The following is a 115343-nucleotide window of genomic DNA, read 5'->3' on the forward strand; positions in this document are numbered from 1 at the left end:
AGCCGACGACACCGAAAAGCCTTAAGAACAGGCAGTAAGCCACGATTCCTGTCATGATCACGGCCAGCAGCAGGACGGCCTGCACGAGGTCGTGCGCGCCTGAGGCGAGGGCAGGCAGCGCGCGCGTCGCAAGCCACAGCAGCGCGCCCATGCCGAGCGCCGCCAGGGCGATGCGCGGCAGACGGCGGCGGGCGTCGGCATCGATCGAAAAGCCAAATGTCTCGGCGCCGCGACGGATCAGGCGGAATGCCATGCTCCACGCGCCGAGCGCAATCGCGGCCGCAATACCATCAGCGCCGTACCAATGGCCCAGCAGGTACGCGAGCGCGATCGAAAGCACCACGCCAAGCAGCGCGGCGATCAGCGGCGTCATCGTATCCTCGCGCGCGAAGAAGGCCGGCGACAGCGCCTTCACCAGCACATGGGCGGGCAGCGCCAGCGTCAACCACATCAGCGCGCGGGCGGTGGCCTTCGTGTCATCGGCGGTGAAGGCGCCGCGTTCGAACAAGAGCCGCACGATCGGTTCGCTCAGCACGATCAGGCCGAGCGTGGCCGGCAGCGCCAGCCCAACCGCGAGTTCGAGGCCGCGCGATTCCGCATGCGCCACGGCTGTGCGACCATCGCCGCGCACCGCGCGCGTCAGTTCCGGGATCAGCACCGTGCCCATGGCGACGCCGACAATGCCGAGCGGCAGCTCGACCAGACGGTTGGCGAAATAGAGCCACGATACCGCCGAGGGCGATGACGAGGCGATGATAGCGCCGGCCACCATGAGCAATTGCGGCGCGCTCGACGCCATCATGCCGGGGGCGGCCTTGGCCAGGAAGCCACGGATTTCGGTGTCGAAGGAAATCCGCAGGGGCGCTGCGATGTTCTCGCCACGGCGCAGCACCAGCACCGATAATTGCAACAGGCCGGCGATGCCGACGGTCGCGGCCACGATCTGCGCCGCCTGCACCGCATCCGGCCGCGCGACCAGCAGCACCGCCATCACTGCGATCAGCGCGATGTTGAACAACAGTGGCGAGAACGCCGTCAGTGCAAACCGTCCCTGCGCATTCAACAGCGCCATCATCACGGTCACCGGGCCGGCGAAGGCGAGGTAGGGCAGCATCAGGCGTGCGTTGTCGACAGCAAGCTGCAGCGTATCGCGCCCCGCAAATCCCGGCGCCAGCGCCGCGATCACCAGCGGCATGACCAGCGCGAGCAGTGCGGTGGCGATAATCAGAGCTGCCGTGACCGTTCCAAGCACGCGCCCCGCAAACGCTGCGGCTGCGGCCGCGCCGTCGGTTTCGCGCACCCGCAGCCAGGCCGGCACCAGCGCCGCGTTCAGCCCGCCCTCGGTGAGCAGCCGCCTGATCACATTGACCAGTTGAAACGCCGCCAGGAACGCATCCGCGACCGCGCCTGCGCCGAGCAGTGCCGCGAGCGTGGAATCACGCACGAATCCGAGCAGCCGCGAGGCCAGCGTTCCCGAGGATACCGTGAGAAAGGAGCGGATCATGGCGCTTCTATAGCAGCCGCTTCCCTTGCTGGCGCTACGCTGATCTGGTAGGCCGCAGCCTTTCGCGCAACGCCGTAAACAGGACGGGATCGATGGCTGACGCAAAATACGACGTTCTCGGGATCGGCAATGCGATTTTCGACGTGCTGGTGCAGACCGACGAGGGATTTCTCGCTCGCCACGGCATGACCAAGGGCGGCATGGCGCTGATCGACGAGGCCCGCGCCGCCGCCGTCTACAGGGATATGGGCCCGGCGACCGAAATGAGCGGCGGCTCCGGCGCCAACACCATCGTCGGCGTCGCCGGCTTCGGCGCCCGCGCGGCCTTCATCGGCAAGGTCAAGAACGACCAGATCGGCGGCCTCTACACCCACGACATCCGCGCCGCCGGCGTCGCGTACGAGACCAAGGCGGCCGATGCCGGCCCCGCCACCGGCTGTTCCTACATCCTGGTGACGCCTGACGGCGAGCGCACCATGAACACCTATCTCGGCGCGGCGCAGGACCTCAAGCCCGCTGATATCGACGAAGCCCAGATCGCGGCGTCACGCATCGTCTATCTCGAAGGCTATCTCTGGGATCCCCAGAGCGCCAAGGAAGCCTTCGTGAAAGCGGCAACCATCGCGCACGGTGCGGGCCGCCAGGTAGCGCTGACGCTGTCGGATTCCTTCTGCGTCGATCGCTACCGCGACGAGTTTCTCGACCTGATGCGCAAGGGCACGGTCGATCTCGTGTTCGCCAACGAGGCCGAATTGCACTCGCTGTACCAGACCTCGGATTTCGACACCGCATTGAAGCAGCTCCGCGCCGATACGAAACTCGGCGTCGTCACCCGCAGCGAAAAGGGCTGCGTGGTCGCTGCAAAGGACGGCGTCGTCGCGGTGCCGGCGCACCCCATCGAGAAGCTGGTCGATACCACAGGCGCCGGTGATCTCTTCGCCGCCGGTTTCCTGTTCGGCCTCGTGCGCGATGCGGGTTACGAAAACGCCGGCCGTCTCGGCGCGCTCGCCGCCGCCGAAGTGATCCAGCACATCGGCGCGCGGCCGCAGGTGTCGCTGAAGGAGCTGGCGCAGCAGAAGGGGCTGCCGGTTTAGGACGAAGGTTTCTCGTCATGGCCGGGCTTTTCTCGGCCATCCACGCCTTCATTGCGGATAGCCAGTCAAGACGTGGACGCCCGGAACATCTAGCGCGAAGACGCGCTTCGGGCTTTTGCCCGGGCATGACGGCGAATAGATTCGCAAGTCTGCACCTCACGCCGTCTTCGCCGCCTTCAACCCCAGCTTCGCTTCCACCGCTTCCCGCATCAGAAACTTCTGGATCTTGCCCGTCACCGTCATCGGGAATTCGTCGACGAATTCGACATAGCGCGGGATCTTGTTGTGGGCGATCTGGCCTTGGCAGAAGGCGCGCACGTCCTCGGCGGTGAGCGTTTCGCCGGGGCGAGTGCGGATCCAGGCGCAGAGCTCTTCGCCGTAGCGATCATCCGCCACGCCAAAAATCTGCACGTCCTGGATCTTGGAGTGGCGATAGAGAAATTCCTCGATCTCACGTGGATAAAGGTTCTCGCCGCCGCGGATCACCATGTCCTTGATGCGACCGACGATGTTGCAATAGCCCTCCGCGTCGATGATCGCGATATCGCCGGTATGCATCCAGCCATTGGCGTCAAGCACGTCGGCGGTCTTTTCGGCCTCGTCCCAATAGCCCAGCATGACGCTATAGCCGCGGGTGCAGAGCTCGCCGCGTTCGCCGCGCGGTACCACGCGCCCTTCGAGATCGACGACCTTGACCTCGACATGCGGATGGATGCGGCCGACGGTGGAGACGCGCCGCTCCAGCGGATCGTCGGTCGAGCTCTGGAAACTGACCGGCGACGTCTCGGTCATGCCATAGGCGATGGTCACCTCGCCCATGTTCATCTCGTTGTTGACGCGCTTCATCACCTCGATCGGGCAGGGCGCGCCGGCCATGATGCCGGTGCGCAGCGACTTCAAATTGAAGCGCGAGAATTCGGGATGATCGAGTTCGGCGATGAACATGGTCGGCACGCCGTAGAGCGCGGTGCATTTTTCCTGTTCGATCGTCTGCAGCGTCGCCAGTGGGTCAAAACCCTCGCCGGGGTAGACCATGGTCGCGCCAAGCGTGACGGAAGCAAGATTGCCCATCACCATGCCAAAACAGTGATAGAGCGGCACCGGAATGCAGATGCGGTCCTTTTCCGTCAGCCGCATCGCGCGGCCAACGAAATAGCCGTTGTTGAGGATGTTGTGATGGGTCAGCGTCACGCCCTTGGGCGATCCGGTGGTGCCGCTGGTGAACTGGATGTTGACGGCGTCATCGAACTGCAGCGTCCGCGAAAGCTCGGCAAGTTGCTCGCGGTGCCGCGCGCCGCCCTTCTTGCTCACGCCCTCGAACGCGATGGTGCCCGGGGATTTCGGCCCGCCGATCTGGATCACGGCGCGCAGTTGCGGCAGCCGCTGCGCCTGCAATTCGCCCGGCCGCGATGCCGCAAGCTCGGGCAGCAACGTGTTCAGCATCTCCATGTAATTGGAGGTCTTGAACGCGGTGGCGGTAACGATCGCCGCGCAGCCCACTTTGGCCAGCGCGAATTCAAGTTCGCTCAGACGGTAGGCGGGATTGATGGTGACGAGAATCAGTCCTGCCTTGGCGGCGGCGAATTGCGTCAGCGTCCATTCCGGCCGGTTCAGCGACCACACCCCGATCCGCGCGCCGCGTTCGAGGCCGAGCGCGAGAAAACCCGCCGCCAGCGCCTCGACGTGACCGGCAAATTCCTTCCATGTCCAGCGCACGCCATGGCTTGGCGAAACCAGCGCCTCGCGATCGGCCCAGCGCTGAGCGGCCTGATCGAGGCAGCGGCCGATGGTGTCGCCGAGTAGCGGCGCGTTGGCGGTGCCGCAGACGTAGGAGTCGGTGGTGTGGGTCAATGTGAGGTCTCCGAGTATGAGGTCTGCAAGTATGAGTTTGCGAATAATGAGAGAAGGAGTTCATCGCGATTCATGCTGCGCCCTCTCCCCCCTTGCGGGGGAGAGTTGGAGAGAGGGGTAGGCCACAAACGCCGTCGCCCGTGGCTTACCCCTCTCCCTGACCCTCCCCCGCAAGGGGGGAGGGAACGGAGAGAGTGTGCCGCGCCGCACGAAGAGGCGCGGCAATCACGACGTCTCCTTGCAATCACGCCGCCCGCTGCCCGCTGCCGGCATCGAGGTCGGCATAAACCCCGCGTTCGAAGCCCGCAAGAGCCTCGAGCGCCGTGGCGTCGGCGAACGGCAACAACTGCATCAGGATCACGCCGGCGACGTTGCGCGCGGGGTCGATCCAGAAATAGCTGTTGGCAAGGCCCGCCCAGGCGAGGCTGCCGGCGCTGCGGCCTTCCGGCGTCTTGGCGGTATTGATGAGGAAGCTAAGTCCCCACTTCTTCACGATATCAGGATAGAGATCGACATCGTTGGTGTACATCGGCAGAACCGTCGTCAACTTGCCGATGGTGAGATCGCCAATGTGGTTCTGGCTCATCAGCGCGACGGTCTCGGGCTTGAGCAACTGGTTGCCGTTACCGCGGCCCTTGTTGAGGATCATCTGGGTGAACTTGATGTAGTCGGCCGCCGTGCTGTAGAGGCCGCCACCGCCCATGTGGAATTCCGGCTCCTGCTCGATCTCGAACGGGATCGGCGCCAGCGATCCATCGTCGCCGCGCGCATGCATGCCGACCAGGCGCTTGCGCATGGAATCGGTGATCTTGAAGGCGGTGTCGTTCATGCCGAGCGGTGTGAAAATGTTATCGCGCAGATAGGCGTCGAGCCGTTTGCCGCTCACGGCTTCCACCGCCTTGCCGACGAAGTCGATGTTGGTGCCGTATTCCCAGCGCGTGCCGGGTTCGGCTATGAGCGGGGTCTTCAGCGCGGCGTTCTGGCAAGTGGTGATCGGCGGAACAGCCGCCTTCTCCAGATACGCCGCCATGTCGCCGTTCCAGAAGCCGTAGGCAAGGCCCGCGGTGTGGGTCATGAGCTGGCGCAGCGTGATCGGAATCTTCGCCGGGCGCAGCTTTGGCTCGCCCTTCGCGTCAAAACCTTCCAGCACTTGCGGGTTGGCGAGATCGGGCAAAATCTTGCCGATCGGCTCGTCCAACGAGAGCTTGCCTTGTTCGACCAGCTGCATGCCGGCGGCGCACGTGATCGCCTTGGTCATGGAGGCGATCCAGAACACGCTGTCCGCGGTCATGTCCTCGTTCTTGCCGAGGTCGCGCTTGCCGAACGCGCCCTGGTAGATCACGTCGCTTCCGGTAGCGGCCATCGCGACCACGCCGGGAATTTCCTTTGCCTCGCACTTCTGACGCAGAACCTGATCGATCGCGGCTTTGCTTTGCATTGGTCACCTCCCGAATGTTTTTTTGAAGTGGAACGATCTTCCTCCCGGCTGCTTGATCCCGCAAGCGGGAGCGGACGCTCGCAGGCGATGTCGCGGTCTCGTGATGGGCGATGGAAGCTAAAGTACGTTTGGGCAGGTCTCGCGGGCCATCCGGCACAAAACTGCAACACCCCGCCGCATTCTGCGGTGGGAGATGGGCAATGGCGGTGACCGGATTCACCATCCACGATATCGTGATTTCGCCACGATTCCCGCCGCCGATTTTTTGCAGTAAAGCGTTCAAATTCCAGCACAAACGTTGCGCGTTGGCTGGACCAAATTAACCAAAATTGTCTCATTTCTGCCTGTCGCAAAGGTGCGCAATGATTTCGACTTGGAGTGAATGGAAGCGGTATCCCCGTCCCGGACGGGGCGAGAACATCGAGGCGCCGATTACCCCCGGGCTTTATGAAGTCCGCTATGCCGCCACCGGCGCACTGCACTCGTTCGAGGCGGTCGACAACGTCGCCCAGGCGCTGGCGCAACTTGCGGTCGGCGCCAAATCCTGGTTCGGCCGCCGCGACACCGCCAAGCTGCCCGACCTCGAATACCGGACCTGCGCGACCTCCTCGAAAGCCGACGCGAAAGCGGCAGCGCAACGCATGATCGGCCGCCGCGAGACGTATATGAGCGGCGCGGCCTGAGTTGATGTCGTCATTCCGGGTTCGCATCGCGCCCCGGAACGACGAACCAATCGGTCTCAAAATAGCTTGAAGCAGATCTGCATCTGCGGCCGGTGCACCGCCGCCGATATCGGCCTATACTCGGATCAATCCTGCAAGAAAATCCGAGGAGTACGCCATGAATCCACCCGTTGCCGCACGCGCTTCAGCTTCCGCCCCCTCGCTGCATGACCGCCTGAAAGATCCCTCGCTGCTGCGCGACCGCTGTTACATCGACGGCGTCTGGGTCGGCACGCCGTCACGCCCCGTCACCAATCCCGTTAATGGCGTCGAACTGGCAAAGGTACCCGCCTTCAGCACGGCGGAAGCCACGCAAGCCGTCGAAGCCGCCGAGCGCGCGTTCCCGGCCTGGGCCAAGCACACGGCAAAACAGCGTTCCAACATCCTGCGAAAATGGTTCGAGCTGATCGCGGCGAACCGCGAGGATCTCGCGCTGATCCTCACCTCCGAGCAGGGCAAGCCGCTCGCGGAAGCGCTCGGCGAGGTCGATATCGGCGGCGCCTATGTCGAATTCTTTGCCGAGGAAGCGCGCCGCGTCTATGGCGAAACCATTCCGACGCAGCGGCCGGACGCACGCCTGCTTGCGATCAAGCAGCCGATCGGCGTCTGCGGCGCGATCACGCCGTGGAATTTCCCGTGTTCGATGATCACGCGAAAAGTGTCGCCGGCATTGGCTGCCGGTTGCACCGTCGTGCTCAAGCCGGCCAATGAAACGCCGCTGACTGCGCTGGCGCTGGTTGCGCTCGCCGAGAAGGCCGGCGTGCCCAAGGGTGTGTTCAACATCCTCACCGGCAATTCGTCCGCGATCGGCAAGGTGTTGTGCGAGCATCCCGCGGTGCGCTTCGTCGGCTTCACCGGCTCGACCGAAGTCGGGAAGATCCTCTATCAGCAGGCTTCAGTGGGCGTGAAGAAGCTCGGCCTCGAGCTCGGCGGCAACGCGCCATTCGTGGTGTTCGACGATGCCGATATCGACGCCGCGGTCGAGGGTGCCATTGTCTCGAAATACCGCAACATGGGCCAGACCTGCGTCTGCGCCAACCGCATCTATGCCCAGGACAAGATCTACGACCAATTCGTCGAGAAACTGTCGAAGAAGGTCGCGGCGATGAAGATCGGCGACGGCACGGAGCAGGGCGTGGTGCAGGGGCCGCTGATCAACATGGAAGCGGTCGACAAGGTCGAGAAGCACATTGCCGACGCCGTCAAGGGTGGTGCGAAAATCGTCACGGGCGGCAAGCGCCATGCGCTCGGCGGCAGCTTCTTCGAGCCGACGGTGCTTTCGAATGTGAAGCCGGACGCGCTGGTGGCGCATGAGGAAACCTTCGGCCCGCTGGCGCCCGTGTTCCGCTTCAAGGACGAGGCCGACGTCATCGCGATGTGCAACAACTCGCCGTTCGGGCTGGCGTCGTATTTCTATTCCCGCGATCTCGGAAGAGTCTGGCGTGTCGCGGAAGCGCTGGAGTCGGGCATGGTCGGCGTCAACACCGGGCTGATCACCACCGAAGTCGCGCCCTTCGGCGGCGTGAAGGAAAGTGGCCTCGGCCGCGAAGGCTCGCATCACGGCATGGAAGAATATGTCGAGATCAAATACGTGATGATGGCCGGGGTGTAGCATCCATCCATTGTCGTCCCTGCTTTCGCAGGGACGACAGCTCATCTCAATCGCTGGCATCGCTCGCGAACGCGCCATGTCGCCCCACGCCGGAGGCGAACCGCGTCGCACCCGACAGCGTTTCGCCCGAGGCGATCACTTTCAGCCCGCCGCGCATTTCGTTGGCGATGGCGTCTTCCTCCGCAAGGTCCCATTGCTGCAGCGCCGACAGGCGGTCGGCGCGCAGGCAGGTCTGCGGGAAGCGCGCGATCTCTCGTGCCAGCGTGATCGCGTGCGCGACGGCCTCACCCCTGCCGACGACGCGATTGGCCAGGCCCATCCGCAGCGCCTCCTGCGCGCTGACCGGGCGGCCGGTGAGAATGAGGTCGATCGCCTGCGAATGGCCGATCAGCCGCGGCAGGCGGACAGTGCCGAGATCGATCAGCGGCACGCCGAAGCGGCGGCAGAATATGCCGAAGGTGGCGTCTTCGGCGACCACGCGCATGTCGGCCCATAGTGCGAGCTCCATGCCGCCGGCGACCGCAAAACCTTCGACCGCGGCGATCACCGGTTTCGACAGCCGCAGCCGGCTCGGCCCCATCGGCGCGACCGAGTCGTGGCCGCCGAGTTCGCGTTTCTTGTTCGGATCGCCCGCCGCCACCGCCTTGAGGTCGGCGCCCGCACAGAAATAGCCGCCGGTGCCGGTGAACACGGCGACCGACGCCGCCTCATCGGCATCGAAGGCAAGGAACGCCTCGTAAAGTTTCCGCGCGGTTGCGCCGTCGACGGCGTTGCGGCAATGCGGGCGGTTGATGGAAACGATGGTGACGGGGCCATCGCGTTCGACGAGCACGGAATCGGCTTCGGTCATCTTTGGCGTCCTCCATTTTTGTTCTGACCGGCAGCCTAGCGTCACACGCTAGTCGATGCCATCGCGAACAAAGGCGACGCGGATGGTGGGATCTCCGATCGCCTCGTGGGCATCCTCGAAGCGGACCTTTCGCGTGATGACGTGCTCGGGGTGGAAATGGCCGGCTTCGACATGGGCGAGGCAGCCGGGCATCTCGGCCCGCACATTCACACGCCCGATCCGCAGGGTAATGCCGACACCGTACATGTGCCGCAGTGGCACCGACGTCGTCTCCTTGAAGTCGCCGTACATGCGCTGGCAGATGCCGTTGGGCTCGGCCGAGCGAAACGCCAGTAAAATGCTGGCGTCGGTTGCCGCCGCATCGACCACGATCGGGAACAGGCCGACCGGCTCCATCGCAAGTCCCTTCGGCGCTTCATGCACATCGGCGCCCAGCGATTTCGCTTTCGCAAGCCGCCTGGCATCGTCATCGACATAGACCACACGGGCCGCGCCGCGGCTCAGCGCCGCCTGGATCGCGAACATGCCGATCGACTGGCCGGCCCCGCCGATCACCAGCACCTCCGCGCCCGGCCAGTGCCGCAGCCAGTAGGCGACCGCGCTGAACGCATCCGTCGCGCCATCGGCAAGGGCTGCGGTTTGCGACAATGCGTGCCCCGCGGGCTGCCGCACCAGCATGTGGTCGGCGAACGGCACCCGGATGAGATCCGACAGCGAGCCGCCATACTCGACGCCGCATACCGGCTTGAGGCCATATGACGAGCGGAAGGGGACGGACGTGCAGGCGTTGGTGTGTCCGCGCAGGCAACGCGCGCACTCGCCGCAGCTGATCTGGAACGGCACGATGACGAGATCGCCGGGCGCGAAATTCTTCACGGCACTCCCGACGTCGGTGACGCGGCCGGCGGTCTCATGGCCCAGCGCGAACGGGCCAGGCAGGCCGGATTTGCCGCAGACGATGGTGAGGTCGAGATCGCAGCGTGTCACCGCCAGGGGCTGCACCAGCGCGTCGCGGTCATCCTGCAACATCGGAGCCGGCACGTCCCACCACTCGATGGTATTGCCGCCGACATAGGTGAGTTGGCGCATCCTGCTTTTCTCCGTTTGACCGGAGACTGCAGAAGCCCGCGTGCGCGGACAAAAGGTTTGTCCTCATCCGGGGTGAATCGGGTTCACCACTCTTGCAACCAATCCGCCGGACGGCGTGCTGATTTGCCTTCAGCGCAAGCACAATCTCGCGGCGAGAGCTGCGCTCACATTTAGTTGTCGTCCCCCGCGAATGCGGGGGATCCAGTATTCCAGAGACGCGAGTGATTGAACCGATAGGCTGCGGCGTACTGGATCCCCGCCTACGCGGGGATGACGTTCGAGGCTTACGTCGCTATCTCTGCGTCATTGCCTGCGACAAACGCGAAGCGCTTGTGCAAGGGAGCGAAGCGACGAAGCAATCCATGTTTCCGGTATGCCGCGAGATGGATTGCTTCGCTGCGCTCGCAATGACGTAGCTAGATCGCGAGCTCGTCCCCCGTCACCCGGCGATACGCTTCGAGGTAGCGCTTGCTGGTCGCGTCCACCACGCTGTCGGGCAGCGGCGGGGGCGGGGCGTCGCCGTTCCAGCGGCCGGCACGGCGCTCGGCGTCGAGGTAGTCGCGCAGCGGCTGCTTGTCGAAGGAGGGCTGCGGCCGGCCGGGCTTGTAGACGTCGGCAGCCCAGAACCGTGACGAGTCCGGCGTCATCACCTCGTCGATCAGGATGATGCGGCCATCGGCCGCGCGGCCGAATTCGAACTTGGTATCGGCGATAATGATGCCCCGGTGACGGGCGATCCGCTCGCCGAAATTATAGACCGTGCGCGCCATGCTCTCGAGTTTTTCGGCGACATCATTGCCCAGAATCTCGCGCACCCGCGCCACCGTGATGTTCTCGTCATGGCCAGTCTCGGCCTTGGTCGCCGGGCTGAAGATCGGCGCGCCCAGCTTCTCGCTCTCGACCAGGCCGGGTTCGAGCTGTTCGCCGGCAAGCGTGCCGGACGCCGCATATTCCTTCCAGGCCGAGCCCGAGATATAGCCGCGGATCACGCATTCGACCGGAAACACGGTGGTGCGCTGGCACAGCATCGCACGCCCGAGGATGTCGGCGCGGTGGTCCTTCAGCGCAGGCACCTTGCGGATGATCTCATCGGCGTCGGCGCTGATCATGTGATGCGGCACCACGCCTTCGAGCTGGCGGAACCACCATGCGCTGATCTGCGTCAGCACCGCGCCCTTCGTCGGAATGGTTTCCGCCATTACCACGTCGAACGCGCTGATGCGGTCGGTAGTGAGCAGCAGCACGCAGTCGCTGCCGACGGCATAGATATCGCGCACCTTGCCGCTGCCGATCCGGGGCAGGGGCAAATCGCTGGCGAGCATCGCGTTCATCAGGTCAGGCTTTCGAACAGGCACGCGCGCCAGGGTGCGCGTGCGGAAACAGGTAGGCGGAGCAATAGCTCACTCCGGCAGCGGAATGAACTCATGTTCTTGCGGAACGGCGGCAAACCGGCCGGTTTTCCAGTCCTGTTTGGCCTGCTCGATCCGCTCCTTGCTGGAGGAGACGAAATTCCACCAGATATGCCGCGGGCCTTCCAGCGCGTCGCCGCCCAGAAACATCATCCGCGTCGGCCGCACGGCCTTCACGGTGATGCGGTCGCCGGGCCGGAAGATCAGCAGCCGCGGGCCCTCGTAGCGCTCGTTCGCGATCTCGACCTCGCCGTCGACGAGATAGATCGCGCGCTCCTCATGGTCAGGGTCGAGCGGCACGCTGGTTCCGGCCTGCGCCGTCACCTCGGTATAGAACCATGGCGATACCATGCTCACAGGCGATTTCACGCCGAAGCCGCTTCCTGCGATGATGCGCGCGGTGAATCCGTTCTCTTTCACGGTCGGCAGCGCTTCCGCCGCATAGTGCTGGAAGGACGGCGCGATTTCCTCCGATCCGGCCGGCAGGGCGATCCAGCTCTGCAGGCCCAGCATCTTCTGGCCGTCGCGGCGCTGCACGTCGGGCGTGCGCTCGGAATGCGCGATTCCGCGCCCCGCCGTCATCAGGTTCATCGCGCCGGGCTGGATCTCCTGGATATTGCCCTCGCTGTCGCGATGCATGATCGAGCCGTCGAACAGGTAGGTAACGGTAGCAAGCCCGATATGCGGATGCGGCCGGACGTCCATGCCCTTGCCGGCCATGAACTGCACCGGGCCGAAATGATCGAAGAAGATGAAAGGTCCGACCATCTGCCGCTTGCCATGCGGCAGCGCGCGCCGCACCGCAAATCCATCGCCGAGATCGCGGGTGCGCGGCACGATGATGAGGTCGAGGGCGTCGCAGGTCCTGGGATCGCCGAGCACGGGATCGTTGGAGGGTTGCCAGCTCATGTGGGGGCTCCTTGACGTTTTGTGCGATTATAGCAGCAATTGCGGGGCCGACCACGGGTGATGGCCTTTCCGCGTCTTTGCGAGCGAAGCAATCCATACCTCAACACGGGGAGAGATGGATTGCTTCGTCGCTTGCGCTCCTCGCAATGACGGCGGTAGGCAAAGATGCAGACAAAATTACGGAAGGAAACCGAATGATCCCTCCGCTCAAGCCCGGCGCGAAACTCCTGAAAGTCGATGGCCCCGTCATCGAGACCGCGCGCCTGATCCTGCGGCCGTGGCGCAGCGACGACATTGCCGCAAATACGGCGATGCTGTCCGATCCCGATACCGCGCGCTACATCACGCCCGACGGCAAGGCGATCACCACCGAGATCGGCGGATGGCGCAACGCCGCCGTGATATCGGGGCATTGGGCGCTGCATGGCTTCGGCATGTTCGCCGTCGAGGAGAAGTCGAACCGCCACTATATCGGCCGTGTCGGGCCGTGGTGCCCGCCGGGCTGGCCGGGGTTTGAGGTCGGCTGGGGCATCGACCGGGAATACCGCGGCAAGGGTTACGCGGTAGAGGCGGCGCGGGCGTCTATCGACTGGGTGTTTTCGACCTTCGAGATCGACGAAATCATCCATTGTATCGAATCCTCCAACGCGCCATCGCAAGCCGTCGCGCGGCGGCTGGGAGCGAGGCGGGATGGTGAAGTTGATCTATCCGGCAAGATCAATGAGCGCTGGGCGACGTCGCGGAGTAGCTGGAAGGGTTGACCGGCACAAATTGAACCACGGAACGATTCTCACTAGATTGACAGCGCGGAAACGACCTGCGCGAACGGACCGTCCGAATGCTGCTTTCCACCATCGACATCGCCTTGCGCGGCGCCACCGTGGCGCTGCTGCTGGTGCTGGCGGTGTCGCTGTTTCGCGGTTTTGGAACGGTGCTGGCCGGGCGGCTGGCGGCGGCCTTTGCACTGGGATCGGCGGCGCATGCCGTGACCTCGTCGATCGGCGTGACGTCGCCGGTGTCGCCGGCGCATGCGCTTGTGATCGCACTCTCGACCGGCAATGTCGTGGTTTTCTGGCTATTCGCCCGCGCCCTGTTTGACGACGGGTTCAGGCTGCGCTGGTGGCATGGCCTGATCTGGATCGCGGTTGTTGTCCTAAGCTTGACGAATTGCCTGTTCATCGCGCCGGCCGCGATGATGGGGACCAAGGGAACCACCTTCGCGGGCGAAGAGGTGATGGCCCTCATCTCCGCGATGCGGATCTTGTTCGTGGCGATCAATTTGCTTGTGCTCGGCTTCATTGCCCTGGCTGTTGCTCAAACCATCGCGTCATGGTCATCGGACCTTGTCGAGGGCCGCCGCCGCGTCCGCGTTTTCATCGTCAGCGCCGCAGCGCTCTATGGTGGGCTCAATGCGGTGCTGCAGATATCGCTGTCCGGTAGCGGCGGCGCCGAACTCGCCAACACGCTGAATTCGGCGATGCTGGCCGCCGTCGTCGCGGCGATATCGATTGCCATGATGCGGGTCGATGGCGCTGATTTGTTTCCGGCTGCGCCCGAGATTCAGAGCAGTGGTAGCGAAGCGGCCGTGGTCGAATCCAGCGCCGATCAAAAGCTGGTCGATGCGCTGATGCGGCTGATGGCCGACGAGCGCATCTATCGCCACGACAACGTCACCATCGGCACGCTGGCGACCAAACTCGGCATTCCCGAATACCGGCTGCGGCGGCTGATCAACCAGCGGCTCGGCTACCGCAATTTCAATGTATTCCTTAACGAGCACCGGATCGCCGAGGCCAAGGCGGCGCTCGCCGATCCGAGCCAGGCCGAAGTCCCCGTGATTACCATTGCGATGGACGCCGGCTTCCAGTCGCTTGGGCCCTTCAACCGCGCCTTCAAGGCGATTACCGGCGTTACGCCGACTGAATATCGCCGGCTCAAGGCGAACGCAGTCTAAGCTTCATCGTACTGTAATTTCTATCGAATTTCGGAATCGGCGAGCCGCATTGAGCTTTCGGCCAGCGCGAATTCCAAATTCGGCGAGCGGCCAGTGACAGCCTCGCCATCATCCCCGGCACGCGCTGATGCGTCATGCCGGAGGCCCTCGTGACCAGACGAAATCTCATTCTCATCCTCGCTGCCTCAACCGCGCTGAGCGCGCTCGCGCTCTCGGCCGCCCGCGCCCGCGACGTCCCAAAAGTCGCGACCGGCTTCGTCGCCAACGTGCTCTGCACTGAGACCTTCGTCTCCGGCCTCGACCCTGCGCGCGTGTTCACTGAGACGACCTCGGCCATGCCCGGCGCCAGCCTGATCGCCTGGGCGCTCGACTATCGCGTCGACCGCGCGCGCAAGGATGTCACGGTCACGCTGTTCGGCCTGGGCCGGAGCCACGCGGTCTACCGCGGCGAAGGCGTCGGCTGCTATCTCGATCACGGTGGAGCGGTGGCCGATATTGCATTGCCGCCGGCGGAAGCCAGGCCGGCGCTGCTGCCCGAGATCGCAGGCCGCGCCGTTGTCGCGCCGCAGACGTCGCAACTCGCTGCGGCGCTCGATCGCGCCTTCGCCGAGCCTGATCGCTCGACGCCGCGCAACGCCCGAGCAATCGTGGTCCTGAAGGACGGGCGCGTTATTGCCGAGCGCTACGCCGACGGCATCGGCATCGATACGCCGCTGCTCGGATTCTCCGCCACCAAATCGGTCATCTCGGCATTGGCCGGTATCCTCGTGCGCAAGCGTGCGCTGAAACTGCACGAGCGCGTGCCGATTGCAGCGTGGCAAAAGCCTGACGATCCAAGGCGCGCCATCACGCTCGATCATCTGCTGCGCCATACCGCGGGGCTCAAGCTCGGCAGTTCGCTGCAGGCATCGCTGGCGTCGGCACTCGAGCCGGTCAACCGCATGAAATTCATGGAACCCGACATGGCCGCCTATGCCGCGAGCATGCCGCTGGAGTCAGCGCCGGGTGCGGCGTGGAACTACCACGATGGCAACACGGTCATCCTCGCGCATCTGATCCGCCAGGCTACCGGTGGCAGTGCGGCGAGCATGATGAGCTTCGCGCGGCAGGAATTGTTCGAGCCACTCGGCATGCGCAACGTAACCCTCGAATTCGACGCCTCCGGCAATGCGGAAGGATCGAGCCAGTTGCTGGCGAGCGCACGCGACTGGGCGCGTTTCGGCCAGCTTTATCTCAATGACGGCATGGCCGGGGGAAAACGCATTCTCCCCGAAGGCTGGGTAAAGTATTCGGCGACGCCGACGCCGAACGCCTGGGTCGGCCAGGGTGCGGGATTCTGGACCAATCTCGGCGACAGCTTTGGCGCGACCTACCGCACCGAGCGCGGCTGGCCGCGCGATGCGTTCTTCGCCAAGGGCACGATCGGGCAATACGTGATCATCGCGCCGTCGGAACGGCTGGTGATCGTCCGGCTCGGCCGTTCACCGAACTGGCCGCCGGAGGCCGATGGCGTGTTTCAGCTGGTGGCCGATGTGATCGCTGCGACGAACATCCACGCCAAACTTGCTGGAGGCAATTGAGCGCGTTTCGTCGCGACGTCACGACCTGTCGCGGTTCGACCGCGACAGGATCTCGCGGAGCGCCGCGACATTTGGCGAATCTGCGCCCTTGCGCCAGATCAGCACGATCTTGGAGCGGTTCTCGCCCGGGGGCAGGCGGTGGACAGCCAGCCGCTTGCTCTCCGGAAATGTCGTCAGCACGCTCCGCGGCAACAGCGCGATGCCCATGCCGGCAACGACACAGCCGAGCATGGCGTGATAGGAGCTGAGCTCGATTGTGCGCTCAGGCATTTCGCCGTGCTTGGCGTACCACTTTTCCAGCCGCGCGCGGTGCGGGCAACCATGTTCGAAGGCGATGATGGTCTTTGGAAACTTGCCCTTCTTTCCAACCGGTGGATGCCCTGCCGCCGACACGATCACCGGCTCTTCTTCGAAGGCAAACATTTTCTCGAACGGTGCATCGGCAATCGGCTCGGCCACCAGCGCTGCGTCGAGTTCGCCTGCCAGGATAGCGGTGGCAAGTACGCCCGGATTGCCGGTCCGCAACTCCAGCGTCACCTCGGGGTGCAGCCGGCTGTACTCATTGATCGTTCTCGGCAGGCGGACGGCCGCCGTGCTCTCCATGGCACCGATGCGAAACAGGCCGCGCGGCCGGGGATCCCGGATCGAGGCGCGTGCCTCGTCGGCAAGCGAAAGCAGGCGGTCGGCATAGCCGAGCAGTAGCTGGCCTGCGGGTGCGAGGTGAAGCCGTTTGCCCTCGCGCAGAAACAGCGGGACGTCAAGGTCCTCTTCCAGTTGCCGAATGCGCGTGGTGACGTTGGATTGCACGCGATTCAGTTTCTCCGCCGCGCGGGTGACGCCTCCCTCGCGCACGACAGCGGTGAATATGCGGAGGTCGGAAAGGTCCATCTGTATCACTCCCGGGATCATCCCGAATTGAGATAAAGAAAATCATTATTATTCATTTTATGTGATGAAATGGAAGCCGTAAACCTTTCCTATGGCAGGCCGTATGCCGGTCTGCCGGATGGAGGAGTTCGCCATGCCTTACGTCATCAGGCCTTCCGACTGGAAAGTGCTTACGCCTTCGCAAAAGGGTTCGCTGACGCATCAACTGGTCCGCCGCGCGCATGCGGCGCGGGCGCGAGCGATCGGCCATATGCTGCTGGGTTGGGCGCGCTATCTCAGCTTGCGGCGGCAACGCCACCAACTTATCGAACTCGCAGCAATGGACGACATGGCATTGCGAGACGTCGGCATCAACCGCTCCGAGATCGGCGCGGCGCTACGGTCGGGAACCAGCTTGGGCCGCACTAACCGCTGAGAAATTTCACGCATCGCAGGGAGCGTATGATGCCTAAAGCCTACTGGATTGTCCGCGTTTCGGTGCGCGATGCGCAGCGCTATCCCGACTATCTTGCCGCCGCGCGGCCGGCCTTCGAGAAATTTGGCGCCAATTTCATCGTGCGGGGCGGCGCGTACGAGGTCATGGAAGGTGAGGCACGCGACCGCAATGTCGTGGTCGAGTTTGCCGATCGCGCGACCGCAAGAGCCTGCTATGAGAGCCCCGAATACAGTGCGGCAAAGACCATCCGGCAGAAATATGCCGTTGCCGACTTCATCATCATTGAGGGCGCGGCGTGAGCTTACTGCCGGCCCAACTGCGTCGCCTTCTCGACGCGGTCAAACCGCTCCAGTGACAGAATCGCGTCGGCGAGCTGATCGGCGCGGCCGTTCAGCACCGGGCGGGCGAGCGTCAGGAATTTCTGCTGCATCGCCTGTGCGTCCGGGAACGTATCCGGCTCGCCGGAGGGATCGGCATAGAGCCGCTCATGCACGCCGTCGTCGGTGGTGATCGAGACGCGCGCGCCGAACGGATGAGTACGGCCGATCTCGAGGCGATCATCCTGCACCACGTCGAACTTGTCTGCGAGCGCATTCACCCCAGTATCGCCGAGCCGCCCGTAATCGTCCCAGCCGAAGCTGCCCTGGTCGAGCGCGAGCGCGCCGGTAAAGAACATCGAGAACTGCCCGCCGACGATCGAGGTCGGATGCCGCTTGGTGGCGGCGTCGCCGGTCAGCGTGATGCCGTTGCGATGCAGGCCGATCTCGACGCGCTTGATCTGGTCCGGCGTTAGATTGTGTTCCCGGCGCATCGCGATCAGCGCATCGAGCGCCGCATGGGTATAGCGGCAGCTCGGATACGGCTTCACGCCGATCTTCAACGTCTCATAGGTCTTGCCGAGGCCAGCGGTGGCCTTGTCCGGATGGGCATCGTCGCTGTAGCCGACGAGGAGGCCATGCTTGCCCTCGACTGATTCCGTCGAGCCGATAAAATTGTTGCGCGCGAGCGTGGCGGCGATCACGCCGTTCATCGCCGACGCGCCGACCTGATAGCGTTTGTTCCAGGCGCCGTTGACGAGGAATTGCAGCGAGCCCGCGGCCTGGCTGCCGGAAACGCCAAAGGCCGAAATGATCTGGTCCTTCGAAAGGCCGAACAGTTTTCCGGCGGCGGCCGCCGCGCCATAGGTTCCCGCCGTCGCGGTCGGATGGAAGCCGCGCGCATAATGCGAGGTGGGATCGAGCGCGTTGCCGAGGCGGCAGCACACTTCATAGCCGGCTACGATCGCGGTCAGCACGTCGCGTCCGGATGCCCCGACCATTTCGCCGACCGCAAACGCCGCCGGCACCACGGGCGCGCTCGGATGCAGCGAAGAGTCCGCATGCGTGTCGTCGAAATCGAGCGAATGGCCCAGCGCGCCGTTGAGCAGCGCCGCAACCGCCGGCGTCCAGGTTTTGCTGTCGCCGAACACGGTGGCTTCGCCCTTGCCGTCCAGCGCTAGCGCTTCCAGCATCCTCAAGAGCGAAGGAGTGGATTCCGCGTCACGCCGCGCCCGGATCGTGCTGCCGAGGAAGTCGAGCGTCAGCACCTTGGCGCGTTCCAGCACCTGCGGCGGGATATCTTCGAATTTGAGGCCGGCGACATAGGCTGCGAGCGTTGCGGTTTCGTGGGCCATCGTGTTTCCTCGTATTTGCCGGGCAGGGTAGGCGGGCCGACTTGACCTTTCAAGCCGCCTCCCTGTCGCGGGCATCAGCTATGCCTGAAGTCGTCTAGCACAGGCGTGGCGGGTAGATTCCGGGATGCAGCGCATGATGGCCTTCGCAAAACGCATGCTTGTCGCGATCGGAGCGCGGAAGACGCAACTGTCGCTGGCGGTCAGGCTCGCGGTTGCCGCGGTTGCGGCCTATGCGATCGCCAGGGCGTTGCACCTGATGCTGCCGCTATGGGCGGTGCTGACTTCGCTGATCGTCACCCAGATGAGCGTCGGCCGATCGCTGAAGGCAACGCGCGATTACATGCTCGGTACGATCGGCGGCGCGGCGTATGGCGGTGCCATTGCAATTCTGATCCCGCATTCCGGCGAGGGCGGATTGCTGGCGCTATTGGTGCTCACGGTCGCGCCGATGGCGTTCATCGGGGCCATCAATCCCAGCCTGAGCGCCGCGACGGTGACCGCCGTGATTGTGTTGCTGGTGCCGGCGATGAACCACGCCAATCCGCTGGATTCCACCATCGACCGGCTGTTCGAGGTCGCCGTCGGCGCGCTCACCGGGCTCGTGGTCTCATTCCTGGTGCTGCCGTCGCGAGCGATCAGCCAGATCCGTATCAATGCGGCGCAGCTTTTGGAACTGCTGGCTGCCGCATTCGCCGAACTGCTCGCGGGGCTGACACGCGGGCTCGATAACGACGCCCTGCACCGCATCCAGGACGGCATCGGCACCGCGATGGCCAGCCTCCATGCGATCGGACTGGAAGCCGAGCGCGAGCGCGGGGCGCATCTGTCGTCGGGACCGGACACCGGCCCCTTGCTGCGCACCATCCAGCGCCTGCGCCATGATGTCGTGATGATCGGCCGTGCCAGCGTGGTGCCGCTGCCGGCCAACGTGCAGGCAAGGCTGGCGCGACCGCTATCCGATGTCAGCAAGGCGATCGTCGACTATATGCGCGCCGCGGCTGCGTCCCTGCGGAGCGGCAGTGGTGCGGTGGACATCCAGCCCGTCGATGCGGCGCTGCAGGTCTATGCCGCCGAAGTCGCCGCCGTGCGAAGCGACGGCCTGACCCGCGGCGTGCCGGTCGACGTGGCGGAACGATTCTTCGCGCTGGGATTTTCGCTCGAGCAGATGCGGCAGAATCTCAACGACCTTGATCGCTGTCATGCCGAATGGTGCGAGACGATGTCCGGTGCAAAGGTCTAGTCGAGATAGATGCCGAGGAAGCCGAGGATCGCTGTATCGCGCCGCTCGATACCTGAGGTAAGCGCCTTCATGGCGATATCGAAGCTCGGTGTGGCCTGTTCCAGCTCCCACGGGCCGTCGTGGTCCCAATGGAAGCACCAGCCGTAGCGATCGCCCTGGCCCAGATTGATCACCACGCAGCGGCTCTGGTGCGCGGGCTCGGCCACCGGTACGAGGTCGCGCGCGGCGACGCCGTACTCCTCACGGAAATAGGCGTCGACCTTGTCCGGATCCTCCTCCGTCAACGAAATGAAGTTGAACACATTGTTGCGCTGGGTCGCGAGCTCCGACGGCCGGTAGAAGCACAATTCGCCGGAATGCTCCGGCAACCGGACCCATAATTCGCTCTCGCCGTAGGTCGCAAGGAATTGGCGGTAGTCCTGCGGCAACTTCGCGCCAAGCTCCGCTTCGGTACGGCCCAAATCATCCTCGCTGGCGGGCTTTTTCGCGCTCCAGCGCCAGCCCTTGTCGGATTTCGGCATGTTCCTGCGCCGCGCGGCATAGTCGGCATAGGCCGGCAGCGCGACGATCTCTTCGTAGCCGCCAAAGCGGGAGGCTTTATAGGCCGCGTCGAAGGCTTCCTCCTGCCGGTCCGGGAAATGATCGCGCAGGATCGTCGCGCGCTGCACGCCGCGGTCATGACTGGGCGCAACCTTGTACGCCTCCTCGACCACCTGCAACGCGCTTTGCGGATTGTCCGCGCGCAAATGCGCCCAGCTCAGCACCTCCAGCGTGCGGGCCTCCAGCTCGCTCTCTGCGATCGACCAGGCGTAGTGCGGCATCTTGGCGGCGCGGCGGGCCGCAATCGTGTCGCGCCCCTGTTCGGCAAGGCGAATCGTTCGGACGTTGTCTTCATCGGCGACATAGCTGTGATGTGCGGCGAGCCAGAGATAGAGCGGCTCGCGTTCGGCGGGCGTACCACGCAGTGCTGCGAGCTGGCGGGCCTGTTCCTCCAGCGGCGCGCTCAGCGAGGCCAGCATCAATTCGTCGAGGTCCTTCTGCCAGTCGGGCTTCGGCTGCGGGTTCGGCAGCAGGTTGCGCAGCGTATATCTGGTATGAGCCGTCTCCACGTAACCGGCAGCGGTGAGCTCGGCGGCGTGACGATGCAGTGCGTAAACGGCGATGACGATGTCCGAAAATTCCTCGTACAGGAAATTGTCGCGCTGCTGTTCGCGGCCCTCGTCCATGTAGATGCCGATCACGGTGTGATCGCCGCCGGGAATCAGAAGAAGTTCACGGTCATCGTCGCCGGGCGGACGATGAAAGAATTTTGCGAGATACATGGGGTCTCCGAACGAGGCGGGAGCCTGCGCGCGCCCGCGGGCGCGATTCAGGCCGTGGCAAGTTTCAGTCGCCGGGCCGGAGATTTCGGTTCATGCGCTATCGGCGCTTCAGAGGTCTAGTCAATGTAGATGCCAAGAAAGCCGAGGATCGTTGTATCGCGCCGCTCGATACCTGAGGTAAGCGTCTTTATGGCGGTATCGAAGTTCGGTGTGGCGTGGTCCAGCTCCCATGAACCGTCATGATCCCAGTGGAAGCACCAGCCGAAGCGCTCGCCCTTTCCGAGATGGATTGCCACGCAGCGGCTATACTGGACGGGCTCGGCAACAGGAACGAGATCGCGCACCGAGATGCCGTATTCGTTGCGGAAATAGGCTGCAACCGTTTCCGGATCTTTTTCGATGCGTGTGATGTATCTGAACAAATTGTCGCGGTGCTCGATCAGCTTGGACGGTGCAAGGAAGCGGAGTTCATTGGAATGCTCCGGCATCCTCACCTGCAAGTCGCAGGCGCCGAACTTGCCGAGGAATTTGCGGTAATCGGCGGGAAGTTCCGCCCCGAGCGCGGATTCAGCGTCGACCAGCTCGGCCGCTGTCGCGGGCTTCTTGGTGCCCCAGCGCCAGCCCTTTCCGGATTTCGATTTACGTTTGCGCCGCGCCAGATATTCGGCATAGGCCGGCCGCCTGGTGACGTCCTCATAGCCGCCGAACTCGGCGTATTTGAAAGCGTCGTCGAACGCTTCCTCCTGACGTTCCGGGAAGTGATCGCAGATGATGGTGGCGCGCTGGGCGCCCCGGTCCTGGCTGGGCGCGATCTCCCCGGCCTGCTCGATCGCGGCCAGCGCCTGGGCCGGGTCGCCGGCTTGAAGATGCGCCACACTCAGCACCTCAAAAATCCTGGCTTCGAGGTCGTGCTCGTCGATCGACCAGGCATAATGCGGCGCCTTGTCGGCCCGGCGCGAGGCGAGCGTGTCGCGGGCCCGTTCGGCCAGCCGGAGGGTCGTTGTGCTATCTTCGTCGGCGGCGTAAGCGCGATGTGCCGCGAGCCAGAGATAGAGTGGCTCGTGCGCCGCCGGGGTACTTTCGAGCGCGGTAAGGCGCTTGTGCTGCTCCTTGAGCGGCGCGCCCAGCGCCGCGATCATCAGATCGTCGAGCCCCTTCTGCCATTCGGGCTTGGGCTGCGGATCGGGCAGCAGGCTACGTAACGTATCATTCGTGTGCGTGGTTTCGACATAGCCGGCCGCGACGAGTTCGGCGATGTGCCGGCGATAGGCGGTAGCCGCCGCTTTCATGCTGGAAAATTGCTCGTAGAGGAAATCGTCGCGTTCGATCTGCCGTCGCTCGTCCACGTATTTGCCCCTAATCACCGGATCGCCGCCCGGCATCAAAAGCAGTTGACGGTCATCGTCGCCGGGCGAGCGGTGAAAGAACTTGGCAAGATACATGGAGGTCTCCGAGGGCAGCAGGAGCCGTCGCGCGCCCGCGGGCGCGGTTCAGGCCGCAAGCTTCAGTCGGCGGCCCGGCGATTTCGGTTCATGCACTATCGGCGCTTCAGGCCCTTGCTTTCCATGCGCCAGATCAGGAGGTCGATGCGGTCCTGGCCGAAGAACGGCTCGTTCTCGAACACGAAGGTCGGCACGCCCCAGTGGCCCGATGCGGCATGGGCCTGCTCGTTGCCGGCGATGATCTGTTCGTAACGGTCGGGATCGGCTGCGATCGCCGCATCCATCGCGGCGAGATCGAAGCCGGCTTCGGCCGCAGCCTTGGCCAGATGATCGCCCTCGTTCCAGCCGGCGACACTGCCGTCCCACAGCACCCGGCTAATCGCGCGCGTGAACGGTAGCGAGCGGCCCTCGGCTTGCGCGGCAGCCCCGAGCCGGGTCAGGCGATGGATGTAGGGCTGGTGCTCGGCGACATCGAGCGTCGTCATGTCCTGCACGATCGGGTCCGGCCGCGGAAAGCGGAACGGGATGTTCTCGCGCTGGGCGACGCGGCTGCTGTCGAGCACCACGTAACGCGCAAACTGCGGATTGGCGCGCTTGAAGAAGCCGGGTATCCGCACCGCGATCGGATAGACCGGGCGGAGGTTGACCGTCACGTCGTAGTCGCCGGTCATCTGTGTGGTTTTTGGCAGCGCGAGATAGCTGTAGGGACTACGAAAGGAAAAGAAGAGGTCGACTGACAATGTCATTTGAATGTACCGCGGCCAGGATGAATTACCCGAGCAAATCACGGTCCCCGCGGCGCGTCTATCGGATCGGGAAGGGATATGCCGGCCTCTAGGCCACAACCTGCCGCAGCAGGGCGGGCACGATCAGCCGGTGAAACGGCATGATGATCGCGAGATAAGTCCGGCCGAGCCAGTTGTGCGTCTTGACCAGCGTCGTGGCGGTGACCTGCCTCGCGCCGCCGGGCGCCGTCACATCCACCACGACGCGGAAGTCGAGATGGCGATCGTTGAAGCCGGCAATCAGACGGTCGGGCGTTTCGCTCACGACCGGAAAGATCCCGATCATGTCCCGCGGCGCGTTTGGAGTGGCGCCCGATGTTTTCAGCCCCAGCGGCGCCACCAGGAAATTGCGCAGTGCCAGCAGCGTCTCGGCCCATCGCGGCTGTCGCGCCATCATCCGTTCGGCCGCGCGGCGGGCATCGAGATTGCGATCGTCGACTTCGATGCAAAAAGCGTCGGCGAATTGTGCGCCGGCCAGCAGCGCATCGGCATCGACGGCAGGGGTGACTTCGCGGACGGTCATGGTGACGACAGTTTGCTCGCCAGTAGCCGGAATCGCAAGACCAGCAGAGTGGCGAAGACGAAGGTACCGATCGACAATCCGACCCAGACGCCGCTGGCGCCAAGCGATGTCCAGAAGGCGAGTGCGCAGGCAGAAGTAAAGCCGATCAGCCAGTAGCTGAAGATGGCGAACAGGAGTGGCAGGCGCGTGTCATTCATTCCGCGCAGCGCTCCGGCGGCGATGGTCTGGATACCGTCAGCGACAAAGAAGGTGGAGCCGATCAATAGCAGGGTTGCCGTCAGCGTCGCGGTGGCGTCGACGGCTTCGCCGAGGAATAGCGCGGCAATCTGAAACCGTCCAAGGATCACGGCGAGGGTCATCGTCGCCATGAACGCAGCGCCGAGAAGTATCGCCACATAACCGGCGCGCCTGACTGCGTCGCTGTCGCGGCGCCCGACCGCATGGCCGACCCGAACGGTTGCTGCCATGCTGATTCCGAACGGCACCATGAAAAGGATGGCTGCGATCTGCAGTGCAATCTGGTGCGCGGCGAGTGCTGTGGTGCTGATCAGACCCATCAGCAGGCCGGCAGCGCCGAACAGCCCATATTCCAGCAGAAACGCCATCGAGATCGGCGCGCCGACGATCGCGAGCTTCGCCATCAATGGCCAGTCGATACGCCAGATGTTGCCGAGCACGTGATACTTCCGGAACGGCCGGCGTAGCGCGGTGAACCACAGCCCGGCTAGAAACGTGCCGAGATTGACCATGCTGGTCGCTAGCCCCGCGCCGAACAGGCCGAGTTCGGGCAGGCCCCATTTCCCATAGAGCAGCAGATAGACCAGCAACGCATTCGCCGGAATCGCGGCCAGCGTGATCCAGAGCACCGGCTCGGGCCGGTTCACCGCGCTCATGAAGCCGCGGATCGCGATAAACCACAGCGCCGGCAGGATACCCCAGGCAAGGCCGAACAGGTATTGCTGCGCGAGCTTGGCTGCCGTCGGCGCCTGACCGAGCACGATCAGGATTGCCTCGCCGCGGAATGGCAGTGCCATCAGTGGCAGCGCGATCAGTAGAGCTGCCCACAAGCCGACGCGCAGCGCACGCCGCACCATGCGCGGATCGCGAGCGCCAAAGGCCTGTGCCGCCAATGGCGCTACGGCCGATACCAGGCCCATGCCGAAAGTGAAGGTGACGAAGAACACCGTATGGGCGAGGGCTGCCGCAGCCACGGTTTCGCTGCCGAGACGGCCGATGAACGCCAGATCGGTCGTCATCATCGCAATCTGCCCGAGCTGCGTCAGCGCGAGCGGCACCGCGAGCTTCAGTGTCTCGGCGAGTTCAATCGCGAGATGGCGGCCGGGCACGGCCGCAGCGGCAGGCGGCGCAACAGAGGCGCGTTCGATTTTGTCGAGCGAGGTCATTGCAACAGATTAGTACCGGCGAAGGTCGAAAAGGTGGCGCCGGCGGCCGCGACCTAATGGCCGTCGCGTGCCGGCACCCGGGTGATTCTCGCGCCCAGCGCGTTGAGCCGTTCCTCGATGCGCTCGTAGCCGCGCTCGATCTGGTCGGCGTTGTTGATGGTCGAAGTGCCTTCGGCGGCGACGGCCGCGAGCAGCATGGCCATGCCGGCGCGGATGTCGGGCGATGTCATCAGCGCGCCGCGCAGCCGGCTTGGGCCGGCGACGATGGCGCGATGCGGATCGCAAAGTACGATACGGGCGCCCATCGAGATCAGCTTGTCGACGAAGAACATCCGCGACTCGAACATCTTCTCGAACATCAGGATCACGCCGTCGCATTGCGTTGCGGTCACGATCGCGATCGACATCAGGTCGGCCGGGAAGGCCGGCCATGGCTGGTCCTCCAGCTTCGGCACATGCCCGCCGAAATCGTCGTGGATCTTCATCGTCTGTCCGGAGGGCACGACGAGGTCGTCGCCCTCGACGCCGCATACGATGCCGAGCCGCTCAAAGCCCATGCGGATCGAACGCAGATGCTCGACGCCGGCCTTGGCAATGCGCAGTGGCGAGCGCGTCACCGCGGCAAGCCCGATCAGCGAGCCGACCTCGATATGGTCGGGCTGGATCGAATAGCTGGCGCCGCCGAGCGTCGCCGGACCATGCACGATGATGGTGTTGGTGCCGATGCCCTCGATCCTGGCGCCGAGCGCGACCAGGAAATGCGCGAGGTCCTGCACATGCGGCTCGGAGGCCGCGTTGCGCAGGTACGTCGTGCCGTGAGCAGCGACCGCCGCAACCAGCGCGTTCTCTGTCGCGGTGACGCTGGGCTCATCGAGGAAGACGTCGGCGCCCTTCAGCCGGCTGGCGCGGAACTCCAGCCGGTGCGTCGCGGTGACGGTCGCGCCCAACTGCTCGAAGGCAAGGAAATGCGTGTCGAGACGGCGGCGGCCGATGACGTCGCCACCGGGCGGCGGCAGCGCCACCTCGCCGCAGCGCGCCAGTAGCGGGCCGGCCAGCAGGATCGAGGCACGGATCCGCGCGCACAGCTCGGGATCGAGATCGGCGGCGCGAACCTCCTTGGCATGGATCGCCAGCGTATTGCGCGCCTTCCATTCCGCGGATGCGCCGACCGAGCGGATCAGTTCGACCAGCGTTTCGGTGTCGCGGATGCGCGGCACGTTATCCAGCGTCACCGGATGCTCGGTGAGCAGGGCGGCGGCGATGATCGGCAGCGCCGAGTTCTTGTTGCCGGACGGCTCGATCGTGCCCGAAAGCCGATGGCCGCCTTCAACGATGTACTGGATGGGCGGCACCGGCGCGGTCCCCGACATGATTTCCAGGCTCCATTACGTAAAATTCTGCAGCAAAATCAACGGCTGATGCAGGCGCTATAGCAGATAACACCTACATAAGTAACGCGTTGATTGACTCTGCGGGGGTGTTCCAACGAAGAACCCTGACTTACCAGAATTCGCCCACGCACGCAGCGTTGTCGCAGGCGAATGCCGACCGCGATCCGCATCCTCTCGCGACCGCCGTCAAGCCGCTGGACGCCCAAAAGGTAGGTAGTCCCGGCCGAGTTGCTTGTGGAGTTGCAGCCAGATCGGAAGCTGTCGCGCCATCCGTCGATTGCCTTCGATCGACAGCGCTGTTCCCGCGACGTCATGCCAATGCACATGCCCGAGATAAAGCCGGACAAGGATGGCGACATCGCTGCGAACGGTCAGATCGACGGCATATCCCGGATCCTTGAAGCAGATGTCCGCGCCTGTCCGTTCGAGAACCAGCCAAATGACGCGCAAGGCCGTTCGGCTTCTGGGAACGCCGGAGAATTCGAAGCGGATCACCACGCGACGCGCCGGCAACGCGCGGATGTCCACGCGCTTGCGCATCCGCCACATGAGCAAGCCGGGATTCAGATCGTCAGCGGTGAGGCGATCGCGGGCGTGTGTCAAACCCCAGCGCGAGAGGTCGCGCAACACATCGTGAAATGCTTCGCCTGACGGCGTCAGCCAGTATTCAGAACCCGAGCCGTCAGGCTGAATTCTTGTGATGATTCCGGCTTGCTCCAAATGCCGCAGGCGCTCGGCCAGAAGCGTCCGCGACATCAGCGGCACCCCGCGATGGATGTCATTGAAGCTGTGCGCGCCCAACATCAGTTCGCGCAGCACGAGCGGCGTCCAACGTGTGGCAAAAATTTCGGACGCCTTTGCTATCGGACAGAACTCGCCGTAGCCGCTTTTCATGGGAAGGATTCAAACACGTTCGGGTAGCCCGAACCAGTCCAGATTTTGGACTTGTTGCCATCAGGCGTTCGGCAAACGATGCTGTCCTTTCTCGCTCGAAACATGCCACAGAGCGGTTACTTGTGGAGAGAGCCATGGGCCGGCGCAGCGATGCAGGCCTTTCGCGCCGGGACGCCTTGGCCGCGATCGGCGGTGCGGCAATTGCCGCGGTCGCAGCCTCAGGCGGTTCGGATGCGCAGTCGCAGGAGGGTCGCAAGATGATCTATGTCCTGATCCATCCAGCCTGGTTCGGCGGCTGGTGCTGGAAAAAGCTGACGCCGCTGCTGCGTGCGCAAGGGCACGAGGTGTTCACGCCGACGCTCACCGGGCTTGGCGAGCGCGCGCACCTGGCGAGGCCGGAAGTCGGGCTTGAGGTACATGTCCGCGACATCGCCAATGTCATCGAATACGAGGACCTGCGCAACGTCATCCTCGTCGGCAACAGTTCGGGCGGCATGGTGATGACAGGCGTTGCCGATCACATGCCGGAACGGATCGCGCACCTGGTCTTTCTCGATGCCTTCGTGCCCTCAGACGGCCAGAGCATGCTGGACGTGATCGCGCCTGATCGCCGACCGGCTCTGGAAGCACTGGTGCAGAAAGAGGGCGGCGGCTGGCTACTGCCGCGTTTCGCGCCGCCGCCATGGAAGCAGCTTGTCACCGAGACGTGGCGAGTGACCGAAGATGTGGATCTGGATTGGATACTGCCCAGGCTTCGCCCGACGCCGTTCGGCCACTTCAAGGAGCCGGTGAAGCGCAGAAATCCTGCTGCCGAAAAATTGCCTCGCACCTATATCCGAACCCAGTGGCCGCATCCGGGCCTCGATCGCTACGCGCGGGCCGCGAGCGAGACAGCGGGATGGCAATCGCGCCGCATCGCGAGCTCGCACCTGCCGTATATTACGCATCCAAATGAGCTGGCGAGCCTGCTGCTGGAAGTGGCGGGCTAAGCGGGACAGGCGCCCGCTGCCTCACACGTCGACATTGGCGCTGAGCGAATTGTCCTGGATGAATTCGCGGCGCGGCTCGACCACGTCACCCATCAGCTTGGTGAAGATGTCGTCGGCCTCGTCGACCTCCTTGACCTTCACCTGCAGCAGTGAGCGCTCGTTGGTGTCGAGCGTGGTTTCCCAGAGCTGGTCGGGGTTCATCTCGCCGAGGCCTTTGTAACGCTGCAGCGCCACGCCCTTGCGGCCGGCGTCGGTCACCGCCTCGAACAGGCTGACCGGCCCGTGAATCGCAGTCTCGGAATCCTTGCGGCGCAGCACGCCGGGCTTTGGATAGGCCTCCTGCAGCTTCGCAGCGTAGTCGTCGAGCTTGCGCGCGTCCGCAGAGCCGAGCAGGGCGTCGTCGATGATGGCGACGTCCTTGACGCCGCGGATGGTGCGCTCGAACGAGAAGCCTTCGCCCTCGGTGAAGCGGCCGACCCAGCCGCGCTCGACCTCGTCGGCCAGCGCATCGAGCCGCTTGGCGATGTAGTCGGCGGCGGCGTTGGCGGTGGCGGTGTCGGCGGTGATCCTCGGGTTGAGTACGCCCGCGATCGCGGCCTGCTCGACCACCTTGCGGTTATAGCGGCTGTGCAGGTTGTTCAGGATGCTGCGGATGACGCGCGCGTCCTCCACCAGCGACAGCAGGTCGCGGCCGCCGCGCTCCGATCCTGTCGCCGGCCTGAAGACGCAGTCGTCGAGACCGGTTCCGATCAAATAATCTTCCAGCGCGCGCTCGTCCTTCAGGTACTGCTCGGACTTGCCGCGCGTCACCTTGTAGAGCGGCGGCTGCGCGATATAGAGGTGGCCACGGTCGATCAATTCGCGCATCTGCCGGTAGAAGAAGGTCAAGAGCAGCGTGCGGATATGGGCGCCGTCGACGTCGGCGTCCGTCATCACGATGATCTTGTGGTAGCGCAGCTTGTCGGCCGAGAAATCGTCGCTGATGCCGGTGCCGAGCGCGGTGATCAGCGTGCCGATCTGCTCTGACGACAGCATCTTGTCGGTGCGGACGCGCTCGACATTGAGGATCTTGCCGCGCAGCGGCAGCACCGCCTGGAATTCGCGGTTGCGGCCCTGCTTGGCGCTGCCGCCGGCCGAGTCACCCTCGACGATGAACAGTTCCGACTTGGCCGGATCCTTCTCCTGACAGTCGGCGAGCTTGCCGGGCAGCGAGGAAACGCTGAGCGGGCTCTTGCGGGTCAGTTCGCGCGCCTTGCGGGCGGCTTCGCGCGCGGCGGCGGCCTGGATCACCTTGCCGACGATGACTTTCGCTTCGGTCGGATGCTCCTCGAACCACGCGGCCAGCGCCTCGTTGAGGACGTTTTCGACCACCGGGCGCACTTCCGAGGACACCAGCTTGTCCTTGGTCTGCGACGAAAACTTCGGGTCCGGCACCTTCACCGACAGCACGGCGGTGAGGCCTTCGCGGCAATCGTCGCCGGTGAGCGCGATCTTCTCCTTCTTCGCGTTGGCCTCGGCATAGCCGTTGACCTGGCGCGTCAGCGCGCCGCGGAAACCGGCGAGATGGGTGCCGCCGTCGCGCTGCGGGATGTTGTTGGTGAAGCACAGCACGTTCTCGTGGTAGCTGTCGTTCCACCACAGCGCCGCCTCGACGCCGATGCCATTGGCTTCCGACCGCACCATGATCGGGATCGGCACGATCGCCTTCTTGTTGCGGTCGAGGTATTTGACGAACTCCTCGACGCCGCCGGCATATTGCATCTCCTCGCGCTTCTCGACCGCGTGACGCATGTCGGAGAGGATGATGCGAACGCCGGAATTGAGGAAGGCGAGTTCGCGCAGCCTGTGTTCCAGGGTCGCGAAATCATACTCGATGTTCTTGAACGTCTCGGTCGAGGCGAGGAAGGTCACTTCGGTGCCGCGCTTGCCCTGCGCTTCGCCAACTACCTTCAGCGGCGCCACCGAGTCGCCATGGGCGAACTCGACGAAGTGTTCCTTGTCGTCGCGCCAGACCCTGAGCTTCAGCGAACTCGACAGCGCGTTGACGACGGAGACGCCGACGCCGTGCAGGCCGCCGGAAACCTTGTAGGAGTTCTGGTCGAACTTACCGCCGGCATGGAGCTGGGTCATGATGACCTCGGCGGCGGAGATGCCTTCACCCTTGTGGATGTCGACGGGGATGCCGCGGCCGTCGTCGCGCACGGTAACGGAATTGTCCGCGTTGAGAACGACGTCGACGCGCGTGGCGTGGCCCGCAAGCGCCTCGTCGATGGCGTTGTCGACGACCTCGTAGACCATGTGGTGCAGGCCGGAACCGTCATCGGTGTCGCCGATATACATGCCCGGCCGCTTGCGCACGGCATCGAGGCCCTTCAACACCCGGATCGATTCCGCGCCGTACTCGACCGGAATTGGATGCTCAGTGTCGGCAGGGGTCTGCCGGGCAGGTTCTGTCATGTGAAGCCTTCGAGGGTGTCCCGAATCAGCTGCGCAATATGAGGCGCTGATTGCTCTATTTGTGCCATGAAAGAGGCATTGCGCCTAGCGCAATCTCTCTATCTACAAGTCTTTGAATAAATGGTGGTTTTTTACCCTTTTTCAAGGTCTTCAAGGGCCGATTCTGAGGGGCTCGAAAAGCGCGATTCGAAGGCCGATTTCGCGCCCTCGATCGTCTGTTTTTTGCGGGCCGTCGCGGGGAAAAATGGTAGTCCGTCGCGGACCTGCTAGAGAGGACGGCACGACCGCTTGTGGACGTCGTCCGCCGTTGGTCGCGATCTCGGGTTCGTCTGCATTGTCCTCGCCCTCGCCAAAATATCGGCCGGATGTCGATGGCCTCCGGGCCATCGCGGTGATGCTGGTCCTGAATTTCCACGCGTTCCCGGATGCTGCGCCGGGTGGCTTCGTCGGCGTGGACGTGTTCTTCGTGATCTCGGGCTTTCTGATCACGGGCATCGTCGCGCGCGAGCTGGAACTCGGCCGCTTCAGCCTGATCGAGTTCTACAATCGTCGGGTCCGGCGGATTTTCCCGGCGCTGATCGTGGTGCTCTGCGCGACATTGGTGCTGGGCTGGCTCTGGATGTTGCCGCAAGACCTGGCGCAACTCGGCAGCGACACGTTCGCCAGCGCGGCGTTTTTGGCCAATATCGCGCTGTTGCTGCAGTCCGGCTATTTCGACGTCGAATCCGCCAAAAAGCCGCTGCTGCATCTGTGGTCGCTCGGCATCGAGGAACAGTTTTATCTGTTCTGGCCGCTGCTGCTGATACTCGCTTTCCGGCTGCGAAAGAGCATTCTTGCGGTGATCGCGCTGTTCGGCATCGCGTCTTTCGCGCTCAACGTGGTGCTGATCGGTTCGAATCCGGTCGCGGTCTTCTATCTGCCGTTTACCCGGGTCTTCGAATTGCTCGCAGGCGCTGCGCTGGCTTGCGGCTGGAACAAGGTCGGCCACAGTGTCAAAGCGAGCGATTGGCGCGCCTGGATCGGTGTGGCGCTGATCGCGGCGAGCGTCGTCATGCTCGACAGCCACCGCGCCTTTCCGGGCTGGTGGGCGGTGCTGCCGGTCGCCGGCAGCGCGCTGCTTTTGTCTGCGCCGGCTGCGTGGGTGAACCGCGCCGTGCTGGCAAGCCGGCCTTTGGTGTGGATCGGGCTGATCAGCTACCCGCTCTATCTCTGGCACTGGCCGCTATTGGTATTCGCCGGCATGGTCAAATTCGCGCCGCTGACGCTGCCGGAACGCGAATTGATATTGCTCGCGAGCATGGTGCTGGCCTGGGTGACGTACCGGCTTGTCGAAACGCCGATCCGTTTCGGTACCCCGAGCCGGCGCAAGATGTTCGGCCTCGGGGCCGGCATCGCCATGATCGCGGCCGCGGGCTTTGCCGTCGTCTGGGGGCGCGGCTTCGACGATCGGCTGCCGCCTGAAATCCGCGCCATGGCTAATGTGACGACGGAGAGTTTCAAGTGGCGGTTCCACGAATGCCTGCTCGATCTCAGCCGCGAAACGACGTTTGCCGATAGCTGCGTCGAGCGCGATCGCCGTCCGCTGGTTCTGACGTGGGGCGATTCGACCGCCGGCGCTCTGCTGCCCGGCCTGCGCAAGGCGCAGGAGGCGCGAAACTTCGGCATTGCGCAGCTTACCTCCAGTTCCTGCATTCCGGCGCTGAACGCCGACATCCCGGGCAACCCCAATTGCCGCGCGATGAACGACAAGGTGTTTTCGCTCGTGCGTCAGATCGATCCCGACATCGTATTGCTGCACGGGACCTGGGAAAAGCATCTCGACAATGTCGCTGAGACGGTCGTCGCGCTGAAGAAGGAGACGAATGCCCGCGTTGTCGTTCTCGGGGGCGTGCCGGCGTGGAAGCGCGGACTTCCGTCCGAGGTGCTCAGATATTTCATGCTCCATCGCGCACTGATTCCGGAGCGTTCGCCCAGCGCATCGCCGCCCACCGCTTACGATGCCGTCATGCGCGCCAGGCTCGGGCCGCTCGGCGCGGAATTCATCTCGGCGTCGGACATCCTCTGCAACGCTGAAGGGTGCCTGACACGCATTGGCGATGCGGCGGGAGACCTCACCGCGAGCGATCAGGTGCACCTGACCGAAAAGGCGTCGGTGTTTCTGATCGAATCGATCATCGATCGTTTGCTCGGTGGCGAGGCGTCTGCAGGCAAGGGACGTTAGCGAGCTTCTAGCCGCGGCGGCTCACCTGGCCGGATTCCACGTCGAAAATCTCGCCGGTCGCGCCGACATCGACGAAGGCCGCGGGATCGGCGCCGGTCATCCAGACCTGCGCGCCGAGCTTTGCGAGCTCATCGAACAGCGCCTTGCGCCTGTTGGGATCGAGATGGGCGACGACTTCGTCGAGCAGTAACAATGGCACGATGCCGGTCATCTCGGCGACGAGCGTGGCGTGGGCCAGCACCAGTCCGATCAAGAGCGCCTTCTGCTCGCCGGTGGAGGCGTCGCGCGCCGGCATGTTTTTCGGCGCATAAACCACCTGCAGGTCGGTAAGATGGGGGCCGTCCAGCGTGCGGCCGGCCGCGGCGTCGCGGGCGCGGCTGGCGCGCAGGATCTCGCGGTAGCGATCCTCCACTGATGTCGCTGACTCGTTGACCAGCGCGTTTTCCATCCAGCCGTCGAGCATGATCTGCGCCGACGGGAAGGCGGATGCCGCGCCACGTTCGCGCAGCATCGCCGCGAGCCGCGTCACGGTCTGGCCGCGGGTAGCCGCGACCGCGACCGCAAGCTCGGCGGTCTCGCGCTCGATCGCGTCGCACCAATGGTCGTCATAGTTGCGCACTTCGAGCAGGCGGTTGCGCGAACGCAGCGAGCGCTCCAGTGCCGAGACGCGGCTGGAATGCTCGCTGTCGATCGCCAGCACCAGGCGGTCGAAGAAGCGCCGCCGTTCGGAAGCAGCACCCAGAAACAGCCCGTCCATCGCCGGCGTCAGCCATACCATGCGCAAGTGATCGCCGAACGCGGTCGCCGAACTTACGGGCTCACGGTCGATCCGGCAGCGCCGGCTGGTGGAGGCGGCCTCCGCCGCCGGCGCATCGATGCCGGTGCCGAGCGTGGCAAGTCCGAGCGCGCCCTCGACCTCGGCGGAGACCGCCCAGGAGCCGTTGCCCTGATTGTCGGCGACATCCTCCAGCGTCGCCCGCCGCAGGCCGCGTCCGGGCGAGAGAAACGAGATTGCCTCCAGGCAATTGGTCTTGCCGGCGCCGTTCGGCCCGACCAGCACCACGACATCCCCGCGCGTCTGCACGCTTCCCGCGCGATAGTTGCGGAAGTGCGTCAGTGACAGGCGGTTGATGCGAGAGGGGGTCATGATCAGTCAGCGTCAGCCTTTCTTCCCCTCTCCCCTTGTGGGAGAGGGTGGCGCCTCACGAAGTGAGGCGACGGGTGAGGGGTTCTTACCGCTCGGCGAGCTTTACGAAAATGTCCTCCAGCACGGCCGAGCGTTCTTGCAGCACATCGTTGTTCCAGTAGCGGGCAATTCGAAATCCTTCGGCGATCAACACCGCTTCCCTCGCTTCATCGGGTGTCGATGATGCGTGCTGACTTCCATCGATCTCAATGATCAGCCGCTTCTCGAAACAGACAAAATCGAGAATGAAGTTTTGGAACGGAACTTGTCGTCGAAATTTGAAACGCGCGAGGCGCCGGTCGCGAAGCAGCCGCCACATCGCCAGCTCCGCATCGGTGGGCTCGTGACGCATCTTCCTGGCGAAGCCGCGGATGCGCTTGGCGACTGGCCGATGGTTGGGTGTCTGCGGCGCGAACCCCTCACCCGTCGCCGAACTTCGTTCGGCGCCACCCTCTCCCACAAGNAGGGCCTGAGTGTGGGTCGCTTGAAGTGCTCACACCCGCATCGGCATCAGCACATACAGCGCGCCCTTGTTGTCCTTGTCCTGCACCAGCGTCGGCGAGCCGGGATCGGCCAGGCGCAGCACGGCGACTTCGCCTTCGATCTGGGCGGCGATGTCGAGCAGATAGCGCGAGTTGAAGCCGATATCGAGCGCGTCGGAGGCGTATTCGACTTCCAGTTCTTCAGTGGCGCTGCCGGAATCCGGGTTGGTCACGGATAGCACCAGCTTGCCGGCGGACAGCGCCAGCTTCACCGCGCGGCCGCGCTCGCTGGAAATGGTCGAGACGCGGTCGACCGCGGCCTCGAAATCCTTCTTGTCGACGATCAGTTCCTTGTCGTTGTTCTGCGGAATGACGCGGCCGTAATCCGGGAAGGTTCCATCGATCAGCTTCGAGGTCAGCACGACATTGCCGAGCGTGAAGCGGATCTTGCCTTGCGACAGCTCGATTTTGATTTCGGCTTCATTGTCCTCGATCAGCCGCTGCACCTCGCCCACCGTCTTGCGCGGCACGATCACGCCGGGCATGCCGGTGGCGCCGGAGGGCAGCGCCAGATCGATCTGTGCCAGTCGATGCCCGTCGGTCGCCACCCCGCGGAGCGTCGCGGCCTTGGCGCTTCCCGCGGTGTGCAGATAGATGCCGTTGAGGTAATAGCGGGTCTCTTCGGTCGAGATCGCAAACTGCGTGCGGTCGATCAGCCGCTTGACGTCGGAAGCCGCAAGCGAGAACGAATGCGTCATGTCGCCGGCGGCAAGATCCGGAAAGTCGCTTTCGGGCAGCGTCTGCAGCGTGAAGCGCGAACGGCCGGCACGAATGGCCATCACCGAGCGGTCGCCGTCGGCTTCCAGCACGATCTGCGAGCCGTCGGGCAGTTTGCGGACGATGTCGTAGAACATATGGGCCGGCACAGTGGTGGAGCCGCCGGTCGCGGTCTCCGCCGCCAGCGTCTCGGTCACCTCGAGGTCGAGGTCGGTCGCCTTCAGCGACAGCCTGGCGTTTTCGGCGCGGACCAGCACGTTGCCGAGGATCGGGATGGTATTTCGGCGCTCAACCACGCGATGGACGTGACCCAGCGATTTCAGCAGTTGCGCGCGTTCGACGGTGACCTTCATTGCTATACCCGCCAGAGATGGAAAAGCCGGGCGGCCCGTCAAGGCAGCGCCGCGGCATTGGAAACCCGAAAAGCCGGATCAGATCGGATTTGATCAAACCCCCGGGGGGACCGCAAGGTGGCGCGGATGGGCCGCCGGTGCAAGGGAGACAGGGCCGCGTTCCCCACTTTTGCCGCAGAAAATGGCAGCAGAAAAAAATTCTCCCGCCCACCCAAATCGGGTTTTACCCGAGTTGGGCATCCTAATTATCGAAGTCGGATAAATCCACTTCGATTGAAATCAGGGGCGGGAGAGGCTGGGGAGGAGCCAAGTCCCAAAGGAACGGATCCCAAGGAGGTCCTGTTCCTAGCTAGCCGCTATTCCTGCAATTGCCGCTTCAGCGACTCGACCTCTTCGGACAGCGCCGTATCCCGGGCCACCAGTGCTTCGATCTTGCGCACGGCGTGCAGCACGGTGGTGTGGTCGCGTCCGCCGAACCGGCGGCCGATCTCCGGCAACGAGCGCAGCGTCAGCGTCTTCGCCAGATACATCGCGACCTGACGCGGGCGGACGACGTTCGCGGTCCGGCGGGACGACAGCAGGTCCGAACGGCTGACGTTGTACTGCCGCGCGACCACCCGCTGGATGTCCTCGATCTTGATCCGCTTCGGTTCCTGCGGACGGATCAGGTCGCGCACCTCGCGCTCGGCCATTTCCAGCGTCACCGGCTGGTTGTTGAGCTTGGAGTGGGCGAGCAGACGGTTGATGGCGCCTTCGAGGTCGCGGCCATTATGGGTGATGGTGCGCGCCAGATAATCCAGCACCGTTTCCGGCACATCGAAGCTCGCGTGATGCGCGCGGGCCGCTGCCACGCGCGACTTGAGGATTCCGAGCCGCAGCTCTTCGCCGAGCGAACCCATTTCCACGACGAGCCCGCCGGCCAGTCGCGAGCGCACGCGGTCGTCGAGGCTTTCCAGATCGGACGGCGGACGGTCGGCGGCGATCACCACCTGGCGGCCGGCATCGATCAGCGCATTCAGCGTGTGGCAAAACTCGGCCTGGGTCGACTTGCCCTGCAGGAACTGCAGGTCGTCGATCACGAGCACGTCGATGCCGCGCAGCGCTTCCTTGAAGGCCAGCGCCGTCTGCGTCTTCAGCGCGGCGACGAAGCCGTACATGAACTTCTCGGCGGTGAGATAGAGCACCTTGCGCTCGCTGCCCGAATTGCCGGCCCACGTCACCGCCTGCAACAGATGGGTTTTGCCGAGGCCGACGCCGGCGTGAATGTAGAGCGGGTTGAACATCACGGGATCGCCGCGGCGTCCTTCGGCGACCTGACGCGCGGCGGCATGCGCCAGCGTGTTGGAACGGCCGATCACAAAACTTGCAAAGGTCAGGCGCGGGTCGAGCGGTGAGCCGCCGAGCGCATCATGGCTGGCGGATACCGGCGCCGTCGCGGTCGCGCGCAATTCAGGCGCGAGCCGGCCATTGGCCTGCTCGGCGCGGCGTTGATCGGCCGGCGCGGTTGCTTCCTTGGCGGGCGCGGCAGATCGCATCGCCGTGCGCACGGTGAGGTCGATCCGGTGCACTTCCGGCATCTCGGCCTGCCAGCAGGTCAGGACACGATCGGCATAATGCGCCTGGATCCAGCTCTTGAGGAACCGGGTCGGCACCGACAGACGCACGGCTTCGTCCTGCACGCCTTCCAGATCCATGCGCGCAAACCAGCTCGTATAGACGTCTTCGCCCACACTCGTCCGCAACCGCCCCTTCACGCGCGACCAGCGATCCTGTTCCATATTTGTCATTGCCTGAGAACTTTTCTGAATGAGTAATAGTATTTTGCGAAATCGTCTGGCGGCTGCCCTGCAGGTTTCCTGCCAGACGTGACCTCGACATGGCGCTTCAATCACCTTTCAGACATAGATCGGGCGTGCAGCGGAATCGCTGTTTGCTCAGATCAAAGGCTGGAAGGAGTGAAAGGCTGCCGCGAGGTCAGCGCGTACTCGACGGTCTACCCGGAGCTCGCGTAGGGCGGCAAAATACGTTGTTCTGGGATTCTGAAGCGTTCAGGGTTTCTGAAGCTGTCTCGATGGAAATGAGTGTGTCGAATGTCGCGTTGATTCCGTAAAGCATAGTNACCTCCCCCTCTCGCCGCGAGAACGCGCGGCGAGCAATCAGATCACCAGTGTNTTTCAAAGCCAGTCTGCCGCTACCGAACATCCGCTTGTTCGTTGCTGCGCCGCCGCGTACCTCAGTCTGTCGTCTTCAACACGTTCACAAGCTTCGCGTTCCCCATCGCTGCATCGTCGGTAAGCATCTCATTCCCCTTGTCCGGAGCGCGCTTGCAACGTGAGCGCCACGCCGGGAAATTTAGACACAGAACAACCGTTCTCATATTGCTATGAGTTACCAACTCAGCTTCGCTTGGAAAGCGTCGCTAACGCGCACACCGCCGCCGATTTGCACGTCCGCTCTTGGGTCTCATACCGCGCTGGTCAGGAGAGCCTTGAACGTCGCGAACGAGTTACAAATACACCAAGCGCGATTTCTGACAATCCGTGATTCGTCGCTGTTGCCGGACTCATTCGCGGTGTTGCAACGCTGCAATTGCGAAACTCCACACCAAGTTTTTGAATCAGCGCAGAGAATCCGGCGGCGCGAACGCGCGTGACAGTTTTCGCTGCACTCGCAAAATTTTTTAAGAAACCGTTACAATCGTGGTTACCGCGACCGTTTTTCAAAACGCTTGTCCTCGCTATGTGGATAAGTGATTAGCGAGACGAAGTTTTTCGGAATTGCTTTTGAAGGGTAACCCTTCGCGGTGGAAGAAGCCGGCGTCGGATTTGGTGGTCGTTGTGATCGCGCCTTTCGCAACTGCGCACGACAACGCCGCTGCAATAAGTTGCACCTCGTAAAATTACGGGTGCGAGAAATGTGACACGTAAGCCGGTGTCCAGCAACGAGACAATTCGAATTGTCACGGTCGGTCCCGCGCGTGTCTTTCAGTGTGTGCCCGAAAGTCAACAGAATGCACGCGCGCGGCGAACTCGATTTTGCGTTCGTGCGCACCACCAAAAAAAGAAAAGCCCGGCGAAGCCGGGCTTTGACGAATATCGATTTCTGTCAGCTCACTTCGCGAGCTTGGCGATCGCGTGAGTCAGACGCGACACCTTCCGGCTCGCATTGTTCTTGTGAATGATGTTGCGCTGCGCCGCCTGCATCAGTTCCGGTTCCGCGCGCTTCATTGCTTCCAGGGCTGCATTGCGATCGCCGCTCTTGATCGCTTCCTCGACGGTGCGGACCGCGCCACGCATCTGGGTGCGGCGGGACTTGTTGACGATGGTGCGGCGGGCAATCTTGCGGGTCGCCTTCTTGGCGGAAGTGGTATTGGCCATGTTCTCAACTATCCTTCGGCTGTCATCGCTCGGGTGGTCGGCCCTTGAGCGCGCCGGCCGTTCAAATTGCGTGGACGCTGGTTGTGTTTCCAGGGTGTTCTGACGTAGCCGTTCTTGAGGATGCCATGGACGGAAGCCAAAATGCTTCCGAAGGCGGCGCTGCTCAAAGAACAGCGGCGGCGGGATTGCGCCCGCCGCCATTGGGGGTCTTATAGAGGGCGCATTCTGCACCGTCAACGCTTTCCGCCCTCTTTGGGGGACCGGAAAAGGGGGCGTAAAGGGCGCCTAAGGTGCTGATGAGGTTGAATTTCCGGGGTACCCCCGGTATTGGCTGACGGCCTTTTTGGGGCAACAGATATAAGGTGACGCATGATCCGCGGTTTTTTCCGGCTTATTGGCCTCCTGCTCCTGGCCGGCGGATTCATCTTCATGGTCTATGACGGCGCCCGTTTCGTCGCCGACCAGACCCTGCGGTTCACCCGATTTGGCCAGTTCTGGAACGACGTCCATCAGTCCAGCCAGCTCGCGTTCCGGACCTGGCTGGAGGGCATCTCGCCCTGGCTCTGGAACAGCGTCGTCAAGGTCCTGCTGGATCAGCCGGTGTTCGCCGTCCTGGGCGTGGTCGGCGTTCTACTCATGATCCTGTTCCGGCCCCGCAAGCCGTTGATCGGCTATTCGCGGGACTGACCGGACCACGGCTCCTGCCCAGCCGCGTAACAGGGCTGCGGCTTCAGGCGTAAAGACATATATAGAAGTCCAACCGGCCGACGCGCATCGTCGCGTCCGCCGATGTCCCGCCTGGAGGTATTCCATGTTGTTCATGCGCAAGACCACCGCGCTGCCGAGCGCAGCCGAAGCGCTGCCGGGCCGTGCCGCTCCGATACCGACCGCGACAACGCACTTCGTCAACGGCCGCAAGCTGCAGCCGCCCTATCCCGCGGGCCTCGAGCAGGCCGTGTTTGGCCTCGGCTGTTTCTGGGGCGCGGAGCGCAAGTTCTGGGAACTCGGTGACGGCATCCATGCCACCGCTGTCGGCTATGCCGGCGGGCATACGCCCAATCCGACCTATGAAGAGGTTTGCTCGGGCCGCACCGGACATACCGAAGTGGTGCTGGTCGTGTTCGATCCGAAGAAGCTCTCCTACGAGCAGCTCCTGAAGACGTTCTGGGAAAATCACAACCCGACGCAGGGCATGCGTCAGGGCAATGATGTCGGCACCCAGTATCGTTCGGCGATCTACACGTTCGGCGATGCGCAGCGCCAGGCCGCCGATGCGTCGAAGGCGATGTATCAAAAGGCACTGGCCGCCAAGGGACTCGGCGCCATCACCACCGAGATCGCGCCGTCGGGCGAGTTCTATTTCGCCGAGGACTATCATCAGCAATATCTCGCCAAGAACCCGGCGGGCTATTGCGGACTGGGCGGCACCGGCGTGTCGTGCCCGATCGGCGTCGGCGCGATCGCCTGATCGGTTGCTTTTCTCTCCCCGCAAGCGCGGGGAGAGTGAGGCTCATTGATTCCACCTCCGATCGCAAAAAACCCTTTATTAACCATACCCGGTGCAAGACTAGAGCTGTCTCGCTTTGAGGGATGGCTCCGGTGCGGGTTGTACGCGCGTTTCGAATACCGATCACTGCGATCATCACGGCGCTCGCGCTGTCGGGCTGCATGCACACGTCCGGCCCGGTCGCTGTCGCGCCGCAAGGCGATCTCGATTCCGTGGCTTACGGTTCGCCTGGCGGCCCGCCGCCGCAGGCGGCCGTGGCAGATTCCGGCAGCGGCGGCGGTGCCGTCGCCGCGCTTCGCACCGCCTTCGCCTCCGCGCCAGGTGCGGCGCCGCCGGCCGTCGTGATGGCCGCGCCTGTCGCCTATGCCGAACCCGCTCCGGCGCAACACGATGCGGCCTACCATCTCGACGCCGGCGACAAGCTGCGCGTCGTTGTCTACGGTCAGGAAGGTCTCACCAACACCTATGCCGTCAGCGCTGGCGGCTCGATCACGATGCCGCTGATCGGTTCGGTGCCGGCGCGCGGCCGTACCACGGCGGGGCTGGCAGCGGGGGTCGCCNGCCGGCTTCATCAGGGAACCGTCTGTCGCCGTCGAGATCGAGGCCTATCGTCCCTTCTTCATTCTCGGCGAGGTCGCAGCACCCGGCCAATATCCGTACGTCCCCAACATGACGGTCGAGAGCGCGGTGGCGATCGCCGGCGGTTTCTCGCCGCGGGCCCGCCGCGACAGCGTCACGGTCACGCACACCGATGCGTCCGGTACGTCGCGCTTCGTTGTTCCGCCCGGCAGCCCGATCAGCCCAGGCGATACCGTGCTCGTCAGCGAACGCTGGTTCTAGCGCGCACAGCCGTCGCATCGTTTTTTGCTGCGGCTGTATTCCTGAGCGTGTGTGTCAGGCAAATGCCTCGCATTTGACCAGGAAAATTCATCATTCGTTTCGTGCCGGCGTGGACGCTGCGTTCCGCATCACGTTGCAGTCTCAATCTGAACGGAATGGTCCAACTTGCGGTGGCAGACGTGCGGCTCCGCACGTGCCCGGAAGTTCTGCGGTAGTGTCTCGCCGGGTTCGGATGCGGTGAATTGGCGCTATGCGCTGAATGCGCTCGAAACCATGTTCCATCTTGCGCTGCAGCGATGTAGAAACTCGTCGTTCAATCGAGGCGCGCCGGTTTGTCGGTCGAGTGCCTGCAATCCGGAGTATGACCATGAACTATCACTTGCCGGTCAGCGTGGTGCGCGCGGCGACTGCGGCAGTATTGCTTGCTTCCATCGCCGTGACGGCCTTGTGCGCCTCTTCGCACCAGGCTGCGGCGGCGGATGCTTATCCGAGCCGGCGCATCACCTTCGTCGTGCCGTATCCCGCGGGCGGCGCGACCGACGTCTTGGCTCGCCTGCTTGCCAATAAATTGCAGGAGGCGTGGAAGCAGACCGTCGTCGTCGAGAACAAGTCCGGCGGCGGCGGCGTGGTCGGCAATGATTACGTCGCCAAGGCGCAGCCCGACGGCTACACCGTGCTGGTCGGCATTACGCAGATCATTCAGGCGCCGAGCCTCATGGGGAAGCTGCCCTATGATGTGTTCAAGGATCTCGCGCCGGTCACGCAGGCCGGGCTATCGACCATCGTTCTGGTGGTTCCGGAGCAGCAGCCGATCAAGTCCGTCAAGGAGCTGGTCGATTATGCCAAGGCTAATCCCGGAAAGCCTTACGGCACCTTCGGCAACGCCACGACATCGCATCTCTATGGCGAACTCCTCAAGAAGGTCGCCGATATCGACATGACCCACGTGCCCTATCGCGGCTCGGCTCCTCTCACGAACGACCTGCTCGCCAACACGGTTACCTCGGCGTTCCAGGACCTGACCACGGCGAGCGCGCAAATCAAGGCGGGCAAGCTCAGGGCGCTGGCGGTCGGCGGCGAGAACCGCAGGAAGGCGTTGCCCGACGTGCCGACGATGGGCGAACTCGGTTACCCCGGTTTTGAAATCGAAGGCTGGCTCGGCGTGTTCGTGCCCGCCGCAACGCCCAAGGAGATCGTGAAGAAGCTTTCGGACGAACTTGCCCGCATCATCGCCTCGCCCGAGGGCGTCGCCGGGCTCGAGACGCTCAGCCTCGTGCCGGTCGGTGGATCGGCGGAAACGTTCGAGAAGGTCCTGCGTCGCGACTACGAGAAATGGGCCGATGTCGTGAAGGCAACCGGCGTCAAGGGCGAGTGAGGCGTTAGTTGCAGTTCGTCATGCCGGGATGGTCCGAAGGACCAGACCCGGAATCTCAAGATTCTCTGGTGCGCAATTGCGCACCAGAGTTCGATGCTGGCGCATCGCCCCGGAAGGACGGCGGAGAGTAGCCCTACTTCTTCAGATGCTTCGCGAAAAACGCCAAGCTCCGCGGCCAGGCGATATCGGCGCTGGCCTTGTCGAAGCTCGCCCGTTCGTCGCAGTGAAAGCCGTGCTGCGCGCCGGGATAGATATGGACTTCGACCTCCGGTCGCTTGGCCTTGATGGTCTCGACATCCGTCAGCGGAATGCCGGCATCCTTTTCGCCGAAATGTAGCTGCGTCGGTACGTTAGGCTTGTCGTCAGCAAAGCGGACGACAGCGCCACCGTAATAGCCGACCGCGGCCGACAGGCCAGACAGCTTGGTCGCCGCCGCATAGGCGATGCTACCGCCGAGGCAGAAGCCGATGATGCCGATCGGTCCGACATCCTTCACCGCATCGATCGCGGACTGGGTGTCGCGCAGCATGGCGGCCCAGTCGGGATTGGCGATGAATTTTCGCGCGGTCGCGATCTCGTCCGGCGAATAGCCGCACTGGAAGTTCGGCTGGGTGCGATCGAAGATCGACGGTGCAATCGCGACATAGCCTTCAGCCGCCAGCCGGTCGCAGACCGTGCGGATGTGGTGATTGACGCCAAAGATCTCCTGGATCACGACGATGGCCGCTTTCGGCGCGCCGGCGGGATCGGCGCGATAGCCGCCCAGTTTGAAACCGTCCGAAGCCGTCAGTTTGATATCCTGTCCCACGGGTCATCCCTTCTTGTTTGGGTTGTTTGAGTGTCACGAAGTCGGTTGCGAGGATCCGTTCGAGAAGCGGCTACTGCCACATCCAGTTGTGACCCCAGTCGCCTTTCCAGCCGGCCAGCCGTCCCTTGCGGAATTGCAGGAAGAGCCGGTCCTTCTTGTAGAACAACCCACTGCCGCCGATGTTGCGGAAGGCGAGGAAGATTTCATGGCCCGGACGTCCCCGGACATAATTGAGCCGGACGCCGAGCGCGCGCGCCGCTTCCTCCGCGTCCATGCCGAATGCCAGCGGAATGTTGTTCGACAGCGTTTCGGTGAAGGGCGGCGGGCAGGGGCCGCCGAACGGCGGCAAGTGCTGCGCGGCAGCTTGCGAAAAGCTGCCTGCGATCAGCGCGAGGGCGAGAGCGACTGTCTTCATGAGATGGCTTTCTGTCCTGCCTTGACATCGAGGCTGTCGAGGAACGGCAGCACGGCATCGATGAAGGCCTGCGGCTGGTCGATATTGACGGCGTGGCCGGCAGCCGGGATCACCACCTTCTGCGCGCCGGGAATCTTGGCTGCCATGTAGTCGGAGGCGGCGAGGAACGGCGTGTCGTCGGCGCCGACCATTATCAGCGACGGCACCTTGATATCGGGCAGGGACTCGATCACGCGAGCATCGCGCTGAGTCAGCATGCCGCGCGCGGCGCGCGCCAGCCCGGACGCATCGCGATGGGTGACGCTGGAGCGTTCGCGGCTGGCCGATTTCAGGACCGCCAGTCCCTCGCGCTCGAAGCGATCGCCGGTGTCATGCGCGCGCTTGTTCCAGACCTCGCGGGCATCGTCCTTCTTGAAGCCGGGGCCGGTATCGATGATCAGAAGTGCGCGGACGCGATCCGGATGGGTGCGATAGAACGCCAGCGACATGTAGCCGCCCAGCGATAACCCGCCGACGATCGCCGTGTCGGCGCCGACGGCATCGAGCAGCGCCGCCATGTCGGCGACCGTCAGCGCTTCGCTATAGGCCGCGGTATCCTCGGGGTAACCGGACTGGCCGTGGCCGCGCATGTCCCACAACACGAGCTTGTGATGCTTCGACAAGGCTTCGATCTGGCCCTGCCACATCCCGCTGGTCGAGGAATAGCCGTGAGTCAGCAACAGCGGTGGGCCGGAGCCGTGAACCTCGTAATAGATCCTCACTCCGTCGCGATCGATTGTCGGCATTGTTGATTTCCCAAAGCAAATCCTGCGCAATTTTCGGCCCGGGCCGTCATCGCCTGCCGCATCCTAGCGCGATCTATTCGCGAATAGGAAATGCGGAAACGGAAGATGCGCCTGTCGCCGCGCGCGTGATTGACAAGCCCATGACAAAGCCTTCCCGCAGCGCACAAGCGGCATCCTCCAGCGCTCATTCCTTTCGAACGACTCCAAATGGCGCTGCCTCCGGGAAAGTTCGACCGGCGCCGGCGGTGACGGTGGTGGCTCCCGCGCTCGGCAACGCCATCTTCAATGCCTGCGGCGCGCGCATCTGCTCGCTGTGCTGAAGCGTTGAAGGCGAGCATAAAGGCGTAACATCGGAAAAGTATCGAACGGGACGATCCGCCGGGTGCCATGCTCCCGGCGGATTTGTGTTGGCACGGGTCGCAAGGTTCCCGCGAAGTGTCTCTGAATCATGCGCTTTTCCCGGAATGCCCGTGATGGGTGCTGCGCATGGCGAAAGGAATCGTTCAAATTTTAGCGTTTGCGGTAGTCCTCTTTCACGATGCCTCTTAAGCCCCGGAGAACTCCTTGTCCGCTAGCCTCGGTTGCACGTCATCACCGCTAGGGGTCCGGGGTTTTAATGACAACCGCCACCAACAAGACTTCGACCAAGCGCCGGCTGCTGCTGGCGTCGGATCGGAGCGATCAAAGCAGCGAACTCGCCAGCATTCTGCGATCGGTCGGCCAGGTCGACACCATCGCGACATCAGATATTCCCGACGCGCCGGAGCGTGATCTGGCGGGAATCGTGGTCGACATCAATCTGCGTTCGGCCGAGAGCGTGCAACTGGTACGCAACAAGCTGCGCGCCGAGGCCTATCGCGAGATGCCGCGGCTGTTCGTGCTGGCGGATGCGCTTCACCACGGATCGATGCAGGCGTGGGCGCTCGGCGCCACCGACACGATCGCGCGTCCGTTCGATGCGCAAGGCATCCTGCAGCGCATCCGCGCCGCGTTTCCCGACAGCGACGGATTCGACGAGACCGATCGCGGCAAGGCGCTGAACAGGGGCGTCGAGGCCGCGCATGCCGTGATGGTCAAGATCTTCGAGAAGCTGCCCGCCGGCGTTCCCCTGAAATTCACTGACATCGTCGAGGCCGAGAACAAGATCCTCAAGGCGATCAAGCATTCGTCCTTGCGTGAATGGCTGACCACGGTCGGCTGCCATCACGCCGGCAGCTACCGCCATTGCCTGTTCGTCACCGGCTTTGCGGTCGCCTATGCGCAGCATCTCGGCATGCGCGAGGACGACCAGCGCCGTCTTGCCCGCGCTGCGCTGCTGCACGACGTCGGCAAGGCCTTCATCCCGGTGGCGATCCTGGACAAGCCGGGCCCGCTGACGCTGGAAGAGATGGAAGAGATGCGCCAGCATCCGCGCCGCGGCTACGAGGCACTGTTCGCGCAAGGCGGCTTCCCGCCGGAGATGCTCGATGTGGTGCTGCATCACCACGAATTCCTCGACGGCACCGGCTATCCCAACGGTCTCAGCGGCAAGCAGATCAGCGACATCGTGCGGCTGACCACGATCGTGGACATCTACGCCGCGCTGGTCGAGAAGCGCGCCTACCGTCTGCAGTTCACCCACGCCCGGGCGTTCGGCATGATGGAAGAAATGGGCGACAAGCTCGACCAGCATCTGCTGCACGCCTTCCGCCCGGTGGCGTTCGGGTATTATTGATCGTCTGACTCTCGGCCGTCATTGCGAGGAGCGAAGCGACGAAGCAATCCATCCATCCGTTATGCNGCGATGGATTGCTTCGCTCCGCTCGCAATGACGGGGGAGAGGCCAGCCGCTCAACGCAAGCTTCAGGCCATGTTACCGCCTAGTTGTCGTTGATCATCGGCGACCATTCGCCGGTGAAGCATGATGGCGGGGCGCCCCATGGACACGACAGCGACCTCTAGCGGAAATCTCGACGTTCCCGCCGATATCGCGGCAACCCTGGTCGATCCGACCGCCTATGCCGACCATCGCATCCATGACAGCTATCGCTGGCTGCGCGCCAACAACCCGCTCGGCATCGCGCGGCCGGAAGGATTCGATCCGTTCTGGGTGGTGACGAAGCATGCGCATATCCAGGCCATCAGCCGCCAGAACGAGCTGTTCCACAATGCCGACCGTCCGACCACGCTGACGAACCGGGCGGTCGAGGAGCGCGTTCGCAAGATCACCGGCGGGCCCAATCTGGTGCGCTCGCTGGTGCAGATGGATGCGCCCGATCATCCGAAATACCGCGCGTTGACGCAGGGCTGGTTCATGCCCGCCAATCTCGGCAAGTTCGAAGGCCGCGTGCGCGAGATCGCGCGGGCCACCGTGCAGCGCATGCTCGACAAGGGTGGTGCCTGCGATTTCGTCGAAGATGTGGCCCTCGGCTATCCCCTGCACGTGATCATGGAAATTCTCGGCGTTCCCGAAAAGGACGAGCCGCGCATGCTCAAGCTGACGCAGGAGCTGTTCGGCCCGCAAGACCCCGATACGGCGCGAATCAGGGAAAAGCTGACGGCTGAGCAGTTCTCCGGGATGATGCAGGCAGTGGTGGCCGATTTCGGCGCCTACTTCCGCGCCATCACTGAGGACCGGCGGCGCAATCCGCGCGAGGATCTCGCCACCGTCATTGCGAACGCCAGGATCGGCGGCGACTACATGCCGGACCATGACGCCACCAGCTATTACATGATTGTCGCGACCGCCGGCCACGACACCACGTCATCCTCGACCGCCGGTGCGATCTGGGCGCTGGCGGAGGATCCTGCGCAATTCGAACAGGTGAAGGCCAATCCCGAATTGATTCCGGGGCTCGTCGACGAGGCGATCCGCTGGATGACGCCGGTGAAGCATTTCATGCGCTCGGCCACCGCGGACACCGAGCTCGGCGGACGCAAAATTGCAAAAGGCGATTGGCTGATGCTGTGCTACGCGTCCGGCAACCGTGACGAGGACGTGTTCGAGGAGCCGTATCAATTCCGCTGCGACCGCAAGCCGAACCGCCACGTCGCGTTCGGCTATGGCGCGCATCTCTGCCTCGGGCAGTATTTGGCGAAGCTGGAAATGCGAATTCTGTTCGAGGAGCTGCTGCCGCGGCTGAAATCGATCGCGCTCGATGGCGAGGTCAAGATGACGCAGGCGTATTTCGTCAATGGCCCGAAGAAGCTGCCGATCCTGTTCGAGGTGAATTGAAGAGATCAAGTAGGGTGGGCAAAGGCGCGCTTGCGCCAAGCCCACCCTTCTTGCGCCGGTGTCGATGAACGTGGGCCCGCCTTCGGCTTTGCCCACCCTGCGCACTAGCGTCCTTCCGCAAACGGTGGTGCCGCATACACCACCTTGCCGCCGACCATCGTCAGCACCGACCTGATCTTGCCAATATCGTTGACCGGGGCGGTCATGTAATCCGCCGACAGCACCGCGAGGTCGGCGAATTTGCCTGGCTCAAGCGTGCCGCGCTTGTCGTCGTCGTTCGCCATGAAGGCCGAATTGCGGGTGTACATTTCGAGTGCCTGGCGGCGGCTCGGGGCTTCTTCATCGCCTCGGGTCTTGGTGCCGCCGATGGTGGTGCCGTCGAGATACCATTGCAGCGACACGAAGGGATTGTAAGACGACACCCGGTGCGCGTCGGTGCCGGCGCCGACCACGAGTCCGAGCTTCATCGCGGTTGCGATCCTCGGCATCATCCTGGCCTGTTCGGCACCAACCTCCTTCTGCAGCCGCTCGCCACCGAAATAGAGCCCGTCCTGCACGCCCCAGATCAGCCCCAGCGACTTCATCCGTTTCAGACTGTCTTCCGAGGCGTTGTAGAGATGCAGCACGGCCCAGCGCAGATCGCGCACCGGATAGTCCTTGTCGATGCCCTCGATCACGTCGAGCAGGTCGTGGACGGTACGGTCCGGATTCCAGTGCAATTGAATCGTGTAACCATTCGATGCCGCCCAGCGCAGAAATTCCGCGAGCTTTGCCTTGCCGTCTGGCGTGATGTCGCCGTCGGTCCAGTCCGCCCAAATGATGATTTCGCCGGGGCCGTTGAAGTGCAGCATGGAATCGCCGAACCCCGGCGGCAGCAATTGTGTCAGGTTCTGCACATCGGCGAGCTCGCCGCCCGGCTTCGGGGAGCAGAGGTGATAGGCGACGCGTACGGTGAGCTGCTTGTCGCGCCACAGCTTGAACACGGCCTGATAGCTCGCGGGATACATGCTGACCCCGCCACCGTCGACAATGCCGGTTATGCCGAGGGTGTTCATCTCGCGGAAGAATTTCTTGGAGCCGTCGACCTGCTGCTCCATGGTCGGCTTTGGCAGCTTGTCGAAGATCCTGCCGAGCGCATTGCCGCCGGCTTCGATGATGCCGGTCGGCTTGTTGTCGCCGTCGCGCGCGAGCTTGCCGCCAGGCGTGACGTCATTGTCGTCGCGGATGTTCAGCGCCTCCATCGCCTTCGGCGACAGCAGCAGCCAGTCGTAGAGATGCTGGATGTAGACCGGATTGTCGGGAGCAATGGCGGCGACCTCGCTCGGCGTCGGCCGGCGCTTCTCGGCAAACTGCGCTTCGGTCCAGCCGCCCGCGACGACGATCCAGGAACCGGGACTCTGCGCCGTTGCCGCCGCGCGGATTTTCTCCAACGCATCTTTCAAGGTCGGTACGCCGATCCAGTTCACCTCGGTGCCGAACGTCAATGCCGCGCGGATGCCGTGGATGTGGCCGTCGGTCAGTCCGGGGATCACGGTGCGGCCGCCGAGATCGACCAGCCTTGCCTTGTCGCCGGCAAGCTTCTTCATCGCAGCCGATGTGCCGGTGGCAAGTATCTTGCCGTCCCCAATCGCGAGCGCTTCCTGCTGCGAAAAGTCCTTATCAACAGTCAGGATCTTGCCGTTGAACAGGATGGTATCGGCGGTCTGCGCCGACGCGACGGTCGCGAACGATGCAGCAATGATAGTTGCCGCGAGATAGCGAGCAAATTTAGCGGACCCTGATCCTAGCCACAGCATCATGCACTCTCCCCTGTACTTTTGATATTGTTCTTGGACCGCTGCCACGTCATTGCGACCAGCGAAGCGACGAAGCAATCCATGCTTCCGAGTGCGCGGAACGATGGATTGCCTCGCTTCGCTCGCAATGACGGGGCAAGGCTATTCCAGCATCTTCCGCAACTCCGCTTTCGCCACCTTCTCCAGCGTCGAGCGTGGCATGTCGTCGACGAAGTGAATCTCGCGCGGGACCTTGAAGTCGGCGAGGCCATTTCTGCACGCGGCCATCACCGTGTCATGCAGGTCGGCCGGCGCGCCCGCAACGCCGGCCTGCGGGATGATGAACACGACCGGCACCTCGTCCAGCATCGGGTGCTTCTTCGCCACTACAGCGGCCTCGCGCACGCCGGGCACGACAGCGATAACCTGCTCGATCTCGGAGGATGCGACATTCTCGCCGCCGACCTTAAGCATGTCCTTGGTGCGGTCGCCGAACTTGATGAACCCGTTCTCCAGCAGCGTGACGCGGTCGCCGGTGATGAAATAGCCATGCTCGTCAAAGCTTTCCCGCGTGGCCTTTTCGTTGTGCAGGTACTCGGCAAACAGCGACAGGCCGGGGATGCCCTTGATCAGGAGGTTGCCGGTGTCGCCGACTTCCGTCGGCGTTCCGTCGTCCTCGACGATGCGGATCCGATACTCGGGCGCGGCGCGGCCGATCGACATCGGTGTGTTGGGCTGGTCGACCTCGCCGACGATGCCGTGGGTGATGGTTTCCGTCATGCCCCACCAGCCGATCGTCTTGACGCCGAAGGCGGCGAACGGCGGCGGCTCCGATACCGCGGTGCCCCAGAGACGGAACTTGTGGTTCTTCGGAATCTCGTGCTCCAGCAGCGCCTTCATGCAGAACGGGATGGTCGAGGTCCAGGTGCAGTTGTGCTCCAGCGCCACGCTCCAGAACCGGCTGGCGGAAAAGCGCGGCTGGATCACGCAGGAGGCGCCAACCCACAGCGTTGCCAGCATCGAATAGGCCAGCGCGTTGGTGTGGAATAGCGGCAGATAGGTCTGGTGCACGTCGCCGGCATGCAGGTCCTCATGCGCGGCATTGATCTTGGCGCCCCACAGCGCGTTGGCGTGCGTCCACAGTACCGCCTTCGGCCGTGACGTGGTGCCGGAGGTATATTGGACGCTGCATGGCGCGAACGGATCGGTGGCGCGGCGCGGCCGGTCGGCGCTGTCGGCGAACAGGGATTCGAAACTGTCACCACGCGGCGCGCCTTGCGCAGGCTTAGCTCCGGCGTCATGCGAGATCACGGCGATCCAGCGCAGGCCGCGGCAATTGGCCGAGATCAGCTCGGCATAAGCGGGTTGGGTGATGGCGGCGACCGCGCCGCAATGGCCGGCGAAATACTCCATCTCCGCTGCCGCCGAGCGGGTGTTGGTGGTGACGGCAATCGCGCCGAGTTCGACGCAGGCAAACCAGGCCAGCATGGCCTCGATGCAATTGTCGAGATGGATCAGCACATATTCGCCGGGCTTCACGCCACGTTTGACGAGGCCCGCGGCAAGCGCGCCGACGCGCTCGTGGAATTCGCCGTAGGACCATTTCCGGGCCGGACCCTCGAACGGCGCCCAGATCAGGAAGGGATGGTTACGGCGGCTTTCGGCGCGCATCCGCAACAGCCAGGGAATGTCCAGCCCTGCGAATGGTCCGATAATGCCCGGCGCTGGCTGTGAAGCTGGCATGATCCCTCCCGTGCGGCCTTGCGGCAGCTCTTGATTTTGCTTGGAAGTAGTTCTGCCATCGGACGGCGCGATGGGCAAATCGGGAGTTTGCTCTCGGTCATGCCCGGGCATAGCCGTCTGAAGGACGACGTCGCTTGCGCTCGCCTATGCCCGGGCATCCACGTCTTTGCTGTTCGAGGCCAGCGAGGCGATTGACGCACGATTGCAGCAGCTGCCGTCTTTGCCAAATTCGGTCAGGCCCCTGGTTCATATCAGGGGTGACAGACGGTTGGTTCTCACGGTCAATGCAAACTATTGTTGTGAGAGTCGCAAAGCGTTCGTTAGTGCGGAAAGCGCAGCTGGCTGATGCTGACGACTGGGGTAGTACATAAAGAAGCCGGGAATGGGTGGTGTCCAGTCCTCCAGCACTCGAATAAGCCGGCGCTTCGCGAGATGCTCTGCGACCTGTTCTTCAAAGGCCAGGCCTAGGCCGGCTCCAGCGAGGGCCGCCTGAATGACCAGGTTGGTATCATCGATTATCAGTGGGCCATTTACGCCGATCGTGACGGCCCTTCGTCCCTGCTCGAACTCCCACCGATACGGGCCACCTGGAAGCCGCAAGCCTATGCATCGATGATCATTGAGATCCTTGGGCTTCCGCGGCATTTTTCGTGATGCAAAATAGCCAGGTGAGCCAACTACCGCCAAACGTAGTTCCGGCGTGACTCGCACCGCGATCATGTCCTTTTGAATGTACTCGCCGAGTTGAATACCGGCATCGAACTCGCCGGCAACAAGATCTACCGGACCAGTGACAGTAACAACATCAAGAACGATATCGGGGTACGCCTCGGCGAACGCCGTGAGTTTCGGCAATAGTACCATCACCGCGGCCGACCGGGACATTACAATTCGAAGACGCCCGGCAGGTCGATGCCGAACGCTTCGGGCTTTGTTGATAGCGCGCGTAATCTGCTCTAGCGCCGGGGACAACTCTTTCAAAAGCTCTGCGCCCGCAGCGGTCGGCGCGACACTCTTGGTGGTTCGAGCAAGAAGCCGCAGTTCGAGCCGTTTCTCGAGTCCGCGGATCGTGTGGCTCAGGGCAGACTGAGACACGCCAATCTTCGCTGCAGCCCGCGTAAAGCTTCGTTCAGTAGCGACGATTGCAAACGCAGCGAGTTCATTCAGTTCGTTTCTCATGGTTTATGAATATTGCTCATAACTCCATGTCATGCAACGCGTCTAGTTTCATAAGCGACTTTGTCCTAGCTTTGGCCAACGAGACCAAACGATCAGCCATGCGCAGTCTCCTGCCGGTCCCGAATAACAACTTTATGGATAGCAAGCTTATGGATACCGATGCTCGTGCCCTGCGCTCTCTAGCTCAGACATACCTCGACAGCGCCTATGAAATGGATGCGGACAAATTTGCATCCATATTTCACCCATCGAGTTCCGTAACCAAGGTCGGCGACGACGGCAATGTGAGCGTGACGCCGATTGCGATGTGGTTGGCAGCCGTCCGCAACCTGAAAGCTCCGAAACAGCAGGGCCTGGAGCGGAAAGATCAGATCCTGTCGATAGACGTTGAAGGGGAGCTCGCTCTTGTGAAGTTGAAACTGCAGATACCGCCACGGCACTTCACTGACATGTTGTCGTGCCTGAAGGTCAACGGCACCTGGAAAATTGCTCAGAAAGTGATGACTTCGAAAACCTGACGGCTTCGCGACATTAGCCGCAGTTCTCACGCCTTGCAGGTGCCCGTGGAATTTCTGTCACAAAGCGCCAATACGTTCGGGTACGCCTCGGGCGCATGGAGCATTTGGTCACTCTCGGACGGGTATGTGGACCTGCCTGCCGAAACCCTCAGATACCCGAACGACAAGTCAGATAGGCAATCGTCCCGGCGGAAGGATTCGCTGGTTCGATTGTCGGTCAACTGCTTTTTATTCGATCGCTGCAACGAAGACCGCGTTTTGATCGATTGTGGAGCGGGGGGAAGTTGGGATCCGTCTATGGGGCACCTCTGGAAGGCGATGGCGGAAGCGGGCATCGATTCGTCTTCCATCACTGTGGTCGCCCTCACTCACGCTCATGGCGACCACATCAATGGTCTTTTGATGCCCGACGGCCAACGAGCATTCAAAAACCTGAGCAGGATCGTGATCGGAGAGGATGCCGTTCAGGGATTCCTCGCCGAGCCAAAACTAGCCGAGTTCCGCTCTCTCCTTGCTCCGACAAACGGAGGAGATCGGTTGGCCGATCATTTGCTGTCGGTGGCAATACCTGGGCATGCGCCGGGGCATATGGGATATCTCCTGAGCACTAACGAGGACGACATCTTGTTCTGCGGCGACCTGATTCACGTTCCCGCCGCACAGTTCGCACGTCCCGAACTCACCTGGGCTTATGACGAGGACGAGCTCCTGGCGAGGACTAGCCGGCTCAAGTTGCTCCAGGAAGCCGCGCGTGCACGTACCTGGCTAGCCGGCGCTCACTTCGGTCGTCCAGGCATCGGCAGAATAGTCGAGCAAGGCCGCGGATACGCTTTTGTTCCGGCCGGGTAGTTTTACATAGCCCGACATCGGCCATGACGACGAGGGGCGGCGCGCTATTTCACCGCGCCTTCATACGACGAAATCTCGATCAAGCTCCCATCCGGATCGCGGCAATAGACCGAACGTAGCGTGCCGCGCGCGCCCTGCTTGGCGACAGGGCCTTCCTCGATCGCAACGCCATTGGCCTTCAGATGCGCCACCACTTCGTCTGGCGTGCTCGAGGTCAGGAAACAGAGATCGTCGCTTCCGGCGGTCTCATGGTCGGCGGTGAACCACTCGACCTTGTCGGCATCGCGTGGCCGCACATTGATCTTCTGGTTGCCGAACACCAGCGAGGTCCGCGGCGTTTTGCCCGGGCCGGGATCGAACACCTTGACCTCCATGCCGAGGATCTTCCGGTACCACTCGGTGGAACGCGCCACGTCGGAGACGTTGATCACGAGATGGTCGAGCGCATTAACCCTGACGGACATGTCTTATCCTTTCGTCGCGGTCGGCGGCGCCAGTGTCGCACTGGCCGCACCTGACTTTGTTTGTTACAACGCGTGCCGCGTTCGGTTCAATAGAACCGCGCGCCTCAATAGAAACGGACCGGGCTCTGAATCCCGGCCTCCAAGGAGAATGCTTTATGATTTCACGTCGCACCGCGATTTGTCTGGCCGTGATCGGCCTTTCCACGGCCGCTTCGACCGGCAGCGTTTCGGCGGCGGATTATCCGACCCGGCCGGTGAAATGGGTCGTCGGATATCCTCCGGGCGGCGCGACCGACATCATCGCGCGGCTGATCGGCCAGCGGCTTTCCGAACGGCTCGGCCAGCAATTCGTGATCGAGAACAAGCCCGGCGCCGGCAACAATATCGCCACCGAATCTGTCATCAACGCCGAGCCGGACGGCTATACCGTGCTGCTGGTCAATCCGGCGAACTACATCAATGCTTCGCTCTACGCCAATCTGAAGTTCAACCTCGTTCGCGACATTGCGCCGGTTGCGGCATTCAATCGCGTGCCGAACGTGATGACGGTGAACAAGGACGTGCCGGCCAAGACGGTTGCCGAGTTCATCGCCTATGTGAAGGCCAATCCCGGCAAGGTGAACATGGCCTCGTCGGGCAACGGCACATCGGTGCACCTGTCGGGCGAGATGTTCATGGCGATGTCGGGCGCCAAGATGCAGCACGTGCCCTATCGCGGTGCTGCGCCTGCGATCACCGATCTGCTCGGCGGCCAGGTCCAGGTGATCTTCGACAACATGCCTTCCATCATCCAGCACGTCCGCGGCGGCGCGGTGCGGGCGCTTGCGGTGACCAGCACGGCGAAGTCGCCGCTGTTGCCCGACGTTCCGCCACTCGCCGACACCGTCCCCGGCTATGAGGCAACCGCGCTGTTCGGCATGGGTGCCCCGAAGAACACCCCGAAGGAAATCATCGCCAAGCTGAACAAGGAGATCAACGAAATCCTGGCCGAGCCCGGCATCAAGGCCAAGCTGACCGATCTCGGCGGCGAACCTCTGATCGGCACGCCGGAAGCGTTCGGTGCGATGATCGCGGCCGAGACCGACAAGTGGAGGAAGGTGATCGAGGAAGCCAAGGTCGAAAAGGTGCAGTGATCGAGCTGCAGTGATCTAGGTCACGGAACAACGGCACGGTCGCGGTGTTTCATGGAAAAGGGACCGGCTTTAGTAACGTGAGGAGATCTAAGATGCGCAGTGCAATGTTAGCGATCTTGGCGCTGTCGGCGACAGTTGCCACGGTAGCAGGCAGCTCGCCGGCGGCAGCCTATGATTACCCCTACTGCCTGCAGGGCAGGGGCGTCGGCATCCCCGGTGACTGTTCCTACGCGACCTATGAGCAGTGTCTGGCGTCGGCTTCGGGCCGCGCGCTCTACTGCAACATCAATCCGCGCGTAGCCTATGGACAGCAGCGGCGAATGCGGGTTTATCGGGATTATTGATCGCGCTTCGCTTCCGCAAGATGGCCGGATCATCCAGCTCAGAAAGCGCGGATGATCCGGCCATTTCCGTCTCTCCTTGCCGCCTCTCGAACACGTGATGCAGACGCCGGCTTGACGGCGTTTTGTTTGCGCATATACTAAACCATATGGTTAAGTATCAAGAAGAGCTCCTGGACCGCACCTTTGCGGCGCTGTCGGATCCGACCCGGCGCGCGCTGCTGGCGCGGCTGGGGGATCGCGAAAGCCTGTCCGTCAGCGAACTGGCGCAGCCGTTTTCGATGTCGCTGCCGGCGATCATGAAGCATCTCGACGTGCTGTCGGACGCCGGCCTGATCGCGCGCGAAAAGACCGGGCGCACGGTCGCCTGCCGGCTTACCGCCAGCCCGATGGAGCAGGCGATGGACTGGCTCAATCGCTACCAGCGCTTCTGGTCCGACAATCTCGACCGCCTTGCCGCCTTTGTGGAGGAAGACCCATGGCCACCCAGTCAAGCCTTGCCAAGCAAGACCCCACCCGCGACGCCGAACTTGCCGCGCGGCCCAGCCTCACGCTCACGCGCCGGCTCAACGCGGCGCCCGAAAAGGTCTACGCCGCGTGGGCCGACCCGCAAAAGCTAGTGCAGTGGTTCGGTCCGGCCTCGGTGGAGGAGGGCTCGGTGAAGGCCGACATCGACCTGCGCGTCGGCGGCCGTTACCGTATCAGCTTCAACGCCAGCGGCAATTACAACGAGGTCGGCGGCGTCTATCGCGAGGTCGTTCCGAACCAGCGGCTGGTGTTCAGCTGGGCATGGCATTCCACGCCGGAGCGGGAATCGCTGGTGACCATTTCGATCAAGCCGGAAGGCCGCGGCACGCTGCTCGTCTTCAATCATGCGCAGTTCGTCGATGAGAAAGCGCGCGACAGCCACGAGCGCGGATGGACGGAGCTGCTCGCCAAGCTCGAAACGCATCTTGCTTGAGGAGCCGCCCATGCAGTCGCACAGCGTCGTCTCCCGCGAGGAGTGGATCGCCGCCCGCCAGGCCCATCTCGCGCATGAGAAGGAATACACCAAGGCGCGCGAGCGCCTGAACGAGGAGCGCCGTGCGCTGCCCTGGGTCAGGGTCGAGAAGGACTACGTGTTCGACGGGCCCGACGGCAAGGTGTCGCTTGGCGATCTCTTCAAGGGACGCAGTCAGCTCGTGGTGCAGCACCTGATGTTCGCGCCCGACTGGGCCGAGGCCTGCAAGAGCTGCTCGTTCTGGGCCGACGGGTTCGAGCGCATGGTTCCGCATCTTGCCGCCCGCGACACCACGATGGTCGCGATCTCGCGTGCGCCGCAGCCAAAGCTCACCGCATTCAAGCAGCGGATGGGTTGGACCTTCGACTGGCTGTCGTCCGGCGGCAACGACTTCAATTACGACTACGGCGTTTCGTTCACGCCGGAGCAGATTGCGGCGGGCGGCAACTACAATTATGGAACCGCGGCGTTCGGCAGCGAGGAAGCGCCCGGGATCAGCGTGTTCTATCGCGATGAGGCAGGGAACATCTTCCACACCTATTCCTGCTTCGCGCGCGGCCTCGACATGATGAATGCCGCCTATCACTATCTCGACCTGACGCCGCTCGGGCGTCACGAGGAGGGCCTGCCTTATCCGATGGACTGGGTGCGGCTACGTGACCAATACCAGCCGGCGCAGGTTCAGGCATCCTGTTGTCATGGTTGAAAGGGTCTGATCGTCATTGCGAGGAGCGATAGCGACGAAGCAATCCATCTATCCTCTTGTGGCGCGATGGATTGCTTCGCTTCGCTCGCAATGACGACAGAGAATGGGAAGGAAGTGTCCATGCCTTATGTCGATGGTTTCATCGTCGCTGTGCCGAAGAAGAAACTCGATGCCTATGTCCGCCTGTCGAAGAAGTGCGGCAAGGTCTGGCGCGAATACGGCGCGCTGGATTATCGCGAGTGGGTCGCCGATGACGTCAAGGTCGGCAAGCTCACGTCGTTTCCGCGCAGCGTCAAGCTCAAGCCGGGCGAAACCGTTGTGTTCGCCTGGATCACCTACAAGTCGCGTGCCCAGCGCGACAAGATCAATGCCAAGGTAATGGCGGACCCGCGCCTCAAGGAGATGGTGAACGGGCCGCCGCCGTTCGATGGCAAGCGGATGATCTATGGCGGGTTCGAAAGCCTGGTGAAGGCGTAGTGCGTCGAACCGGCCGGCGGTCTTCCGCGCTGGCGATTTGCTGACCTCGCTCACAGTCCGGCGCCAGCCGGGATGAGACGCGCATGCTTCAAGCCTGCGGATATTTGCCGCGGTTGCTGGACGTCTGGTTCAAAACCGCGCGGCGCTGACGACGCGTTTCGCCGTCGCAGATTCGCCCGTCCCTTCGTAACGGATGATGATCATCATTCCATTTAGCGGGACGGTATCCGTATTTGCACGGAAGTTGCGCAAGGCAGGGTTTACCCGCGATTAATTGGCCAAAGCTATCGTTGCCGCCGTCAAGGACCCGCCCATGCGACCGACAGGTGCTGCGAGCTGAAGCTCGACAGCTGCCGGTGACGAAGGAAACAGAATGTCTTCCCGCGCCATGATGCAATCGACGGCCGCAGCGCTGCTTGGCCTCGTTCTCCTCTCCGCTCCTGCCTTCGCCGCTGATGTGGTGCTGCGCTTCGGAGCCATCAACATCGAAAACTCCCAGGTCTACGAACAGATCCTGCTGCCGTTCGGCAAGGCCATCGAGGAAGAATCCGGCGGACGCATCGAAGTGGCGCTGAAGCCGCTCGGCGGATATGGCAAGCCGGCCGAGCTGTTCACGATGGTCGAGAAGGGGACCATCGAAATGGCGGCAACCGTGCAGGGTTATCACCCCGGACGCTTCCCGCAGTCGTCGGTGATGGAGCTGCCCTTCATGTTCGATAACTCGATCGCGGGCACCTCGGCGATGATGTCGCTCTACAAGGAAAGCCTGCTCGACAAGGACTACGCGTCGGTGAAGGTGCTTGGCCTCTATGTGCTGCCGCCTTATCCGATATTTACGACCGGCAAGAAGATCCAGTCGGTCAAGGATTTCCGCGGCCTGCGCATGCGCACGCCGAGCACGACCGTCGGCGTGGCGCTGGCCAAGCTCGGCGCCGTGCCGCTCGGTATTCCCCTCAACATGATCGGCGACACCATCGCCAGCGGCTATGTCGACGCCATCGCCTATGGCTGGGATTCCGCCACCACGACCAAGGGCGCCGCCGGCAAGTATCTCGCCGATCAGCTCAGCGTTGTCGTCGATGCGCGGCTGGCTGCGCCGGCGCTGATGATCGTCATGAACCGCGCAAAATGGGACGCGATGCCCGACGATCTCAAGAAGATCGTCGAAAAGCACTCTTCCGATCTGGCGATGGGCAATGCGCGCATCCGCGAGGCGCTGGAAGCTGCCACCAGGAAGAAGATGCAGACAGATCCGCGCTTCACCGTACTCTCCTTCAGCGACGAGCAGCGCGCCGAGCTGCAGCGCGTCACCGCGCCGGCCGTGGCCGAATGGAAAGCCAACATGGCGAAGCTCGGCATTGACGGCGAGCGGCTCTACACCCGCGCCAGGGAATTGATCCAGCAATACAAGGTTGCCACCAAGTAATAACAAGCCGCGCTCAAGAATTGAGGAAACAGACCGTGACATCAGCTCGCAAACTCGGCATCCGGGCCAAGCTTTTCTTCGCGTTCGCCGCGGTATCGGGAACCACCGTGATCGCCGGCGCCGCCGCCTGGCTGATGTTCTCGCAGGTTCGCGATCTCTTCCACGGTGTCGCCGGTCGCAACATTCCGGAGATTGTCGAGACGCTGGGACTGCAGACCGACACCCAGGCGCTGGCCGGTTCCGCCCCGACCTTGCTGGCGGCGAAATCGCAAGGACAGCGTCAGCAGGAGATGACCGCGCTGAAGGCGCGTCAGGAGGGCATCACGAAGCGGCTCGACGAGATCGCCCGCACCCCATCCGATCGTGATGCGATCGAGCGGTTGAAGAAGCTGATTGCGGCAATGAACACTAAGCTCGCGGCGCTTGACGGCGCAGTCGACGATCGCCTCAAGCTCAGCGCCCGCGGCGAAGAGGTCATGAAGGCGGCCCAGAACACCCAGACCAAGCTCAACGACGTGCTGCTTCCGGCCGGCGAAAAGGCCCAGGCCGACATCACCATGGTGTCGATGACCCTTGGCGGCGACGCCAACCAGACCATGATGACGCTGCTCAAGCTGGTTTCGACCCAGGTGCCGGTGTCGCAGGGCTTCGCCGACCTGGTCGGCTTCGTCAATCTGGCGTCGAGCCTGCTCGATCGCGCCGCGGTCGCGCCGAACGCCGATAGCGTCACGGCGCTGGAAAAGAACTTCAAGGCAATGTCGGCCAAGGTCGAGGAGAAGCTCGATATCGTCAACACCCTGCAGCCGACCGAAGGCCTGCCCAAGACGGGCGAAGCCTGGCTGAAACTCGGTTCGGGTGAAACGATCTTCGAGGTGCGCCGCAAGGAACTCGCCGCCAGCCTGCTTGGTCAGAAGCTGCTGGATGAGACGCGCGGCCTGACCGACGAACTCGCCAAGGAAGTCGCGGGCCAGGTCAAGGCCGTCACCAACAAGACCAAGGAAGCCACCGATCGTTCCGATGAGGCCATCGGTTTTGGCACCTCCGTGATGCTGATGATCGCGGCGATCAGCGTCGCCGGCGCCGCTTTGTTCGTCTGGTTCTATATCGGCCGCAATCTGGTGGCGCGACTGGTCGGCCTGGAGAAGACCATGACGCGGCTCGCCGGTGGTGACCTCGCCGCTGAAGTTGACACCAGGCGTGGTGGCGACGAGATCGGTCAGATGGCGGAAGCGCTGTCGGTGTTCCGCGAAGGCATCGTCCAGGCCAACGCCGCCGCTGCCGAAAAGGCCGCCGAGCAGGAGGCCAAGCAGCGTCAGGCCGCGTTGATTGACCAGTTGACGCGCGAGTTCAACGACGGCGCGACCAGTGCGCTGGCCGCGGTGTCAAGCGCCGCCTCGCGCATGAAGGGGTCGGCCGAAAAGATGTCGCAGGTCGCCGCGCAGGCCAAGGAACAGACCGGCGCGGTCGCCTCGGCTTCTGAGCAGGCTGCCGCCAACGTTCAGACGGTGGCCTCCGCCACCGAAGAGCTTTCGAGTTCGATCAGCGAGATTTCCCGGCAGGTCGGCGAGTCCACCCGGATTGCGGCCCAGGCCGTGGAGCAGGTGGCGAAGAGCGAAGTCACGGTCACCGAGCTTGCCAATGCGGCGAACCGCATCGGCGAGGTGGTCGGCCTGATCAATACGATCGCGGCGCAGACCAACCTCCTGGCGCTCAACGCGACCATCGAGGCTGCACGCGCGGGCGAGGCCGGCAAGGGCTTTGCCGTCGTCGCCTCCGAGGTCAAGAGCCTTGCCACCCAGACGGCACGCGCCACCGAGGGCATCACCGCGCAGGTCTCTGCTATCCAGGGCTCGACCCAGGAAGCGGTCGATACCATCAAGGGCATAGGTCAGATCATCGACAAGATGTCGGAGATCGCCACGACCGTCGCTGCCGCGGTCGAGGAGCAGGGTGCGGCGACAGCCGAGATCGCCCGCAACATCCAGCAAGCCGCCTCCGGCACCCAGAACGTTTCAAACAACATCATCGGCGTCTCGAACGCGGCCAACCAGACCGGCGAAACCGCGTCGGATGTGCTGCAGTCTTCCGACGGCCTGGCCGCGGAATCGGAAGCGCTAAGCAATGAGGTCGGCCGGTTCCTTGCCCGTATCAAGGCTGCGTGAGTCACCTTCGACGTTGGAATGCGTTCGCGGCACGTCGGTTGATCGTGCCGTTCCGAGAAAAATCCGCCGTCAATGCCGCGTCTGCGCCTCCAGGCGGCGGCTATAGCGTGACATTGCAAAGCAGAACAAAAAGTAGATCACCGCCACGAACAGGTAGACCTCGACGCTGAAGGGCTGCCAGGCCGGATCGATGATCGATGTCTTCGCCGTGGTCAGGAGGTCGAAGATGCCGATGATCAGCACCAGGCTGGTGTCCTTGAAAAAGGCAATGAACGTGTTCACCAGCGGCGGGATCACGTGCCGGATCGCCTGGGGCAGGATGATCAGACCGTTCTTCTTCCAGTAGGAAAGCCCGAGCGCGTCGGCGGCGTCGTGCTGCCCCCTGGGCACGGCCTGTAGCCCGCCGCGGATGACTTCGGCAAGATAGGCGCCGGCAAACAGCACGAATGCGATCTGCGCCCGCAGCAGTTTATCGATGTTGACGCCGTCAGGCATGAACAACGGAAACATCACGCTGGCCATGAACAGAAGGCTGATCAGGGGAACGCCGCGGATCAGCTCGACATAGAGCACGCAGAGCGAACGGATCGCGGGAAGTTTCGAGCGCCGGCCCAGCGCCACGACGATGCCGAGCGGAAAGCCGAAGGCGAGCCCGAACGTCGCCAGGATCAGCGTCACCGGCAACCCGCCCCAGCGGTCCTGGGACACGTAGGTCAATCCGAAGATGCCGCCCCACATCAGAATGCCGATCAGCACCAGCGCGGCCGCCCATATCAGCACCAGCTCCCTGCGCCAAAAACTCCGCCGGCTCGACACGAAGAACAGCGCAATGAATGTCAGGCACGCCAGCGCCGGCCGCCATTGCTGGTCGAAGGGATAGGTGCCGAACAGGATGAAGCGATATTTTTCGGGGATCACGGCCCAGCAGGCGCCGAGGCCGCGGACCGACCGGCACGCGCCGGTCTGGTCGCCGGGCACGGACCAGACCGCATTCCAGTAGCCCCATTGCACGAGGCTGATCAACGCCTTGCCGAGCAGCACCATGAGGATGACGGTGATGAGCGAGGAGGTGACCGATGCGAACAGGTTGGCGCGCAGCCAGCGGATGACGTACCCGCCGCCTGGCTGTCGGGATCGCGCACTGTTGAGCGGCAGCGGATTTTGCGGAGCTTCCGAGATCGACGTCATGGGATCAGCGCTCCACCAGCGCGATGCGCGCATTGTACCAGTTCATGAACAGGCTGATGCCGAGGCTGATGGTCAGGAACACCATCATGATAAGCGCGATGGCTTCGATGGCCTGGCCGGTCTGGTTCAGCGTCGTGTTGGCGATCGAGACGACATCCTGGTAGCCGACGGCAACGGCCAGCGAGGAGTTCTTGGTGAGGTTCAAATATTGGCTGGTCATCGGCGGAATGATCACGCGCAGCGCCTGCGGCAGCACGATGCGCTGAAGCACGAAGCTGCGGCGCAGGCCGAGCGCGTTGGCCGCATCCCATTGCCCCCTGGGGACGGCCTGGATGCCGCTGCGCACGATCTCGGCGATGAAGGCGGAAGTGTAGGTCACGAGCGCGATCAGCAGCGCAAAATATTCCGGCGCCAGCGTCAGCCCTCCGACGAAATTGAAGCCGCGCAGCTCCGGCATCGTGACGGTCCAGGATGCGCCGAGGCCCAGCGACACCAGTGCTGGTAAAGCGCCGACGAGCACCAGCGCATAGGGCCAGAGCCGGCGTACTTTGCCGTCAGCCTCCTGCCGTGTCATTAGTTGCCGCCGCAGCACGAATAGCGCGATCAGCCCGGCCACCGCGGTTGCGATCACCCACAGGTTTGCTTCCGCAATCGGCACCGAGGGCAGCACCAGTCCTCTGTTGGAAAGAAACACGCCCTCGATCGGCCTCCATGCGGCGCGTGCCGCCGGCAATCCCTGCATCAGCACGTACCAGAACAGCAGTTGCAGCAAGAGGGGAATGTCGCGGAGCAGTTCGACATAGACGGCGGCAAGTCGCGACAGCAGCCAGTTCGACGACAGCCGTGCGATGCCGATCAGCGTGCCGAGCACGGTTGCCAGCACGATGCCGATCACGGCGACGCGCAGCGTGTTGACGATGCCGACGATGAAGGCGCGGACGTAAGTATCCTTCGGGCTGTAGGCGAGCCAGGCGTCCGCGATCGGCATCCCGGCTTCGCGGCCGAGAAAGGCGAAGCCGGTGGAAATCCGCCGTGCCGACAAGTTGTGCAGGGCGTTCGACCACAGGAAGGCGACGATCGCGACCACGATCCCGACCACCACGACTTGCCAGACCAGCCCGACGATCTGCTGGCGGTTCAGCGAGAAGCGCAGTTGCCTGCGGCGGCGGAGTTCGGGCGTGGATGTTGTCACAGCACAAGGATCCTTCTGCCAACAGCGATCTTCGGCCATGCGTCCCGGCGGGCGCGTTTCATATGTTGCACCAAATTGTAATATGTGCAACATTTGTTTCATGGCGCAGTCCCAATCGAAATCCTCGCCGCTCAACGAATTATGCAGTGCGTTGCCGTCGCTTCCGGCGCGGCTGCAGCAGGTCGGGCGCTTCGTGGCCGCCAACGACTACGACGCCACCACGCGTTCGATGCGCGATCTGGCGGCGGAAGCGGGCGCCGATCCCGCTGCCTTCACGCGGCTGGCGAAGGCGCTCGGCTATTCCGGATGGGACGAATTGCGCGCCGCGTTGACCGAGGCGCGCAGGCCGGCGCAAGCCCAGCCGTTCTCGGCCCGCACCGGCGGCAGCCGCAAGGGCCCTCACGCCGAAATCTCGCTCGTGGCCGACAAGCTGGAGGCCGAGGCGGCAGGTCTTCGCCGCATTTCCACCGGCTCGGTGGCGGAAGCGGCCAAGGCCCTGCATGACGCGCGGCGGATCTGGATCGCCGGTTTTCGAAGCTGCCGCAGCGTGGCGGAACTGCTCAATTATCAGCTTCGTCTGTTCCGGCCGGACGAGGTGCAACTGGTCGGCGGCTCCGGTCCAGAGGATCTCGACCTCGGCGCCTTCCAGCGTGGCGATGCGGTCGTGGTCATTGGTTTCGCGCCCTATTCCAGGGCCAGCGTGTTGTCGGCGCGCGCGGCGCACGAATCCGGCGCCACGCTGGTCGCGATTGCGGATGCGATCACCGCGCCGATGGCGGAGGGCGCCGATCATCTATTGCTGTTCGAAGCCGCCGCATCGCCCGGTTTCTTCCCGAGCCTGACCGGCGCCATTGCGATCGCGCAGTCGCTGGCGGCGGCCACCTTCGTGCTCGGCGGTACCAAGGCAAAGCGCCGCCTTGAGGAGACCGAAGGCCGGCTGGCCGCGATGTCGCAATATGTTGCGGAGAAAGGTTGACCGTCATGAGCGCCAGCAAGAGCCGGGTGCTGCATCGAAGCCTGCGTGAAACCCCGCCCAGGGCGATCGGCGGCGAAGGCGTCTGGCTGATTGGCGGGGACGGCCGGCGCGTTCTGGATGCGTCCGGCGGCGCCGCCGTCTCCTGTCTCGGCCACCAGCATCCGCGCGTGATCGAGGCGATGTCGCGGCAGGCCTCACAGCTCGCCTATGCCCACACCAGCTTCTTCTCTTCGGAGCCGGCTGAGGCGCTGGCCGAAAAGCTGGTGGGACACGAGCCCGGCGGGCTCGCTTACGCCTATCTCGTCAGCGGCGGCTCGGAAGCGATCGAAGCCGGCATCAAGCTGGCGCGGCAATTTTTCATCGAGATCGGTCAGCCGCAGCGCCGGCACTTCATTGCGCGCCGCCAGAGCTATCATGGCAATACGCTGGGTGCGCTGGCGGCCGGCGGCAACGCCTGGCGCCGCGAGCCTTATGCCCCGCTATTGTCGCAGGCCTTCAGCCATGTGACGCCGGCCTTCGCCTATCACGAAAAGCGCGACGGCGAGTCCGAGGCGGATTTCGTCAGCCGGCTGGCGGCCGAGCTCGATGCGGAATTCCAGCGCCTCGGCCCGGAAAATGTGGCGGCGTTCATCGCCGAGCCCGTGGTGGGTGCGACCGCCGGCTGCGTGCCGGCGCCAGAGGGATATTTCCGCGCTGTCCGCGAGATCTGCGATAGATACGGCGCGCTCGTCATTCTCGACGAGGTGATGTGCGGCATGGGCCGCACCGGCACGCGTCACGCCTGGGAGCAGGAAGGCATCGCGCCCGACATTCAGGCGATCGCCAAGGGGCTGGGCGGAGGCTATCAGCCGATCGGCGCCATGCTGGCGAGTGGGCGCATCGTCGATGCTATCCGCGACGGTTCGGGCGCGTTTCAGCACGGCCATACCTATCTGGCCCATCCGCTGGCCTGCGCCGCCGCGCTCGAGGTGCAGCGGGTGATCGACGACGAGCAGTTGCTCGACAGGGTAAAGAGTCTGGGCGCTGAGCTCGAGCGACGGCTGATCGAGCGCTTCGGCAATCACCGCCATGTCGGCGACATCAGGGGCCGCGGCCTGTTCCAGGCGATCGAACTCGTCGCCGATCGCGCGACCCGCACGCCGTTCGATCCGGCGCTGAAACTGCACCAGCGCATCAAGGCAATCGCCTTCGAGGGCGGCCTTGGCTGCTATCCCGCAGGTGGGACTGCGGACGGCAGCAGCGGTGATCATGTCCTGCTCGCGCCGCCCTATATCGCGACGTCGGACGATATCGACATGATCGTCGATCGCCTGGGCCAGGCGGTCGACGGCGCCTTGAAAAGTGTAGGTCATTAGCAGGAGGGCAGTATGAAGAGGATTATCATCGCTACAGGCTTGCTCGCCGCGTCGTGCCTGTCGGTCCAGGCGGGGACGCTGGACACGGTTAAGCAGCGCGGCACGCTGGTGTGCGGCGTCAGCACCGGGTTTGCCGGCTTCTCGACGCCGGACTCGCAAGGCAACTACAAGGGGCTCGACGTCGACTATTGCCGCGCACTGGCGGCCAGCGTGCTCGGCGACCCCAAGAAAGTGCGATACGTCGCGCTCACGGCGCAGAACCGCTTCACCGCCCTGCAATCGGGCGAAATCGACGTGCTCTATCGCAACTCGACCCAGACATATCTGCGTGGCGCGACCCTTGGGCTCCGGCAGGGGCCTGTCAATTTCTACGATGGCCAGGGCTTTGTCGTGCGCGCCGATGCTGGCGTGAAGGACCTCAAGGGCCTGAACGGCGCCACCGTCTGCGTCGCGCAGGGCACGACCCACGAAGTCACGCTCGGCGATTACGGCCGCGCCAACGGCATCGAATGGAAGCCGCTGGTGTTCGATCGCACCGACACGATGTACCAGACGTTCTTCGGCGGTCGCTGCGATGCCATGACCCAGGATGCCTCGGCGCTGGCGGGTGCGGTCACCACGGCGGCCTCGAATCCGGCCGACTACACCGTGTTGCCGCAGACGATCAGCAAGGAGCCGCTCGGCCCATTCACCCGCAATGGCGACGAGGCGTGGACCGACATCATCGCCTGGCTGCATTTCGGCCTGATCGAGGCCGAAGAACTCGGCGTTACCGCCGCCAATGCCGACGAGATGGCGAAATCCTCGAGCGTGCCGGGCATCCAGCGGCTGCTCGGCACGTCAGGCGACCTCGGATCGCGGCTTGGCCTCGACAACAAGTGGATGCTGCAGGCGATCAAGGCGGGCGGCAATTACGGCGAAATCTTCGAGCGCAATGTCGGCAAGTCGAGCCCGTTGAAGCTCGATCGTGGCCTGAACGCAACCTGGAGCAAGGGCGGCCTGATGTACGCCCTGCCGTTCAAGTAAGCGTGCATAGCGTTTTCGAGCGAAGTGGGCACCGGTTCGCGTAAAGAAAACGCGCCAAACAAAATGCTATGCGGCGTGCCCGGTTGACACCGGCCGCGCTGCAGCCAGACTGTCCTGCATGCGTATTACCCTTGTCCACGCCCTGAAACACTCGATCGTGCCGATCGAAGCCTCCTTCGCCAGGCTTTGGCCGGAGGCGCGCCTGATGAACCTGCTCGATGACAGCCTGTCGGCCGATCTGGCGCGCGACGGCGGGCTCACAGACGCCATGACCGAGCGTTTTCTTCGGCTTGGACGCTATGCGGCCGGCACCGGGTCGGACGCGATCCTGTTCACCTGCTCGGCGTTCGGCCCCTGCATCGAGGCAGTCGCACGTGCGCACGCCCCGATGCCGGTTCTCAAACCAAACGAGGCGATGATCGAGCAGGCGATCGCGCGGGGTAAGAAGATCGGCCTGCTGTCGACGTTTCCGCCGACGCTGGTCTCGATGCCGCCGGAATTTCCCCCGCGGATCGAACTGGTGCCGAAACTGGCGGAAGGCGCGATGGCCGCGCTCGATCGCGGCGACCGCGCCACCCATGACCGCCTCGTCGTGGAAGCGTCACGGGACTTGCGCGACTGCGACCTGATCGCACTCGCCCAGTACAGCCTGGCGCCGACAGCGGACGAGGTCGCCAGGGCGACGGGGCGGCCGGTCCTCACCACGCCCGACAGCGCGGTGGAGAAGCTGAAGAAGATGCTGGGCGTCGGGGGCGGTTAGGCCTCCTGCTTCTTCGCAGCCTTTTTGACTGGCTTCTTCGCAGCCGCTGCCGCTCCCTCGGCCGCATTCCGGATCGCTCGCGCGTAACTGTCGGCGGTGATTGCCGCCGAGTTCTCCAGCCGCTTGGCCGCGGCCGTGCCGAGTTCCATTGTGCTCCTGGCGATCAGCCGGAACTGGTCCCGCGTCTCCTTGTCCTTGGCCTTGGCGGCGCGGGCCATGATCTGGTCGCGCCGCTTCTTGACGGCGGCCATCAAGCTCTTGTTTTGCGTTTTTGCGATTTGCCGGATGAGAACGTCGAGATCGGCTTCAGCCATTATGGGTCACTCTTAGCGCGCCATGCCGTCCGCACGGTGCGGCGATCATTGGCGCATTACGTTTGAAGGATGCGCGCCATTGTGTCGCCGCGCGGCCGTCATTTCAAGCGCCGATTCTCGCAATCGGACGCGGCGGGCCGTCGGCGCAACCCGATAACAGTCGATTAACGTTGTATTGGTACGAGTCCTCAACCAGCAGGAAGAGAGAGCGGCATGCGTAACCTCACCGTCTATCAGCGTTTTGCGATGATCATTGCGGCGCTGACAATCGTGCTCTTTGCCGTCTCCGCCCTGCAGATCCTGGTGTTGCGCGATGCGGTGCTGGCCGAGCGGCGCACCACCGTCCGCAATCTGGTCGAGGCCGCGACGAAGATTCTCGCCACCTACGAAGGCGAGGCCAAGGCCGGCCGGATCAGTCAGGACCAGGCGCGCCAGGCGGCGTTTGCCTCGATCAGCGCCATGCGCTGGGGCGAGTACTCTGACTATGTCGGCGTCTACGGCACGGGAAGCTCGGATGCCGGCGTCACCTATGTGCACGCCAATCCGAAATACATCAACGTCAACCGCTGGGAGTTCAAGGACAAGAGCGGCAAGCTGTTGATCCAGGACATCGTGCGGACGGCGCGCGCCGGCGGCGGTTTTGTCGAATATCTGGCACCGCGGTCGGCCGGTGGCGCTGAACTCCGCAAGGTCTCCTATGTCGGGGCCTTTGGCTCAGGTGACAAGCTCCTCGCGCTGCAGGCGGGCGCCTATGTCGACGATATCGACGCCGTGGTCTTCAGCCGGATGATGTGGGCCGGAATCGCTGGCCTCGCAGGCCTGACCCTCGCGGCGCTGGTTGCGTTCTGGCTCGGCCGCGGCCTGGTCGTTCCGCTCAACAAGACCTGCGCGGCGATGGATGAACTGGCCAAGGGCAATCTTGGGGCCGAGATTCCGTTCGTCGACCGCACCAATGAAATCGGCCGGATCGCGCGCAGCCTCCAGGTCTTCAAGGATCATCTGGTCGAGACCACACAACTCCGCACCGAGCAGGAAGCGATGAAGTCGCGCTCGGCCGAGGAACGGCAGGCGGTTCTGTCTCGCATCGCCGACGATTTCGAGCGCAGCATCGGTGGTGTGATCCGTGGCACCGCCACCGCCGCCGACGAGCTGCAGAATTCCGCCTCATCGATGTCAACGATCGCGGTGGGGACGACGGGTCAGAGCGCGAAGGTCGCGGCCGCCGCCGAGCAGACGGCGTCGAACGTCCAGACCGTTGCCGCCTCGGCGGAGGAGCTGTCGTCGTCGATCCAGGAGATCGCGCGGCAGGTCACCCAGTCTTCGTCCATTGCCCAGAACGCGGTCGGGCAGGCCAATCGGACCGAGGCCATGGTCGGCCGCCTGGTCGAGGCATCGCAGAAGATAGGCGAGGTGATGGCGCTGATCCAGACCATCGCGGGGCAGACGAATTTGCTGGCGTTGAACGCGACCATCGAGGCCGCCCGGGCCGGCGAGGCCGGCAGGGGCTTTGCCGTGGTGGCCAACGAGGTCAAGGCGCTGTCATCCCAGACCGCCAAGGCTACCGACGAAATCACCAGCCAGATCCAGGAAATTCGCGATGCCACCGGCTCGACCGTCAACGCAATCCGCGAGATCGGCACCACGATCGGGCAAATGAACGAAATCACCGGCTCCATTGCGGCCGCCGTCGAAGAGCAGGGCGCTGCGACCAACGAGATTGCCCGCAGCGTGCAGCAGGCGGCGCAGGGCGCCCAGGAGGTGATGCAAAACATCACGGGCGTGCGCGAAGCCTCAAGCAAGGTCGATGCTGCCGCTACCCTCGTGCTGAACGCCGCCGCGCAACTGACGTCGCAGTCCGAGCAGCTCGAGACCGAAACCGGCAAATTCCTCGGCAACATCCGCGCGGCCTAAGGGCGCGCGCAGCCTTTCCCGTCATGCCCGGCCAGCGGTGGCCGGCAAACTACAGGCCTCAATTCAGCCGCGCGCCGATTCCCGTGAGCACGCGGAAATCCGGCTTGGACTGAACGCCGTTGTGCTGGTTGATGACCGGCACGCCGACGGACACGAAGCCCGAGAAGCGATCGTAGCCGACACGCACGCCAGGCGAGAGATAGACGGTGGTGCCGCCCGAATTGGGATCGGGAATGCCGGCGATGCGCTGCTTGTCGTGCCACTCGCCATTGAGCTCCAGCACGAGGTCGAGCGTGTAGGGGGTCTTTTTCATATCGCTGTGGTCGTGATTGGCGTGATAGAGGCAATGCTCCTGCAACTGGTTGCGCGGCTGCATGCAGTACTCATGCAGCTCCACCTCCTTCGACGAGCCGGTGGCGCCGACCAGGCGGTACGACACGGCGGCGCCGAACAGGAAGCGGTCGCCGAGGTTGGTGTTCTGCGTGCCGTTGGTGATCAGGTAATAGAGGCCGCTCACGTCGAACGCCCAGCGGCCCGCGCGTTTGGTGAAGGCCGCGCCGATCAGGCCGTCCCATGAGCCCGAACCCGGCTGGAATTCGGCCTGGAAGAGTTCGCCGAAGGCGTCGCGCTGGCTGGTGCTGCCGGTCGGCGCCTTGAAGCCGAACAGCACGGCGGCCGATGTCCCGGTCTGTGCGTTGTTGTGGAAGCGATACTGCCCGAGCATGGTGACGTCGCCGAAGCCTGCCGAGTTGCCGCGCCGGTTGATGCTGTCGGAGCCCATCAGGCTGCTCATGTCGCTGGAGCTCATTATGCCCATATGGCCGCCGCTCAGCATGTCCTCGCCGGGTTCGCGAATATCCGAACGGCGGATGCCGGCCGCGCGAACCGCAAGCGTCAGGTCGTTGGTGATGCCGTAGGCGACCGAGAGCGAGACGCTGTCGATCGAGCGGATCGAGTGGGCATGCGTGCCGCGGTTCGCTGCGGCGAGCAGATCGGTGTCGCTGAGCTGGCCGAGACGGATGAACTCGTAGCGGATGGATGCGGCGACCATTCCTTCGGCGAGCGTGTCAGCCGAGATGGTGTTGATGGCGCCGCCGCTGCCGGTGTTGCCGCCGCCGCCGGGATGATGCGCCTCGGCGGGAGTAACGAGAAACAGCATCATGGATGAAAAGATGCCGGCCGCAGGCCGCTTGAAATACGCACACACATACGCCCCCTGTACTTACTGCCTGGCGATTAGCCATCGCAATCGGGCGCCAGATTGACTGGATCGTGCGAGAAGCGCGGCTTGCTGGCGACGGAAGCGAAGCGGAAAAGCGAAAACGTTATCGCGAGCGCGGCATCGGTGTGGCTGCTGCGTGTTGGGCAAATGGCGAAAGCGGCGTAGCCCGCCCGTCGGTTGTGCGTCCGAATTTTTCGCGTCTGGCGTAGCGGTAGCCGTAATCACGTCCGGCGGCAGCCGCAATCACGGCGAGCACCAGCCGTAATCGCGTCTGAATGTTTCTCTACAGGTTTCGCTGTCCAGCGCGCGTATCGGAGTAGGACATTATGACAACCGTCGTCAGAGATATCTTTGTGTTTGTCACCGCGGCCATTTTCATCGCCGCGACTTTGCTGATTGCGAGCGCCGCCGGCGCGCACGAATATAAGGTCGGTGCGATCGACATCGGTCATCCCTGGTCCCGCCCGACGCCGAAGGATGCCAACATCGCGGGCGGCTATCTCACCATTACCAACAAGGGAAAGACGGCGGACCGCCTGATCGGCGGCACGTCGCCGGTGGCAAGCCAGATCGAGGTGCACGAGGTGGTCGATGTCGACGGCATGGCGAAGACGCGCCCGGTCACCAACGGCATCGAGATCAAGCCCGGCAAGACCGTGGAGCTCAAGCCCGGCGCCTACCGCATCCTGCTGATGGGACTCAAGGAGCCATTCCAGGTCGGCCAGAAGGTGAAGGGCACGTTGATGTTCGAGAAGGCCGGGCCTGTCGACATCATCTACAACGTCGAGGAAAACGCCGGAGCCGCCGTCAGTGGCGTCAATGGTGTCTCGCACAAGCACCATTAGCGTGTCCGCGGCCGTGCCCGTGAGGATCGAACGGACGCTCGACAGGCTTCATTAATCGGCATCGCTGTGTCCGTCGCGTCGTGCCGCGCGACATCTGATGGAGGGAGATTCGAGCAAAGCCGTCGCTGCCAGCGACGGCGGACTTTCGAACTCGCTATTCGTTGGGGAATGCTAATCCGTGTCCAGTTCAAGCCAGGCGTCTTCACACCAAGTATCGCTCGCTTCCTCCGGCAAGCCGCAGCCATTGCGGCAGGCACGGTCAGTTACCTTGCAGTCCGTCGCTGCTGTCTTCTCTGTATCGCTTCTCGGAATTGGGTTGGCCTACTGTGCCTGCACGTTGCTGATTCCCGCTGTCGCGCATGAGGGGAGCGCTGTCTCCGTTCTCTCGGCTGACGGTCGTTCGCAGGATGCCATCTGTTCAAGCAGCACGTCTTCGCCGCCGCTGCAGCAAGCTCGCACGGATGATTGATTTCCGGAGGCTATCTCGCGGCTGATCGCTGCGTGCCCGCCGTCAACAGTTCGGAAACCACGCGCACTCTCTCCCGGCCCCGCTAACCAATCGAAAATCGTTCTGCCGCAAGTTCGTCTCCGGGAAAAGGAATGGGGAGATTCGAACATGAACGGCCTGGCCATCATGGAAAACGTTCGCCGGTACCGCACCATCGCGTCGCTGTGCCGCCAAACCGCGGCCTACCGGCCGCGGCATAGCTGTTCCCTGCTGGCGCAAGCCAGCGAGTGGGAACACCGCGCCGTCACCGAGCTTGAGGCTTACTATGAAGCTTTCTGCGATATGGCTGCCGGCAACACGCCAGCCCGCGCTGTGAACTACGCCGTCAACTGATGGCGGGCGCACCGGAAACGGATGCGTCTTGGGTTAACGAAATTTGGGCCGGCGTGGGTGAGATCCGTCTACCTTCGCCGCTCCGGATGGTAACGATCGATCAACCTATCGACCGCGCTTCGCGCATTTGAGGCCCGCTCCCGGGCTGCACCCTAGAACTTCGCCTCGTCGACACCGGCCGCGCGGTCCTTGCCCGGTGAGCCCGACCAGCCGCGCCAATAGCCGATGATCTGCCGCATGACGTCGAGACCGAGGCACCCCGGCACCACCCGGGTCGCGAAAGGGACAGCCAAAAAGCCGATCGCCGATCGAGCAGAACAAAATTTACGAACTGATACACAATTGAAATTGCTTGTGATTTTTTTCACCCCAATGGTCCGACGGCCGCCGGCGCCGACTTCGGCCTCACGCTCGGCCGTAGGAAATTTCACCACGCCTCACGACAGCGTGCGCCTTTCGCTCTGCGATCGTAGTATTGTCGGCGGCAGTCGATGAAGGCTCGAGGCCGAGGATTTCGCGTACGCACTCGATCGCGGCATTCGAGGAGGCGGACTCCAGGCTCAAGCTGATGATCGTGGCTGCGGTCGGACGGCGTGGCAATGGAGGTCAATATGGCTTGGCGTGACGACAAGGCCCGGGCAACTCTCATCCGCGATGCCGCAGGTAACGTTCAGCCGGGCAAGAGCCCCCGGGCCTTTGCCGAGCCGTTGTTCGGCTACACCAATACTGAGGACCTCGCCAATTACGATGCCGCCTCGCTTGCCTTCCTGGCGGAGCAAGCCTGGGAACACGTGCAGCGGCGCACGGCCGGCAGCGCCGATATCCGCATCGTCAATCCGACGATGCCGGACGGGCGCGAGATTTCCGTGCTCGAAATTCTCAACGACAACATGCCCTTCCTGTTCGATTCCACCATGGCGGAACTCACCGAGCAGGGCGTCGAAGTCACCCTCGTCGCTCACCCGATCATCGCCGTGGAGCGCGATGACCAGGGCAAGCTGCTGCGATTCTACGGCGAAACACTTCCCGAGGGAGCAAGGGGCACGCGCGAAAGCCTGATTCATCTCCACATCACCCGCCTGGACGCCGATGCCGATCGCCAGAAGCTGATCGACGGCCTCACCAGGACACTGAACGACGTCCGCGCCTGCGTCACCGACTGGCGCGCCATGCGTGACCGCGTCGAGGAAGCGATCAAGACTTTCTCTTCCAATCCTCCGCCGCTGCCGATCGACGAACTCGCCGAAGCCAATCAGTTCCTGCAATGGCTCTGCGCGGACAATTTCACCTTCCTCGGCGTGCGCGAATATCGCTTCTCGCCCGACAGCGATGCGCCCGACGACATTACAACCGGCGAAGGCCTCGGCATCTTACGCGATCCCGACGTCAAGGTCCTGCGCCGCGGCAGCGAAATGGTGGTGATGACGCCGGAAATTCGCGACTTCATGCGCGAGCCGACCCTGCTGATCGTCATCAAGGCCAATGTCTCCAGCCGCGTCCATCGCCGCATCCGGATGGATTATATAGGCATCAAGCTCTATACGCCCGACGGCCGGCTCGAGGGCGAATTGCGCGTCGTCGGCCTGTTCACCTCAGGCGCCTATACCCGCTCGGTACGACAGATCCCTTATGTCCGCCACAAGGTTTCGGGGGTGCTCCAGCGCGCGGGCTTCGACCCGAGCGGCCATTCCGGCAAAGCGCTCATGCATATTCTCGAAGATTATCCGCGCGACGAACTGTTCCAGATCGACGTCGATACTCTCAACAATTTCGTCATAGAGGTCCTGATCCTCTACGAGCGCCCGCGCGTCCGGGCGCTGGCGCGGGTGGACAAGTTCGATCGCTTCGTCTCGGTCCTCACCTTCATTCCACGCGAGAAATACGACACCGAGGTCCGCACACGCGTCGGCGCCTTTCTGGCACAGACCTACAAGGGGACCTTGTCTGCCTCCTACGTATCATTTCCTGAAGGGGCGCTTGCGCGTGTCCACTACATCATCGGGCGCTATGAAGGCAAAACTCCCGTCGTCGAGCGCGCCACGCTCGAAGCCGGGATCAGTGCCATTGCCGCGACCTGGGCCGACAGGCTGAAGGCTGCGCTCACTGCGTCGACCGATGGCATGCGGGCGCGCATGCTCACCAACCGATACGCCCAGGCCTTTAGCGGCGGCTATACCGAGGTTTTCGGCGCTGAGCAGGCGATCACCGATATCGCGACCGTCGAAAAGCTCACGCCAGCACGACCGGTGACAATTTCGGTTTACCGCTTCGAGGGTGAGAACGATCCCAAGCGCTTCGGCCTGAAGGTGTTCTCGGACGCCGCACCGCTATCGCTGTCCTACCGCGTTCCGGTGATCGAAAATCATGGCCTGCGCGTGGTCAATGAGCGCACCTATCAGATCGTGCCCGGTACCAGGCCGGCGCCGGTCTGGCTGCACGACATGACGATCGAGACCAGCGACAGCCAGCCAATCGAGATCAACCCGGAATTCAGCCATCGCCTGGAAGCCTCAATCATGGCGGTGGTCGCTGATCGTGCCGAATCCGACGGGTACAACGCCCTGATCCTGCGCACGGCCCTGGGCTGGCGGGAAGTCTCGGCGATCCGGGCGCTGTCGCGCTATTTGCACCAGATCCGCGCTCCCTTCACCCAGGACTATATGTGGGAGACCTTGCGCAAGAACGCCGCGATCACGGCCAGCCTCGTCGCGCTGTTCCAGACTCGCCTCGATCCGCGCCTCGCCTCGACGGATGTCGAGCGTTCGGCGCGCGAGACGGCCCTGCTTGCCGAGATCGAGGAGGAGCTCAAATCCGTCGCCTCGCTCGATGAAGACCGCATCCTGCGCCGTTTCACCAATCTGGTGCAGGCAACCATCCGCACCAATCTGTGGCAGATCGGCGAGAATGGACATCCGCGTCCGGTGATCTCCTTCAAGTTCGACGCGCGCCGGATCGACGACCTGCCGGCCCCGCGACCTCTCTACGAGATCTTCGTCTATTCACCTCGTGTCGAAGGTATTCACCTGCGCTTCGGCAAGGTTGCGCGCGGTGGCTTGCGCTGGTCCGACCGGCCGCAGGATTTCCGCACTGAGATACTGGGCCTCGTGAAGGCGCAGCAGGTCAAGAACGCCGTGATCGTGCCGGTCGGCGCCAAGGGCGGCTTCGTGCCCAAGCGCCTACCGCCGCCTTCCAATCGCGAAGCCTGGCTCGCGGAAGGCACCGAAGCCTATCGCATCTTCGTTCGCTCGCTGCTCGAACTCACCGACAATCTTGACGGCGACATCGTCGTGCCGCCCGAGTCCACCGTGCGCCATGACGGCGACGACCCCTACCTCGTCGTCGCCGCCGACAAGGGCACCGCCACCTTCTCCGACGTCGCCAACACGATCTCGGTCGAGAAGAACCATTGGCTCGGCGATGCCTTCGCTTCCGGCGGCAGCCAGGGCTACGACCACAAGAAGATGGGGATCACGGCGCGCGGTGCCTGGGAGGCGGTCAAGCGCCACTTCCGCGAACTCGGCACCGACATTCAGACCATGCCGTTCACCGCGGTCGGCGTGGGCGACATGTCCGGCGACGTTTTCGGCAATGGGATGCTGCTCTCGCCGGTGACAAAGCTTGTGGCGGCTTTCGATCATCGCGACATCTTCATCGATCCCTCGCCTGATCCGGCCGTCAGCTTCGCTGAGCGCAAGCGCCTGTTCGACCTGCCGCGATCGAGCTGGCAGGATTACGACAAGTCGCTGATCTCGGAAGGTGGCGGCGTGTTCTCGCGTCAGCTCAAGGCGATCCCGCTTGCTCCGGAAGTGCGCACCCTGCTCGATCTCGACAAGCCGCAAGCCACGCCTTTCGAGGTGATGACGGCGATCCTGAAGGCGCGCGCGGACCTCTTGTGGTTTGGCGGTATCGGCACCTATGTCCGCTCCGCCGGGGAAAGCGACGATCAGGTCGGCGACCGCGCCAACGATACGATCCGTATCACGGGCGGCGACGTGCGTGCCCGCGTGATCGGCGAAGGCGCTAATCTCGGCGTCACCCAGCGAGGCCGCATTGAAGCGGCGCAGAAGGGCGTCAAGCTCAACACCGACGCCATCGACAATTCGGCCGGCGTGAATACGTCCGACGTCGAGGTCAATATCAAGGTCGCGCTGGCGCGCCTCGAGCGCGAGGGACGCCTCAGCCCCACTGAGCGCAACAGCCTGCTTGCCGCGATGACCGACGAGGTCGGCACGCTGGTGCTGCGTAATAATTATCTGCAGACGCTGGCGCTCTCGCTTGCCGAGCGCAAGGGCGTGGCCGAGACCGGCTTCCTCACCCGCCTGATGCAGTCGCTCGAGCAGCGCGACTTGCTCAGCCGCGCGGTGGAGTTCCTGCCCGACGATGCAGCACTCACCGAGCGCACACGGCGCGGCCAGTCCCTGACGCGGCCCGAGCTTGCCGTGGTGCTCGCCTACGCCAAATTGACCCTCTACGATGACCTGCTCGTCACCAGCGTGCCCGATGATCCCTATCTTGCCCGCGAACTGTCCCAGTATTTTCCGCGCGAGGTTCAGGACAAATTCCCGACAGCGGTCGAATTCCATCGCCTGCGGCGGGAAATCATCGCAACTTGCCTCGCCAATGCGGTGATCAACCGTGGCGGCCCGGCCAGCGTGGTGCGCCTGATCGACGAGACGGATGCCGATATCCCGACCATCGTCATGGCCTATGTGGCGGTCGACGAATGCTACGGACTGAAGTGGCTCAATGACGCGATCGACGCACTCGATACCTGTATTGACGGGCAGGTGCAGCTGTCGCTTTACGCTTCTGTGCAGGACCTCCTGCTCTCCCGCATGGTCTGGTTCGTACGCAATGTCGATTTCAAGGACGGGCTGGAGGCCGTCGTTGCGCGCTTCGGCCCGGCTATTCGCCAGATCGTTGCCGGGCTCGACACCACCCTGCCGCCGGACTTGCGGGCCGCACGTGCCAAGCGTCGGCAGGACCTGACCGATGCCGGTGTCCCGACCGGCCTCGCCGGCGAGCTTGCCGATCTCGACGCCTTGGTCTCGGCGCCCGATATCGTGACGGTTGCGGAGCGCACCACGCGCGCCATCGGCGATGCGGCGGCGACCTTCTTCGCTGCTGAGGCCAACTTTCGTCTCGACCGCATTATCGCCGCCGCGCGCAGCGTGCCGGCAAACGATTATTTCGAACGTATGGCCATCGATCGCGCCGTCGAGCAGATCGCTGGCGCCGAAAGGAGATTGGCCGCGGATATGCTGGCGACCGAACAGTCCGGCCAGCAGGCCGTCGAGGCCTGGATCGAGGCTCACCCCGAATCGACGCGCATCCGCCGCTCGGTCGAGGAGATTGGTGCCAGCGGCCTGACGCTCGCCAAGCTGACGGTCGCGGCGAACCTGCTGGGGGATTTGGTCAAAGCCTGAGGGCGTGCGAGGCAGCGATGTGAAGCTCTGGAGTGCAATGGCAGCGGCAGCTTGCCGGCGAACGGAGGAATCCAATGATCCACGCGACTTGCCATACCGCGGATAATGTCCGCTGCATCGAGTTCGATGCCACACCCTGGTTCAGCGAGGCTGACGCTCCAAGCATTATCGATTTGGCCCGACGAGGATGGGCCAGCACGGCGATTGCAGATTCGCTCGAGCGCCGACGAGGCTACGAACCCTTGCATGACCTCGTGGAGTATGCGGCAAAGCGACTGAAACCGGAATCCCTGGAGGACCCGACCTGGGAAACCTTCGAGTGCGTCGTCGACGGACCCGAGGCCGTGGCCTGGCTCGAGAAAAACCGCCCCGAAATTGTGGCAAGGATCGCGTAAGCCAGGGTTCGCGCTCAACTGGCTCATGCCCCTACGGCGCTACTCGCAGGCTGGCTCGGTGCGATCGTGTTAGCGCTGGCGCTGCTCGCGTGGGCGATCTCTACCATGACCCGGGCCGGCTCGAACGTGCCCACCAACCTGCCAACCACGACTATCGTGGATACCGATCCCTACCGCTTCACGCGCAATCCCATCTATCTCGGCATGGTGCTGGGGCTCATCGGCCTGGCCGGCTCTGTGCAGAACGTGGCATTGGTTCAGCTGGGCATAGTCGCACACGAAGACAACCGGCAGTGGAAAGCCAAACTTGACCACAAGGCAATTACCGTCACGGAACTATGCGATCTGTGTCTCAACCTCTATTGTTTCTTCGTGCGGGGTCGCCACCCCTTCAGGTTGCTGCAGTTCGGCCTCAACGTCGGACCAAGGCGTTGCGGATTCCTGCAGCCCCGATAGGTGCGGCCTGATTCACTCGTAAAGGGCCCCGCACCCGAGGAGAAGAAAATTGAACCATCCCGCACTGCCTCGCTTCCCCGCTCGCCTGCTCAGTCTGACCGCGCTCGCATTCATGGTGGCCTCAGGCCCGGCGCACGCGCATGTGAAATGGTTTGCGCCCTATATCGTCGGCGCGCCGCCACAGCCGATCGGGGCCACTCTCACCAATCTCTGGTTCTGGACCGGCATTGCGCTGGTGCTGGTGTTTTTCCTCGTCACACGAGCGATCGAGGAGTCGAGTGCGGGTGAAACGATCCTGCGCGGCATGGACCGGATCACCGAAACGCTCTGGAAGCGCCTCGATGAGTTCGTGCGCGTGGTCATCGCCGCCTTCTTCGTGGCGATCTTCGCGGTCGGTGGCGTCTACCTGACGCCCGATCTGAAGACACCCGCCGAATGGGTGTCTTGGGCGCAGCTCCTGATCGCCGGGCTGATCTTCTCTCGCAAGACGCAGCCGCTTGCGGCTCTCGGCATCATCGGCCTGTGGCTACTGGCGCTGCGCGACTACGATGTCTTCCATCTGCTTGATTATCTCGCGCTCGGCGTCGGCGTCGCCGCCTATCTGGTGCTGGAGGCGTCGTCCAATCCGGAATGGCGCAAGCATCGCTTCGAGGTGCTGCGCTGGGGCGTGGCCATCGCGCTGATGTGGTCGAGCCTCGAAAAATTCGCCTATCCAGACTGGTTCTACCCGCTCGTGGAGGAAAAGCCCTTCCTGACCTTCGGCATGCCGCGCGACGTCTTCATTCCAATGGCCGGCGTCGCCGAGTTCACGATGGGATTCGGCCTGATCTGGACGCCGCTGGTCCGCCGGCTGTCGGCCATTGCGCTCTTCGTCATCTTCAACGCAGCCGTCTATCCGTTCGGCCGCACCGACCTGATCGGCCACGCGCTCATCATGGCGATCATCGTCGCCATCGCCGCCGATCACACCCGGGAGGTGCATTTCCTGCCCGCCGTCAAGCGCAGGCTGGCCGGCGTCCCGGCAGGACTTGCGACAGCGCTCGTCATCTTCGTAACCGGGTATTGGGGACTGCACATCGCGATTTACGGCATCGAAGGAAACACGGCGACGGCGTCCGGCGAGCGGCTGACGCACACGCCGAACCCCGAGCATCCGCACGGCATGCACGGCGCCACCGCGACCGCGGCAGCAGCGGCGACGGCCGAGGAGGCCTATCGGGCCGCAATGGACCGTATGCACGGCCCCATGATGCAGGGCATCGCCAATGTCGATCCCGACCAGGCCTTTGTGCTCGGCATGATCCCGCACCATCAAGGCGCGGTCGATATGGCCGAGATCGTCCTGAAATTCGGCAAGGATGCCCGCAACCAGCACCTTGCTCGCGAGATCATCAACGCCCAGAAGCGAGAGATCGGTGAGATGCGCGAATGGCTCAAGCAGAAGAACATCCCGCAACCGTGAGGGAACGGCGATGAGCGCGAAGCGACCGTCATTGATGACTCGGGCCATCTTCACCAGCTTGTTCTTCCTTGGACTGTGCAGCGCCACCGCGCAGCCGGTGGCGCAGACCTCCGGCGTCGACTGGAATGAATGCTTGAAGGCTCCGACCCGGGCCTGCGTGCTGCGCGAGGCCGCCGAGGTCGCCCGCACCATCGGCGACCCGCGCTTGGCCGCCAACGCGCTCGGCCGGATCGCCGAGGTACAGTTCAAGGCTGGCCTGTCCGCCGAAGCCGCGGCCACGATCGACCAGGCCTTACAAGTCGCGACGTCAATCGCTGACGATGGCTACCCTCGCGACAACGCAATCGAGACGATTGCGAAGGTTCTGGCGAAGGCCGGCAAGCCCACCGATGCGCTCGATATCGTCGGATCAATCAAAAACCGATACATACAAGCCGAGGTGCTCGGGGCCGTCGCGGTCGCGGAGGGGAAAGCCGGCCGGCTTGACGAGGCGCTGCGACGCGTGCGGGCGATCGAGAACTTGCGCGATCGTGCCCTCATCATGCGTCGGGTGGCCTGGGACCTGGGCGCCAGCGCGGTCGCACGAGGAGAAGACGACAAGATCGCGGCCGCGCTGGCAGACGTGCAAGCCATCGAACAGCAGTATGATCTGTGGCCCTTGGCCATGACGGGCATTCATCACCCTTCGGAATTTGTCCCAGCGCTCGCCATCATCGCGCAAGCGCAGGCCCGCGCGGGGAAGATCGAGGATGCCATGCGGGTGTCGAGGCGGGTCACGCGCTCAAGCGAGCGCGCGCAGGCGTTGGCTACGATTGCCACCGAGTTGGTCCGGGCTGGCGCGGTCGCGTTGGCACTGAAGGTGGCGCGCTCGGTCGACAACCGATGGGAGCGTGGCGTTGTGCTCGAGCGCGTCCTTGAGCCTAGGCCGATGCCCGAGCGCGTCGCCGATGAGGCGACCACCTCCGGCTCGCCCATGAAAGCCGAGACGCCCGATGAGGTGCGGGATGTCGTCGCCGCCTTCACGGATCGCGAACAGCGCGCCACGGTGCTGGGCATCGTCGCGGTGGCGTCGGCGAATGCCGGCCGGTTGGCGCAAGCCATCGAGTTCGCCGAGCCAATCGACCGGGGTAAGCCACGTGCCTTCGCTTGGTATGCCATTGCCAAGGCGCAGGCGAAGGCCGGCCTCACCGTCCAATCGATCGCCTCCTTCGAACGGGCCGCTCAGGCCGCGCTGTCATTCGAACCGCACGATCAGTTGTTGTCGAGCATTGCGACCTCACAGGCGGAGGCCAGTAAGATCGATGAAGCCGTCCGCGTCACCCAACTGATCGGCGGCACCGTGGCGACTGCGGGATCTCTCTCTCAGATCATGGTCGACGGCAAGCTTGTCGACACTGACCATGACCGTCGCAGTGCGCTGCTCGCGATCGCTAAGGCGCAGGCGAAAGCCGGTAGGAATGCAGAGGCCTTGCAGGGCGCTCAAGCGTTTAAGTTGGGGCCAGATATCATTCCCCCCGGGGCTCGGGGTAGTCGCCGAGGGGCTCGCGGAGGTCGGACGGATCGACGAGGCCATCGACGCCGCCGCGGCCGAGGCGAACACCTTTCGTCGCTCCGAGGTGCTCGCGTCAATTGCCAAGGCCCGGGCTGCCGCCGGGAGGTTCGACGAGGCGAAACGGGTGACGCAGCACATCACCTGGGGACCCGACCAGGTCGAAGCCTTGGCGTCGATCGGTGCCGCCCAGGTGAAGGCGGGCCTCATGGCCGATGCTGCGGCTAGCTTCGCCGAGGCTATGCGGATCGCGCACGCACTGACGTACAAGAATCTGGCAACCGAGGCGCTGGTGAAGATCGCAGCCCGATTGCCGGGCTGACCTCACAAAATCCAACACCGCCGCGGGCGATCGCGACTGCTGGAAAAATCCACTGGCGCGTGCTTAAGTCAGTTTCCGCGCGCGAGCAGGAGCCGCAGCGCGAACGTCCCCATCAGTCCGGCGAACAGCCAGTCGAAGATCCGCATCGCGCGCGGCGAGCGCCGCATCGCGTCGGTGAAGCGGTTGGCCATCATGATCATCGCCGCGCAGATCGGGATCGAGAACGCGATGGAGTAAAGGCCGAGGAACATGAGCTTGCTGCCGGCATGCGGATCGCTCACCGACACGAATTGCGGCAGGAAGGTCAGGAAGAACATCACGACTTTCGGATTGAGCAGGTTGATGCCGACGCCCATCAGGAACACTTGAGATATCGGCGCCTTGCGGCCATCGCCTTTCTTCAAGGTTAGCGCCGAGCCGTGCCGGATCGCCTGGATGCCGAGCCACACGAGGTAGACGGCGCCGGCGATCTTGATGACGGTGAAAGCGGTCGCGGACGCCACCAGCAAAGCCGACAGACCGAACGCCGCCAGCATCGAATGCACCACGACCCCGAGGCACGCGCCCAGCATGGCGGCCATGCCGCGCGCCCGGCCGGCGGCGAGCGTTTGCCCAAGGAAGAACGTCATGTCCGGTCCCGGAGTGAGAATCAGCAGCAGGCAGGCCGCGGTGAAGGCGGCCAGGATTTCGGGGGCGGGCAGGAAGGTCATGGCGCAGCGTGCTCTGGCATATGGTGACTGGACGATGAAATTCATGTGTCCGTTTACGACGGCGGATGCGTCGGAACAGTCTTCTCGAAGCAATCTTTCCTCGAGACCTCTTCAACCCAACTCGAAAGAAGCGGTCGTGTCGCACGCCAGTCGGCGGCGTCCCCGTATCGAAAGTCGATATAACCTATACCCGATACCAGAGCGAGATGCGCGATATTCAGGTGTGATGAATCGAGGGTACGAGGGTTCGCTTCAAACCAGCTTAGCGCGCTAAATATCTTGTCCCATTGATCGTCGATCCAGACCTGCCACCTCTTCTCTTCAGGTCTGATCGAAGTCTCATAACGTATGGAAATGGCAGCTTCGCATATGCCCTGCGCCAGCGCATGCTGCGTCAATACCTCCCACCGTTTGTCCGGATCGCGCGGGAACAGACGAGCGCCTTTCGCGAGATGATCAAGAAACTCGCAGATTACGGTGGAATCGAAAATCGTGCGGCGCTCGTTCACGACTAGCGCAGGTACTTTCCTCAGGGGATTGTGAGATTGTGCGAAGTCGATATTTGGCCGACCGGGAACGACTTGGACGTAAACAAGATCGATTGATTCTTCCAAGCCGAGCTCGATTGCAGCCGCACGAGCCTTCCGCGCAAACGGAGATTGAGGAGCGTACATCAGCTTCATGAGACCTTCCTCTCTTGCCTGTTCCAGCCCGCCAGCCAGTTCCCGGCCCTGGACCGGTCGTGGTGCCTTTCTCGGCAATGTTGCCATCTGCGGCCGCTATCTCACCCACAGAAGGTATCAGTATGGACGGTTTGACAATCCGACCTGGGCGGCTCTCGGAGAGGCTATTGGAGCATTGGAGTCGGGGGCGCTGCCCAATTGCGCGTCTTGGCCGGCTTGCCGGGGGACATGGCCGACAGCATGTGATCTACTATCGGGCAACCGATTTGCCGCGCATGAACGAGCACAACGCTTCCCACATAAGTAACCCATCGGACTTGTCGCCATCCTCGAATTGCCGCGGAATGAGATTCCATGCCGCCAGCCCGAGATGGGCGAGTGCAATGGCCCAAAACATCCTGTCAGCCCAATGTGGCTCGCCTGACAGGCAGAACGCGAGGCTCGAAATTCCGATGATGAGGTTGACGACTATTCCCCCGACGGCGAGGACCGCCGTTGTCAGCGGGCCGCCGTAATATTCGTCATGCTCGACATAGCCGCTGAATGGGACGGCGTGGACGGAGAACGTGATCGCGCCCATTCGCCATCCGAACAGTCGTCGACCCTCCCCGATGACAACACCCACAACGGGGACACCGACAATTCGACCAAAAACAAGGTGGCCAAGCTCATGCAGCACGACGGCAGAAAACACAGCCAGCACCATCCGCATCGTCAGAGTTGATACGAGGCCCTTGGCGACCGATTCCCAGTTCATGAATGTTTCTCAAAAGCTGCCTCCGGGCGACTGGACGCCTCCCGCGGCGACAGAAAATAGCCGGCTGGGATGTTTGTCGCGGGCAAGTGATCGTCGGGTTCGAACCGAGCAAGCATTAAAAGGGGCTTTGGAGGGCTCGATGATGGCTCGGCCCCAGCCCCTTGGCGCGCCACGGCTGATGAAGATGGGCACTATAGCTTCGCGATTCCCCTATGATGCCGCAGCCCGCGATGCGCTCCAATTGGCAAGTCTGCGATGCTCTGCCATTTAGCACTACGCTACGTAGATCCCCCGATATTGCGGGGTAGTCAGCTTACCCTTAATAGCGGTAATCTCGATCAGCCTCCTAGATAGACGCGAGGGGTCAAATTGCGAAAGTTACGCAGCTAAACCTCACTTTTGCGTCCGCGATGATTGTCATCGAAGAATAAGTTCGATGCCATCCGCTTCTTCGTTGCCGCCGGGGCAATGGCGCTGGATTATCTCGACAAGCCAGTCAAATACGGTAGGTCCTTCGTTCTTCAACGCCTCAGCCAGGTAGTTTTCGACTGAAGCTGTATTGGAAGGGTGACATCGCTCTAGCCTTTTCCGCAGTTGCCGAGCGGTCTCGACATATCCAAGATTTCGCTTCGAGATTTCGTGGTTGTCCCAGCAGAGAATAAAGCCCTCTTCCGGCGTCCCAAAACCGCCCCGCAGAATATCGTTAAAGGCGTCGAGATTTCTGCCCCACTCGGCACCTGGAATGATGCGAAGGCTAACGTGATCGTAAAATCCTTCCAATGTCGAAAACTCGGACCCGTCAAGATGCAGCTTTTGCTTCGAGGCCATCATGGATGTATCTCTGATCCTTCAATCAGACGGGTTCAAGCGATCAACCAGCGTCCAGACACGCACATGCACCGTCTGATAGTATTCCTCCGGCACGGCCTAGCGATGCGCTTCAGGAGAGGTGGTCCAATTCACGCCGGAAGCAGAGATTTCAAGCATTGGTACCCGTTTGATCTCGTTCCAGGGCGCGCATGCGTCGTCGTACACGACGATCTCATATCTGCGACCGCAGGTACGCCATGAAGTGCAGGGCGCGACGTTTGGGGGCTGATCCCAAGGGACCAAAGCACGCCGCTCCAATTCAAGGACGGCTTCCTCAAACGTTGGGTATTCGCCGTGAAGTTCGGCATGGGCTTCATCTTCAATGCATACGCGTGTCATGCGGCATCGACTCAGATTCTCGTGGGCGCCCATATTTTAAGCATGAATTGGAAAAAAGGAACATCGTCAACTGAACGAAATGCCACCGAGACGCGAGCAGCCATCAGTCTGAACTTCGGCGACGCAAAGCGTTCGTCGTCGCCTTGCGCACGAATTGTAAACCATCCGCGTAACCAGGGTGGCATCGGACGATGGCATCGACGACTCGGGGGCACGTGCCATCATCAAAAAGCCTGTATATCGACTGCACGAAAACCGGCACGCAATCTGCTTTCGTGATGCACTTCCCGATTTTACCTGATCGCAACTTGTCGAAGAATTTCGCAGGACTGGCGAGGCGCGAGACGGCGACCGCTTGATAGCAGGATAAAAGCGCAAGGTGCGCCGCGGTCGGTCGTGTGACATTGCAGAGGCTTATCGCAACCGTTCTAGCATGGTCCAACTTGCAAGAAACCCAGTTCTCCTTTGCGCACAACAGCTCAGCGCAATGTGCCGACGAAACTGATCCTGGCTCGATGTTGCCGTGCCTTCGGCAACCAGCAAGGCTGCTGCCGGACCAGCCGACGCCCGTCAAGGCTCGCGCCTCGCGCGCCCGGCTCCGCCGGCTGACGGCCTTGACCGGCGCCGGCTGGCCCGCCGTTTTAACCGCCATGCGCTGATGGCTCAGCGCGAGCGATAGGCCGCTCCTCATCGGAATGACTCGCCGGACAAACTTGTGCCGTTCTCCGGATCGAGTCTGCTTCCGCAGAGGCGCCATGGCTCATCATCAAAAATCTCGACCAAGACGAACGCGGTCACTGGGATCATTGCCCGACGATCTCTACGACTATTTGCAGCCAGCAGTTCGACGAAAGGGCCGCCCGGCAAGGAAGGATCGTTCCGGGTGGACCGTGACCGACGATTGGCCTGAGGAGGTCCCGATCGCCGAGGCCGAGATCGAGGTGTTCGAGGCCTGGTTCGGCGATCTGTTCGACGATTTGTTTTCGACCCGCCACTGACCCTTTTTGGAGATCGCCATGACGATGCCGGTTCGTGCTGCCCTCTACCTGCGAGTCTCAACCGGCCGACAAGCCGACAACGACCTCTCCATTCCGGATCAGCGCCGCCAGGCGAAGGCCTATTGCGCATCCCGCGGCTGGGAGATCGTCGCCGACTACGTCGAGCCCGGCCTGTCCGCCACTGATAACCGAAGGCCGGAATTCCAGCGGATGATCGATTCAGCAACCACGAAGCCTCCGGCGCTCGATGTGATCCTGGTCCACAGCTTCAGCCGCTTCTTCCGCGATCAATTCCAGCTCGAGTTCTACGTTCGCCGACTCGCCAAGGCCGGTGTCCGGCTGGTGTCGATCACCCAGGAGCTCGGCGACGATCCTATGAGCAACATGATCCGACAGATCATGGCGCTGTTTGACGAGTACCAGTCCAAGGAGAACGCCAAGCATACGCTGCGCGCCATGAAGGAGAATGCCCGTCAGGGCTTCTGGAATGGCGCCCTGCCGCCGGTCGGCTACCGGATCGTGGAAGCTTCCGAGCAGCGCGGACACCGGACCAAGAAAACCCTGGAGATCGATCCCGTCCAGGCCGAGACAGTGCGCCTGATCTTCCGCTTGGCCCGGGAAGGGAATGGAAGCTCGAGGCCGATGGGCGTCAAGTCCATCGCCACACACCTCAACGCAACCGGCATCCGAACCCGCGACGGCGGGCGCTGGGGTGTCGATGCCGTCCACAAGGTGCTGACCCGAACGACCTATGTCGGCCGCCACCGCTTCAATACCAAGTTCTGGAAGACCCGCGAGCGCAAGGCAGAGACTGAAATCGTGGAAATGGCGGTGCCAGCAATCGTCGACAAGGATGAATTTGAGGTCGTCCAAATGCTGCTCAAGAGCCGAAGCCCGGCGATGACCGCACCACGGATCGTCAGCGGCCCGACCCTCCTTACCGGCATCTGCTTTTGCGCGGCCTGCGGTGGAGCAATGACGCTGCGCACCGGCAAGAGCGGCCGTTACCGCTACTACACCTGCTGCACCAAAGCCCGCCAGGGCGAGACCGGGTGTCCGGGTCGCACCGTTCCCATGGAAAAGCTCGACACTGTGGTCGCGGAGTACATCGAGCAGCGTTTGTTACAGCCCAAGCGTCTTGAGCAGCTCTTGTCGCACGTACTCGATCGCCGCACCGAACGCGCCGAACGACGAAAGTTGCACATTACCGAATTGCGCAAGCGGGCGGCCGAGGCAGACGCCAAACTCAAGCGGCTGTACGATGCGATCGAGAACGGTATCGCCGATCTCTCTGACCCCATGCTGAAAGACCGCATCAGTGAACTGAAGGCTACGCGCGACCAGGCCCGCCTTGACGCGGAGCGGGCCGAGGAAGCGATTGATCGCGCCGAACCGACGATCACACCGCAGGCTCTCAAGACGTTTGCCAGGACGGCCCGCAAGCGCATGCGGACCGATAGCGGCGGCTACCGCCGCGATCATCTTCGCGCGCTCGCCCAACGCGTCGAAGTCGATCAGAAGGAATTGCGCATCATGGGGTCGAAAAGCGTGCTGTTGCGCACGCTTGTCGCTGCTGAAAGCGCAAAAACGGCAGGTTTTGGCGTGCCCAGTTCTGTACCGAAGTGGCGCACCCGACACGATTCGAACGTGTGACCTTTGCCTTCGGAGGGCAACGCTCTATCCAGCTGAGCTACGGGTGCGTTGGGGCTTCCTTTAGCCGATTGGCCGGGCAGGGGCAACGCCCCATGCCGGGGTTGGTGAGGCGAAGGTGGCGGCCGATAACCACGTTCTTGACGCAAAATTCCGATCCGTTCCCATTAATTGGTGCTAGTCTTGGCGCGTTGAACCATGGATGGGGACGTCCGATGTATAAGAAGGTTCTTCTCGCCTATGACGGTTCGGTCGAGGGGCGGCGCGCGTTGCGGGAGGGCGCAAAGCTCGCACAACTCTGCCGTTCCGAGGTCTTTTTGCTCGCCGTCGTCGAGGTTTCCTCGATCATGACGCCCGAGGCCGGGTTGACCATCCCGATCGAGCTGCAGACCGAGGATTACAAGGCTATCCTGAACGAAGGCACCGAGCGGCTCAAGGCGCTGGGCTTTACGCCGACCGCGCGGCTCGAGGTCGGCGATGCCGGCCAGAAAATCGCCGAGGTAGCCGAGGAAATCGGCGCGCATCTCGTCGTCGTCGGCCACCGCCCGCAGGGGGCGCTGGCGCGCTGGTTCGGCTCGATCGGCAGCTATCTGGTCAAGCGCCTGCGCTGCAGCGTACTGGTGGCCCAGACCGAGATCAGCGACGCCGAGTTCGAACGGCTGAAGCCGGCGGAAACGGCGGCCTAGGGATAGGCAGAGGCTGATCCGAGCCTAGCTCGTGGGAACGATGATCTTGCCGATCGGCCACAGCGCGATTCCGGCAAGCTTCAGGTGTGCCCAGGCAAAGGGAATGCCGATGATGGTCACGGCCAGCACGACCGCCGTGATCACATGCCCGAGCGCCAGCCACCATCCCGCCAGCACCAGCCAGATGATGTTGCCGATCACCCCGAGCGGCCCGGTGCCGATATCCTCCTGCCCGGTATAGGCGTCGCGCGAGACTGCGGTGAAGCCGAACGGGAACAGCGTGTAGGCGGCGATATTGAACGCGGCCCGCGCCCAGGGGATCCCGATGATCGTGATCGCCATGACGATGGACGCGACCAGCCAGCCAAACGCCATCCACGCGCCGCCGAGAACGACCCAGATGACATTGAGGAGCAGTGACACCGGTGACATGGCTGCGATCCCTTGCGTTGACGCATTAGAGCATGATCCGGAAAAGTGTGTAGCGGTTTCCCGAAAAGATCATGCTCAAACAAAAAGATAGAGCGGGATGACGATTCGAAGAAACGTCATCACGCTTTAGTGGCGAAGCTGCGCTGCGGGCGGCCCCGATTGCCTCAGGCCCGCCAGACGCTAGACTGATTCCCGCGACGATCAAGCAACAAGCGCGCCAAAGAACACGTCAAGAATACGTCAAGGGAGAAACGGCATGCGTCCGCTCGAATTCGGCTGGTATCTGCCCACGCATGGCGACACCACGGCCTATGGCCTGATGGACGCGCAGATTCCGGGCTCGCCCGAACTGTGCGACCGCGTGGTGCAGGCGGCGGAAAAGGCCGGCTTCGAATATCTCCTGATCCCGGTCGGCTCGGTGTGCTGGGAAGCCTGGATCACAGGCGCGTTCATGGCGGCGCGCTCATCGTCGATCAAGCCGCTGATCGCGGCGCGGCCCGGCTACATCAATCCCGTGTTGCTGGCCAAGATGATCTCGACCTTCGACCAGATGTCGGGCGGACGCATCTGCATCAACCTGATCGCCGGCCAGAACGAGAGCGAGGTCGAAGGCGAGGGCGTGCGCTACCCGAAGGAAGCGCGCTATGAGTTGATGGAGGAGGAAGTCTCGATCCTCAAGGCGCTGTGGACCACGCGCGGGCCGGTAAACTTCGAGGGAAAGTTTCACAAATTGTCCGGCGCTCACATCCGGCCGCGCCCGCACCAGCAGCCGTTTCCGAAATTCTATCTTGGCGGCGGCTCGCGCCAGGCCTGGGAATTGTCGGCCAAACATTCCGATGTGCATTTGTTCTGGGGCGACCTGCCGGAAAGGATCGCTTCCAACATCGCCGAGATCAGGGAGATGGCGCGTGCACACGGCCGCGAGGACGACATCGGCTTCGGCATGCGGCTGCAGGTGATCTGCCGCGAGAACGAGGCCGACGCCTGGGAGGCCGCCGACCAACTGGTACGGCACGCGACCGAACGGCAGAAGCAGGAAATGAAGACGCTTTACAACAAATCGGAAGCGAACATGCGCGTGCAGCAGCTCGCCCGCGAGCACGGCGATCTTCTGCTGCCGCATCTGTGGACCGGCATCACGAAAGTCCGCCCCGGCGCCGGCATTGCCGTCGTCGGCAATCCCGTCCAGTGCGCCGAGACGCTGCAGCAATTCATCGATGCCGGCTGCCACTCGTTCTGCCTGTCCGGCTATCTGCATGACGAGGAGGCCGAGCGTTTTGGCCGGATGGTCCGCCCCATTCTGGCCGAGAACAATCGCGGCCGATGGGCGGCGTAAGGCAGCGGCGCGGCGGTCATGTTGCAGTGCATTCGTAAGGCCGCCTGACACGGGACTGCTGCTGCGGTGCGCCAGCTTGCAAGCCTTTATATCACTCGCGGTGATTTATGCCCGGCGCTAAAGTCGGGCCGTTTCAACTGGGTATCGCCAAATGAGTGGGTCGAGCTCGGTCCTCGCCTGGAGTTCCGCGCTGGAGGAGTTCGCGCTGTTTCGAACGCTCAGCGCCGAACAGCGGCTGAAGGCTCTCGGCGCCATGGTCCGCCAGGACCTGGTGCGCGGGCAGATGCTGGTCGCGCAAGGCGGGCCGTCGGATTCGCTTTTCCTGGTGCTGCACGGCGCGCTTGCGGTGCGCAAGACCGGCTATCTCGAACCGATCGCCGAACTTCGGGCCGGCGAACTGGTGGGAGAAATCGGCTTCTTCGCCAACGTGCCGCGCACCGCGGACGTGATTGCGATCCGCGACACCAGCGTGCTGGCATTGACGCGCCCGGCCTATCAGAAGCTGGTCGAGGAAGCCCCCGCCATCGTCGAGGCACTGCTCGCGGCGCTGGCGCGGCGGTTCGCCAAGGAGACCGCGCGCATCGCGCCATTTCGCACCTCGCCGAAGGCGCGAACGGTGGCGCTGATCGGCGGTGGATTGGAGCCGCTGCCGGGCGCTTTCGAGCGCCGGATGCGCGAGGGGCTCGCCGTGATCGATGCCGAGATCGTCGACGCGGCGCGCCTGCAGGCGATGTTTCCGGGACGGGCGCTCGATGCGCATGAAGTGACCGAGTGGCTCAACAAGCTCGAACACACCGCGCCGCTGGTGGTCTATCTCGGCGGCCACGATGCATCGCCCTGGGCGCGCAAGGCCATCCGTCAGGCCGATATGGTCGTGTTCGCCTGCCGCGGCGATGCGCCGGCAGGTGCCTTGACGGAAATCGAGGCCTTCGCCTGCGAGGTTCATTCCGTTTCCGCCCGGCGCCTCGTTCGCATTCATGACCGGCGAAGCGGCGAGGTCTCGGGCACCGCGGCCTGGCTTTCCCGGCTGCCGTCCTTCATGCATCACCATGTCGCGCTCGAAGACCAGGTCGATATCGACAGCCTGGTCCGCTTTCTGTGTGGCCGCGCAATCGGCTTCGTCGCCGCCGGCGGCGGCAGTTTTGGCACCGCGCATGTCGGGATCTACAAGGCGTTTCGCGAACGCGGCGTGATGTTCGACATCTTTGTCGGCACCAGCGTCGGCTCCGCCATGGTGGCGGGCTTTGCCAAAAACCTCGAAGCCGAACATCTCGAGCGCGGCACGCACGAGATCTTCGTCCGAAGCAGAAGTTTCCGGCGGCCGACCTGGCCGCGCTACGCGCTGCTGGATCACAAAGCCTTCGATCGGGCGCTGGCCCATCAATACGGTCCCGACTGCCGGATCGAGGATTGCTGGCGGCCCTTCGCTGCCGTCGCCACCAATCTTTCGACGCACAATCTCGAACTGATCCGCTCGGGGCCGCTATGGCAGGCCGTGCGGGCATCGAGTGCGATCCCCGGGCTGTTGCCGCCGTTCTATACGGCTGATGGCGCGATGCTGGTCGATGGATGCCTCATCGACAACGTCCCGCTCGCCTCGATGCATCAACTCAAGAGCGGCCCCAACCTGGTCGTGCATTTCGGCGAGCCGGCCGCGGAGATGTTCGACGTCGACTATGCCTCGCTGCCGGGACGGCTGGAGCTGATCGCGGCCATGCTGACGCCGTTCCGCAAGAAGCTGCTGCCCACGGCGCCGAGCGCGGTGAACGTGCTGTGGCGCAGCCTGGTGGCGCATCAGCGCTACGATACGCTGCCGGTCGGGCCGTTCGACACGGTGATGCGGCCGCCGTCTCCGGTCGGGATCGACGTGACGGATTTCGATCGCCACACCGAAATCTTCGAGGCCTCCTACCTCTGGGCCAGGGAGGCCATCGCGGCTTTGCAGGCAGGAGGCAGCTCGGCGATCGAGGCGATACTCGATACCGGCGCGCTGGAACGGCGTCAGGCGACGGCGGTCGCGGCTTCCAATCGCGCGCCGAGCAATCGCCTCGCTTCGGCCGCGGGCTTGGGTGCGCTGAACAGATAACCCTGCATCTGCGTGCAGCCGAGCTGGCGCAGCATCTCGCGCTGCTGCTCGGTCTCGACGCCTTCCGCAGTCGTAGTCATGTTGCGGGCGGCCGCAATGTTCACCACCGCCTGCACGATCGCCGCCGAGCCGTCGACCTCGATGTCGCTGATGAAGCAGCGGTCAATCTTGATCTTGTCGAACGGAAACCGCTTCAGATAGCTGAGCGAAGAGAAGCCGGTGCCGAAATCGTCGAGCGCGATGCGCACGCCGATGGCGCGGAGCTGATGCAGGATGGCGAGCGCGGTCTCGTCGTCATGGATCAGCACCGCCTCGGTGATTTCGATCTCGAGCCGGTCAGGCGCCAGGCCCGAGGCGGCCAGCGCGCCGGTGATCCGCAGCGCCAGCGTCGGCGACTTCAACTGGATCGGCGACACGTTGACGGCGATCCTGACCCGGGACGGCCAGCCGGCGGCCTCGGTGCAGGCGGTCTGCAGCACCCAGTCGCCGAGTTCGTTGATCAGCCCGGTATCCTCGGCGACCGGAATGAATTCGGCCGGCGAGACCATGCCGCGTTCGGGATGGCGCCAGCGCAACAGCGCCTCGCAGCCTGTCACCTCGTTGCTCGCGAGATCGAGCAGCGGCTGGTAGTAGATCTCGAAGCCGCCGTCGGCCAATGCCTGCCGCAAATCCTGCTCCATGGTGAGCCGCGCCTTGGCGCGGGCATCCATGGCAGGCTCGAAGAAGCGATGGATGCGACGCCCCTCGGCCTTGGCGGCGTACATCGCGAGGTCGGCGTGCTTGATCAACTGGTCGAGTTCGGTGCCGTCCGTCGGCGCGAGCGCGATGCCGATGCTGGCGTCGGTCGAAAGCTGATGTCCGAGGCATTGATAGGGCTGGCGGATCGCCTCGTAGACGCGAGTCACGAATTCCTCGACATCGGCGCGGCCGCGGATAGCTGTCTGGATCACGGCAAATTCGTCGCCGCCGAGGCGGGCGATCAGGTCGCCCGGCTTGATGCAATCCTTGAGGCAGGCTGCGACCGCCTTCAAGAGTTCGTCGCCGACATGGTGTCCGAGCGAGTCGTTGATGCCCTTGAATTCGTCGATGTCGATATAGAGCAGGGCGAATTGTTCGCCGCCGGCGGCCTTGCCCAGTTCGCGCTCGATCTGCTCGCGGAACAGTACCCGGTTCGGAAGGTCGGTCAGCGCATCGTAATGCGCCAGATGCGCGATCTTCTCGTTGGCGAGCCTTCGCTCGGTGACGTCGTCGACGACATTGATGATGTAACGCGCCTGACCTGCGGAATTGCGGATTCCGAGCCGCTTGGAGGTGATGTAGCGCGGGCCCAGCCCTTGCGTTTCCCAGACATGCTCGTCCTTGAACAGGCCGTCGGGGGATTGCAGCGTTTTCTCTTCGTCGGCCGCGATGATCTCGGCGGCGGCCTCTGGAAACAGGTCTGCGGCCGTCTTGCCGATGATGAGGTCGCGCGAGATGCCGAACTGCGCCTCCGCTACGCGGTTGACCAGCAGATAGCGCCGGTCATGCACGTCCTTCACGGTGATCTGCGAGGGGATGTGGTCGATGATCTGGCTCAGGAACGCGTAGTTGCGGTCGCGCTCCTGCTCGAGATTGCGGCGCTCGGTGATGTCTTCCATGGTGGCGACCCAACCGCCGCCCGCGAGCGGCTTGCTCACCGCCATGAACGAGCGCCCGTCCGGACACTGCATAATGCTGTGGTCAACCTGGCCGCGCGCGATGTTACGCAGGACGGTGGAGCAGAACGCGTCGACATTGCCGGCGAACGATCCGCTGTCCTTGCGGCGCTGCATGAGATCGCGGAAATGGCAGCCCGGCTTCACAATCTCGGTCGACAGATTGTACATGTCGATATAACGGCGATTGAAGGTGACGACGCGTGCCGAGGCGTCGAAGGTGACGAGACCCTGGATCATGTTGTTCAGGGCGGTATCGAGCCGGCCGCGTTCCGCTTCCAGCCGCTCCTGCGCCTCGCGGCTCTGCCGGGTGATCTGCCGGATGATCAGGAACAGGGTCAGGGCGATTACCGCCGCCGACAGCGTGGCGGCAACGACCAGTAAACGGGTCTGCTCGCGCCAGTCGGCAAGCGCGGCGGTAACCGTGTTGGTCGCGACCACCACACCCGAGTAATACGAAAGCGGCGCCGCGGATCCCAGCCTGTCCGTCTGGTCGATCGGACTTTGTACACGCAGCGTTTGCTGGCTGCCCATGTCACGGACGCGCTGCAGCAGCGGCGCCTTCGCGAAATTCTGGCCAATCTGCTCGTCGACGCGCGGATAGCGCGCCAGCAGGGTGCCGTCGGCATGAAATATCGAGATGGCGGCGCCGGTGCCGAGAGCTGCGGAAGCGATGAATTTTTCGTAATTGGCGGGGTTGATGCGCCGCGTCATCACGCCGAGAAAAGTGCCGTCCTCGCCGCGCAATCGATGCGCGATGACGGAGTTCAGGTTGCCGGTGAGATAGCTGCGCACCGACTCGGTGAGAATGGACGGCGAGCGCGAATCGAATTTGAAGCTTTTGAAATAAGCCCGCTCGGAAATGTTGAGCGTCGGCACCGGCAGCGGCCGTGACCAGTTGATCATGTCGCCATTGGAATCGAAGATCGAGATGTCGCCGAGATACGACAGGACGCCGGCCTTGGATCGCATGATCTCGTGCGCTTCGGAGCTCGCGACGCGCTGCCGGAATTCCTTCTCCGAGGCGATGCCGGAAATCTGCAACCGGGTGATCACGTCATCGGCGAGCGTGTCGGAATCCTCGAATTGCTGGTCGAAATGACGGGCGAGCAGGCGAACGGTGTTCTCCAGTTCGCGTTCGCTGTTGACAAGCGCACGCTCGCGAAATTCGCCCGCCATCATGATGGTGCCGACGAAAATCGCCGCGACCAGCATCCCGCCGCAAAGCGTCAGCCATAGCACCGGACCCCGGATGGTCGCGGCAAGGTGCCGCCCGGTGGCCGCGGTTCTGGCCTTCAGGCCGCGCAGGTGGTGAAGCAGCTCGCGCATTTCTCCCTTCTCCCGCGAACGTGCATACGATGCGCGGATGTCATAAGCCGTTAGGAAATCCGGTTACTTAAGGCTTAATGCGCCTCCTGCGGCGGCGAGCCGTCCCTGGCCTGGAGCCGGGTGATGCTCGCCAGCGGTATCTTGTTGCTTCTCTCGATCCCGCCACTAAGGTCCTCACGCCCGGAAAAACAACGCGGCGGGAAGTCCGCACATCACAGGGAGAAGAACAAATGAAGACTTTCCTGGCCGCCGGCGTTCTGGCGGCGCTTATTGCGATTCCGTCCGTCGGCCGCGCCGAGGAGATCACCCGCTTCGTGCCGCTGAAGGCGGAAGAGCTGACGCCGCCGCAAAAGGCCTGGGCCGACGCGATCACGGCGCCGCCGCGAAATGCAAAGTTCGGCAATCCTTCCTATCGCGCCTATATCCGCAGTCCGGAGCTGGCGTCGCGCCTGTCGGCGCTGTCGGACTATTTGCGCTGGAATACGTCGCTGTCGCCGCGGCTGAGCGAGATGGCGATCCTGATCACGGCGCGGGAATGGTCTGCGCAGTACGAATGGTTCGCGCATTACCCGCTCGCGCTGAAGGGCGGGCTCGATCCGCAGGTCGCGGATGCGATCACGGCCGGCAAGCGCCCCGACGGCATGAAGGACGACGAGGCCGCGCTGTACGATCTGGCGACCGCACTCTATCGCGACCGGAAAGTCTCTGATCCCGTCTACAAGGCCGCGCTGGAAAAGTTCGGCGAGCGCGGCATGATGGATATCATTGGCATCATCGGCTATTACGACCTGGTGTCGATGACGCTGATCACCATGCAGGCCGTGCCGCCGAACGACAGCGTGAAGCCGCTGCCGACATTGGCGAAATAGCGGATCGAACTTCAAGCGCCGCGGGTGACGGCGGCGCTTGCGCAGATCAGATATCAGCGGCGGTAGGTGCCGGTGCGGGCGTAAGCCGCGCGGGTTTCCGGCGCGGGACGACTGACCAGACCGGCGCGCGCCTCGCTGACGCGCGGGGTTGCCAGCTTGAGATCTTCCAGGAAGATCGGCTTCGAGAAGTAGTAGCCTTGCGCGTAGCGGATCTTGGTCGCGGCCTGCAGATAGGCCAGCTCCTCGAAGCTTTCGAGCCCTTCGGCGATCACGGTCATGCCGAGCGCTTCGCTCAAGGATTCGATCGCCCGCAAGATGCCCTGGCTGCGCGGGCGCTTATGGATGTCGGTGATGAATGAGCGGTCGATCTTGATCTCGTCGGCGGTGATGTCGGCCAGCGCCGAGAGCGACGAATAGCCGATGCCGAAATCGTCGATCGAGATCCTGACGCCGAGCTTGCGGAACAGCGGCAGAATCTCGTCGTGGAAATGCGTCTTGGTGACGAAGGCGTCTTCCGTCACCTCGATCATGAAGCGCTTGGGAAATCCGGTGGCTTCGATCGCCTGGGCGAACGGCCCCATGAATTCGGGGTTGCCGGCCTGCTTGGCCGCGACGTTCATGCTGATCGTGGTGTCGGGACCGAAGGTCTCGTTGATCAGGTCGATCGACTTGACGATCTCCGCCAGCACCAGATGGGTCAGTTCGTCGATCAGGCCGAGTTCGGTGGCAAGATTGATGAACGTGCTGGGAGCCTGAATCACACCCTCGTCGTCGCGCAGGCGCACCAGCGCCTCGACGCCCTGGATCTCCTGGGTCCGGATGTCGACCTTGGGCTGGAACGCGCAGCAGAAGCGCTTTTCCAGGATCGCCACCCGCAGCGCCTGCTCGACCTTCATCCGCGCCAGCGCCTCGCGCTCCATGCTGGCATCGAAGAACGCGGCGGCGCCCTTGCTGCCGTTCTTGACGCGGTACATCGCGATATCGGCGTTCTGACGCAACTCCTCATAGCTGCGTCCGTGCTCGGGATAGAGGCTGACACCGATCGAGGTCGAGGCGAAGATCTCGGACTGGTCGATGTAGAACGGCGCCTTCAGTCGCTGCAGGATGAAGCGGATGAACTCGGCGACCTCGCTCTCGTTCTCGATCGGGTTAAGCAGCAGCACGAACTCGTCGCCGCTGATCCGCGACAGGATATCGGATTCGCGCAGGTCCAGACCCACCCGCTTGGCCATCTCCGCCAGCAGTGCGTCGCCGACCGAATGTCCGTAGTAATCGTTGATGTGCTTGAAATTGTCGACGTCGAGGAAGGCCAGTGCGAAACGGCCCTGTCCGTTGTCGTACTTCAAGAGACTGTTGACGCGATGCTCGATCACGCGCCGTGTCGGCAACCCGGTCAACTCATCGTAATAGGCGGAGCGGAACAGATGCTCCTCGAACGCCTTCTGTTCGGAGATGTCGGTGGAGCTCGAGATCAGCAGATTGCGCTCGGCGATCCGAACCGGCCGGTGCGAAGTCAGCAATACCTGTTTGGCTTTGCCGCCGGCAATGGATTCTTCCAGCACGGCCGGGCGGCCGGCGCGGAGCAATTCGAGACAGGCTTCGCGGCGATCGTTCAGTTGCGACAGATCCAGCGCGGCGGCGGCCCTCTGCAGCGTGGCCGCCGCGGCGTCGTTCACCAGCACGAATGCGCCGTTGTCGTCCTGAACCGTCACGCCGGTCGGAAGCAGCCTGAAGACATCCCTCAGGATGCTCAGTTCGGATTCGAATGAACTTTCATTGTTGGCCTGCGTTACCGCGGCCTGAAAATCGTTTTTATTGGGACTATGCATGCCACGGAACTTGGCAAAGTCCCTTGTAGTATTGGTTAAGCGGACTTCCGAAAAGCCGCAACAACCCTAGAAGTCGGCGATTTCAGAGCGGCGTCCGCTCGATCGTCATTAACAGAGTATCAACACCGGGCGAGAATGTCGCGTACAAGGCGAATCTCGATTCACCGCGTTTCGAGAGCGCGACCGGCACCTTACGTCGGCAACGATGCCTCAAGATGAGAAAATGGTGTTAAAGCGGGATGACTGATCTTCGAATCGTCATCCCGCTTTATCTTTTTTGTTTGAGCATGATCTCCGCGCAAACGCGTTCCGCGTTTGTCGCGAGNGACCGCTACACACTTTTCCGGATCATGCTCTGGCGCGTCTAGCTTGCGGGAAGCCGGCACTGCATCGTGCAATGTACGCCGGTCTTCAGGAAGCTGATCTCGGTCTTGCCGTCGAAGGCACGAAGCGCCGATTGCAGCAGTTTGGTGCCGAAGCCTGCCGGGCCGACCTTTTCGACCACGGGACCTTCGGTCTCGTCCCACGTGATGTTGAGGCGCCCTTCCGACACCGACCACGACACCTGCAGCAGTCCGCGGGCCGAAGAAAACGCGCCGTACTTGCCTGCATTGGTCGCGAGTTCGTGAAAGATCAGCGCCAGGCTGACCGCCAGTTTGGCCGGCAGGAACAGCGAGTCGCCGTTCAAATTGAACCGGACATGGCCATAAGGCCCGAGCTCCGAGCGCAGCATGTCCTTGATGTCGCAGCCGCTGCCGTCCAGCCGCGCGATCAAATCGTCGGTCGCCGACAGCGCGCGGAGGCGGCGATCGATGCTGCCCCAGATCTGCGGCTGGTCCTGCAGGACCTGGTGCAGTACGGCGTGGATCGTCGACGTCTTGTTCTTGAGCCGGTGCTGCAATTCCTCGACCAGCAGCTTGCGGTATTCTTCTTCCCGGATCAGGCGTTTGGAATCTTCCCGTTGCTGCGCCACGATCGTCCGGTAATGCTCGACGCCCCAGATGGCAAAGCCGCAGACCGCCCAGAACATCAATAGCAGCGCAAGCCGCGCGGTATCGGCGGTAGCGCTGCTGAAATTGACGGTGAAGCCGAGCACGCCGCTCGCGACGGCCGTGGCGATCCCGAACCGGGCGCCGCCAATCGCGGTGGCCAGGAAGACCGCCGGAAAATACGGCGTGAAGAATACGTCGGGACGGATCTGGGCGACGCCCCACCGGGCGATAGTCGACAGGGCGAGGCAGCCGGCCGCGAAGGCCGTGCTGAAAAGCAGCGAGGGCTGGGAGATGCCTTGCCAGCCGCGTCTGAATTCGTCGATCAATTTCTTCATCGGAATGGTCACTTCACGTGATCAGCGAATCCAAAATATGGCCGACCCTGCCGAAATTCGAGGATTTCGCGGCCGCTTGAGGTCGCAAACCGGCGCGGTGCCCGGGGAGCGCGATGGAACAAGCGCGCTTGCCTTGCCGGCAAGAGGCGGGAATATTGGCGTCAACCAATATCGGGGGAACAGCATGGGACGCCTGGACGGCAAGGTCGCGGTGATCACGGGGGCGACGAGCGGCATCGGCTTGCGCACCGCTGAGATCTTCGTCGCCGAGGGCGCGAAAATCGTCATCGCCGGCCGCCGCGCGCCGGAAGGCGAGGCGCTGGCCAAGCAGCTCGGCGCTACTTGCATCTTCCGCCAGACCGACGTCACGGTGGAAGCGCAGATGAAGGCGCTGATCGCTCTCTCGGTGGAAAAATTCGGCCGCATCGATTGCCTGTTCAACAATGCCGGCGGCCCGGCGCAGACCGGCGGCATCGAAGGCCTCGAGGTCGAGCGGTTCGATGCGGCGATGGCGACGCTGATCCGCAGCGTGATGCTCGGCATGAAGCATGCAGCGCCTTACATGCGCAAGCAGGGCTCCGGCAGCATCATCAACAACGGCAGCATCGCCGGTACGCTGGCCGGCTATTCATCGTCGATGGTCTATAGCGCGGCCAAGGCCGCCGTCATCCACCTCACCAGATGCGTGGCGATGGAACTCGGCGAATCCAACGTTCGCGTCAATTCGATTTCGCCCGGCGCGATCGCGACCGGCATTTTCGGCAAAGCTCTGGGCCTGTCGGTGGAAGCCGCGGAAAAGACCCCGGCCGTGATGCGCGAGGTCTACAAATCGGCGCAGCCGATCCCGCGCGCCGGTCTGCCGGATGACATCGCGCACGCCGCGGTGTTTCTGGCCAGCGACGAATCTTCCTTCGTCAATGGCCATGATCTTGTGGTCGACGGCGCCATGATCGGCGGCCGCAACTGGAGCCAGCAGCAGCAGGGCTATGTCATGCTGAAGAAGGCATTCGATCAGGGCGCGGGGTAGGAGCCATGACGGCAGAAATCGCAAGGGAGACGCAAATGTCTGCAACATTCCATCTATCGCCATCCGAAGGCCGTCCGCTCTACCTCGCCGTCATCGCCGGCCTCGCCTGCGCCTTCGTCATCGGCAAGACGCTGCCGTCGACCATGGACGCGGTCTCGTCGATCATCGAGCCGCTCTGCGCCAACAGCGTGACCGGTTCGCAGGATATCGTCGAGCCGATCAGCTCGCATGCGCTGCCGAACGTGGCGGGCAAGCGCGTCACCATCGTGCGCGTGTTCTATGGCCCCGGCGGCTTTACGCCGCCGCACCAGCATTCTGGCTCCGTCACCGCCTATATCACCAAGGGCGAGATCCGCTCGCAATTGGCGGGCGGCCCGGTCGAGACGTTTGCGGTCGGCCAGTCCTTCTTCGAGCCGCCCGGCTCGACCCATCTGGTCTCGGCCAACGCCAGCATGACCGAACCTGCAGAATTGATCGCGGTGTTTGTGGCCGACGAAGGCGCGCAGCTCACGACGCTGGTGAAGTAGGGGGCGCGATCTCACGCGCTAAACCCTCATGGTGAGGAGGCGCGCAAGCGCCATCTCGAGCCATGTTGCCCGGTTCGTGCCATTCATCCTTCGAGACGCCGCTGCGCGGCTCCTCAGGACGAGGTCTAACATTCAACCGCCGTTCTCTGGATGGTGGGCACGCTGCGCTTTGCCCACCCTACGCGCCGAAGCTAAACCGCCTTCACCGTCACTCGCAGCCCGTCCCGCGGTTTCGGGATCGGCCACATCTGCCAGTCCGCTTTGTAACCGGGCTCCAGCGAGACTTCGAGATTCTGCAGGAAATGCCGCGCGAAGCATTTCGCCTGCATATAGGCGAAGTGCAGGCCGAGGCACATATGCGCGCCGCCGCCATACGGCACCCACGCAAAACGATTGCGGGTGCGCTGCGCTTCGTCGGAGAAACGCATCGGATCGAACTTGTCCGGTTCGGGCCAGATCTGCGGCATATGGTGCGTGAACAGCGGGTTGACGCCGACCTGTGTGCCGGCGGGAACGTCGTACCCCCTGAACGAAAAGTCGCGCACCGCGCGGCGCGGCATCGATGGCACCGGCGGCTTCAGCCGCAGCGCTTCCTTGAACGCCATTTCCGACAGCGGCATCTTTTCGAGATTGGCGACGCTGGTGGGATCGTTGGCCTCGATGCCGAGGCCTTTGACTTCCTCGCGCAACCGCTGCTGCCATTCGGGGTGGGCGGCGAGCTCGCCGACAAAGGAGGTCAGCGACGATGTCAGCGTGTCATGCGCCGCCATCATCAGAAAACTCATGTGGTCGATGATGTCCTGGGTTGACAGCAGCGCGCCGTTCTCGTGCGTTGCCTGGCACAGCTGCGAGAACAGATCATCGCCGCCACCCCGCGCGCGGCGGATCGGAATCTGTTCGGCGAAGTAGGCAACGATCCGTTTGCGGCCCGCAACGCCGCGGGCCATCTGCGTGAACGGTAGCGGCCGCCGGATCGGCGCCACGGCTGCGGCCACCATGTCGATGAAGGCGCCGGTGATCTCGTCGACCTCGGGCCCGATCTCGGCGCCGAGGAACGACGTCGCCGCCAGATCGAGCGTAAGCTGCTTCATCGCCGGATACACCAGCATCTCGCCCGGCTGCGCCTTCCATTGCTTGACCCGCGCGGCAATGCCACGGTCGAGATCGACGAGGTAGGACTTCATCGGCTCCGACTTGAACGCCACCGACAGCGCGCGGCGATGCAGGCGGTGCTCTTCAAAATCCAAAAGCATCAGCCCGCGCGGAAACAACCGGCCGAGGATCGGTCCCCAGCCATGGGTAGAGGAGAACAGGTGCGCCTTGTCGAACAGCACCAGCTCGTTGGCCTCGGGCCCGAGCATCGTCACGCTGGTCTCGCCGAACAGATGGGTGCGGTAGATCAGACCGTATTTGGCGGCCGACTTCTCAATCTGTCCTTTGGGATCGGCCAGCACCGCCAGCGTGTTGCCGATGAACGGCCAGCCCTCGTTGCCGGGAATGTGCCGTAACGCCTTGGGGTTCGGCGGCACCGGGATATTGGCTGATGAGGCCACATTCTGCATCGACATGGCAATTGCTCCGGGCGATCTGCGAAAATCGCAAATATTATCCACCGTGTCGGCGGCTTTGTCGCGGCTTTAAATATCGGCACGGGCGGCGCGTGTTAGCTGCCCCGGGGAAATAACTCCTTGTTTGGATGCAGCAAAGCGCGCGATTGGCCGGCGCCATGCCCCGGATGTCCGGATCGCGTCACAAAGCCGCGAGCATGTGCTAGGATGCTCCAAAATCAAATGGGCAGGGGGGCGATATGCCGAGGATGTTTGGATTGCTCGTGTTTGCGCTGGTCGCGTTGGGCGGAAATTCTCTGGCGCAGGCCCAGACCAAACCTTCGGTCAAAACGTTGGGGCCGGATTTTCCCAAAACCGAGATTTTCATCGGCAACAGCTTTTTCTACTACAACAACAGCATGCACAGCCACGTGCTGGCGATGCAGCGCGCCGCTGACGCCGCCAACAAGCAGGCCTACCGCGCCACCTCGGTCACCATCAGCGGCTCCGGTATCGACTGGCATGACGTCGAAAGCTATTTCCGGCCGAAGGCGATCGGCTCTTATTCCTTCGACGAAAACAACAACGTCGTCTTCAACAAGCTCGATAAACTGTTCGACGTCGCCATCATGATGGATTGCAGCCAGTGCCCGATCCATCCGACGCTCAAGTCGGTATTCACCGAGTTTGCCAAAAAGAGCAGCGAGATCGTGCGCGCCAAGGGCACGACGCCAGTGTTTTTCATGTCCTGGGCCTATGCCGACAAGCCGGAAATGACGGCGCAGCTCGCCGAGGCCTATACGATCGCAGGCAATGCGAACGACGCACTGGTGATCCCGGCCGGCCTCGCCTTTGCGAAAGCGCTCAACAAGCAGCCCGAGGTCACTCTGTACGCCGCCGACAAGCGCCATCCGAGCCTGGCCGGCACTTATCTCGCCGCCTGCGTGACCTTTGCGGCGCTCACCGGGCGCTCGCCAGTCGGCAACGCCCATCTCGCCGGCCTCGACGGACAAACCGTGGCGTTCCTGCAGAACGTCGCGTGGGACACCGTACAGGAATATTACGGGAAGTAGGGGAGCTTTCCGGTGTGTTGCCGTCGCGCATGACGTCAACCCCGTCATTGCGAGCGAAGCGAAGCAATCCATCTCTCCGCGGGGATAGACGGATTGCTTCGTCGCTTCGCTCCTCGCAATGACGAGGGAGAGATCGCGTCGTACCTGACGAGACCATCACGCCTTGCGCTTGGCCGCTTCCTTCTGCAAATCCGGTGCGTTGATGGTCGGGATTGCCACCCGGCCGGGACCGGTGTGCTGCAAGGCGGCTGCCGCCTTTTCGTTCTCCATGATCTTGGCCATAACGGCCTGACCTGCGCGCTCGAACACCGCGCGGTTCTCGATCAGGAATTTCTGCGACTCGCGCAGCTTGGCGACATAGCCGTTGATTTCCGGAATGACGTAGCGGGCGACCATGTCCCAGCTTCGGCGGGTGTTTTCCGGGTTGGCCCAGTCGTGCACGAAGCCGATGATGGCGCCGACGCCGCCCGAGACATGCATCAGGTTCTTGATGGTTTTGACCAGATCGTCCGGCGTGCCGATGGTGGACGCGGCATTCTCGCCGCCAGCCGTTTTCTCGAGCGCATCCTCCGGCGAGGTGAACGGCTCCAGCCCCGGCCGCTGCAGCGTGCGGACGTTATATTCGTTGTGCCAGCGCATCAGGCCGGCGCCGGCCTCGCGCTGCGCCTGCTCGCGGGTCTCGGCGATGTGCCAGCTCAGGAGCACGCGCCAGTCGGAGCGGCTGACCGTCGTGCCGGCCTTCTTGGCGGCATCCTCGGCAAAGCCCCATTGCGTCGGCAGCGCCATCAGGCCCTGCGTCGACATCGAGCCGAGCGAGATGATGCCGATGCCGTATTTGCCGGCCAGTGTCATGCCCGACGGCGAAATCTGCGAGGCCACCACGAACGGCATGTCTTCCTGCAGCGGCAGCAATTGCAGCGCGGCGTCCTGCATCGTGAACCAGTCGCTCTTGGCGGTGACGCGCTCGCCCTTGAACAGGCGGCGGATGATCGCGATTGCCTCGTCCTGGCGGTCACGCTGTGTCATCGGATCGATGCCGAGCGTGTGCGCGTCGGAGGCAAGCGCGCCGGGCCCCGAACCGAAGATGGCGCGGCCGCCGGTCATCCAGTCGAGCTGAACCATGCGTTGCGCCACGTTGTAGGGGTGGTGATAGGGCAGCGAGACCACGCCGGTGCCGAGCTTGATGCGCTTGGTGCGCTCGCCCGCCGCCGCCAAGAACATTTCCGGCGAAGCGATCATTTCCCAGCCGGAGGAATGGTGCTCGCCGCACCAGAACTCGTCATAGCCGAGCGCGTCGATCTGCTCGACGAAATCGAGGTCGCGGCGGAACTGGAGCAGCGGATTCTCGCCGATCGGGTGATGCGGGGCGAGAAAGGCTCCGAATTTCAGGCGTGCCATGGGGTTTGCTCTCCGAAATTATTGTTCTTTGGATTTGCTCGGCAGCAAACCTACGGGGTGGGCAAGGGCAAGGCAATGCTGCGAGCCCGCAGCCAGCGCATGGTTGTCGCGCGGCCCGGCCGACATGCCGTGGCCCGGAATTCCCGTTCCTGATGCTCAATCAAACAAACGGAGCGAGGCGTAGTCACGCGCTAAACGCGGACGCTCCATGTCTCCTTCGTCGTCGACAGCGTGATCAGCGTCTCGGTTCGCTCCACGCCATCCACGGCCTTGATGGTCTCCGTGAGAAACCGTTCGAGATCGCGCGTGGTGCCGACGCGCACCTTCAGGAGATAATTCCAGGCGCCGGTGATGTGATGGCACTCCAGCACGTCGGGCGACGCCTTCACCCGTTCCAGGAATATCGCTTCGACCTTCGGGTTGCTCCAGCTCACCATGATGAAGGCGAGCAGATCGAGTCCGATCGCCTCCGGTGCGATGCGGGCGTGAAAACCCGAAATCATGCCGGTTCGAACCAGCCGCTTGATGCGGTCGTTGATGGTGGAAACCGCGACGCCGATCTTCTCGCTGAGAACAGCCAGCGCCTGGCGGTCGTCCTCCTGCAGCAGCATCAGCAATTGCCGGTCGGTGTCGTCGAGTTTCGCCATCGGCCCTCGCCAGGAATTTCGGAAGTCTTACGGAATTAAGCCGGCGGCCGAGCACCTGCAAAGGCTTTCGGCGATCTTTACGGCCGTCGTCTCGAATAATGTCCGGAATATGTCGGTAAAACCACATCGTGGGCGGAAGAAACAGAAAAATCCGGAAATCGTATGCTTTGGAGCGCCGGCCGGCGACCGTAACAACGGTTGCCGGGGGCAGCAGAGCGAGTCGCTCGCCGATCGTCACTCGAAACTAGGGGATTGCGAATCTACAGCCGGCATCACGGCCGCACGTTGAGCGTCCGCACCACGCGAAAACTGTGGTGGGCGCCGATGGTCGCGTTCTCGCGATAGCCTGCGCGCACCATGTTGGCCATCCAATCCCAGGTGCCGCCGCGCAGCATGCGCTTGTTGCAATCGCCCTCCAGCCATGGCGAGCCGTCGGCCGGCGTGTCTTCACTGTAGCGCTTGTTGAAGCAGTCTTCGGTCCATTCGAACACGTTGCCGTGCACCTGATAGAGTCCGAACGGATTCGGCGCGTAGGAGTCGACTACCGCAGGCCCCTTGCTGTCGGCGCCGCGCGGTCCGTCGCCATAGGGGATCGAGGCCTTGTAACTGGCGTCCTGCCCGCTGATGGTGGCGCCAAACCAGAACGGCGTGATGGTGCCGGCGCGGGTAAAGTATTCGCGCTCGGATTCGCTCGGCAGGCGGTAGGTGCGGCCGACCTTCTTCGACAGCCAGGCGAGATAGAGTTTGGCGGCCTCGAAACTGATGCCCTGGGCCGGCATGCGGCCGCGGCCAAAACCCTTGTCGTCGCCCTTGATCTTGCCGCAGCCGCCGTCGACGAGGCAGGCGTCCCATTCGTCGAATGAGATCGTGAAGCGGCCGACGGCGAACGGCCTTGCCAACGTAACGCGGTGGATAGGATCTTCGCCCTTGAATCGATCCGGCTCGTCGGCCGGCGTGCCCATCATGAAAGCGCCCTTCGGCACCACCACCATTTCGGGGCAGACGTCGCACTCCTTGAAACTGTCCTTGGGAATTAGCGCCTGTTCGATATCAGGCGTCAGCGGCTGCACTTTCTGCTCTGGAAAGAACTGCCGGGGAAGCCGGGCGGGCGCGGGCGGCTCCTCTTCCGCGACCTGCACGGGGTCCGACGGCATCGGCAGCCGCTTCGGGTTGGCCGACGCGGCTTCGGCAAGCAAGACGGCCAGCATGGGGGCGAGGGCGGCAGGCAGCACTCTTGAAACGGCAGACATGAAGCATCCTTGAACCATCTTTGGGCGCAAACGCCGATGCTGCTTGGTCGCGGGCTGTGGGAGGTGCGTTCACGGGCGCGGGTGATCGCTTACCTCCGGGGTAATCGCTGAGATGACCGAAGCCTGAGATCATCCGGCGCAAGAACTCCCGGACAAGGCCCGCTCTCATGCATCAGATCGTCTCACATCCCGTCGATATCTCGCGCCGCTGGTTCGTGCTCGCGACCGTGGTCGCAGCGCAGTTCATGTTCGGGGTCGATGCCTTCATCGTCAACGTGGCGATCCCGACCATTGCGGCCGAACTGCACGCGAGTCCGGCGCAGATCGACGCGGTCATTGCAATTTATCTGGTCGCCTATGCCACGCTGGTCATCACCGGCGGGCGGCTCGGCGACATCTACGGCACGCGCAACGTGTTCATCGCGGGTGTGGCGGGCTTCACCGTCACCTCGCTGTGGTGCGGGCTGGCGCAATCCGGGCCGGAATTGATCGTGGCGCGGCTGGCGCAGGGCGCAACCGCGGCATTGATGGTGCCGCAAGTGCTCGCCACCATTCATCTGCTGTTTGCGGATGCCTCGCGCGCCCGCGCGTTCGGCATTTACGGCATCGTGCTGGGGTTGGCCGGCGCGGCCGGCTTTCTGCTCGGCGGCCTCCTGGTGACGCTTGATCTGGCTGGTGTCGGCTGGCGCGCGGTGTTTTTCGTCAACGTGCCGTTCGGCGCCATCATCATCGCAGCCGCCTTCAGGATCATGCCGACGTTTCAGCACCGGGCCGGCACGCGGCTGGATATAGCAGGCGCCGTCGTGCTGTTTCTTGGGCTGCTGTGTCTGATCGGCCCGCTGCTGTCAGGCCATGACATGCAGTGGTCGGCATGGGTCTGGCTGGTGATGGCGACCGGCATCGTCATCATCGCCGGCTTCCTGCGGCTGGAGCGCGCGGTCGCCCGCCGCGGCGGCATGCCGCTGATCGATCTTGCGCTGCTGTCGGATGCCGCGTTCATGCGCGGGCTGGCCGCGGTGTTCTTTTTCTTCTTCGCCAACCTCTCGTTCTACCTCGTCATGACGATCTACATGCAGAAGGGGCTGCACATTCCGCCGCTGCAGGCGGGGCTGGTCTTCCTGCCGCTGGCGCTGACCTTCGTGATTGCTTCGCGGCATGGTGGAATACGCGCCAAACATCGCGGCACGCTGGTATTGATCGAGGGCTGCGCGGTGCAGATCGCCGGTCTTGCGATGCTGGTGGCTGCGGTCGAATGGATCGATACGCCGTCCGTATTAATATTGGCGCTGGTACTGACGGTTTTCGGTTACGGTCAGGGTCTTGTGATGGCGCCGCTATCGAGCGCGGTGCTGTCGAGCGTCAAGCCGGCAAGCGCCGGCGCGGGCTCGGGCATGTACGGCACGACGGCGCAAATCGCCAACGCCGCCGGTGTGGCCGCAATCGGAGCGGTATTCTTCGCGATCGAAGCAGCGCATTCGGCGCAACTGGCGTTGCTCGCGGCGGTCGCGCTGTTTGGTGCGTCGATTCTCGCCTGCGCCGCATTCCTGACATGGATGCGTTCGATCACGGCGTGACAAAATAACGTCAACTGCCAAAATTTGATTGTGGGGAATGACAGTGCACGGCCTTTTTATTTTGCAGTGCAGCAACTATGTGTTCTGGATCGCGTGATCTAAGAACAATCGCCCCAGGAGCTCTTGTTGTCCCTCGCCAAGAACGTCGAATTCTTGCGCCATTTCCCAAAGCTGAACGGGTTCAATGGCCTGGGAATCTATGGCCGAAGCACACCCGAGGCCCAGAGTCCGCTGGCGGAAATCACCGGATTCGGCACCGATCCCGGCGCGCTCAAGATGTTCGCCTATGTGCCGGAGCAACTGCTGCCGGCGCGCGCCCTTGTCGTCGTGCTGCACGGCTGCGGCCAGACCGCAACCGGCTACGATTTCGGTACCGGCTGGTCGACGCTCGCCAAACGTTATGGCTTTGCGTTGCTGATGCCCGAGCAGCAGGCGGCCAACAACGCCAACACCTGTTTCAACTGGTTCAATCCGGGCGACATCGCGCGCGGCCGCGGCGAGGCCGCGTCGATCCGGCAGATGGTCGCGCGCATGGTCGCCGATCACAAACTCGATTCGCGCCGCATCTACGTAACCGGACTTTCCGCCGGCGGCGCGATGACGTCGGTGATGCTGGCGACCTATCCGGAAGTGTTCGCGGGCGGGGCCATCATCGCGGGCCTGCCGTTCGGCATCGCCAGCAATGTCCGCGAAGCGCTCGCCGGGATGATGCAATCGACGTCACGTCCCGCGGGCAAGCTCGGCGATCTCGTGCGCAAGGCGTCCAAGCACAAGGGACCGTGGCCGAAAGTGTCGGTGTGGCACGGCAGCGCCGACCGCACGGTGAATCCGGGCAACGCCAACGAGATCATCAAGCAGTGGCTCGACGTCCACGGTCTGCCGGCGGCGCCGATGTCGATCGGCGATGTCGATGGTCATCCACGCGAAGTCTGGTGGAATGCCGACGGCGAGACCGTCGTCGAATCCTACACCATCACCGACATGGCCCACGGCACACCGCTGGGGCTCTCCGGCAATGAGGAGCGCTACGGCGCGGAGGGCGCGTTCCTGATCGAGGCGGGAATTTCCTCGTCCTATCACATCGCCAATTTTTTTGGCCTGACCGAACGCGTCAGTCCGGCCCCCGAAGTGGCCAAGCCAGCGCAGGCGCCGAAGGTCGTTGCATCGGCTGCCACGGAATCCCTGCAGTCGTCCGATCTGGCCGCGAGACTCTGGTCGAGGTCCCACAAGCCGGTTCGCCAGCCCAAGCCGGCGCCGCGCGAGCCGAAGCGCCGCGGCATCGATGTCAGCGGCGTCATCACCCGCGCGCTGACGGCCGCGGGATTGATGAAGTAGCCGGACGTCACCGCATCAGTTCGTAAATTCGGCTCACATCTCGCCGGTGAGGAACGGATTGGTCAGCCGCTCCTGGCCGAGGCTGGAGCCCGCGCCATGGCCGCAGATGAAGCCGACGTCGTCGCCGAGCGGCAGCAATTTTTCCTTGATCGAATTGATCAGCGTGGCATGGCTGCCGCCGGGCAGGTCGGTGCGTCCGACCGAGCCGCTGAACAGGACGTCGCCGACATGGGCGAAGCGCAATTCCTTGTTGAAGAACACCACGCTGCCCGGTGAATGGCCGGGGCAGTGCAGGATGTCGAAGGTGAGGNTCGCCGATCGAGACCNTGATCGCCTTCGTCGAGCCAGCGGTCGGGCCCGAAATTGCGAACCCCGGTCATGCCGAAGCGCTCGCCGCTCGAGACCACGTTGTCGAGCAGGAATTTATCGGCGATATGCGGGCCTTCGATCTTCACCTGCAGCGCGTCGCGCAGTTCGGCGGCGCCGCCGACATGGTCGATATGGCCATGCGTCAGCCAGATCTTCTCGACCGTGACGCCGGTCTGCTTGATCGCTTCCAGAATCCTGGGAACGTCCCCGCCGGGATCGATCACCACGGCCTTCTTGGAAGGCTCGTGCCAGATGATGGTGCAGTTCTGCTCGAACAGCGTCACCGGCACGATCATCGCGCCGGCCTTGGCCTGATTTTCGGCCTGGGTATCGGTTTTGTTGTCCATGAGGGCACCATATTCATCCCGGGAAGGTGGTCAACACGGGTTTGTAATCATCGTGTTACCGGCGTGTGATGCACACGGCTCCGTGATAGGTTGCGTGTGGTTTGAGGTTTGGCGTGCGGTGCCGGATAGCGCTACCGCCGGCCAGTTCCGGGGGGCATCGTGGTTTCGGCAGTTGGGACTTCCATGAGCCAGACTTCCGCGTCGCCGCTGGTCGGGCCCCGTATCACTGCCCGCGCCTTCTTCGTCAGCGAGCGCCTCAATATGTCGGGCCTCGAGCGCGGCGATGTCCTCGCCACGACACCGCTTGCGTTTCGCGTCAATGCGAATGGTGTCGCTATACTGTTCCGTTATGGCGTGGTTGTCCTGATCGGGCTGAATGCGCTGGAAGAGGAGGAGTTCCTGCGCGGCCTGGAACATCGGATGACGGGCAAGCTCGCGCGACGCGACGAGGAAATCGCCATCATCGAGCTGGCGCCGGAAAAGGAGGACCAGATTCCACCCGGCGGCCCGATCTGCCTGCAAAGTCTTTCGCCCGACCGGCTGATCCTGATCGGCGAGGCGCTGGCGAAGAGCGTCGTTCTGGCGCGGCACGAGCGCGAAGTTGCCAGCGTCTTTGACACGACCGAACCGTTCGCGCGGGAACTGGCGCGGAGCGGGCGCATGCGCGGCAGCCGGCGCTCGATCCTGCAAAATATCGGCAACGCGCTTCTGGTGCGGCACCGGGTATCAGGACCGGTCGAAGTGGAAGAGAAGCCGGACGTGCTCTGGGACAAGCCGCATCTGGAACGGCTGTATGCCCGGCTCGAAGACGAGTACGAACTCAAGGAGCGCGCGGAATCGCTGAACGGCAAGCTCGCCGTGATCGCCGAGAGCGCGCAGGTGTTGACCGATATCATCGACACGCGGCGCTCGCTGCGGCTCGAAGTGATTATCGTGCTGCTGATCCTGTTCGAGGTGATCATCACGATCTATCAGCTCGCGATGGGCCGGCATTCCTGAGCGGCACTCACGCGTCACGAACGGCCCTGGGCGTCGCCTTGGTGTCGATGTCGCTGCGCTTGAGCAGATAATCGAGGCCGCCGACGCGATACCAGCGGTATCCGTAGCCTTCCAGCAACAGCGTATGCCGGCCGCGCTTGTTGGCGCGGCTGTGATCTTCCGTCAGCAGATTGACCAGGAGATTCCCAGCGTCGTCGGGAAGCCCGACGCTAAAGGCGATCTCTCGCGGCTTCTCGTCGAGATTATGCACGAATAGCACCGAGTTGTTGCGCCAGTCGTAGCGGATCACCAGCACCGCGGGATCGCGCGTTGCGATTACCTTGAAATCACCCCAGCCGACCTCGGGCACCTCCTTGCGCATCCGGACGATACGCTCGGTCCAGTTCAGCATGGAGTTTGGATCGCGGCGCTGTTTTGCGGCGTTGACATGTTCGTAGCCGTAGGGGCCCTTGTCGATCACCGGCAGGCACGGCCGGTCGCCCTCTGTGAAGCCGGCATGCGGCTCGGTCGACCATTGCATTGGCGTGCGCGCGCAATTGCGCTCTGGCAGTTCGAGATTGTCGCCCATGCCGAGTTCGTCGCCATAGCGGATGACAGGCGTACCCGGCAGCGTGCACATCAGGCTGTAGGCGAGTTCGAGTCGGCGCCGGTCGCCGCCGAGCATCGGCGCCAGCCGGCGACGGATGCCGCGATCGTAAAGCTGCATGTCCTTGTCGGGACCGAATGCCTTGAACACGGCGTTACGCTGCGCCTTGGTGAGCCGGCCGAGATCGAGCTCATCATGGTTGCGCAGGAACAGTCCCCATTGCGCGGTCGCCGGGCGCGGCCTGGTCGACGCCAGCGATTTCGCCAGCGGCCGGGAATCGGCGGAGGCCAGCGCGTAGAACAGATGCTGGTTGACGTGGAAATTGAACATCATATGCATGCGGTCGCCGTCGCGGCCGAAATATTCCATGTCGGTTTTCGGCAGCACGTTGGCTTCGGCCAGAATGATGGCGTTGCCTTGCCGCCATTGCAGGAATTCGCGGAAAGAGCGCAGCATGTCGTATTGCTCGACCGCCTTGCGGACCTTTGCACCCTTGGTCGAGATTACGAACGGCACCGCGTCCATGCGAAAGCCGGATACGCCAAGCTGGATCCAGAAGCCCATGATCTTCAGGATCTCGGCCTGAACCATCGGATTGGACGTGTTGAGGTCAGGCTGGAAATCGTAGAAGCGATGGAAGTACCAGGCGCCGGCTTCCCTGTCGTGGCTCCATGTCGATTTCTGCACGCCCGGAAACACCATCCCGGTATCGGCGTTGGCGGGACGCCTGTCGGACCACACATACCAGTCGCGATAGGGCGAGTCCTTGGCGCGCCGGGCCTCGCGAAACCAGTGATGCTGGTCAGAGGTATGATTGACGACGAGGTCGATGATGACGCGCAGGCCGCGCTGCCGGCAGCCATGGGTGAATTCGACGAAATCGCCAAGCGTGCCGTAGCGCGGATCGACCCCGTAATAGTCACTGATGTCGTAGCCGTCGTCCTTGCCGGGTGACGGCTGAAACGGCATCAGCCATACGGCCGTGATGCCCAGGCCGTGCAGGTAGTCGAGCCGCCGCAACAGGCCCCTGAAATCGCCAACGCCGTCGCCGTTGGCATCCATGTAGGTGCCGACGGACAGGCAATAGATCACGCCGTTCTTGTACCAGAGATCGCCGATCATGCAGGGGCAGCCCTCTTCGGTCCGCCTCGCGCGCGTCTCAGCGGCTACGGAATAAGCCGCCAGACCGGCGCAGGTTCCGCGCGATCTATCCCTTGTTATGGCCGGGCTCGGCCCGGCCATCCATGTCTGCGTCTCGGAAC

The 115343-nt window shown here is 63.3% G+C and carries 98 protein-coding genes, 1 tRNA gene and 3 pseudogenes; 52 read left to right on the plus strand and 50 right to left on the minus strand.

Annotated features, from left to right (window positions below):
* The coding region (gene murJ / locus CQ14_RS37075) for a murein biosynthesis integral membrane protein MurJ (protein WP_063800476.1) at window positions 1-1504 on the minus strand (1504 nt) is incomplete at its 3' end.
* A 92-nt stretch (window positions 1505-1596) separates the two neighbouring features.
* Between murJ and CQ14_RS37080 the strand changes: the two genes are divergently transcribed.
* Window positions 1597-2598 (plus strand): adenosine kinase, encoded by a 1002-nt coding sequence (locus CQ14_RS37080; protein WP_057862691.1) that lies wholly within the window; start codon window positions 1597-1599, stop codon window positions 2596-2598.
* 156 nt (window positions 2599-2754) lie between these two features.
* Here CQ14_RS37080 and CQ14_RS37085 read toward each other — a convergent pair whose 3' ends face one another.
* Window positions 2755-4449: an AMP-binding protein gene (locus CQ14_RS37085; protein ID WP_057862692.1), complete on the minus strand. Its 1695-nt coding sequence runs from the start codon at window positions 4447-4449 to the stop codon at window positions 2755-2757.
* 244 nt (window positions 4450-4693) lie between these two features.
* A complete protein-coding gene (locus CQ14_RS37090; protein ID WP_057862693.1) occupies window positions 4694-5887 on the minus strand; it encodes a serine hydrolase domain-containing protein in 1194 nt (397 codons plus the stop codon).
* 362 nt (window positions 5888-6249) lie between these two features.
* On the opposite strand from CQ14_RS37090, the gene CQ14_RS37095 reads away from it, so the two are divergent.
* Together CQ14_RS37095 and CQ14_RS37100 are read left to right on the plus strand one after the other, a co-directional pair.
* The gene (locus CQ14_RS37095) at window positions 6250-6570 is read left to right on the plus strand and encodes a hypothetical protein (RefSeq protein WP_057862694.1); all 321 of its coding nucleotides are present in this window, start codon (window positions 6250-6252) and stop codon (window positions 6568-6570) included.
* A 157-nt stretch (window positions 6571-6727) separates the two neighbouring features.
* On the plus strand, window positions 6728-8221 hold the full coding sequence (locus CQ14_RS37100; protein ID WP_057862695.1) for an NAD-dependent succinate-semialdehyde dehydrogenase: 1494 nt from the start codon (window positions 6728-6730) through the stop codon (window positions 8219-8221).
* 46 nt (window positions 8222-8267) lie between these two features.
* On the opposite strand, the gene CQ14_RS37105 is transcribed toward CQ14_RS37100, so the two are convergent.
* From CQ14_RS37105 to CQ14_RS37120, 4 genes are all read right to left on the minus strand, one after another.
* Window positions 8268-9071 carry a crotonase/enoyl-CoA hydratase family protein gene (locus CQ14_RS37105; protein WP_057862696.1) on the minus strand — a complete coding sequence of 268 codons (804 nt, stop codon included), beginning with the start codon at window positions 9069-9071 and terminating at the stop codon, window positions 8268-8270.
* 48 nt (window positions 9072-9119) lie between these two features.
* Window positions 9120-10160, minus strand: a complete 1041-nt coding sequence (locus CQ14_RS37110; protein ID WP_057862697.1) for a zinc-dependent alcohol dehydrogenase — start codon at window positions 10158-10160, stop codon at window positions 9120-9122.
* A 416-nt stretch (window positions 10161-10576) separates the two neighbouring features.
* Window positions 10577-11491, minus strand: a complete 915-nt coding sequence (locus CQ14_RS37115) for a phosphoribosylaminoimidazolesuccinocarboxamide synthase (RefSeq protein WP_057862698.1) — start codon at window positions 11489-11491, stop codon at window positions 10577-10579.
* 69 nt (window positions 11492-11560) lie between these two features.
* Window positions 11561-12478 (minus strand): pirin family protein, encoded by a 918-nt coding sequence (locus CQ14_RS37120; RefSeq protein ID WP_057862699.1) that lies wholly within the window; start codon window positions 12476-12478, stop codon window positions 11561-11563.
* Window positions 12479-12672: 194 nt separating this feature from the next.
* Here CQ14_RS37120 and CQ14_RS37125 point away from each other — a divergent pair, with 194 nt between their 5' ends.
* From CQ14_RS37125 to CQ14_RS37135, 3 genes are all read left to right on the plus strand, one after another.
* Window positions 12673-13239: a GNAT family N-acetyltransferase gene (locus CQ14_RS37125; RefSeq protein ID WP_057862700.1), complete on the plus strand. Its 567-nt coding sequence runs from the start codon at window positions 12673-12675 to the stop codon at window positions 13237-13239.
* Window positions 13240-13316: 77 nt separating this feature from the next.
* Window positions 13317-14432, plus strand: coding sequence for an AraC family transcriptional regulator (locus tag CQ14_RS37130; protein ID WP_057862701.1), 1116 nt, complete (start codon window positions 13317-13319; stop codon window positions 14430-14432).
* 149 nt (window positions 14433-14581) lie between these two features.
* Complete coding sequence (locus CQ14_RS37135) at window positions 14582-16012, plus strand: serine hydrolase domain-containing protein (protein ID WP_057862825.1); 1431 nt, start codon at window positions 14582-14584, stop codon at window positions 16010-16012.
* Between the two features lie 18 nt (window positions 16013-16030).
* Here CQ14_RS37135 and CQ14_RS37140 read toward each other — a convergent pair whose 3' ends face one another.
* The gene (locus tag CQ14_RS37140) at window positions 16031-16900 is read right to left on the minus strand and encodes a LysR family transcriptional regulator (protein ID WP_057862702.1); all 870 of its coding nucleotides are present in this window, start codon (window positions 16898-16900) and stop codon (window positions 16031-16033) included.
* Window positions 16901-17033: 133 nt separating this feature from the next.
* Between CQ14_RS37140 and CQ14_RS37145 the strand changes: the two genes are divergently transcribed.
* Together CQ14_RS37145 and CQ14_RS37150 are read left to right on the plus strand one after the other, a co-directional pair.
* A complete protein-coding gene (locus CQ14_RS37145) occupies window positions 17034-17315 on the plus strand; it encodes a DUF1127 domain-containing protein (protein WP_199805719.1) in 282 nt (93 codons plus the stop codon).
* A gap of 29 nt (window positions 17316-17344) precedes the next feature.
* Entirely contained in the window at window positions 17345-17635 is a 291-nt protein-coding gene (locus CQ14_RS37150) for a DUF1330 domain-containing protein (protein ID WP_057862826.1), read from the plus strand.
* Between the two features lie 2 nt (window positions 17636-17637).
* Here the strand turns inward: CQ14_RS37150 and CQ14_RS37155 are convergent, their stop codons facing one another.
* Window positions 17638-19008: an MmgE/PrpD family protein gene (locus CQ14_RS37155; RefSeq protein WP_057862704.1), complete on the minus strand. Its 1371-nt coding sequence runs from the start codon at window positions 19006-19008 to the stop codon at window positions 17638-17640.
* Window positions 19009-19144: 136 nt separating this feature from the next.
* On the opposite strand from CQ14_RS37155, the gene CQ14_RS37160 reads away from it, so the two are divergent.
* Window positions 19145-20248, plus strand: a complete 1104-nt coding sequence (locus CQ14_RS37160) for an FUSC family protein (RefSeq protein WP_057862827.1) — start codon at window positions 19145-19147, stop codon at window positions 20246-20248.
* Here the strand turns inward: CQ14_RS37160 and CQ14_RS37165 are convergent.
* The 7 genes from CQ14_RS37165 to CQ14_RS37195 form a co-directional block, all read right to left on the minus strand.
* Entirely contained in the window at window positions 20245-21570 is a 1326-nt protein-coding gene (locus CQ14_RS37165; protein ID WP_057862705.1) for an SMI1/KNR4 family protein, read from the minus strand. The two genes, CQ14_RS37160 and CQ14_RS37165, sit on opposite strands and share 4 nt — an antisense overlap.
* Window positions 21571-21686: 116 nt before the next feature.
* Complete coding sequence (locus CQ14_RS37170) at window positions 21687-23012, minus strand: SMI1/KNR4 family protein (RefSeq protein ID WP_057862706.1); 1326 nt, start codon at window positions 23010-23012, stop codon at window positions 21687-21689.
* Between the two features lie 95 nt (window positions 23013-23107).
* Window positions 23108-23758: a 2-hydroxychromene-2-carboxylate isomerase gene (locus CQ14_RS37175; protein ID WP_057862707.1), complete on the minus strand. Its 651-nt coding sequence runs from the start codon at window positions 23756-23758 to the stop codon at window positions 23108-23110.
* Window positions 23759-23846: 88 nt separating this feature from the next.
* A complete protein-coding gene (locus CQ14_RS37180; RefSeq protein WP_057862708.1) occupies window positions 23847-24320 on the minus strand; it encodes a DUF2867 domain-containing protein in 474 nt (157 codons plus the stop codon).
* On the minus strand, window positions 24317-25723 hold the full coding sequence (locus CQ14_RS37185; RefSeq protein ID WP_057862709.1) for an MATE family efflux transporter: 1407 nt from the start codon (window positions 25721-25723) through the stop codon (window positions 24317-24319). Before CQ14_RS37185 ends, CQ14_RS37180 begins: the two co-directional genes overlap by 4 nt.
* A 53-nt stretch (window positions 25724-25776) precedes the next feature.
* Window positions 25777-27075, minus strand: coding sequence for a UDP-N-acetylglucosamine 1-carboxyvinyltransferase (gene murA, locus CQ14_RS37190; RefSeq protein WP_057862828.1), 1299 nt, complete (start codon window positions 27073-27075; stop codon window positions 25777-25779).
* A 225-nt stretch (window positions 27076-27300) separates the two neighbouring features.
* Window positions 27301-28008 (minus strand): winged helix-turn-helix transcriptional regulator, encoded by a 708-nt coding sequence (locus CQ14_RS37195; protein ID WP_057862710.1) that lies wholly within the window; start codon window positions 28006-28008, stop codon window positions 27301-27303.
* Window positions 28009-28265: 257 nt separating this feature from the next.
* Here CQ14_RS37195 and CQ14_RS37200 point away from each other — a divergent pair, with 257 nt between their 5' ends.
* Window positions 28266-28997, plus strand: coding sequence for an alpha/beta hydrolase (locus CQ14_RS37200; protein WP_063800477.1), 732 nt, complete (start codon window positions 28266-28268; stop codon window positions 28995-28997).
* A 21-nt stretch (window positions 28998-29018) separates the two neighbouring features.
* Here the strand turns inward: CQ14_RS37200 and gyrB are convergent, their stop codons facing one another.
* Window positions 29019-31454: a DNA topoisomerase (ATP-hydrolyzing) subunit B gene (gene gyrB, locus CQ14_RS37205; RefSeq protein WP_057862712.1), complete on the minus strand. Its 2436-nt coding sequence runs from the start codon at window positions 31452-31454 to the stop codon at window positions 29019-29021.
* Between the two features lie 307 nt (window positions 31455-31761).
* Between gyrB and CQ14_RS37210 the strand changes: the two genes are divergently transcribed.
* On the plus strand, window positions 31762-33675 hold the full coding sequence (locus CQ14_RS37210) for an acyltransferase family protein (protein ID WP_057862713.1): 1914 nt from the start codon (window positions 31762-31764) through the stop codon (window positions 33673-33675).
* A gap of 7 nt (window positions 33676-33682) precedes the next feature.
* On the opposite strand, the gene recF is transcribed toward CQ14_RS37210, so the two are convergent.
* From recF to rpsT, 5 genes are all read right to left on the minus strand, one after another.
* Window positions 33683-34822, minus strand: coding sequence for a DNA replication/repair protein RecF (recF, locus tag CQ14_RS37215; protein WP_057862714.1), 1140 nt, complete (start codon window positions 34820-34822; stop codon window positions 33683-33685).
* Between the two features lie 85 nt (window positions 34823-34907).
* Entirely contained in the window at window positions 34908-35321 is a 414-nt protein-coding gene (locus CQ14_RS37220) for an endonuclease domain-containing protein (protein ID WP_245320835.1), read from the minus strand.
* Window positions 35322-35354: 33 nt separating this feature from the next.
* Window positions 35355-36473 carry a DNA polymerase III subunit beta gene (dnaN, locus tag CQ14_RS37225; RefSeq protein WP_057862716.1) on the minus strand — a complete coding sequence of 373 codons (1119 nt, stop codon included), beginning with the start codon at window positions 36471-36473 and terminating at the stop codon, window positions 35355-35357.
* A gap of 356 nt (window positions 36474-36829) precedes the next feature.
* The gene (gene dnaA / locus CQ14_RS37230) at window positions 36830-38260 is read right to left on the minus strand and encodes a chromosomal replication initiator protein DnaA (protein ID WP_057862717.1); all 1431 of its coding nucleotides are present in this window, start codon (window positions 38258-38260) and stop codon (window positions 36830-36832) included.
* A gap of 1323 nt (window positions 38261-39583) precedes the next feature.
* On the minus strand, window positions 39584-39850 hold the full coding sequence (gene rpsT / locus CQ14_RS37235) for a 30S ribosomal protein S20 (protein WP_028347803.1): 267 nt from the start codon (window positions 39848-39850) through the stop codon (window positions 39584-39586).
* A gap of 369 nt (window positions 39851-40219) precedes the next feature.
* Between rpsT and CQ14_RS37240 the strand changes: the two genes are divergently transcribed.
* The 5 genes and pseudogenes from CQ14_RS37240 (at window position 40220) to CQ14_RS37255 (ending at window position 43572) form a co-directional block, all read left to right on the plus strand.
* Window positions 40220-40537: a hypothetical protein gene (locus CQ14_RS37240; RefSeq protein WP_057862718.1), complete on the plus strand. Its 318-nt coding sequence runs from the start codon at window positions 40220-40222 to the stop codon at window positions 40535-40537.
* A gap of 124 nt (window positions 40538-40661) precedes the next feature.
* Window positions 40662-41318 (plus strand): peptide-methionine (S)-S-oxide reductase MsrA, encoded by a 657-nt coding sequence (gene msrA / locus CQ14_RS37245; RefSeq protein WP_057862719.1) that lies wholly within the window; start codon window positions 40662-40664, stop codon window positions 41316-41318.
* Between the two features lie 131 nt (window positions 41319-41449).
* Window positions 41450-41917: polysaccharide biosynthesis/export family protein (locus tag CQ14_RS47315; protein ID WP_430650247.1), on the plus strand; the 468-nt coding region annotated here is incomplete at its 3' end.
* A 1-nt stretch (window position 41918) separates the two neighbouring features.
* A pseudogene (locus CQ14_RS47320) lies at window positions 41919-42197 on the plus strand (polysaccharide biosynthesis/export family protein); the annotation flags it as partial.
* A gap of 367 nt (window positions 42198-42564) precedes the next feature.
* Window positions 42565-43572, plus strand: coding sequence for a Bug family tripartite tricarboxylate transporter substrate binding protein (locus CQ14_RS37255; RefSeq protein ID WP_063800479.1), 1008 nt, complete (start codon window positions 42565-42567; stop codon window positions 43570-43572).
* A gap of 133 nt (window positions 43573-43705) precedes the next feature.
* On the opposite strand, the gene CQ14_RS37260 is transcribed toward CQ14_RS37255, so the two are convergent.
* The 3 genes from CQ14_RS37260 to CQ14_RS37270 form a co-directional block, all read right to left on the minus strand.
* Entirely contained in the window at window positions 43706-44380 is a 675-nt protein-coding gene (locus CQ14_RS37260; protein ID WP_057862721.1) for a dienelactone hydrolase family protein, read from the minus strand.
* A gap of 70 nt (window positions 44381-44450) precedes the next feature.
* Window positions 44451-44795 (minus strand): hypothetical protein, encoded by a 345-nt coding sequence (locus CQ14_RS37265; RefSeq protein ID WP_057862722.1) that lies wholly within the window; start codon window positions 44793-44795, stop codon window positions 44451-44453.
* Window positions 44792-45580 (minus strand): alpha/beta fold hydrolase, encoded by a 789-nt coding sequence (locus tag CQ14_RS37270; protein ID WP_057862723.1) that lies wholly within the window; start codon window positions 45578-45580, stop codon window positions 44792-44794. The genes CQ14_RS37265 and CQ14_RS37270 overlap by 4 nt, the downstream gene beginning before the upstream one ends.
* Before the next feature lie 616 nt (window positions 45581-46196).
* Here CQ14_RS37270 and CQ14_RS37280 point away from each other — a divergent pair.
* Window positions 46197-47294, plus strand: coding sequence for an HD-GYP domain-containing protein (locus CQ14_RS37280; protein WP_057862725.1), 1098 nt, complete (start codon window positions 46197-46199; stop codon window positions 47292-47294).
* A gap of 204 nt (window positions 47295-47498) precedes the next feature.
* Window positions 47499-48794 carry a cytochrome P450 gene (locus CQ14_RS37285; RefSeq protein WP_057862726.1) on the plus strand — a complete coding sequence of 432 codons (1296 nt, stop codon included), beginning with the start codon at window positions 47499-47501 and terminating at the stop codon, window positions 48792-48794.
* Window positions 48795-48898: 104 nt separating this feature from the next.
* Here the strand turns inward: CQ14_RS37285 and CQ14_RS37290 are convergent, their stop codons facing one another.
* The 3 genes from CQ14_RS37290 to CQ14_RS37300 all read right to left on the minus strand — a co-directional run bounded on the left by CQ14_RS37290 (window position 48899) and on the right by CQ14_RS37300 (window position 53491).
* A complete protein-coding gene (locus tag CQ14_RS37290) occupies window positions 48899-50593 on the minus strand; it encodes an amidohydrolase (protein ID WP_245320818.1) in 1695 nt (564 codons plus the stop codon).
* 138 nt (window positions 50594-50731) lie between these two features.
* Window positions 50732-52312, minus strand: a complete 1581-nt coding sequence (locus CQ14_RS37295; protein ID WP_057862727.1) for an AMP-binding protein — start codon at window positions 52310-52312, stop codon at window positions 50732-50734.
* A gap of 291 nt (window positions 52313-52603) precedes the next feature.
* Entirely contained in the window at window positions 52604-53491 is an 888-nt protein-coding gene (locus tag CQ14_RS37300) for a LysR substrate-binding domain-containing protein (protein ID WP_057862728.1), read from the minus strand.
* A 98-nt stretch (window positions 53492-53589) separates the two neighbouring features.
* Here CQ14_RS37300 and CQ14_RS37305 point away from each other — a divergent pair, with 98 nt between their 5' ends.
* Together CQ14_RS37305 and CQ14_RS37310 are read left to right on the plus strand one after the other, a co-directional pair.
* A complete protein-coding gene (locus CQ14_RS37305) occupies window positions 53590-54009 on the plus strand; it encodes a nuclear transport factor 2 family protein (RefSeq protein WP_245320820.1) in 420 nt (139 codons plus the stop codon).
* A 45-nt stretch (window positions 54010-54054) separates the two neighbouring features.
* Entirely contained in the window at window positions 54055-54858 is an 804-nt protein-coding gene (locus tag CQ14_RS37310; protein ID WP_063800480.1) for an MBL fold metallo-hydrolase, read from the plus strand.
* A 44-nt stretch (window positions 54859-54902) separates the two neighbouring features.
* Here CQ14_RS37310 and CQ14_RS37315 read toward each other — a convergent pair whose 3' ends face one another.
* Complete coding sequence (locus CQ14_RS37315; RefSeq protein ID WP_057862730.1) at window positions 54903-55322, minus strand: VOC family protein; 420 nt, start codon at window positions 55320-55322, stop codon at window positions 54903-54905.
* A gap of 155 nt (window positions 55323-55477) precedes the next feature.
* Between CQ14_RS37315 and CQ14_RS37320 the strand changes: the two genes are divergently transcribed.
* From CQ14_RS37320 to CQ14_RS37355, 8 genes are all read left to right on the plus strand, one after another.
* Window positions 55478-56455, plus strand: coding sequence for a Bug family tripartite tricarboxylate transporter substrate binding protein (locus tag CQ14_RS37320; protein ID WP_057862731.1), 978 nt, complete (start codon window positions 55478-55480; stop codon window positions 56453-56455).
* Between the two features lie 92 nt (window positions 56456-56547).
* The gene (locus tag CQ14_RS37325) at window positions 56548-56799 is read left to right on the plus strand and encodes a DUF3551 domain-containing protein (RefSeq protein WP_057862732.1); all 252 of its coding nucleotides are present in this window, start codon (window positions 56548-56550) and stop codon (window positions 56797-56799) included.
* A gap of 146 nt (window positions 56800-56945) precedes the next feature.
* Window positions 56946-57416: an ArsR/SmtB family transcription factor gene (locus CQ14_RS37330; protein WP_057862733.1), complete on the plus strand. Its 471-nt coding sequence runs from the start codon at window positions 56946-56948 to the stop codon at window positions 57414-57416.
* Window positions 57416-57757 carry an SRPBCC family protein gene (locus tag CQ14_RS37335; protein WP_199805723.1) on the plus strand — a complete coding sequence of 114 codons (342 nt, stop codon included), beginning with the start codon at window positions 57416-57418 and terminating at the stop codon, window positions 57755-57757. The genes CQ14_RS37330 and CQ14_RS37335 overlap by 1 nt, the downstream gene beginning before the upstream one ends.
* 10 nt (window positions 57758-57767) lie before the next feature.
* Window positions 57768-58502, plus strand: coding sequence for a DUF899 domain-containing protein (locus tag CQ14_RS37340; protein ID WP_057862734.1), 735 nt, complete (start codon window positions 57768-57770; stop codon window positions 58500-58502).
* Window positions 58503-58622: 120 nt separating this feature from the next.
* The gene (locus CQ14_RS37345; RefSeq protein ID WP_057862832.1) at window positions 58623-58979 is read left to right on the plus strand and encodes a DUF1428 domain-containing protein; all 357 of its coding nucleotides are present in this window, start codon (window positions 58623-58625) and stop codon (window positions 58977-58979) included.
* A gap of 373 nt (window positions 58980-59352) precedes the next feature.
* Window positions 59353-60405: a TRAP transporter substrate-binding protein DctP gene (gene dctP, locus CQ14_RS37350; protein ID WP_082650205.1), complete on the plus strand. Its 1053-nt coding sequence runs from the start codon at window positions 59353-59355 to the stop codon at window positions 60403-60405.
* A 35-nt stretch (window positions 60406-60440) separates the two neighbouring features.
* Window positions 60441-62567, plus strand: a complete 2127-nt coding sequence (locus CQ14_RS37355) for a methyl-accepting chemotaxis protein (protein ID WP_057862736.1) — start codon at window positions 60441-60443, stop codon at window positions 62565-62567.
* A gap of 69 nt (window positions 62568-62636) precedes the next feature.
* Here the strand turns inward: CQ14_RS37355 and CQ14_RS37360 are convergent, their stop codons facing one another.
* Window positions 62637-63755 carry an amino acid ABC transporter permease gene (locus tag CQ14_RS37360; protein WP_057862833.1) on the minus strand — a complete coding sequence of 373 codons (1119 nt, stop codon included), beginning with the start codon at window positions 63753-63755 and terminating at the stop codon, window positions 62637-62639.
* A gap of 4 nt (window positions 63756-63759) precedes the next feature.
* On the minus strand, window positions 63760-64947 hold the full coding sequence (locus CQ14_RS37365; protein ID WP_057862834.1) for an amino acid ABC transporter permease: 1188 nt from the start codon (window positions 64945-64947) through the stop codon (window positions 63760-63762).
* A 100-nt stretch (window positions 64948-65047) separates the two neighbouring features.
* Here CQ14_RS37365 and CQ14_RS37370 point away from each other — a divergent pair, with 100 nt between their 5' ends.
* From CQ14_RS37370 to CQ14_RS37385, 4 genes are all read left to right on the plus strand, one after another.
* Window positions 65048-65923: a MurR/RpiR family transcriptional regulator gene (locus tag CQ14_RS37370; RefSeq protein ID WP_057862737.1), complete on the plus strand. Its 876-nt coding sequence runs from the start codon at window positions 65048-65050 to the stop codon at window positions 65921-65923.
* 5 nt (window positions 65924-65928) lie between these two features.
* A complete protein-coding gene (locus tag CQ14_RS37375; protein ID WP_057862738.1) occupies window positions 65929-67278 on the plus strand; it encodes an aspartate aminotransferase family protein in 1350 nt (449 codons plus the stop codon).
* Between the two features lie 12 nt (window positions 67279-67290).
* Window positions 67291-68304 (plus strand): amino acid ABC transporter substrate-binding protein, encoded by a 1014-nt coding sequence (locus CQ14_RS37380; protein ID WP_057862739.1) that lies wholly within the window; start codon window positions 67291-67293, stop codon window positions 68302-68304.
* A 118-nt stretch (window positions 68305-68422) separates the two neighbouring features.
* A complete protein-coding gene (locus tag CQ14_RS37385; RefSeq protein WP_057862740.1) occupies window positions 68423-69064 on the plus strand; it encodes an aspartate/glutamate racemase family protein in 642 nt (213 codons plus the stop codon).
* Here CQ14_RS37385 and CQ14_RS37390 read toward each other — a convergent pair.
* Window positions 69061-69378 (minus strand): hypothetical protein, encoded by a 318-nt coding sequence (locus CQ14_RS37390; protein ID WP_057862741.1) that lies wholly within the window; start codon window positions 69376-69378, stop codon window positions 69061-69063. The genes CQ14_RS37385 and CQ14_RS37390 overlap by 4 nt on opposite strands.
* Before the next feature lie 213 nt (window positions 69379-69591).
* Between CQ14_RS37390 and CQ14_RS37395 the strand changes: the two genes are divergently transcribed.
* Window positions 69592-71289 carry a methyl-accepting chemotaxis protein gene (locus CQ14_RS37395; RefSeq protein WP_057862742.1) on the plus strand — a complete coding sequence of 566 codons (1698 nt, stop codon included), beginning with the start codon at window positions 69592-69594 and terminating at the stop codon, window positions 71287-71289.
* Window positions 71290-71347: 58 nt separating this feature from the next.
* Here CQ14_RS37395 and CQ14_RS37400 read toward each other — a convergent pair whose 3' ends face one another.
* Complete coding sequence (locus CQ14_RS37400; RefSeq protein WP_156435822.1) at window positions 71348-72496, minus strand: transporter; 1149 nt, start codon at window positions 72494-72496, stop codon at window positions 71348-71350.
* A gap of 341 nt (window positions 72497-72837) precedes the next feature.
* Between CQ14_RS37400 and CQ14_RS37405 the strand changes: the two genes are divergently transcribed.
* Both CQ14_RS37405 and CQ14_RS37410 read left to right on the plus strand, forming a co-directional pair.
* Window positions 72838-73356, plus strand: a complete 519-nt coding sequence (locus CQ14_RS37405; RefSeq protein WP_057862744.1) for a copper chaperone PCu(A)C — start codon at window positions 72838-72840, stop codon at window positions 73354-73356.
* Between the two features lie 616 nt (window positions 73357-73972).
* Window positions 73973-74197: a hypothetical protein gene (locus tag CQ14_RS37410; RefSeq protein ID WP_082650207.1), complete on the plus strand. Its 225-nt coding sequence runs from the start codon at window positions 73973-73975 to the stop codon at window positions 74195-74197.
* Window positions 74198-74349: 152 nt separating this feature from the next.
* On the opposite strand, the gene CQ14_RS44235 is transcribed toward CQ14_RS37410, so the two are convergent.
* Window positions 74350-74490 (minus strand): hotdog family protein, encoded by a 141-nt coding sequence (locus tag CQ14_RS44235; RefSeq protein WP_430650248.1) that lies wholly within the window; start codon window positions 74488-74490, stop codon window positions 74350-74352.
* A 306-nt stretch (window positions 74491-74796) separates the two neighbouring features.
* Here CQ14_RS44235 and CQ14_RS37415 point away from each other — a divergent pair, with 306 nt between their 5' ends.
* The 5 genes from CQ14_RS37415 (at window position 74797) to CQ14_RS37435 (ending at window position 83713) form a co-directional block, all read left to right on the plus strand.
* Window positions 74797-79623: an NAD-glutamate dehydrogenase gene (locus tag CQ14_RS37415; protein ID WP_057862745.1), complete on the plus strand. Its 4827-nt coding sequence runs from the start codon at window positions 74797-74799 to the stop codon at window positions 79621-79623.
* A gap of 74 nt (window positions 79624-79697) precedes the next feature.
* A complete protein-coding gene (locus CQ14_RS37420; RefSeq protein ID WP_057862746.1) occupies window positions 79698-80018 on the plus strand; it encodes a hypothetical protein in 321 nt (106 codons plus the stop codon).
* 66 nt (window positions 80019-80084) lie between these two features.
* Window positions 80085-80474 carry a methyltransferase family protein gene (locus tag CQ14_RS37425; RefSeq protein ID WP_283807318.1) on the plus strand — a complete coding sequence of 130 codons (390 nt, stop codon included), beginning with the start codon at window positions 80085-80087 and terminating at the stop codon, window positions 80472-80474.
* 49 nt (window positions 80475-80523) lie between these two features.
* Entirely contained in the window at window positions 80524-81936 is a 1413-nt protein-coding gene (copM, locus tag CQ14_RS37430; RefSeq protein WP_245320822.1) for a CopM family metallochaperone, read from the plus strand.
* Between the two features lie 10 nt (window positions 81937-81946).
* Window positions 81947-83713, plus strand: a complete 1767-nt coding sequence (locus CQ14_RS37435) for a hypothetical protein (protein ID WP_057862748.1) — start codon at window positions 81947-81949, stop codon at window positions 83711-83713.
* Window positions 83714-83875: 162 nt separating this feature from the next.
* Here CQ14_RS37435 and CQ14_RS37440 read toward each other — a convergent pair whose 3' ends face one another.
* The 4 genes from CQ14_RS37440 to CQ14_RS37455 all read right to left on the minus strand — a co-directional run bounded on the left by CQ14_RS37440 (window position 83876) and on the right by CQ14_RS37455 (window position 86788).
* The gene (locus tag CQ14_RS37440; RefSeq protein WP_057862749.1) at window positions 83876-84517 is read right to left on the minus strand and encodes a LysE family translocator; all 642 of its coding nucleotides are present in this window, start codon (window positions 84515-84517) and stop codon (window positions 83876-83878) included.
* A gap of 53 nt (window positions 84518-84570) precedes the next feature.
* On the minus strand, window positions 84571-85200 hold the full coding sequence (locus tag CQ14_RS37445) for a glutathione S-transferase family protein (protein WP_057862750.1): 630 nt from the start codon (window positions 85198-85200) through the stop codon (window positions 84571-84573).
* A gap of 250 nt (window positions 85201-85450) precedes the next feature.
* Window positions 85451-85957 (minus strand): site-2 protease family protein, encoded by a 507-nt coding sequence (locus tag CQ14_RS37450; protein WP_057862751.1) that lies wholly within the window; start codon window positions 85955-85957, stop codon window positions 85451-85453.
* Between the two features lie 417 nt (window positions 85958-86374).
* A complete protein-coding gene (locus CQ14_RS37455) occupies window positions 86375-86788 on the minus strand; it encodes a barstar family protein (RefSeq protein ID WP_245320824.1) in 414 nt (137 codons plus the stop codon).
* Window positions 86789-88182: 1394 nt separating this feature from the next.
* On the opposite strand from CQ14_RS37455, the gene CQ14_RS41640 reads away from it, so the two are divergent.
* The gene (locus tag CQ14_RS41640) at window positions 88183-89817 is read left to right on the plus strand and encodes a recombinase family protein (protein WP_082650212.1); all 1635 of its coding nucleotides are present in this window, start codon (window positions 88183-88185) and stop codon (window positions 89815-89817) included.
* On the opposite strand, the gene CQ14_RS37475 is transcribed toward CQ14_RS41640, so the two are convergent.
* A tRNA-Arg gene (locus CQ14_RS37475) sits at window positions 89788-89864 on the minus strand. The genes CQ14_RS41640 and CQ14_RS37475 overlap by 30 nt on opposite strands.
* A gap of 165 nt (window positions 89865-90029) precedes the next feature.
* On the opposite strand from CQ14_RS37475, the gene CQ14_RS37480 reads away from it, so the two are divergent.
* A complete protein-coding gene (locus tag CQ14_RS37480) occupies window positions 90030-90500 on the plus strand; it encodes a universal stress protein (protein ID WP_057862754.1) in 471 nt (156 codons plus the stop codon).
* A 24-nt stretch (window positions 90501-90524) separates the two neighbouring features.
* Here the strand turns inward: CQ14_RS37480 and CQ14_RS37485 are convergent, their stop codons facing one another.
* The gene (locus CQ14_RS37485) at window positions 90525-90932 is read right to left on the minus strand and encodes a YccF domain-containing protein (RefSeq protein WP_057862755.1); all 408 of its coding nucleotides are present in this window, start codon (window positions 90930-90932) and stop codon (window positions 90525-90527) included.
* A 256-nt stretch (window positions 90933-91188) separates the two neighbouring features.
* Between CQ14_RS37485 and CQ14_RS37490 the strand changes: the two genes are divergently transcribed.
* From CQ14_RS37490 to CQ14_RS37495, 3 genes and pseudogenes are all read left to right on the plus strand, one after another.
* Window positions 91189-92268, plus strand: coding sequence for an LLM class flavin-dependent oxidoreductase (locus tag CQ14_RS37490; RefSeq protein ID WP_057862756.1), 1080 nt, complete (start codon window positions 91189-91191; stop codon window positions 92266-92268).
* Window positions 92253-92306 (plus strand): annotated as a pseudogene (locus CQ14_RS48510) (hypothetical protein); the annotation flags it as partial. The gene CQ14_RS37490 and the pseudogene CQ14_RS48510, both read left to right, overlap by 16 nt.
* 113 nt (window positions 92307-92419) lie before the next feature.
* A complete protein-coding gene (locus tag CQ14_RS37495) occupies window positions 92420-94354 on the plus strand; it encodes a patatin-like phospholipase family protein (protein ID WP_057862757.1) in 1935 nt (644 codons plus the stop codon).
* Here the strand turns inward: CQ14_RS37495 and CQ14_RS37500 are convergent.
* Complete coding sequence (locus CQ14_RS37500; protein ID WP_057862758.1) at window positions 94270-97377, minus strand: EAL domain-containing protein; 3108 nt, start codon at window positions 97375-97377, stop codon at window positions 94270-94272. The two genes, CQ14_RS37495 and CQ14_RS37500, sit on opposite strands and share 85 nt — an antisense overlap.
* 230 nt (window positions 97378-97607) lie before the next feature.
* Between CQ14_RS37500 and CQ14_RS37505 the strand changes: the two genes are divergently transcribed.
* Window positions 97608-98246: a carboxymuconolactone decarboxylase family protein gene (locus CQ14_RS37505; protein ID WP_057862759.1), complete on the plus strand. Its 639-nt coding sequence runs from the start codon at window positions 97608-97610 to the stop codon at window positions 98244-98246.
* Window positions 98247-98299: 53 nt separating this feature from the next.
* Here the strand turns inward: CQ14_RS37505 and CQ14_RS37510 are convergent, their stop codons facing one another.
* Both CQ14_RS37510 and CQ14_RS37515 read right to left on the minus strand, forming a co-directional pair.
* Window positions 98300-100075: a putative bifunctional diguanylate cyclase/phosphodiesterase gene (locus tag CQ14_RS37510; protein WP_057862760.1), complete on the minus strand. Its 1776-nt coding sequence runs from the start codon at window positions 100073-100075 to the stop codon at window positions 98300-98302.
* A 364-nt stretch (window positions 100076-100439) separates the two neighbouring features.
* Entirely contained in the window at window positions 100440-101402 is a 963-nt protein-coding gene (locus CQ14_RS37515) for a sensor histidine kinase (protein WP_057862761.1), read from the minus strand.
* Between the two features lie 184 nt (window positions 101403-101586).
* Here CQ14_RS37515 and CQ14_RS37520 point away from each other — a divergent pair, with 184 nt between their 5' ends.
* Window positions 101587-102429, plus strand: a complete 843-nt coding sequence (locus CQ14_RS37520; RefSeq protein ID WP_057862762.1) for an SDR family NAD(P)-dependent oxidoreductase — start codon at window positions 101587-101589, stop codon at window positions 102427-102429.
* 35 nt (window positions 102430-102464) lie between these two features.
* Complete coding sequence (locus CQ14_RS37525; protein ID WP_057862763.1) at window positions 102465-102956, plus strand: cupin domain-containing protein; 492 nt, start codon at window positions 102465-102467, stop codon at window positions 102954-102956.
* A 191-nt stretch (window positions 102957-103147) separates the two neighbouring features.
* Here the strand turns inward: CQ14_RS37525 and CQ14_RS37530 are convergent, their stop codons facing one another.
* Window positions 103148-104524 carry a cytochrome P450 gene (locus CQ14_RS37530; protein WP_057862764.1) on the minus strand — a complete coding sequence of 459 codons (1377 nt, stop codon included), beginning with the start codon at window positions 104522-104524 and terminating at the stop codon, window positions 103148-103150.
* Window positions 104525-104763: 239 nt separating this feature from the next.
* Here CQ14_RS37530 and CQ14_RS37535 point away from each other — a divergent pair, with 239 nt between their 5' ends.
* Window positions 104764-105576: an SGNH/GDSL hydrolase family protein gene (locus tag CQ14_RS37535; protein WP_057862765.1), complete on the plus strand. Its 813-nt coding sequence runs from the start codon at window positions 104764-104766 to the stop codon at window positions 105574-105576.
* A gap of 156 nt (window positions 105577-105732) precedes the next feature.
* Here CQ14_RS37535 and CQ14_RS37540 read toward each other — a convergent pair whose 3' ends face one another.
* From CQ14_RS37540 to CQ14_RS37550, 3 genes are all read right to left on the minus strand, one after another.
* Complete coding sequence (locus CQ14_RS37540; protein WP_057862766.1) at window positions 105733-106974, minus strand: LLM class flavin-dependent oxidoreductase; 1242 nt, start codon at window positions 106972-106974, stop codon at window positions 105733-105735.
* Window positions 106975-107165: 191 nt separating this feature from the next.
* Window positions 107166-107621, minus strand: a complete 456-nt coding sequence (locus CQ14_RS37545) for an Lrp/AsnC family transcriptional regulator (RefSeq protein ID WP_057862767.1) — start codon at window positions 107619-107621, stop codon at window positions 107166-107168.
* A 272-nt stretch (window positions 107622-107893) separates the two neighbouring features.
* Window positions 107894-108871 carry a formylglycine-generating enzyme family protein gene (locus CQ14_RS37550; protein WP_199805721.1) on the minus strand — a complete coding sequence of 326 codons (978 nt, stop codon included), beginning with the start codon at window positions 108869-108871 and terminating at the stop codon, window positions 107894-107896.
* Window positions 108872-109038: 167 nt separating this feature from the next.
* Between CQ14_RS37550 and CQ14_RS37555 the strand changes: the two genes are divergently transcribed.
* Complete coding sequence (locus tag CQ14_RS37555; protein WP_057862769.1) at window positions 109039-110445, plus strand: MFS transporter; 1407 nt, start codon at window positions 109039-109041, stop codon at window positions 110443-110445.
* 126 nt (window positions 110446-110571) lie between these two features.
* Entirely contained in the window at window positions 110572-111780 is a 1209-nt protein-coding gene (locus CQ14_RS37560; RefSeq protein ID WP_057862839.1) for an extracellular catalytic domain type 1 short-chain-length polyhydroxyalkanoate depolymerase, read from the plus strand.
* Window positions 111781-111813: 33 nt separating this feature from the next.
* Here CQ14_RS37560 and CQ14_RS47325 read toward each other — a convergent pair.
* A partial coding sequence (locus CQ14_RS47325; RefSeq protein WP_245320826.1) for an MBL fold metallo-hydrolase occupies window positions 111814-112090 on the minus strand: 277 nt, incomplete at its 5' end.
* Between the two features lie 17 nt (window positions 112091-112107).
* Window positions 112108-112496: pseudogene (locus CQ14_RS47330) on the minus strand (MBL fold metallo-hydrolase); the annotation flags it as partial.
* Between the two features lie 183 nt (window positions 112497-112679).
* Between CQ14_RS47330 and CQ14_RS37570 the strand changes: the two are divergent.
* On the plus strand, window positions 112680-113495 hold the full coding sequence (locus CQ14_RS37570) for an RMD1 family protein (protein WP_057862770.1): 816 nt from the start codon (window positions 112680-112682) through the stop codon (window positions 113493-113495).
* Between the two features lie 7 nt (window positions 113496-113502).
* On the opposite strand, the gene CQ14_RS37575 is transcribed toward CQ14_RS37570, so the two are convergent.
* Window positions 113503-115203, minus strand: coding sequence for an alpha-amylase family protein (locus tag CQ14_RS37575; protein WP_057862771.1), 1701 nt, complete (start codon window positions 115201-115203; stop codon window positions 113503-113505).
* Between the last annotated feature and the right edge of the window lie 140 nt (window positions 115204-115343).

Origin of the sequence: Bradyrhizobium lablabi, from assembly GCF_001440475.1 — a bacterium.
In the GTDB taxonomy this organism is placed as follows: Bacteria; Pseudomonadota; Alphaproteobacteria; order Rhizobiales; family Xanthobacteraceae; genus Bradyrhizobium; species Bradyrhizobium lablabi.

Coding starts and splice junctions, on each gene's coding strand:
- CQ14_RS37080 (WP_057862691.1), top strand. CDS start 1,597: ATGGCTGACGCAAAATACGACGTTCTCGGGATCGGCAATGCGATTTTC.
- CQ14_RS37090 (WP_057862693.1), bottom strand. CDS start 5,887: ATGCAAAGCAAAGCCGCGATCGATCAGGTTCTGCGTCAGAAGTGCGAG.
- CQ14_RS37095 (WP_057862694.1), top strand. CDS start 6,250: ATGATTTCGACTTGGAGTGAATGGAAGCGGTATCCCCGTCCCGGACGG.
- CQ14_RS37100 (WP_057862695.1), top strand. CDS start 6,728: ATGAATCCACCCGTTGCCGCACGCGCTTCAGCTTCCGCCCCCTCGCTG.
- CQ14_RS37105 (WP_057862696.1), bottom strand. CDS start 9,071: ATGACCGAAGCCGATTCCGTGCTCGTCGAACGCGATGGCCCCGTCACC.
- CQ14_RS37110 (WP_057862697.1), bottom strand. CDS start 10,160: ATGCGCCAACTCACCTATGTCGGCGGCAATACCATCGAGTGGTGGGAC.
- CQ14_RS37115 (WP_057862698.1), bottom strand. CDS start 11,491: ATGAACGCGATGCTCGCCAGCGATTTGCCCCTGCCCCGGATCGGCAGC.
- CQ14_RS37120 (WP_057862699.1), bottom strand. CDS start 12,478: ATGAGCTGGCAACCCTCCAACGATCCCGTGCTCGGCGATCCCAGGACC.
- CQ14_RS37125 (WP_057862700.1), top strand. CDS start 12,673: ATGATCCCTCCGCTCAAGCCCGGCGCGAAACTCCTGAAAGTCGATGGC.
- CQ14_RS37130 (WP_057862701.1), top strand. CDS start 13,317: ATGCTGCTTTCCACCATCGACATCGCCTTGCGCGGCGCCACCGTGGCG.
- CQ14_RS37140 (WP_057862702.1), bottom strand. CDS start 16,900: ATGGACCTTTCCGACCTCCGCATATTCACCGCTGTCGTGCGCGAGGGA.
- CQ14_RS37145 (WP_199805719.1), top strand. CDS start 17,034: ATGCCTTACGTCATCAGGCCTTCCGACTGGAAAGTGCTTACGCCTTCG.
- CQ14_RS37150 (WP_057862826.1), top strand. CDS start 17,345: ATGCCTAAAGCCTACTGGATTGTCCGCGTTTCGGTGCGCGATGCGCAG.
- CQ14_RS37155 (WP_057862704.1), bottom strand. CDS start 19,008: ATGGCCCACGAAACCGCAACGCTCGCAGCCTATGTCGCCGGCCTCAAA.
- CQ14_RS37160 (WP_057862827.1), top strand. CDS start 19,145: ATGGCCTTCGCAAAACGCATGCTTGTCGCGATCGGAGCGCGGAAGACG.
- CQ14_RS37165 (WP_057862705.1), bottom strand. CDS start 21,570: ATGTATCTCGCAAAATTCTTTCATCGTCCGCCCGGCGACGATGACCGT.
- CQ14_RS37170 (WP_057862706.1), bottom strand. CDS start 23,012: ATGTATCTTGCCAAGTTCTTTCACCGCTCGCCCGGCGACGATGACCGT.
- CQ14_RS37175 (WP_057862707.1), bottom strand. CDS start 23,758: ATGACATTGTCAGTCGACCTCTTCTTTTCCTTTCGTAGTCCCTACAGC.
- CQ14_RS37180 (WP_057862708.1), bottom strand. CDS start 24,320: ATGACCGTCCGCGAAGTCACCCCTGCCGTCGATGCCGATGCGCTGCTG.
- CQ14_RS37185 (WP_057862709.1), bottom strand. CDS start 25,723: ATGACCTCGCTCGACAAAATCGAACGCGCCTCTGTTGCGCCGCCTGCC.
- CQ14_RS37195 (WP_057862710.1), bottom strand. CDS start 28,008: ATGAAAAGCGGCTACGGCGAGTTCTGTCCGATAGCAAAGGCGTCCGAA.
- CQ14_RS37200 (WP_063800477.1), top strand. CDS start 28,266: ATGATCTATGTCCTGATCCATCCAGCCTGGTTCGGCGGCTGGTGCTGG.
- gyrB (WP_057862712.1), bottom strand. CDS start 31,454: ATGACAGAACCTGCCCGGCAGACCCCTGCCGACACTGAGCATCCAATT.
- recF (WP_057862714.1), bottom strand. CDS start 34,822: ATGACCCCCTCTCGCATCAACCGCCTGTCACTGACGCACTTCCGCAAC.
- dnaN (WP_057862716.1), bottom strand. CDS start 36,473: ATGAAGGTCACCGTCGAACGCGCGCAACTGCTGAAATCGCTGGGTCAC.
- dnaA (WP_057862717.1), bottom strand. CDS start 38,260: ATGACAAATATGGAACAGGATCGCTGGTCGCGCGTGAAGGGGCGGTTG.
- rpsT (WP_028347803.1), bottom strand. CDS start 39,850: ATGGCCAATACCACTTCCGCCAAGAAGGCGACCCGCAAGATTGCCCGC.
- CQ14_RS37240 (WP_057862718.1), top strand. CDS start 40,220: ATGATCCGCGGTTTTTTCCGGCTTATTGGCCTCCTGCTCCTGGCCGGC.
- msrA (WP_057862719.1), top strand. CDS start 40,662: ATGTTGTTCATGCGCAAGACCACCGCGCTGCCGAGCGCAGCCGAAGCG.
- CQ14_RS37255 (WP_063800479.1), top strand. CDS start 42,565: ATGAACTATCACTTGCCGGTCAGCGTGGTGCGCGCGGCGACTGCGGCA.
- CQ14_RS37265 (WP_057862722.1), bottom strand. CDS start 44,795: ATGAAGACAGTCGCTCTCGCCCTCGCGCTGATCGCAGGCAGCTTTTCG.
- CQ14_RS37270 (WP_057862723.1), bottom strand. CDS start 45,580: ATGCCGACAATCGATCGCGACGGAGTGAGGATCTATTACGAGGTTCAC.
- CQ14_RS37280 (WP_057862725.1), top strand. CDS start 46,197: ATGACAACCGCCACCAACAAGACTTCGACCAAGCGCCGGCTGCTGCTG.
- CQ14_RS37285 (WP_057862726.1), top strand. CDS start 47,499: ATGGACACGACAGCGACCTCTAGCGGAAATCTCGACGTTCCCGCCGAT.
- CQ14_RS37290 (WP_245320818.1), bottom strand. CDS start 50,593: ATGATGCTGTGGCTAGGATCAGGGTCCGCTAAATTTGCTCGCTATCTC.
- CQ14_RS37295 (WP_057862727.1), bottom strand. CDS start 52,312: ATGCCAGCTTCACAGCCAGCGCCGGGCATTATCGGACCATTCGCAGGG.
- CQ14_RS37300 (WP_057862728.1), bottom strand. CDS start 53,491: ATGAGAAACGAACTGAATGAACTCGCTGCGTTTGCAATCGTCGCTACT.
- CQ14_RS37305 (WP_245320820.1), top strand. CDS start 53,590: ATGCGCAGTCTCCTGCCGGTCCCGAATAACAACTTTATGGATAGCAAG.
- CQ14_RS37315 (WP_057862730.1), bottom strand. CDS start 55,322: ATGTCCGTCAGGGTTAATGCGCTCGACCATCTCGTGATCAACGTCTCC.
- CQ14_RS37320 (WP_057862731.1), top strand. CDS start 55,478: ATGATTTCACGTCGCACCGCGATTTGTCTGGCCGTGATCGGCCTTTCC.
- CQ14_RS37325 (WP_057862732.1), top strand. CDS start 56,548: ATGCGCAGTGCAATGTTAGCGATCTTGGCGCTGTCGGCGACAGTTGCC.
- CQ14_RS37330 (WP_057862733.1), top strand. CDS start 56,946: ATGGTTAAGTATCAAGAAGAGCTCCTGGACCGCACCTTTGCGGCGCTG.
- CQ14_RS37340 (WP_057862734.1), top strand. CDS start 57,768: ATGCAGTCGCACAGCGTCGTCTCCCGCGAGGAGTGGATCGCCGCCCGC.
- CQ14_RS37345 (WP_057862832.1), top strand. CDS start 58,623: ATGCCTTATGTCGATGGTTTCATCGTCGCTGTGCCGAAGAAGAAACTC.
- dctP (WP_082650205.1), top strand. CDS start 59,353: ATGTCTTCCCGCGCCATGATGCAATCGACGGCCGCAGCGCTGCTTGGC.
- CQ14_RS37360 (WP_057862833.1), bottom strand. CDS start 63,755: ATGACGTCGATCTCGGAAGCTCCGCAAAATCCGCTGCCGCTCAACAGT.
- CQ14_RS37370 (WP_057862737.1), top strand. CDS start 65,048: ATGGCGCAGTCCCAATCGAAATCCTCGCCGCTCAACGAATTATGCAGT.
- CQ14_RS37375 (WP_057862738.1), top strand. CDS start 65,929: ATGAGCGCCAGCAAGAGCCGGGTGCTGCATCGAAGCCTGCGTGAAACC.
- CQ14_RS37380 (WP_057862739.1), top strand. CDS start 67,291: ATGAAGAGGATTATCATCGCTACAGGCTTGCTCGCCGCGTCGTGCCTG.
- CQ14_RS37385 (WP_057862740.1), top strand. CDS start 68,423: ATGCGTATTACCCTTGTCCACGCCCTGAAACACTCGATCGTGCCGATC.
- CQ14_RS37390 (WP_057862741.1), bottom strand. CDS start 69,378: ATGGCTGAAGCCGATCTCGACGTTCTCATCCGGCAAATCGCAAAAACG.
- CQ14_RS37395 (WP_057862742.1), top strand. CDS start 69,592: ATGCGTAACCTCACCGTCTATCAGCGTTTTGCGATGATCATTGCGGCG.
- CQ14_RS37405 (WP_057862744.1), top strand. CDS start 72,838: ATGACAACCGTCGTCAGAGATATCTTTGTGTTTGTCACCGCGGCCATT.
- CQ14_RS37410 (WP_082650207.1), top strand. CDS start 73,973: ATGAACGGCCTGGCCATCATGGAAAACGTTCGCCGGTACCGCACCATC.
- CQ14_RS37415 (WP_057862745.1), top strand. CDS start 74,797: ATGGAGGTCAATATGGCTTGGCGTGACGACAAGGCCCGGGCAACTCTC.
- CQ14_RS37420 (WP_057862746.1), top strand. CDS start 79,698: ATGATCCACGCGACTTGCCATACCGCGGATAATGTCCGCTGCATCGAG.
- CQ14_RS37435 (WP_057862748.1), top strand. CDS start 81,947: ATGAGCGCGAAGCGACCGTCATTGATGACTCGGGCCATCTTCACCAGC.
- CQ14_RS37440 (WP_057862749.1), bottom strand. CDS start 84,517: ATGACCTTCCTGCCCGCCCCCGAAATCCTGGCCGCCTTCACCGCGGCC.
- CQ14_RS37445 (WP_057862750.1), bottom strand. CDS start 85,200: ATGAAGCTGATGTACGCTCCTCAATCTCCGTTTGCGCGGAAGGCTCGT.
- CQ14_RS37450 (WP_057862751.1), bottom strand. CDS start 85,957: ATGAACTGGGAATCGGTCGCCAAGGGCCTCGTATCAACTCTGACGATG.
- CQ14_RS37455 (WP_245320824.1), bottom strand. CDS start 86,788: ATGATGGCCTCGAAGCAAAAGCTGCATCTTGACGGGTCCGAGTTTTCG.
- CQ14_RS41640 (WP_082650212.1), top strand. CDS start 88,183: ATGACGATGCCGGTTCGTGCTGCCCTCTACCTGCGAGTCTCAACCGGC.
- CQ14_RS37480 (WP_057862754.1), top strand. CDS start 90,030: ATGTATAAGAAGGTTCTTCTCGCCTATGACGGTTCGGTCGAGGGGCGG.
- CQ14_RS37485 (WP_057862755.1), bottom strand. CDS start 90,932: ATGTCACCGGTGTCACTGCTCCTCAATGTCATCTGGGTCGTTCTCGGC.
- CQ14_RS37490 (WP_057862756.1), top strand. CDS start 91,189: ATGCGTCCGCTCGAATTCGGCTGGTATCTGCCCACGCATGGCGACACC.
- CQ14_RS37495 (WP_057862757.1), top strand. CDS start 92,420: ATGAGTGGGTCGAGCTCGGTCCTCGCCTGGAGTTCCGCGCTGGAGGAG.
- CQ14_RS37500 (WP_057862758.1), bottom strand. CDS start 97,377: ATGCGCGAGCTGCTTCACCACCTGCGCGGCCTGAAGGCCAGAACCGCG.
- CQ14_RS37505 (WP_057862759.1), top strand. CDS start 97,608: ATGAAGACTTTCCTGGCCGCCGGCGTTCTGGCGGCGCTTATTGCGATT.
- CQ14_RS37510 (WP_057862760.1), bottom strand. CDS start 100,075: ATGCATAGTCCCAATAAAAACGATTTTCAGGCCGCGGTAACGCAGGCC.
- CQ14_RS37515 (WP_057862761.1), bottom strand. CDS start 101,402: ATGAAGAAATTGATCGACGAATTCAGACGCGGCTGGCAAGGCATCTCC.
- CQ14_RS37520 (WP_057862762.1), top strand. CDS start 101,587: ATGGGACGCCTGGACGGCAAGGTCGCGGTGATCACGGGGGCGACGAGC.
- CQ14_RS37525 (WP_057862763.1), top strand. CDS start 102,465: ATGTCTGCAACATTCCATCTATCGCCATCCGAAGGCCGTCCGCTCTAC.
- CQ14_RS37530 (WP_057862764.1), bottom strand. CDS start 104,524: ATGTCGATGCAGAATGTGGCCTCATCAGCCAATATCCCGGTGCCGCCG.
- CQ14_RS37535 (WP_057862765.1), top strand. CDS start 104,764: ATGCCGAGGATGTTTGGATTGCTCGTGTTTGCGCTGGTCGCGTTGGGC.
- CQ14_RS37540 (WP_057862766.1), bottom strand. CDS start 106,974: ATGGCACGCCTGAAATTCGGAGCCTTTCTCGCCCCGCATCACCCGATC.
- CQ14_RS37545 (WP_057862767.1), bottom strand. CDS start 107,621: ATGGCGAAACTCGACGACACCGACCGGCAATTGCTGATGCTGCTGCAG.
- CQ14_RS37550 (WP_199805721.1), bottom strand. CDS start 108,871: ATGTCTGCCGTTTCAAGAGTGCTGCCTGCCGCCCTCGCCCCCATGCTG.
- CQ14_RS37555 (WP_057862769.1), top strand. CDS start 109,039: ATGCATCAGATCGTCTCACATCCCGTCGATATCTCGCGCCGCTGGTTC.
- CQ14_RS37570 (WP_057862770.1), top strand. CDS start 112,680: ATGAGCCAGACTTCCGCGTCGCCGCTGGTCGGGCCCCGTATCACTGCC.
- CQ14_RS37575 (WP_057862771.1), bottom strand. CDS start 115,203: ATGATCGGCGATCTCTGGTACAAGAACGGCGTGATCTATTGCCTGTCC.